Annotated in this window: 108 protein-coding genes (1 of these 108 running past the window's edge); 46 read left to right on the top strand and 62 right to left on the bottom strand. The window is 65.2% G+C overall.

Going from position 1 to position 112,961, the window contains the following annotated elements; all coding sequences use genetic code 11:
- The 6 genes from AC1RNQ_RS00540 to AC1RNQ_RS00515 all read right to left on the bottom strand — a co-directional run.
- A protein-coding gene (locus AC1RNQ_RS00540) for an acyl-CoA dehydrogenase family protein (protein WP_493168055.1) crosses the window boundary here: on the bottom strand, positions 1-1,084 show its 5' portion. Its footprint begins 71 nt before the window's first position; 1,084 of the gene's 1,155 nt are visible here — the first part of the coding sequence; its start codon is at positions 1,082-1,084; its stop codon lies beyond the left edge, outside the window.
- On the bottom strand, positions 1,081-2,277 hold the full coding sequence (locus tag AC1RNQ_RS00535) for a CoA transferase (protein ID WP_493168053.1): 1,197 nt from the start codon (positions 2,275-2,277) through the stop codon (positions 1,081-1,083). The genes AC1RNQ_RS00540 and AC1RNQ_RS00535 overlap by 4 nt, the downstream gene beginning before the upstream one ends.
- The gene (locus tag AC1RNQ_RS00530) at positions 2,277-3,482 is read right to left on the bottom strand and encodes an acetyl-CoA acetyltransferase (protein ID WP_493168052.1); all 1,206 of its coding nucleotides are present in this window, start codon (positions 3,480-3,482) and stop codon (positions 2,277-2,279) included. Before AC1RNQ_RS00530 ends, AC1RNQ_RS00535 begins: the two co-directional genes overlap by 1 nt.
- 205 nt (positions 3,483-3,687) lie before the next feature.
- The gene (locus AC1RNQ_RS00525) at positions 3,688-5,127 is read right to left on the bottom strand and encodes a 3-oxoacyl-[acyl-carrier-protein] synthase III C-terminal domain-containing protein (protein WP_493168050.1); all 1,440 of its coding nucleotides are present in this window, start codon (positions 5,125-5,127) and stop codon (positions 3,688-3,690) included.
- The gene (locus tag AC1RNQ_RS00520) at positions 5,124-5,957 is read right to left on the bottom strand and encodes a MaoC family dehydratase (RefSeq protein ID WP_493168049.1); all 834 of its coding nucleotides are present in this window, start codon (positions 5,955-5,957) and stop codon (positions 5,124-5,126) included. Before AC1RNQ_RS00520 ends, AC1RNQ_RS00525 begins: the two co-directional genes overlap by 4 nt.
- Positions 5,958-6,095: 138 nt before the next feature.
- On the bottom strand, positions 6,096-7,010 hold the full coding sequence (locus tag AC1RNQ_RS00515; protein WP_493168047.1) for an SDR family NAD(P)-dependent oxidoreductase: 915 nt from the start codon (positions 7,008-7,010) through the stop codon (positions 6,096-6,098).
- A 97-nt stretch (positions 7,011-7,107) separates the two neighbouring features.
- On the opposite strand from AC1RNQ_RS00515, the gene AC1RNQ_RS00510 reads away from it, so the two are divergent.
- The gene (locus tag AC1RNQ_RS00510) at positions 7,108-7,839 is read left to right on the top strand and encodes an IclR family transcriptional regulator (RefSeq protein ID WP_493168046.1); all 732 of its coding nucleotides are present in this window, start codon (positions 7,108-7,110) and stop codon (positions 7,837-7,839) included.
- On the opposite strand, the gene AC1RNQ_RS00505 is transcribed toward AC1RNQ_RS00510, so the two are convergent.
- Positions 7,836-8,291, bottom strand: a complete 456-nt coding sequence (locus AC1RNQ_RS00505) for a TlpA family protein disulfide reductase (RefSeq protein ID WP_493168044.1) — start codon at positions 8,289-8,291, stop codon at positions 7,836-7,838. The two genes, AC1RNQ_RS00510 and AC1RNQ_RS00505, sit on opposite strands and share 4 nt — an antisense overlap.
- Before the next feature lie 169 nt (positions 8,292-8,460).
- Here AC1RNQ_RS00505 and argH point away from each other — a divergent pair, with 169 nt between their 5' ends.
- The 5 genes from argH to AC1RNQ_RS00480 all read left to right on the top strand — a co-directional run bounded on the left by argH (position 8,461) and on the right by AC1RNQ_RS00480 (position 13,566).
- A complete protein-coding gene (gene argH, locus AC1RNQ_RS00500) occupies positions 8,461-9,831 on the top strand; it encodes an argininosuccinate lyase (protein WP_493169376.1) in 1,371 nt (456 codons plus the stop codon).
- Entirely contained in the window at positions 9,832-10,095 is a 264-nt protein-coding gene (locus tag AC1RNQ_RS00495) for a hypothetical protein (RefSeq protein ID WP_493168043.1), read from the top strand.
- Positions 10,096-10,224: 129 nt separating this feature from the next.
- Positions 10,225-11,484 carry a diaminopimelate decarboxylase gene (gene lysA, locus AC1RNQ_RS00490; RefSeq protein ID WP_493168041.1) on the top strand — a complete coding sequence of 420 codons (1,260 nt, stop codon included), beginning with the start codon at positions 10,225-10,227 and terminating at the stop codon, positions 11,482-11,484.
- A gap of 145 nt (positions 11,485-11,629) precedes the next feature.
- Complete coding sequence (locus AC1RNQ_RS00485; protein ID WP_493168039.1) at positions 11,630-12,406, top strand: precorrin-2 dehydrogenase/sirohydrochlorin ferrochelatase family protein; 777 nt, start codon at positions 11,630-11,632, stop codon at positions 12,404-12,406.
- Positions 12,403-13,566 (top strand): aminotransferase, encoded by a 1,164-nt coding sequence (locus tag AC1RNQ_RS00480; protein WP_493168037.1) that lies wholly within the window; start codon positions 12,403-12,405, stop codon positions 13,564-13,566. The genes AC1RNQ_RS00485 and AC1RNQ_RS00480 overlap by 4 nt, the downstream gene beginning before the upstream one ends.
- A gap of 94 nt (positions 13,567-13,660) precedes the next feature.
- On the opposite strand, the gene AC1RNQ_RS00475 is transcribed toward AC1RNQ_RS00480, so the two are convergent.
- Positions 13,661-14,611, bottom strand: coding sequence for a beta-propeller fold lactonase family protein (locus tag AC1RNQ_RS00475; protein ID WP_493168035.1), 951 nt, complete (start codon positions 14,609-14,611; stop codon positions 13,661-13,663).
- A gap of 170 nt (positions 14,612-14,781) precedes the next feature.
- Between AC1RNQ_RS00475 and AC1RNQ_RS00470 the strand changes: the two genes are divergently transcribed.
- The 6 genes from AC1RNQ_RS00470 (at position 14,782) to AC1RNQ_RS00445 (ending at position 20,704) form a co-directional block, all read left to right on the top strand.
- Positions 14,782-14,928 (top strand): hypothetical protein, encoded by a 147-nt coding sequence (locus tag AC1RNQ_RS00470; RefSeq protein ID WP_493168034.1) that lies wholly within the window; start codon positions 14,782-14,784, stop codon positions 14,926-14,928.
- A 48-nt stretch (positions 14,929-14,976) separates the two neighbouring features.
- Positions 14,977-15,969, top strand: coding sequence for a hypothetical protein (locus tag AC1RNQ_RS00465; protein WP_493168032.1), 993 nt, complete (start codon positions 14,977-14,979; stop codon positions 15,967-15,969).
- The gene (locus tag AC1RNQ_RS00460; RefSeq protein WP_493168030.1) at positions 15,957-16,847 is read left to right on the top strand and encodes a transposase; all 891 of its coding nucleotides are present in this window, start codon (positions 15,957-15,959) and stop codon (positions 16,845-16,847) included. The genes AC1RNQ_RS00465 and AC1RNQ_RS00460 overlap by 13 nt, the downstream gene beginning before the upstream one ends.
- Before the next feature lie 273 nt (positions 16,848-17,120).
- Positions 17,121-18,944: a translation elongation factor 4 gene (lepA, locus tag AC1RNQ_RS00455; protein WP_493168029.1), complete on the top strand. Its 1,824-nt coding sequence runs from the start codon at positions 17,121-17,123 to the stop codon at positions 18,942-18,944.
- Between the two features lie 68 nt (positions 18,945-19,012).
- The gene (locus AC1RNQ_RS00450) at positions 19,013-19,621 is read left to right on the top strand and encodes a GNAT family N-acetyltransferase (protein WP_493168027.1); all 609 of its coding nucleotides are present in this window, start codon (positions 19,013-19,015) and stop codon (positions 19,619-19,621) included.
- A 168-nt stretch (positions 19,622-19,789) separates the two neighbouring features.
- Complete coding sequence (locus AC1RNQ_RS00445) at positions 19,790-20,704, top strand: alpha/beta hydrolase family protein (RefSeq protein ID WP_493168025.1); 915 nt, start codon at positions 19,790-19,792, stop codon at positions 20,702-20,704.
- A gap of 232 nt (positions 20,705-20,936) precedes the next feature.
- Here AC1RNQ_RS00445 and AC1RNQ_RS00440 read toward each other — a convergent pair whose 3' ends face one another.
- The 3 genes from AC1RNQ_RS00440 to AC1RNQ_RS00430 all read right to left on the bottom strand — a co-directional run bounded on the left by AC1RNQ_RS00440 (position 20,937) and on the right by AC1RNQ_RS00430 (position 22,794).
- Complete coding sequence (locus tag AC1RNQ_RS00440; RefSeq protein WP_493168023.1) at positions 20,937-21,218, bottom strand: hypothetical protein; 282 nt, start codon at positions 21,216-21,218, stop codon at positions 20,937-20,939.
- 182 nt (positions 21,219-21,400) lie between these two features.
- Positions 21,401-22,135, bottom strand: a complete 735-nt coding sequence (locus tag AC1RNQ_RS00435; RefSeq protein ID WP_493168021.1) for a hypothetical protein — start codon at positions 22,133-22,135, stop codon at positions 21,401-21,403.
- A 188-nt stretch (positions 22,136-22,323) separates the two neighbouring features.
- Positions 22,324-22,794: a MarR family winged helix-turn-helix transcriptional regulator gene (locus AC1RNQ_RS00430; protein WP_493168019.1), complete on the bottom strand. Its 471-nt coding sequence runs from the start codon at positions 22,792-22,794 to the stop codon at positions 22,324-22,326.
- A gap of 156 nt (positions 22,795-22,950) precedes the next feature.
- Here AC1RNQ_RS00430 and AC1RNQ_RS00425 point away from each other — a divergent pair, with 156 nt between their 5' ends.
- Positions 22,951-23,346 (top strand): Ohr family peroxiredoxin, encoded by a 396-nt coding sequence (locus AC1RNQ_RS00425; RefSeq protein ID WP_493168017.1) that lies wholly within the window; start codon positions 22,951-22,953, stop codon positions 23,344-23,346.
- A 72-nt stretch (positions 23,347-23,418) separates the two neighbouring features.
- On the opposite strand, the gene sciP is transcribed toward AC1RNQ_RS00425, so the two are convergent.
- Both sciP and AC1RNQ_RS00415 read right to left on the bottom strand, forming a co-directional pair.
- Complete coding sequence (gene sciP, locus AC1RNQ_RS00420) at positions 23,419-23,718, bottom strand: CtrA inhibitor SciP (protein WP_077031880.1); 300 nt, start codon at positions 23,716-23,718, stop codon at positions 23,419-23,421.
- A gap of 2 nt (positions 23,719-23,720) precedes the next feature.
- A complete protein-coding gene (locus AC1RNQ_RS00415; RefSeq protein ID WP_493168015.1) occupies positions 23,721-24,101 on the bottom strand; it encodes a hypothetical protein in 381 nt (126 codons plus the stop codon).
- 145 nt (positions 24,102-24,246) lie between these two features.
- On the opposite strand from AC1RNQ_RS00415, the gene mnmA reads away from it, so the two are divergent.
- The 6 genes from mnmA to AC1RNQ_RS00385 all read left to right on the top strand — a co-directional run bounded on the left by mnmA (position 24,247) and on the right by AC1RNQ_RS00385 (position 27,889).
- Positions 24,247-25,392 carry a tRNA 2-thiouridine(34) synthase MnmA gene (gene mnmA, locus AC1RNQ_RS00410; protein ID WP_493168014.1) on the top strand — a complete coding sequence of 382 codons (1,146 nt, stop codon included), beginning with the start codon at positions 24,247-24,249 and terminating at the stop codon, positions 25,390-25,392.
- Positions 25,393-25,444: 52 nt separating this feature from the next.
- Positions 25,445-25,858, top strand: coding sequence for a hypothetical protein (locus AC1RNQ_RS00405; protein WP_493168013.1), 414 nt, complete (start codon positions 25,445-25,447; stop codon positions 25,856-25,858).
- A gap of 76 nt (positions 25,859-25,934) precedes the next feature.
- Positions 25,935-26,078, top strand: coding sequence for a hypothetical protein (locus AC1RNQ_RS00400; RefSeq protein WP_493168012.1), 144 nt, complete (start codon positions 25,935-25,937; stop codon positions 26,076-26,078).
- 67 nt (positions 26,079-26,145) lie between these two features.
- A complete protein-coding gene (locus AC1RNQ_RS00395) occupies positions 26,146-26,838 on the top strand; it encodes a DsbA family oxidoreductase (RefSeq protein WP_493168010.1) in 693 nt (230 codons plus the stop codon).
- Between the two features lie 53 nt (positions 26,839-26,891).
- Positions 26,892-27,197: a hypothetical protein gene (locus tag AC1RNQ_RS00390; protein WP_493168008.1), complete on the top strand. Its 306-nt coding sequence runs from the start codon at positions 26,892-26,894 to the stop codon at positions 27,195-27,197.
- 113 nt (positions 27,198-27,310) lie between these two features.
- Complete coding sequence (locus AC1RNQ_RS00385) at positions 27,311-27,889, top strand: thermonuclease family protein (protein ID WP_493168007.1); 579 nt, start codon at positions 27,311-27,313, stop codon at positions 27,887-27,889.
- A gap of 151 nt (positions 27,890-28,040) precedes the next feature.
- On the opposite strand, the gene AC1RNQ_RS00380 is transcribed toward AC1RNQ_RS00385, so the two are convergent.
- On the bottom strand, positions 28,041-28,712 hold the full coding sequence (locus AC1RNQ_RS00380; RefSeq protein WP_493168006.1) for a hypothetical protein: 672 nt from the start codon (positions 28,710-28,712) through the stop codon (positions 28,041-28,043).
- Positions 28,713-28,843: 131 nt separating this feature from the next.
- Between AC1RNQ_RS00380 and AC1RNQ_RS00375 the strand changes: the two genes are divergently transcribed.
- On the top strand, positions 28,844-29,569 hold the full coding sequence (locus tag AC1RNQ_RS00375; protein WP_493168005.1) for a hypothetical protein: 726 nt from the start codon (positions 28,844-28,846) through the stop codon (positions 29,567-29,569).
- A 68-nt stretch (positions 29,570-29,637) separates the two neighbouring features.
- Positions 29,638-29,895 carry a DUF2171 domain-containing protein gene (locus AC1RNQ_RS00370; protein WP_493168003.1) on the top strand — a complete coding sequence of 86 codons (258 nt, stop codon included), beginning with the start codon at positions 29,638-29,640 and terminating at the stop codon, positions 29,893-29,895.
- Positions 29,896-30,014: 119 nt separating this feature from the next.
- On the opposite strand, the gene AC1RNQ_RS00365 is transcribed toward AC1RNQ_RS00370, so the two are convergent.
- The 7 genes from AC1RNQ_RS00365 to AC1RNQ_RS00335 all read right to left on the bottom strand — a co-directional run bounded on the left by AC1RNQ_RS00365 (position 30,015) and on the right by AC1RNQ_RS00335 (position 34,410).
- Positions 30,015-30,647: a hypothetical protein gene (locus AC1RNQ_RS00365; protein ID WP_493168001.1), complete on the bottom strand. Its 633-nt coding sequence runs from the start codon at positions 30,645-30,647 to the stop codon at positions 30,015-30,017.
- A gap of 121 nt (positions 30,648-30,768) precedes the next feature.
- Positions 30,769-30,915, bottom strand: coding sequence for a hypothetical protein (locus AC1RNQ_RS00360; protein WP_493168000.1), 147 nt, complete (start codon positions 30,913-30,915; stop codon positions 30,769-30,771).
- A gap of 96 nt (positions 30,916-31,011) precedes the next feature.
- The gene (locus AC1RNQ_RS00355; protein WP_493167998.1) at positions 31,012-31,284 is read right to left on the bottom strand and encodes a hypothetical protein; all 273 of its coding nucleotides are present in this window, start codon (positions 31,282-31,284) and stop codon (positions 31,012-31,014) included.
- Positions 31,281-32,225: a hypothetical protein gene (locus AC1RNQ_RS00350; protein ID WP_493167996.1), complete on the bottom strand. Its 945-nt coding sequence runs from the start codon at positions 32,223-32,225 to the stop codon at positions 31,281-31,283. The genes AC1RNQ_RS00355 and AC1RNQ_RS00350 overlap by 4 nt, the downstream gene beginning before the upstream one ends.
- A 166-nt stretch (positions 32,226-32,391) precedes the next feature.
- Positions 32,392-33,204, bottom strand: coding sequence for a hypothetical protein (locus tag AC1RNQ_RS00345; protein ID WP_493167995.1), 813 nt, complete (start codon positions 33,202-33,204; stop codon positions 32,392-32,394).
- Complete coding sequence (locus tag AC1RNQ_RS00340; RefSeq protein WP_493167993.1) at positions 33,179-33,637, bottom strand: hypothetical protein; 459 nt, start codon at positions 33,635-33,637, stop codon at positions 33,179-33,181. Before AC1RNQ_RS00340 ends, AC1RNQ_RS00345 begins: the two co-directional genes overlap by 26 nt.
- A 143-nt stretch (positions 33,638-33,780) precedes the next feature.
- Positions 33,781-34,410, bottom strand: a complete 630-nt coding sequence (locus tag AC1RNQ_RS00335) for a hypothetical protein (RefSeq protein ID WP_493167991.1) — start codon at positions 34,408-34,410, stop codon at positions 33,781-33,783.
- Positions 34,411-34,565: 155 nt separating this feature from the next.
- Between AC1RNQ_RS00335 and AC1RNQ_RS00330 the strand changes: the two genes are divergently transcribed.
- The 3 genes from AC1RNQ_RS00330 to AC1RNQ_RS00320 all read left to right on the top strand — a co-directional run bounded on the left by AC1RNQ_RS00330 (position 34,566) and on the right by AC1RNQ_RS00320 (position 35,993).
- Positions 34,566-34,973 (top strand): nuclear transport factor 2 family protein, encoded by a 408-nt coding sequence (locus AC1RNQ_RS00330; protein ID WP_493167989.1) that lies wholly within the window; start codon positions 34,566-34,568, stop codon positions 34,971-34,973.
- Positions 34,974-34,988: 15 nt separating this feature from the next.
- Positions 34,989-35,411 carry an ester cyclase gene (locus tag AC1RNQ_RS00325; RefSeq protein WP_493167988.1) on the top strand — a complete coding sequence of 141 codons (423 nt, stop codon included), beginning with the start codon at positions 34,989-34,991 and terminating at the stop codon, positions 35,409-35,411.
- An 84-nt stretch (positions 35,412-35,495) separates the two neighbouring features.
- Positions 35,496-35,993 carry a hypothetical protein gene (locus AC1RNQ_RS00320; protein ID WP_493167987.1) on the top strand — a complete coding sequence of 166 codons (498 nt, stop codon included), beginning with the start codon at positions 35,496-35,498 and terminating at the stop codon, positions 35,991-35,993.
- Between the two features lie 74 nt (positions 35,994-36,067).
- Here the strand turns inward: AC1RNQ_RS00320 and AC1RNQ_RS00315 are convergent, their stop codons facing one another.
- The 7 genes from AC1RNQ_RS00315 to AC1RNQ_RS00285 form a co-directional block, all read right to left on the bottom strand.
- Positions 36,068-36,781: a hypothetical protein gene (locus AC1RNQ_RS00315; RefSeq protein WP_493167986.1), complete on the bottom strand. Its 714-nt coding sequence runs from the start codon at positions 36,779-36,781 to the stop codon at positions 36,068-36,070.
- A 314-nt stretch (positions 36,782-37,095) separates the two neighbouring features.
- The gene (locus tag AC1RNQ_RS00310) at positions 37,096-38,820 is read right to left on the bottom strand and encodes an ATP-dependent nuclease (RefSeq protein WP_493167984.1); all 1,725 of its coding nucleotides are present in this window, start codon (positions 38,818-38,820) and stop codon (positions 37,096-37,098) included.
- A 48-nt stretch (positions 38,821-38,868) separates the two neighbouring features.
- On the bottom strand, positions 38,869-39,102 hold the full coding sequence (locus AC1RNQ_RS00305; protein WP_077032561.1) for a hypothetical protein: 234 nt from the start codon (positions 39,100-39,102) through the stop codon (positions 38,869-38,871).
- A 52-nt stretch (positions 39,103-39,154) separates the two neighbouring features.
- The gene (locus tag AC1RNQ_RS00300; RefSeq protein ID WP_493167982.1) at positions 39,155-39,343 is read right to left on the bottom strand and encodes a hypothetical protein; all 189 of its coding nucleotides are present in this window, start codon (positions 39,341-39,343) and stop codon (positions 39,155-39,157) included.
- A complete protein-coding gene (locus AC1RNQ_RS00295; RefSeq protein ID WP_493167981.1) occupies positions 39,315-39,869 on the bottom strand; it encodes a hypothetical protein in 555 nt (184 codons plus the stop codon). The genes AC1RNQ_RS00300 and AC1RNQ_RS00295 overlap by 29 nt, the downstream gene beginning before the upstream one ends.
- A complete protein-coding gene (locus AC1RNQ_RS00290; protein ID WP_493169375.1) occupies positions 39,869-40,933 on the bottom strand; it encodes a ribonucleotide-diphosphate reductase subunit beta in 1,065 nt (354 codons plus the stop codon). The genes AC1RNQ_RS00295 and AC1RNQ_RS00290 overlap by 1 nt, the downstream gene beginning before the upstream one ends.
- Positions 40,934-40,994: 61 nt before the next feature.
- The gene (locus tag AC1RNQ_RS00285; protein WP_493167980.1) at positions 40,995-42,950 is read right to left on the bottom strand and encodes a ribonucleoside-diphosphate reductase subunit alpha; all 1,956 of its coding nucleotides are present in this window, start codon (positions 42,948-42,950) and stop codon (positions 40,995-40,997) included.
- 487 nt (positions 42,951-43,437) lie between these two features.
- Between AC1RNQ_RS00285 and AC1RNQ_RS00280 the strand changes: the two genes are divergently transcribed.
- Both AC1RNQ_RS00280 and AC1RNQ_RS00275 read left to right on the top strand, forming a co-directional pair.
- A complete protein-coding gene (locus AC1RNQ_RS00280; RefSeq protein WP_493167979.1) occupies positions 43,438-45,144 on the top strand; it encodes an Hsp70 family protein in 1,707 nt (568 codons plus the stop codon).
- Positions 45,141-46,856, top strand: a complete 1,716-nt coding sequence (locus tag AC1RNQ_RS00275) for a J domain-containing protein (protein ID WP_493167977.1) — start codon at positions 45,141-45,143, stop codon at positions 46,854-46,856. The genes AC1RNQ_RS00280 and AC1RNQ_RS00275 overlap by 4 nt, the downstream gene beginning before the upstream one ends.
- A 170-nt stretch (positions 46,857-47,026) precedes the next feature.
- Here AC1RNQ_RS00275 and AC1RNQ_RS00270 read toward each other — a convergent pair whose 3' ends face one another.
- Positions 47,027-48,610, bottom strand: coding sequence for a Na+/H+ antiporter (locus AC1RNQ_RS00270; protein ID WP_493167976.1), 1,584 nt, complete (start codon positions 48,608-48,610; stop codon positions 47,027-47,029).
- A gap of 622 nt (positions 48,611-49,232) precedes the next feature.
- Between AC1RNQ_RS00270 and AC1RNQ_RS00265 the strand changes: the two genes are divergently transcribed.
- From AC1RNQ_RS00265 to AC1RNQ_RS00255, 3 genes are read left to right on the top strand one after another with little or no spacing between them, the layout of a single operon-like run.
- Positions 49,233-50,009: an SDR family oxidoreductase gene (locus AC1RNQ_RS00265; protein ID WP_493167974.1), complete on the top strand. Its 777-nt coding sequence runs from the start codon at positions 49,233-49,235 to the stop codon at positions 50,007-50,009.
- The gene (locus AC1RNQ_RS00260) at positions 50,006-50,797 is read left to right on the top strand and encodes an enoyl-CoA hydratase/isomerase family protein (RefSeq protein ID WP_493167972.1); all 792 of its coding nucleotides are present in this window, start codon (positions 50,006-50,008) and stop codon (positions 50,795-50,797) included. Before AC1RNQ_RS00265 ends, AC1RNQ_RS00260 begins: the two co-directional genes overlap by 4 nt.
- 5 nt (positions 50,798-50,802) lie before the next feature.
- Positions 50,803-51,552: an N-acyl homoserine lactonase family protein gene (locus AC1RNQ_RS00255; protein ID WP_493169373.1), complete on the top strand. Its 750-nt coding sequence runs from the start codon at positions 50,803-50,805 to the stop codon at positions 51,550-51,552.
- A 140-nt stretch (positions 51,553-51,692) separates the two neighbouring features.
- Here the strand turns inward: AC1RNQ_RS00255 and AC1RNQ_RS00250 are convergent, their stop codons facing one another.
- From AC1RNQ_RS00250 to AC1RNQ_RS00240, 3 genes are all read right to left on the bottom strand, one after another.
- Positions 51,693-52,421 (bottom strand): enoyl-CoA hydratase/isomerase family protein, encoded by a 729-nt coding sequence (locus tag AC1RNQ_RS00250; protein ID WP_493167970.1) that lies wholly within the window; start codon positions 52,419-52,421, stop codon positions 51,693-51,695.
- The gene (locus AC1RNQ_RS00245; RefSeq protein ID WP_493167968.1) at positions 52,418-53,263 is read right to left on the bottom strand and encodes an HTD2 family dehydratase; all 846 of its coding nucleotides are present in this window, start codon (positions 53,261-53,263) and stop codon (positions 52,418-52,420) included. Before AC1RNQ_RS00245 ends, AC1RNQ_RS00250 begins: the two co-directional genes overlap by 4 nt.
- Before the next feature lie 72 nt (positions 53,264-53,335).
- Positions 53,336-53,695: an AMP-binding enzyme gene (locus AC1RNQ_RS00240; RefSeq protein WP_493167966.1), complete on the bottom strand. Its 360-nt coding sequence runs from the start codon at positions 53,693-53,695 to the stop codon at positions 53,336-53,338.
- Positions 53,696-53,871: 176 nt separating this feature from the next.
- Here AC1RNQ_RS00240 and AC1RNQ_RS00235 point away from each other — a divergent pair, with 176 nt between their 5' ends.
- The 3 genes from AC1RNQ_RS00235 (at position 53,872) to AC1RNQ_RS00225 (ending at position 65,095) form a co-directional block, all read left to right on the top strand.
- On the top strand, positions 53,872-64,119 hold the full coding sequence (locus tag AC1RNQ_RS00235; protein ID WP_493167965.1) for a LysM peptidoglycan-binding domain-containing protein: 10,248 nt from the start codon (positions 53,872-53,874) through the stop codon (positions 64,117-64,119).
- Between the two features lie 12 nt (positions 64,120-64,131).
- Entirely contained in the window at positions 64,132-64,557 is a 426-nt protein-coding gene (locus tag AC1RNQ_RS00230) for a DUF6386 family protein (RefSeq protein WP_493167964.1), read from the top strand.
- Between the two features lie 340 nt (positions 64,558-64,897).
- Positions 64,898-65,095, top strand: coding sequence for a hypothetical protein (locus tag AC1RNQ_RS00225; RefSeq protein ID WP_493167962.1), 198 nt, complete (start codon positions 64,898-64,900; stop codon positions 65,093-65,095).
- Here the strand turns inward: AC1RNQ_RS00225 and AC1RNQ_RS00220 are convergent.
- A complete protein-coding gene (locus tag AC1RNQ_RS00220; RefSeq protein WP_493167961.1) occupies positions 65,087-65,626 on the bottom strand; it encodes a winged helix DNA-binding protein in 540 nt (179 codons plus the stop codon). The two genes, AC1RNQ_RS00225 and AC1RNQ_RS00220, sit on opposite strands and share 9 nt — an antisense overlap.
- A gap of 455 nt (positions 65,627-66,081) precedes the next feature.
- On the opposite strand from AC1RNQ_RS00220, the gene fliQ reads away from it, so the two are divergent.
- Genes fliQ through AC1RNQ_RS00195 form a run of 5 tightly spaced genes read left to right on the top strand, consistent with a single transcriptional unit; the run spans position 66,082 to position 71,421 of the window.
- Positions 66,082-66,351: a flagellar biosynthesis protein FliQ gene (fliQ, locus tag AC1RNQ_RS00215; protein ID WP_493167959.1), complete on the top strand. Its 270-nt coding sequence runs from the start codon at positions 66,082-66,084 to the stop codon at positions 66,349-66,351.
- A gap of 18 nt (positions 66,352-66,369) precedes the next feature.
- Entirely contained in the window at positions 66,370-67,131 is a 762-nt protein-coding gene (locus tag AC1RNQ_RS00210; protein ID WP_493167957.1) for a flagellar biosynthetic protein FliR, read from the top strand.
- Positions 67,132-67,134: 3 nt separating this feature from the next.
- Positions 67,135-68,223 carry an EscU/YscU/HrcU family type III secretion system export apparatus switch protein gene (locus AC1RNQ_RS00205; RefSeq protein WP_493167955.1) on the top strand — a complete coding sequence of 363 codons (1,089 nt, stop codon included), beginning with the start codon at positions 67,135-67,137 and terminating at the stop codon, positions 68,221-68,223.
- Entirely contained in the window at positions 68,220-70,253 is a 2,034-nt protein-coding gene (locus AC1RNQ_RS00200; RefSeq protein ID WP_493167953.1) for a flagellar biosynthesis protein FlhA, read from the top strand. The genes AC1RNQ_RS00205 and AC1RNQ_RS00200 overlap by 4 nt, the downstream gene beginning before the upstream one ends.
- 52 nt (positions 70,254-70,305) lie before the next feature.
- A complete protein-coding gene (locus AC1RNQ_RS00195; protein ID WP_493167951.1) occupies positions 70,306-71,421 on the top strand; it encodes a tetratricopeptide repeat protein in 1,116 nt (371 codons plus the stop codon).
- Between the two features lie 32 nt (positions 71,422-71,453).
- Here AC1RNQ_RS00195 and AC1RNQ_RS00190 read toward each other — a convergent pair whose 3' ends face one another.
- From AC1RNQ_RS00190 to AC1RNQ_RS00080, 23 genes are read right to left on the bottom strand one after another with little or no spacing between them, the layout of a single operon-like run.
- Positions 71,454-71,798 (bottom strand): hypothetical protein, encoded by a 345-nt coding sequence (locus AC1RNQ_RS00190; RefSeq protein WP_493167949.1) that lies wholly within the window; start codon positions 71,796-71,798, stop codon positions 71,454-71,456.
- A gap of 5 nt (positions 71,799-71,803) precedes the next feature.
- Positions 71,804-72,364, bottom strand: coding sequence for a tetratricopeptide repeat protein (locus AC1RNQ_RS00185; protein ID WP_493167947.1), 561 nt, complete (start codon positions 72,362-72,364; stop codon positions 71,804-71,806).
- Between the two features lie 15 nt (positions 72,365-72,379).
- Positions 72,380-73,123 carry a sigma-70 family RNA polymerase sigma factor gene (locus AC1RNQ_RS00180; RefSeq protein ID WP_493167945.1) on the bottom strand — a complete coding sequence of 248 codons (744 nt, stop codon included), beginning with the start codon at positions 73,121-73,123 and terminating at the stop codon, positions 72,380-72,382.
- Positions 73,120-73,854, bottom strand: coding sequence for a flagellar type III secretion system pore protein FliP (gene fliP, locus AC1RNQ_RS00175; RefSeq protein ID WP_493167943.1), 735 nt, complete (start codon positions 73,852-73,854; stop codon positions 73,120-73,122). Before fliP ends, AC1RNQ_RS00180 begins: the two co-directional genes overlap by 4 nt.
- Positions 73,851-74,225: a hypothetical protein gene (locus AC1RNQ_RS00170; RefSeq protein ID WP_493167941.1), complete on the bottom strand. Its 375-nt coding sequence runs from the start codon at positions 74,223-74,225 to the stop codon at positions 73,851-73,853. The genes fliP and AC1RNQ_RS00170 overlap by 4 nt, the downstream gene beginning before the upstream one ends.
- A 22-nt stretch (positions 74,226-74,247) precedes the next feature.
- The gene (locus AC1RNQ_RS00165; RefSeq protein ID WP_493167939.1) at positions 74,248-74,514 is read right to left on the bottom strand and encodes a FliM/FliN family flagellar motor switch protein; all 267 of its coding nucleotides are present in this window, start codon (positions 74,512-74,514) and stop codon (positions 74,248-74,250) included.
- Positions 74,515-74,535: 21 nt separating this feature from the next.
- A complete protein-coding gene (locus AC1RNQ_RS00160; protein ID WP_493167937.1) occupies positions 74,536-75,291 on the bottom strand; it encodes a FliM/FliN family flagellar motor C-terminal domain-containing protein in 756 nt (251 codons plus the stop codon).
- Positions 75,288-76,466, bottom strand: a complete 1,179-nt coding sequence (locus AC1RNQ_RS00155; RefSeq protein ID WP_493167935.1) for a flagellar hook-basal body complex protein — start codon at positions 76,464-76,466, stop codon at positions 75,288-75,290. The genes AC1RNQ_RS00160 and AC1RNQ_RS00155 overlap by 4 nt, the downstream gene beginning before the upstream one ends.
- A gap of 1 nt (position 76,467) precedes the next feature.
- Positions 76,468-76,917 (bottom strand): flagellar hook assembly protein FlgD, encoded by a 450-nt coding sequence (locus tag AC1RNQ_RS00150; RefSeq protein WP_493167933.1) that lies wholly within the window; start codon positions 76,915-76,917, stop codon positions 76,468-76,470.
- Entirely contained in the window at positions 76,914-77,660 is a 747-nt protein-coding gene (locus tag AC1RNQ_RS00145) for a hypothetical protein (RefSeq protein ID WP_493167931.1), read from the bottom strand. Before AC1RNQ_RS00145 ends, AC1RNQ_RS00150 begins: the two co-directional genes overlap by 4 nt.
- Positions 77,657-78,079: a hypothetical protein gene (locus AC1RNQ_RS00140; RefSeq protein ID WP_493167929.1), complete on the bottom strand. Its 423-nt coding sequence runs from the start codon at positions 78,077-78,079 to the stop codon at positions 77,657-77,659. The genes AC1RNQ_RS00145 and AC1RNQ_RS00140 overlap by 4 nt, the downstream gene beginning before the upstream one ends.
- 19 nt (positions 78,080-78,098) lie before the next feature.
- A complete protein-coding gene (locus tag AC1RNQ_RS00135) occupies positions 78,099-79,421 on the bottom strand; it encodes a FliI/YscN family ATPase (protein ID WP_493167927.1) in 1,323 nt (440 codons plus the stop codon).
- Positions 79,418-80,098 (bottom strand): FliH/SctL family protein, encoded by a 681-nt coding sequence (locus AC1RNQ_RS00130; RefSeq protein ID WP_493167925.1) that lies wholly within the window; start codon positions 80,096-80,098, stop codon positions 79,418-79,420. The genes AC1RNQ_RS00135 and AC1RNQ_RS00130 overlap by 4 nt, the downstream gene beginning before the upstream one ends.
- Positions 80,095-80,472, bottom strand: a complete 378-nt coding sequence (locus tag AC1RNQ_RS00125; protein WP_493167923.1) for a hypothetical protein — start codon at positions 80,470-80,472, stop codon at positions 80,095-80,097. The genes AC1RNQ_RS00130 and AC1RNQ_RS00125 overlap by 4 nt, the downstream gene beginning before the upstream one ends.
- Positions 80,465-81,661, bottom strand: coding sequence for a flagellar basal-body MS-ring/collar protein FliF (fliF, locus tag AC1RNQ_RS00120; protein ID WP_493167921.1), 1,197 nt, complete (start codon positions 81,659-81,661; stop codon positions 80,465-80,467). Before fliF ends, AC1RNQ_RS00125 begins: the two co-directional genes overlap by 8 nt.
- A 59-nt stretch (positions 81,662-81,720) precedes the next feature.
- Positions 81,721-82,029, bottom strand: coding sequence for a flagellar hook-basal body complex protein FliE (gene fliE, locus AC1RNQ_RS00115; protein ID WP_493167919.1), 309 nt, complete (start codon positions 82,027-82,029; stop codon positions 81,721-81,723).
- The gene (gene flgC, locus AC1RNQ_RS00110; RefSeq protein ID WP_493167917.1) at positions 82,026-82,454 is read right to left on the bottom strand and encodes a flagellar basal body rod protein FlgC; all 429 of its coding nucleotides are present in this window, start codon (positions 82,452-82,454) and stop codon (positions 82,026-82,028) included. The genes fliE and flgC overlap by 4 nt, the downstream gene beginning before the upstream one ends.
- Positions 82,454-82,798, bottom strand: coding sequence for a flagellar basal body rod protein FlgB (locus tag AC1RNQ_RS00105; RefSeq protein WP_493167915.1), 345 nt, complete (start codon positions 82,796-82,798; stop codon positions 82,454-82,456). The genes flgC and AC1RNQ_RS00105 overlap by 1 nt, the downstream gene beginning before the upstream one ends.
- Before the next feature lie 8 nt (positions 82,799-82,806).
- A complete protein-coding gene (gene flgI / locus AC1RNQ_RS00100; protein ID WP_493167913.1) occupies positions 82,807-83,904 on the bottom strand; it encodes a flagellar basal body P-ring protein FlgI in 1,098 nt (365 codons plus the stop codon).
- Between the two features lie 25 nt (positions 83,905-83,929).
- Positions 83,930-84,496 carry a flagellar basal body L-ring protein FlgH gene (locus AC1RNQ_RS00095; protein WP_493167911.1) on the bottom strand — a complete coding sequence of 189 codons (567 nt, stop codon included), beginning with the start codon at positions 84,494-84,496 and terminating at the stop codon, positions 83,930-83,932.
- An 11-nt stretch (positions 84,497-84,507) separates the two neighbouring features.
- Positions 84,508-85,182: a hypothetical protein gene (locus AC1RNQ_RS00090; protein ID WP_493167909.1), complete on the bottom strand. Its 675-nt coding sequence runs from the start codon at positions 85,180-85,182 to the stop codon at positions 84,508-84,510.
- A 6-nt stretch (positions 85,183-85,188) separates the two neighbouring features.
- A complete protein-coding gene (locus AC1RNQ_RS00085; RefSeq protein WP_493167908.1) occupies positions 85,189-85,962 on the bottom strand; it encodes a flagellar hook-basal body protein in 774 nt (257 codons plus the stop codon).
- Positions 85,959-86,669: a flagellar hook-basal body complex protein gene (locus AC1RNQ_RS00080; RefSeq protein ID WP_493167906.1), complete on the bottom strand. Its 711-nt coding sequence runs from the start codon at positions 86,667-86,669 to the stop codon at positions 85,959-85,961. The genes AC1RNQ_RS00085 and AC1RNQ_RS00080 overlap by 4 nt, the downstream gene beginning before the upstream one ends.
- A gap of 404 nt (positions 86,670-87,073) precedes the next feature.
- Between AC1RNQ_RS00080 and AC1RNQ_RS00075 the strand changes: the two genes are divergently transcribed.
- From AC1RNQ_RS00075 to AC1RNQ_RS00065, 3 genes are read left to right on the top strand one after another with little or no spacing between them, the layout of a single operon-like run.
- Positions 87,074-89,014 carry an HAD-IIIC family phosphatase gene (locus tag AC1RNQ_RS00075; RefSeq protein WP_493167904.1) on the top strand — a complete coding sequence of 647 codons (1,941 nt, stop codon included), beginning with the start codon at positions 87,074-87,076 and terminating at the stop codon, positions 89,012-89,014.
- Positions 89,011-90,450 carry an MBOAT family O-acyltransferase gene (locus AC1RNQ_RS00070; RefSeq protein WP_493167902.1) on the top strand — a complete coding sequence of 480 codons (1,440 nt, stop codon included), beginning with the start codon at positions 89,011-89,013 and terminating at the stop codon, positions 90,448-90,450. The genes AC1RNQ_RS00075 and AC1RNQ_RS00070 overlap by 4 nt, the downstream gene beginning before the upstream one ends.
- On the top strand, positions 90,450-91,478 hold the full coding sequence (locus tag AC1RNQ_RS00065) for a hypothetical protein (protein WP_493167901.1): 1,029 nt from the start codon (positions 90,450-90,452) through the stop codon (positions 91,476-91,478). The genes AC1RNQ_RS00070 and AC1RNQ_RS00065 overlap by 1 nt, the downstream gene beginning before the upstream one ends.
- Positions 91,479-91,497: 19 nt before the next feature.
- On the opposite strand, the gene AC1RNQ_RS00060 is transcribed toward AC1RNQ_RS00065, so the two are convergent.
- Both AC1RNQ_RS00060 and AC1RNQ_RS00055 read right to left on the bottom strand, forming a co-directional pair.
- Positions 91,498-92,511, bottom strand: coding sequence for a hypothetical protein (locus AC1RNQ_RS00060; RefSeq protein ID WP_493167900.1), 1,014 nt, complete (start codon positions 92,509-92,511; stop codon positions 91,498-91,500).
- Positions 92,512-92,516: 5 nt separating this feature from the next.
- Entirely contained in the window at positions 92,517-94,034 is a 1,518-nt protein-coding gene (locus AC1RNQ_RS00055) for an MBOAT family O-acyltransferase (RefSeq protein ID WP_493167899.1), read from the bottom strand.
- A gap of 138 nt (positions 94,035-94,172) precedes the next feature.
- On the opposite strand from AC1RNQ_RS00055, the gene AC1RNQ_RS00050 reads away from it, so the two are divergent.
- A complete protein-coding gene (locus tag AC1RNQ_RS00050; RefSeq protein WP_493167897.1) occupies positions 94,173-94,952 on the top strand; it encodes a TylF/MycF/NovP-related O-methyltransferase in 780 nt (259 codons plus the stop codon).
- The gene (locus AC1RNQ_RS00045; RefSeq protein WP_493167896.1) at positions 94,925-95,251 is read left to right on the top strand and encodes an acyl carrier protein; all 327 of its coding nucleotides are present in this window, start codon (positions 94,925-94,927) and stop codon (positions 95,249-95,251) included. The genes AC1RNQ_RS00050 and AC1RNQ_RS00045 overlap by 28 nt, the downstream gene beginning before the upstream one ends.
- Positions 95,252-95,597: 346 nt before the next feature.
- On the opposite strand, the gene AC1RNQ_RS00040 is transcribed toward AC1RNQ_RS00045, so the two are convergent.
- From AC1RNQ_RS00040 to AC1RNQ_RS00025, 4 genes are all read right to left on the bottom strand, one after another.
- Positions 95,598-96,869, bottom strand: coding sequence for a DUF3422 family protein (locus AC1RNQ_RS00040; RefSeq protein ID WP_493167895.1), 1,272 nt, complete (start codon positions 96,867-96,869; stop codon positions 95,598-95,600).
- Between the two features lie 27 nt (positions 96,870-96,896).
- On the bottom strand, positions 96,897-97,244 hold the full coding sequence (locus AC1RNQ_RS00035) for a cupin domain-containing protein (RefSeq protein ID WP_493167894.1): 348 nt from the start codon (positions 97,242-97,244) through the stop codon (positions 96,897-96,899).
- A 7-nt stretch (positions 97,245-97,251) separates the two neighbouring features.
- Positions 97,252-97,833, bottom strand: a complete 582-nt coding sequence (locus AC1RNQ_RS00030) for a helix-turn-helix domain-containing protein (RefSeq protein WP_493167893.1) — start codon at positions 97,831-97,833, stop codon at positions 97,252-97,254.
- Positions 97,834-97,909: 76 nt separating this feature from the next.
- Positions 97,910-100,249, bottom strand: a complete 2,340-nt coding sequence (locus AC1RNQ_RS00025; RefSeq protein WP_493167891.1) for a TonB-dependent receptor — start codon at positions 100,247-100,249, stop codon at positions 97,910-97,912.
- A 206-nt stretch (positions 100,250-100,455) separates the two neighbouring features.
- On the opposite strand from AC1RNQ_RS00025, the gene AC1RNQ_RS00020 reads away from it, so the two are divergent.
- From AC1RNQ_RS00020 to AC1RNQ_RS00005, 4 genes are all read left to right on the top strand, one after another.
- A complete protein-coding gene (locus tag AC1RNQ_RS00020; RefSeq protein WP_493167890.1) occupies positions 100,456-102,498 on the top strand; it encodes a hydantoinase/oxoprolinase family protein in 2,043 nt (680 codons plus the stop codon).
- A gap of 2 nt (positions 102,499-102,500) precedes the next feature.
- Positions 102,501-104,180 (top strand): hydantoinase B/oxoprolinase family protein, encoded by a 1,680-nt coding sequence (locus tag AC1RNQ_RS00015; protein WP_493167889.1) that lies wholly within the window; start codon positions 102,501-102,503, stop codon positions 104,178-104,180.
- 21 nt (positions 104,181-104,201) lie between these two features.
- Positions 104,202-105,464, top strand: a complete 1,263-nt coding sequence (locus tag AC1RNQ_RS00010; RefSeq protein ID WP_493167887.1) for a metal-dependent hydrolase family protein — start codon at positions 104,202-104,204, stop codon at positions 105,462-105,464.
- Between the two features lie 388 nt (positions 105,465-105,852).
- Positions 105,853-112,961: hypothetical protein (locus tag AC1RNQ_RS00005; protein ID WP_493167886.1), on the top strand; the 7,109-nt coding region annotated here is incomplete at its 3' end.

The following is a 112,961-nucleotide window of genomic DNA, read 5'->3' as shown; positions in this document are numbered from 1 at the left end:
CGACCTGATAGAGGCGCGTTTCGCGGAACTTGCGTTCGATGTCATATTCGGCGGCGAAGCCGAAACCGCCGTGGGTCTGGATGCACGCCTCGCCCGCGGCCCAGCTCGCCTCGGCGGCGAGCATCTTGGCCATATTGGCCTCGGCGCCCGCATTTTCGCCCGCCTCATATCTGGCGATGCCGTCATGGACGAGCAGTTCGGCGGCGCGCATCTGCGCATAGGCGCGCGCGATGGGGAATTGCACGCCCTGATTCTGCCCGATCGGGCGCCCGAACAGCACGCGCTCCTTGGCATAGCTCGAGGCCTTCTCGATGAACCACTTGGCATCGCCGATGCATTCGGCGGCGATCAGCAGCCGCTCGGCATTCATGCCCGACAGGATGTAGCGGAAACCCTTGCCCTCCTCGCCGATCAGATTGGCGGCGGGGATGCGCATGTTGTCGAAGAAGATTTCGGTCGTCGCATGGTTCATCATCGTGTCGATCGGCCGGATCGACAGCGTACCCGCGGCGAGCGCTTCCTTCATGTCGACGAGGAACACCGACAGGCCCTCGGTGCGGCTCGCGGCCTCCTCGCGCGGGGTGGTGCGCGCGAGCAGGATCATCAGGTCGCTATGCTCGGCGCGGCTGGTCCACAGTTTCTGGCCGTTGACGACATAGTCGTCGCCGTCTTTCTTGGCGGTCGTCTTCAGGCTCAGCGTATCGGTGCCGCTCGTCGGTTCGGTGACCCCGAACGCCTGCAGCCTGAGTTCGCCGGTCGCGACGCGCGGCAGGTAGCGCGCCTTCTGCTCCTCCGACCCGTGGCGGAGCACGGTGCCCATCACATACATTTGCGCATGGACCGCGCCGCCGTTGCAGCCCTGCCGCTGGATCTCCTCGAGGATCGCCGCGGCGGCCGAGAGCGGCAGGCCCGCGCCGCCATATTCCTCGGGGATCAGCGCGGCGAGATAGCCCGCCTCGCCGAGCGCCGCGACGAACTCGCTCGGATATTCGCGTGCGCGATCCTTCGCCTGCCAATAGGGGCCGGGGAATTGCGCGCAGAGCTTGGCGACCTCTTCGCGGACGGCGGTATAGTCGTGGGTCATGCCTGGTGGACCAGTCCCTTGTCGATGAGCGCGGCGATCGCGCCGCTGGAAAGGCCGAGCCGCTCGGCGAGCACCTTTTCGCTATGCTCGCCGTTGCGCGGGGCGGGGGCGGGCGGCGCGCGCTCGGCCTGCGGGATGGTCGCGAAGGCGCCCGCCGCGGGATAGGCGAAGCCGCTGGGGTTCGCCGCCGCGCCGAAGATCGGGTTCTCCGCGACCAGCGCCGGGTCGTTCGCGGCGTCGAGCATCGTACGATAGGGCGAATGCACGATCCCGCCCGCGTCGAAGGCGGCGGCGAGATCGGCGTGATCGCGCGCGGCGATTGCCACCTCGAACAAAGGATAGAGCGCGTCGCGGTGGTCGAAGCGCAGCCCGTCGTCGCTGGCGAAGGACATGCCGCGTTCCGCCTCGATCGCGGCGACGGCTTCGCCAAGGTGCAGTGCGGCGATGAGGTTCGCCCATTGCCGCGGCGTAACGACGACGATCATCGTCCGCTGCCCGTCGCGCGTCACGAAGTCGCGCCCGAACAGCCCATAGACGGCATTGCCGAGCCGCGGCCGGTTCGCCCCGCCATACAGCACCTCGGCGATGCCGCCGAGATTGGCGACGGTGCCGATCGCGATGTCGGAAAGCGGCAGCCGCACCTCGCCGCCTTCGCCGGTCGCGGCGCGGCGCTGGATCGCCGCCATCAGCGCGAAGGCGGCATAGGCGCCGGTCAGCAGGTCCCAGGCGGGCAGCACATGGTTGACCGGTTCGGGCCCCGCGCCGGTCAGCATCGGATAACCGACCGCATTGTTCACCGTATAGTCGAGCGCGGGCGAGCCGTCGGCCCAGCCCATCACGCGGACGGTGATCAGGTCGGGTCGGCCCTCGGCGAGCACCTCGTGCGACAGGAAACCGCCGACGGGGAAGTTGGTGACGAACTGGCCGGTCGAACGCACCAGCGCCTGCAGCAGTTCGCGCCCTTCGGGCCGGCCGAGGTCGAGCGCGACCGACTTTTTCGCGCGGTTGAGATTCTCCCAATAGAGCGAATCATTGTTCTCGGTCACCGGCCAGCGCCGGAAATCGGGGCCGCCGCCGATCTGGTCGACGCGGATCACCTCCGCCCCCATCTGCGCGAGATAGAGCCCCGCGGTCGGCGAGGCGACAAACGAGGAAGCCTCTATGACCGAGAGATTGGGGAGGAGGTTATACATCAGGCATCCGCGCGACCGATGATCGCGATCGACGACACATTCTGGTTCGGCATTCCGCCCAGATTGTGGCTGAGCGCAAACACCGGATTATCCTGCCGCTGCCGCTCGCCCGCGCGGCCGAGAATCTGGAGATAATTCTCGTAGATCATGCGCAGCCCCGACGCGCCGATCGGATGGCCGAAGCATTTCAGTCCGCCGTCGATCTGACACGGGATCGACCCGTCGCTATCGTAAAAGCCGTCGAGCACGTCGCGCCAGCCCTGGCCTTCCTTCGAGATGTGGAGATCCTCCATCGTCACCAGTTCGGTGACCGAGAAGCAGTCATGGACCTCGATCAGGCTCAATTGCGCGCGCGGATCGGTGATCCCCGCCTCGTCATAGGCCTTGGTCGCGGCGACGCGCGTGGTGTGGAAATAGCTGCCGTTCCAGCCCTGCGCCTGCATCTCCCAGCCGTTCGAGGTCGCGAGCTGGAGCGCCTTCACCGTCACGATGTCGGTCTTGCCGAGCGCGCGCGCGATTTCGGGCGTGGTGACGATCGCGCAGGCGGCGCCGTCGCTGACCCCGCAGCAGTCGAACAGGCCGAGCGGTTCGGCGATCATCGGTGCGTTCAGCACCTGCTCCATCGTCACCGCTTTCTGCAGATGCGCCTTGGGGTTTTTCGCGCCGTTCGCATGGCTCTTGACCGAGACATGCGCCATCGCACGCTTGAGGTCGTCCTTGCCGACGCCATGGACGCCGCGATAGGCGCTCGCGAGCTGCGCGAAATTGCCCGGCGCCGACCCGGTGATCCCGACCATGTCGTGCGTCGTGCCGCGGGTGCGGACGGGCAGGCCGCCATAGCCGGTGTCCTTGAGCTTCTCCGCCCCCATCGCGAGCGCGATGTCGCAGGCGCCCGAGGCGACCGCATAGACCGCACCGCGAAAGCTTTCGGTGCCGCTGGCACAGTAATTTTCGACCTTGGTGACGCCGATGTCGGGCAGGCGCAGCGCGACCGCGAGCGGGATGCCGCTCGGCCCGATATTCTGCGCGTCGAACGCGGCGCCCAGCCAGGCGGCGTCGATCTGGCTCGCCTCGATCCCGGCGTCGGCCATCGCCTCCTCATAGGCCTCGAGCATCAGCTGATCCTCGTCCTTGTCCCAGCGTTCGCCGAACTTGGCGCAGCCCATGCCCAAAATGGCGACTTTATCGCGAATACCTTTAGCCATTTGTCGTCTCCTATTCCATCCCTTCTCCCCTTGCGGGAGAAGGATACGGAGCCTTGCGCCGAAGGCGCTAGGCGCAGTTGGATGAGGGGGCCTGCGAGCCTCTGGCTCGCGCGGTCGCGTGCGACCGCAACCCCTCACCCAGCTTCGACTAGGCAGCAAGCTGCCAAGTCTTCGCAACCCTCTCCCGCAAGGGGAGAGGGGTAAATCAGAAAGCCGGCGCCGCCTTCCAGAAATACCGCCTGAACCCGCGGTTCTCGTCGAACGCCTTGATGCGGAACATCATCCGCAAATCGGCGCCGACGTCGAGTGCATCGTCCGCGAAATCGGTGAATTCGGCCATCATGCGCCCGCCGCCGACAAAGTCGATATTGCCATAGTAGCTCGGCGGGTCGGGCGAGTAGGTGAGCGCGTCGGCGGTCCAGGTCATCACCTTCGCCGGCACTTCGGCGAGCGGATAATCCTCCTGCGTGCCCACGGCATGCTCGTTGGCGTTGACGCTGACCTCGCTCTTCGGGAACTGCACCGTGCCGGTCTTGGTGCAGCGCCCGCCGACGAGGCCGAGCACCGCCTTGCGGTTGCGCCACAGCGCGGTCAGCGCGGTCTTGCTGTCATGCTCGGCGCGTGCGCCGCGGTCGAGCTGGAGCAGCCCGCGGTGGAAGAGATATTTGGCGTAATTGCTCGACTCGATCCGCCGCGCGAGCCAGCCCGAGACGCCGAGCCGCGGCTTCACCGATCCGATCGCGCCGGTGACCTCGAACAGCAACAGGTCGCAGCCCTGGCCGAAGCTCGCGAGCAGGATGCGCTCGCCCGCCTTCGCCGTTTCGAGCGCCGCCGCCAGCATCACCAGCGCATGCGCCGCGCCGGCATGGCCGAGGCTGGCACCCAGCGTGTCGGCGACCGCGCCCTCGGCGATGCCGGCTTTCTTGGCGAGCATCTCGGGGACGCCCTTGACCGCGACGGGGACGAGGAAATGGTCGATCGCTCCGCCCTCGACGCCCGCCTTTTTGAGCAGCGCCGCGATCGCGGGGTTCATGATCCGCGCGAACCCTTCGTCGCGCACCCAGCGCGCTTCCCAGTCATAGTCATGCGCTTCGCCCGCTTCGCGGAAATGGTCGACGAAATCGACCGTCACGCTGTGGCTGGCGACGAGTTTCGCGAGCGGGGTGCCGGTGCCGACGAGGATTGCAGCAGCGGCGTCGCCGCTCGTCATCTCGCGTTCGGATGCGGGCTTGGGTGTGGTGATTTCCGCCGCAGTGACCAGCGTGGTGTCATTCCCGCCGAGCGCGGCGAGCAGCGCCGAGGTCGCCGCGCGCTGCGATCCCGCGACGTCGAGCGCGCCGACCGCATCGGGCAGGTTCAGCGCTTCCTTGACGATGCCGGCATTCTGGCGGTCGGCAAAGGGCAGGGTGGTCGAGGCGATGGCGACGCGCTGCACGCCCGCCCGGTCGATGCCGCCGAGCGCATCGCGCGCCGCCTCGAGCGCCATGGTGACGCTGTCCTCGTCCCAGTTGGCGACCGCCTTCTCGCCCTTGGCGAGCCCGCGCAGCCCGCCGGCGAACCAAGAGTTGGTCGCATGGATCGCGCTGCGCTGCAGCCGGGTGATCGGCACATAGGCGCCGAACGCCAGGATTCCGAAATCGCTCATGCCGTCTCCGCATAGCCGTTGGTGAAAACAATCTTGTCGCGCTCGACAACACGCGCGCGGAAGGCGAGCTTGCCACCCTCTTCGTCCCAGATCGAGGTCTCGATCGTTTCGCCGGGATAGACCGGCGACGAAAAGCGGCCGTCGAGGCGTTTTAGCCGCGCCGGCTCGTTGCCGCAGCGCGCGGCGAGCAACGCGCGCCCGATCACGCCATAGGTCGCAAGCCCGTGGAGGATCGGCGCGTCGAAGCCGCCCGCCCTGGCGACATCGGGATCGATATGCAGCGGGTTGAGGTCGCCCGACAGGCGATAAATTTGCGCCTGGTTCGCGGCGGTCGCCAGCGTGACGATGGCATCGGGCGCGCGGTCGGGAAGCGGATGCGGCACCGGCGCGCCCTCGGCCAATCCGCCGAAGCCGCCGTCGCCGCGCAGGAAGGTCATCGAGCGCGAGGTCGCGAGATGCGTGCCCACGCCGTCGTGGATCTCGCGCGTCACCATCGCGAGCGCGCCCTTGTCCGCGCCCTTGTCGTAGAGCGCCTCGATCACCGTCGATCCGACGATCTCGCCCTCGACCGGAAGAGGGGCGTGGAGGATCGTCGACTGCTCGCCGTGCAGGATTTTCTGCCAGTTCGTGCCGAGCGCCGGGTCGCGCCAGATGAAGCCCGGATAGCCGAGCGTCACCGCCATCGTCGGCAAGGCCTTGAGCCGTTCCTCGAACAGGAAATCGAGTTCGGTGGCGCCGATACCGAGTGCATAGAGGATGGTGTCGCGCTTGGTCAGCGCCTGCCGCGTGACGATGGGGGGCATTGAGAGGAGGGCTTGCGAATCGATCATAAGCTCCTCCCCGGAACGGGGAGGGGGACCATGCGAAGCATGGTGGAGGGGTACCCTCGATCATGCGCAGCGTATGGCCTCACGTACCCCTCCACCACCCTTCGGGTGGTCCCCCTCCCCCCTTGGGGGAGGATCGCATCAAATCGGATCATAGCCGAACACGTCCCCCGACCGCTCGGCGGGGTCGGCAAAGCTCCCCCGGAACGCCGGGAGCATCTCGTCGGCGATCGCCTGCGCGGTCCAGCCTTCGCTCTTCTGCATCGACCGGATCGGGCGCGGTTTCGAGAAGAGGAAAATCTCGTTCTTGCGCACGCCGAACACCTGGTTCGACACTTCCTTCGACGCATCGCTCGCGAGGAAGGCGACGAGCGGGGCGATCTTGTCGGCGGTCATCGTCTTCATCCGCTCGATGCGCAGCGCTTCGGCCTCGTTGGTCGCGGGGATCGTCGCGATCAGCCGGCTCCACGCGAAGGGCGCGATACAGTTGGAGCGCACTCCGGCGCGCGCCATGTCGAGCGCGATCGACTGCGACAGCCCGACGATGCCCAGCTTCGCCGCCGAATAATTGGCCTGGCCGAAATTGCCGATCAGCCCGCTGGTCGAGGTGAAGTGGATGAAGCTGCCCGACCCCTGATCGCGAAAATAGGGTGTCGCGGCCTTCGACACGTTGAAGCAGCCGTTGAGGTGGACGTCGATCACCGCGTTCCAGTCCTCATGGCTCATCTTGTGCCAGATGCGGTCGCGCAGGATGCCGGCGTTGTTCACCACCGCGTCGATACGGCCAAACGCCTGCACCGCATCCTCGACGATGCTCGCCGCGCCCTTGGGGTCGGCGACGCTCGCGCCGTTCGCCAGCGCCTTGCCGCCCGCGGCCTTGATGTCGTTGACCGTTTCCTGCGCGGGGCTGAGGTCGGCGCCTTCGCCTTCGGCGGTCCCGCCGAGGTCGTTGACGACGACCGCCGCGCCTTCCTTGGCGCAGAGCAATGCGATCTCGCGCCCGACGCCGCGTCCCGCGCCCGTCACCGCGACCACCTTGCCGTCCAGCATGCCCATGCGACTCTCCCTTCGTTGGTGGAAAACCGGCTAGTTGAGCTTTGCGCACACTTCAATATAAAGAATAGCAGTTTCATATTTGTGAAAAGGATGCGGTGTGTCGGGCGAGGTCAGATCGGTGTCGCAGGCCTTTGCCGTGCTACGGCTTCTCGCCGAGCGCGACCCGATGACGCTGTCGGACATCGGTCGCGCGCTCGGGCTCGGCGCTTCCTCCTGCTTCAATCTGCTCGGCACGCTCGTCGCCGAGGGCGCGGTGGTGCGCGAGGCGCCGGGGAAGCGCTATCGCCTAGCCGACGGCTGGGCGCGCTCGGGGCTGCTGCGCGACGGCGACGCGCGGCGGATGATCGACCGGCTGCGCCCGCTGATGGCGCGTTTCGCGCAGGAACATGGCGTGACCGCGGGGCTGTGGCAGGTCGCCTCGAAGGACCGGCTGCAGCTCGTCGCCTATGCCGAGAGCAATGCCGTGCTGCGCATCCACCTCGCGCAGGGGCAGCGCCAGCCGCTCGGCGGCGGCGCGGTCGGCCGCGCGATCGCCGCGGCGCAGGCAGCGGGCGAGGCGGAGATCGCGCGGCGCTTTGCGGGGGTGCGCTGGGAGAAGCCCGTCAGCTTCGCCGACTATGCCGCGCAGATCGGGGTCGCCGCGCAGGCGGGTTATGCGCTCGACGAGGGCCATACCCATATCGGCATCTGGACGCTGGCGGCGGTCGTGCCGGGCCGCGGCGCCGAATATTGCGCCTCGGCAAGCTTCTTCGCGGGATCGCGCGCCGCCGCCGAGGTCGCGGCGCTCGGCCGCGCGCTGGTCGAGCTGGCGGCGTCGGCCGAGGGCTAGAAGCCCGCTTCGCCCAGTAGCGCCTTCGCCTCCGCACCCTCCCAGTCGATCGCGCCCACCACGCGCCACACCTCGCGCCCTTCGGCGTCATAGAGGATGCTCGTCGGCAGCGCGCTGTTATAGGCGTCGAGCAGATGGTTGTCGGGATCGAGATAGGGCTCGAGCGCCGCGAGCTTCGCCTTGGCGAACCAGGGATCGACCACCGCGGCGCCCTGCAGGTCCTGCGCGACCGCCACCACCGCCAGCTTGCCGGTCTGCGCGGCGGCGAGCTTGTCGAGCGTCGGCATCTCGGCGACGCACGGCGCGCACCAGGTCGCCCACAGGTTGACGAGCAACGGCTTGCCGCGGAACGCCGCGAGCGTCACCGTCGCGTCGTCGGGTCCGGTGAAGGTCGCCGCGGGTGCGGGCTTGCCCGCTTCGCGGCGGATCACCTGGTGCTTGAACGTCGTCACCCCCGCCTTGCCTTCGGAAGCCGAAATATTTGCTTGGGGCGCTCCGGGTTGCTCCCCGGCACCCTTTTCCCTATCGCAGCCCGCGATCGATCCGGCCAGCAGCACGGCGAGGATCGTTGGGTAAGGGCTTGGGACGCGGCGGATGGCGGAATCTCCGGACAGCAACAGCATGTGGGGCGGCCGCTTCGGTGCCGGTCCCGCGGCGATCATGCAAGAGATAAACGCGTCGATCCCGGTCGATAAGCGCCTGTGGGAAGAAGATATCGCGGCGAGCCGCGCGCACGCCGCGATGATCGGCGCCGCGGGGATCATCTCTGCCGACGATGCGGCCAAGATCGACGCCGGCCTCGCGCAGATCGCGGGCGAGTTCGCGGCGAACGGCGTGCCCGTCGACCTCGCGCTCGAAGATATCCACATGACCGTCGAATCGCGGCTCAAGGAGATCATCGGCGAGCCCGCCGGGCGGCTCCACACCGCGCGCTCGCGCAACGACCAGGTCGCGACCGATTTCCGCCTGTGGGTGCGCACGGCCTGCATGCGCATCGACGCGGGGCTGAAGGCGATCCAGACGGCGCTCCTTGCGCGCGCCGACGAACATGCGGGCAGCATCATGCCCGGCTTCACGCATTTGCAGGTCGCGCAGCCGGTGACGCTCGGCCATCATCTACTCGCCTATGTCGAGATGTTCGGCCGCGACCGGTCGCGCTTCGCCGATGCGGCCCGGCGCCTCAACGAATCGCCGCTCGGTGCCGCGGCGCTCGCGGGCACCAGCTTCCCGCTCGACCGCGATGCCACCGCATCGGCGCTCGGCTTCGACCGGCCGATGGCGAACAGCATCGACGCGGTCTCGGACCGCGATTTCGCGCTCGAATTTTGCGCCTCGGCCTCGATCGCCGCGATCCATCTGTCGCGCCTCGCCGAGGAAGTGGTGATCTGGGCGAGCCAGCCCTTCGGCTTCATCAGCCTGCCCGACGCCTGGTCGACCGGCAGCTCGATCATGCCGCAGAAGCGCAACCCCGACGCCGCCGAACTGGTGCGCGGGCGCGCCGGCTTGCTGCTCGGCGCCTTTCAGCGGCTCGCCGTGATCGTGAAGGGCCTGCCGCTCACCTATTCGAAGGACCTGCAGGACGACAAGGAGACGGTCTTCGGCGCCTTCGACGCGCTCGCGCTGTCGCTCGCCGCGATGACGGGCATGGTCGACACGCTGACCTTCCGCACCGACCGCATGCGCGCGCTCGCGGCCTCGGGCTTCTCGACCGCGACCGACCTGGCCGACTGGCTGGTGCGCGAGGCGGGGGTGCCGTTCCGCGAGGCGCATCATATCGTCGGCGCCTGCGTGAAACGATCCGAGCAGCTCGGCGTTGAGCTGTCGGCGCTGCCGCCCGCGGAAGCGCGTGCGATCCACGCCGCGGTGACCCCCGCGGCGCTCGCGGCGCTGACTGTCGAGGCGTCGGTCGCCAGCCGAACAAGCTATGGCGGCACCGCACCCGAACGGGTAAGGCAGGCCATCGCCGCGGCCCGCGCCGCGCTGGAGGAATGAATGAGCGTCCCGCGCAACCTTGTCCTGACCGTCCTCGGCGGCGCGCTGCTCACCGGCGCGCTGGGCGCGTGCGGCAAGAAGGAAGATCTGAAGCCGATCGCCGGCGACCCGCCCGCGCCGTTGCCCGTCGGGGCAAAGCGCGCGCCGACCACGGAGGAGCTTACGACGCCTGACGCGCAGGCCAAGCCCGCGCGCAGCGACGAACTTCTCAAACGCTCCGAGCAACGCGAACCCGACGATTTCGACTTGCCGCCTCCGGGCTGATCGAAACCGAGCTTACCTAATCCGTTCGTGTCGAGCGAAGTCGAGACACCCATCGGCGTAGCGCCGTCCATAGGGGCATCTCGACTTCGCTCGATGCGAACGGAAAAATAGAGATCAGGACTTCCTGCAATGAATCATTTCGACATTCGTGACGGCGTGATGCACGCCGAAGACATTCCGCTGCCCCGTATCGCCGAGGAAATCGGCACCCCCGTCTATGTCTATTCGCGCGCGACGCTCGAGCGCCATGCGCAAGCCTTCGCCGACGGGCTGAAGGACGTGCCGAGGAAGCACCTCGCCTTCGCGATCAAGTGCAACCCCAACCTCGGCGTGCTCCGCGTCCTCGCGCGGCAGGGCTATGGCGCCGACGTCGTGTCGGGTGGCGAACTCGAACGCGCGCTCGCGGCGGGCATGGCGGCCGAGGACATCGTCTTTTCGGGCGTCGGCAAGACGCGCGCCGAACTCGCGCAGGGGCTGGACCGCGGCATCGGCCAGTTCAACATCGAGCACGAGCCCGAAGGCGTCGCGCTTGCCGAAATCGCGCTGGCCAAGGAAATGACCGCGCCCGCGGTGCTGCGCGTCAATCCCGACGTCGACGCGGGGACGCATGCGAAGATCTCGACCGGCAAGGCCGAGAACAAGTTCGGTGTCGGCATCGACGTCGCACCCGAAATCTTCGCCCGTCTCGCCGCGCTGCCGGGGCTCCAGATGCGCGGCGTCGCGGTCCATATCGGCAGCCAGCTGACCAGCCTCGACCCGCTCGAGGCGGCGTTCGAGCGCGTCGGCCGGCTCGTCGCCGACCTGCGCGCCGCGGGGCACAGCATCACCCATGTCGATCTCGGCGGCGGCCTCGGCGTGCCGTACAAGGCCGAGGATAATCCGCCGTCGCCGGCCGAATATGGCGCGATGGTCGCGCGCGTGACCAGGGACTGGGACGTCACTTTGATGTTCGAGCCCGGCCGCGTGATCGCGGGCAACACCGGTGTGCTCCTGACCGAGGTGCTGTGGGTCAAGCCCGGCGCGACGAACCCCTTCGTGATCGTCGACGCCGCGATGAACGACCTCGCGCGTCCGGCGCTCTACGACGCATACCACGACTTTGTCGCGGTGAAGCCGTCGGGCGAGACGATGACCGCGTCGATCGTCGGCCCGGTGTGCGAGACCGGCGACACCTTCGCGCGCGACCGCGTCACCGACAAGGTCGAGCCCGGCGACCTCGCGGTGTTCCGCACCGCGGGCGCCTATGGCGCGACGATGGCGTCGACCTACAACAGCCGCAGCCTCGTCCCCGAGGTGCTCGTCGACGGCGACCGCTATGCCGTCGTCGCCGACCGCATCACCGCGGGCACGATCATGGCCGCCGAGCGCGTCCCCGACTGGATCGACTAGATCCTCCCCGGAACGGGGAGGGGGACCATCGAAGATGGTGGAGGGGCACGTGCAGTCTGGCGCTGTGCATGACCTCCTGTGCCCCTCCACCACCCTTCGGGTGGTCCCCCTCCCCCGGTGGGGGAGGATCTGCTAGGATCGATCCATGCACCAGCTTCCCATCTTCCTGAACCTCGGCGGCCGCACGGTCGTGCTGGTCGGGGAGGGGGAAGCGGCCGACGCGAAGGCGCGGCTGATCGCGCGGGCGGGCGGGCGGATCGTCCCGGCATGGGAGGCGGGTGCGACGCTCGCCTTCGTCGCGCTCGAAGACGATAACGAAGCGCGCGCCGCCGCGGCGGCGCTGCGCGCGCGTGGCCTGCTCGTCAACGTCGTCGACCGCCCCGATCTCTGCGATTTCACCACCCCGGCGATCGTCGACCGCGCGCCGGTGACGATCGCCATCGGCACCGGCGGCGCGTCGGCGGGCCTCGCCAAAGCCGTGCGCCAGCGGATCGAGGCGCTGCTTCCCGCCCGCCTCGGCGCGCTCGCCTCGGCGCTCCACGCCGCGCGCGGGGCGATGAAGGCCCGCTGGCCCACCGCCGCCGCCCGCCGCCGTGCGATCGACGCCGCGCTTGCGCCCGGCGGCGCGCTCGACCCGCTCGACGGCGGCGCGGTGGACAACATCGAAGCTTGGCTGGCCGTCGACGCGGCGACCCAGCCGAGCCGCCTCGAAACGATCTGCCTGACCGGCCCCGATCCCGACGACCTCACGCTGCGCGCCGCACGCCTGCTCGGCGAGGCCGACCATATCTTCCACCCCGCGCAGATTACTGCCGCGATCCTCGACCGCGCGCGCGCCGACGCGGTGCGCCACGTCAGCGATGCCCCGCCCGCCGATCCGCCCGCGGGCCTGTCGCTCTGGCTCGCACCGCCCACCGCATGACCACGATCCATCCCCTCTATGGGGCGATGGAGCCTACGATCTTCGAGCATATGTCGGGGCTTGCTCGCGTCCATGACGCGATCAACCTCGGGCAAGGCTTCCCCGACGAGCCGCCGCACCCCGATATGATCGAGGCGGCCACGCGCTCGCTCGCGGAAAAGTCGCACCAATATCCGCCGGCCTTCGGCCTGCCCGAGCTTCGCGACGCCATCGCGGGCTTCTATGCGCGCCGACAGGGGCTCTACCTGACGCGCGAGCAGCTGGTCGTCACCTCGGGCGCGACCGAGGCGCTCGCCGCGGCGCTGCTCGCGCTGGTGGGGCCGGGCGACGAGGTCATCCTCTTTCAGCCCGCCTATGACAGCTATGCGCCGATGGTGCGCCGCGCCGGCGGCGTGCCGGTGTCGGTGCCGCTGAGCCCGCCCGACTGGCGCCATGACGCCGACCGGCTCGCGGCCGCGATCACCCCGCGCACCCGGCTGCTGATGCTCAACGATCCGCTCAATCCGGCGGGGACGGTGGCGAGCGAAGCCGAACTGGCGATGATCGCCGACCTCTGCGTTCGGCACGACCTCGTCGCGATCTGCGACGAGGTGTGGGAGGATGTCCGCTTCGACGATGTCCCACACCGGTCGCTGCTGTCGATGCCCGGCATGGAGCGCCGCGCGGTCAAGATCGGCTCGGCGGGCAAGATCTTCGGCCTCACCGGATGGAAGGTCGGCTGGTTCGCCGCCGCGCCCGATATCGCGCAGGCGCTCGGTCGCGCGCACCAGTTCCTGACCTTCACCACACCCCCCGCGCTGCAATGGGCGGTCGCCGAGGGGCTCGGCAAACCCGACGCCTGGTTTGCCCGGCAGCGGGCGGGGTGGGCGGCGTCGCGCCGCCATCTCGCCGATGCGCTCGAACGCGCGGGTTTCGTCCTACTCCCGAACGCCGCGACCTGGTTCCTTTGCATCGATCTCGCGGCTTCGGGCATTGCGCTCTCCGACCGCGACTTCAGCGAGCGCGCGGTGCGCGAGGCGGGGGTGGCGTCGATCCCGGTGTCGGCGCTGTTCGAAGGCGACGGTCCGCGGCACATCCTGCGGCTCTGCTTCGCCAAGGACCATGATACCCTCGACGAAGCCGTCGCGCGCCTTGCGGTCTTTCGTAGGGCGCTCGCCTGACGGTCCTAACATTCTCCCTCACCCTTCCGGCGCTGCGCGCCTCCCTCCCTCTCCCGGTGGGAGAGGGAGGGGTGAGGGTGACAAAAGGGGCGCGCTAAGGCGCGATCGCCAGCCCGTCGCCGTTCTTGCCCGCGGGCAGGCGGCGCAGCACCTGGCCGCTCGCGACGTCGATCTCCGCGACCTTGTCGTGCCCCGTCTCGGCGGCATAGAGCCGCTTCGAATCGGGGCTGAACAAGAGGGTCACCTGTCGCGCCGCGTCGCCCTCCGATACCTGGATGACCTTCACCGGCGCGCGCGTCTCGGCGTCGAACAGGCTGATCGTGCCCGCGCCGATATTGCTCGTCGCGATCAGCCGGCCGTCGGGGCTCGCGAGCACGCGGATCGCGACGGGGTCGACCGCATGTTCGGTGACCTTCGCGCCGCTCGCGGTGTCCCACACCGACACGCGCGGCGCATCGAGGTCGCCGACCCACAATTCGCGCCCGCCCTTCGCCAGCGCCAGCCCCTCGGGCTTGCCGCCGACCGCGAGATCGCGGAGCTTCTTCGCATCTTTGAGGTCGAGCACGCTCACCGTGCCCGAAGCGATATTGGCGGTATAGGCGGTGCGGTTGTCGGGCGCGACGACGACCATATGCGTGCCCTGCTGCCCCGTCGCGATCGAGGTCAGCGCGCCGTCCGGCGCGACCACCGCGACCGACTGGCTGCCCTCCGCGGTCGCGACCAGCCGCCCGTCGCCGAGCCAGAGCAGCCCGTGCGGCCGCTGGTTCGGCGCGATGTCGATCGTCTTCAGCTTCGCCTTCGCCGCGACGTCGAACACGTCGATCGTCGTCCCGCCATAGGCGACCACGGCCGCCTGCTTGCCGTCGGGCGATACCGCGATCTCGTGCGGCATCCGGCCCGTCGGTAGCCGCGCCACCTCGATCCCGGTGTCGAGCGCGACCAGGCTCAGCGTATCCTCGCCCTTGTTGCCGATCAGCAGCGTCTCGGCGGCGACCGGCGGGACGGCGAGCAGCAGGATCGACACGATGGCGGCGGCGCGGTTCATGATCGTCTCTCCAGGCAAGGCCCCGCCACCCTATGCAGCGCCCCCGTCCGGGCAACCGCCGTTCGACGAGCGACATGGCCATATTACGATAAGTTCATTGGCATGCGCGTGCCGCGCGCCGCACGCTGTCCCCGCGGCCGATCCGCGCCGCACCACTTGGGGAGGGAAATATGAACCTGCCGTCCATCGACATCACCGCCTTGCCCTTGCTCGACACCATGGTCGGGCTGTTCGGCTCGCTCGTCGCGCCCGGCGCGACCCAGGGGCCGTCGATCTTCGAAGTGTCGGTCACCGTCATCCTGATCATCCACGACTGACCGCGCGCGGCCGCGGCCGCTGAACCGCGCTCGCGTTCGGCGCACGCCATGCCCCGACGATCCTGCCACGACCATTATCCGCGCGCCGACGCCGCTCGCTGCCGGGCGATGCGCGCCGCCGAGGCCGATCTCGCCGCGCGCTGGCGAAGCGAGGATGCGCGCCCCGCGGGCCTCGCCGCTGCGCTCGCAGCCGCCGATGCCGACGCCAATGCCGACCTCGGCCCCGCGATCGAGCAGCTGCGCCCCTGGCTCGCCGACACACGCTGGCTCGCCGCGCGCCTCGCGGACGCACTCGCATTGCCCGCCGCCGATCCTTTCGCGCGTCCGCCCCTGCCCGTAGCCGGCACCGGCGGCGGGCCCGGCGGGCTGATCCTCGCCGAGCGCGGCGCGGTCCGCCTGTCGCTCCAGCTGCTGCCCCTCGAGGCGGCCGGCGCCGCGCCCGCGACCGCGCTCTTCGTCCCCGGCCGCGCTGCGATCCGCGTCCTCGCCGCGGGCGGCGCCAGCCTGACGCTCCACCACGCCGCGCTCTCAGCCGCGGAGGAGAGCGGTGCCTTCACTTCGGCGGGGGCTTCCCCCTGCACCAGCGACCCGCCGCGCCCGCTTCGCGCCGGCGAGCTCGTCGAGCTCGACACCGCGCGCACCGCTTTCACCCTCGCGGGCGCGACCGGCGACATATTGCTCCTCGACCTCGCGGTGCGGCCGCCGTCGCCGCTGCCGGTGCGCGCCTATGATATCGTCAGCGGCCGCCTCGTCCATGTCGCCGCGTCGCGCCGCGACAGCAGCTTTTGCCAGATGGCGCTCGCGCTGCTCCGCGCGATGGCGTGCCGTGCCGCCGCGCCGCTGTTCCTCACCGCGACGCACGCCGATGATTTCGCCGCGCGGTGGAGTGCGATGCGCGATCTCGTCGCGCTCGACCCCGCCGCCGCGCACCCGCGCCTCGCCCGGATGGCAGCGGACGACCCTCATCCCGAAGTCCGCGCCGCCGCCGCCGCGACCCTCGCGCTCTACGCCGCGCCGAAAGCCGACCCATGCCCCGCCTGATCGACCCGCCCGCCGGCCCCGCGCTCGACCTCGCCGAAGTCGCCGCGCGCCTCGACGAAAGCGGCGTCGACCTGATCGACGAAGCCAGCCTCGCCCACGCCGCGACGCTCCTCGCCGGTCTCGCGCAGAACCGCGACTTCCTCGCCGACCATATCGTCGCCGAGCTCAAGGCCAGCTTTGCGAACCAGCTCGAGCTCAGCCGCTATTCGGCGCAGGTCTTGCTCCTCCACCGCAGCCCGCGCGGCCATTTCCTACGCGCCAACCTCTGGCCCGCCGCGAGCGACGCCGCTTACGTCGCCAGCGGCGGCGCGGCCTTCGCCTACGGCCTGCCGCACGACCATAATTTCAGCTTCCTCACCACCGGCTATTGGGGTCCGGGCTATGTCAGCGACTATTATGACTATGACGCCGAAGCCGTCGACGGCCGCGTCGAGGAGTCGTTAAACCTGACCTTCGTCGAACGCAGCCAGCTGGGCGAGGGCAGGATGATGCTCTACCGCGCCCACCGCGACATCCACAGCCAGCTCCCGCCGGCAAGTCTCTCGGTCAGCCTCAACATCATGGAGGAGGGCGAGCATATCCCCTGGCGCGACCAATATATCGTCGATCTCGAAACCGGCACGATCGCCCGCCGCCCGACGATCACCCCGACCGAGATGCTCCTCCGCTGCGCGGTCCACCTGACCGAAGAGGGCAAGGACATCGCCGACCATTTCGCGAAAACGCACCCGGTGCCGCGTGTGCGCGCCAATGCGATCGCGGCGCTGGCAGCGGTGGAGGAGGGAGCGGGGAGGGTGGCGGTGCTGGAGCGCGGGCTGCGGGATGCCGATGCGCGGGTAAGGGATGATTGTGGGCGGTGGTTGGGGACTGGACCATAACCCGCCGCGCGAAAAACCCCTTTCCTAATAAATTCCGCTGTGCCATGTTCTGCATTCGTTCTTTGATTCCGTCGATACCCGCGTTCCGTCCCCACCGCCCGCGACAAAACCCATCCCCCAGTCAGCCGAAGGGAGAGAAAGTTCCGCAAGAATACGGCGCCACTGGGCTGAACTTTCCTGAACTTTGCCCCGGCGCCGGGTGAAAATCGCGCTGCGCCAGCGATCCCGCCACTGCTTGCTGACAGCGCGCATTTCCGCTGCTAGGGCGCGCGCATGACCACGCCCCTTTCGCATATCCGTAACTTCTCCATCATCGCGCACATCGATCACGGGAAATCGACGCTCGCCGACCGGCTGATCCAGTTCACCGGGGGGCTGACCGCGCGCGAGATGTCGGCGCAGGTCCTCGATAACATGGACATCGAGAAGGAGCGCGGGATCACGATCAAGGCGCAGACGGTGCGCCTGTCGTACAAGGCGCATGACGGCGAGACCTACCAGCTCAACCTGATGGACACGCCGGGTCATGTCGACTTCGCCTATGAAGTGTCGCGCAGCCTTGCGGCGTGCGAGGGCGCGCTGCTCGTCGTCGACGCGGCGCAGGGGGTCGAGGCGCAGACGCTCGCCAACGTCTATCAGTCGATCGAGCACGACCATGAAATCGTGCCCGTCATCAACAAGATCGATCTGCCCGCGGCCGACGTCGACAAGGTGAAGGCCGAGATCGAGGATATCATCGGGTTGCCCGCCGACGACGCGGTGCTCGCCTCCGCCAAGGCCGGGATCGGCATCGAGGAAGCGCTCGAAGCGATCGTCACGCGCATCCCGCCGCCGAAGGGCGACGCCGGGGCGCCGCTCGTCGCGATGCTCGTCGACAGCTGGTACGACCCCTATCTCGGCGTCGTCATCCTGATCCGCGTCGTCGACGGGGTTCTGAAAAAAGGCCAGCAGATCAAGTTCATGCAGGCGGGCACCACCCATCTGATCGACCGCGTCGGCTGTTTCACGCCCAAGATCGAGCAGCTCACCGAGCTTGGCCCCGGCGAGATCGGCTTCATCACCGCGCAGATCAAGGACGTTGCGCAGGCGCGCGTCGGCGACACCGTGACCGACGCCAAGAAGCCCGCGGCGCAGGCGCTGCCTGGGTTCAAGGAAGTCCAGCCGGTCGTCTTCTGCGGCCTGTTCCCGACCGACGCGAACGACTTCGAGAAATTGCGCGAGTCCATCCAGAAGCTGCGGCTCAACGACGCGTCGTTCAGCTTCGAGATGGAGAGCAGCGCGGCGCTCGGATTCGGCTTCCGCTGCGGCTTCCTGGGCCTCCTCCACCTCGAGATCATCCAGGAGCGGCTGAGCCGCGAATATGACCTCGACCTGATCACCACCGCGCCGTCGGTGGTGTACAAGCTGAAGCTCGGCCATACCAAGAATGAGGCGGCGAAGGAGATCGAGCTCCACAACCCCGCCGACATGCCCGACCCGAACCGCATCGACGAGATCGAGGAACCGTGGATCGAGGCGGTGATTTATGTCCCCGACGAATATCTGGGCCCGATCCTGAAGCTGTGCCAGGACCGCCGCGGCATCCAGAAGAACCTCACCTATGTGGGCGGCCGCGCGCAGATCACCTATGAACTGCCACTCAACGAAGTGGTGTTCGACTTCTACGATCGGCTGAAGAGCATTTCGCGCGGCTATGCCAGCTTCGACTATCACCAGATCGGCCACCGCCCCGGCGACCTCGTCAAGATGAGCATCCTCGTCAACAACGAGCCGGTCGATGCGCTCTCCATGATCGTCCACCGCGGCACCGCCGAGACGCGCGGCCGCGGCATGTGCGAGCGGCTCAAGGACCTGATCCCGCGCCACATGTTCAAGATCCCGATCCAGGCCGCGATCGGCGGCAAGGTGATCGCGCGCGAAACCATCGCCGCGCTGCGCAAGGACGTGACCGCCAAATGCTATGGCGGCGACGCGACTCGCAAGAAGAAGCTGCTGGAAAAGCAGAAAGAGGGCAAGAAGCGGATGCGCGAATATGGCAATGTGAACATTCCGCAGGAGGCGTTCATCGCGGCGCTGCGGATGGGCGACGACGCCTGACCGGTTCGGGCGGCGCGGTTGCCAGCCTGGGCGCGCGGCCCTAATCATTGCGCCCGGGAGGCGCGGTGATGAATTCATCCTTGAGGCCGCTCAGCGAGATCGCGGTGCACAGCCGGCTGGCCGACGGCACCGCGGTGTGCCTGCGCACGATCACCCCCGACGATGCGCCGCTGCTGCGGCAGGGGATTGCGACGCTGTCGGCCGAGGCGCGCTACCTGCGCTTCTTCTCGCCCGCGCCGGCGCTGCCCGAGCCGGTGATCGCGCGGCTGGTCGACGTCGACGGGCACGACCACATCGCCTGGGGCGCGCTGTGCACCGAATGCGAGGGGACGCCGGCGATCGGCGCGGTGCATGCGGTGCGCGCGCGGGCGGGCGGGCCGATGGGCGAATATTCGGTCGCGGTGCTCGACGCTTTCCAGGGGCTGGGGCTGGCGCGGATGATGACTGCGGCGCTGCTGATCCAGTGCCGCGCCGAGGGGCTCTGCACGCTCGAAGTGCATATGCTCAACGAAAATGCCGCGGCGAAGCGGCTGGTCAAGGCGCTGGGCGCGACCTGGGCGGGGGCGGGCGCGGGGGTCGCGGACTATCGGCTGGACGTCGTGGCGGCACTGACGGCGCTGCACGCCGACGATGCGGCAGAAGGGGTGCAGGATGTGTTCGCGGCGCTGGGCGGATGAAGGCGGCAGAACGGCCTGCCGCCGCGAGGTTGGGTCGCGCACCTCGCCGCGTCAGGCCGTGACGCATGGTCGCGCTATCGCCCCACCCTGTGTCGCGAGTCGGCATAGGCTCTTTCGGCGCGAAATGGAATTGAAACCATGTCAGTTTTGCGCAGCGGGAGGATGACGATGCGGATTCTACCCTGGGCAGCGCTGGCGCTCGCCGCCTGCTCGTCGTCCGCGGGGACGCAGGAGGCCGCGGTGCCGCAAAAGCCGATCATGCGATGGGGCGACCTGCTCGATCGTGTGCAACCGAAGCCCGACACGACGCTGCGCTACGGAGCCGACGCGCTGCAGGTCGTCGATGTCTGGGTGCCGCCAAGGGACAAGTTCGGCGCGGGGCCGCATCCGGCGGTGATCATGATCCACGGCGGCTGCTGGCAGACCGCGGTCGCGGAGCGCGACATCATGAACTGGATCGCGGACGACCTGCGCACACACGGCGTGGGGGTGTGGAATATCGAATATCGCGGGGTCGACCGCGGCGGCGGGCTGCCTGGGACCTACGAGGATGTCGGCGCCGCGGCGGACCTGTTCGTCGCCGAGGGGGCGAAGTACGGCTTTGCGGCCGATACGCCGCGCATCGCGATCGGGCACAGCGCGGGCGGGCATCTCGCGCTGTGGCTGGCGCGGCGACCGGGACTGGCGGCGGACGATGCGCTGCGCGGGACAAATCCGGTCCGCATCGACTTGGCGATCAGCCAGGGCGGGCTGCCCGACCTGCGCGCAGGCGCGGCGAGCAGCGGCCATGCCTGTGGCGGCGCGGCACCCGCGGCGATGGCGCGGGGCGACTTCGCGCGGACCTCGCCCCCCGAAATGCCGCTGGGCAGCGCGCGCGAGCTGCAGGTCCACAACGACCGCGACGCGATCGCGCCGCCGGCCTATGCGCGCGCCTATGCCGCGGCGATGGCGAAGCGCGGGGGCGCGGCCGCACTGGTGACGACGGGCGATGAGGGACATGTCGAGCTGATCGCGCCGGACAGCGTCAGCTGGGGCAAGCAACGCGCGGTGATCCTGACGATGCTGGGGAAGTCGGCGCCCTGACACGCCGCGCGCCGCGGCGCTAGTCCCTCCCGCCGCCGTGGGTCGCTGACGGCGACGGGAGGGTGGAGCGTGGCCGGATCGGCATTGCGCCCGTCCACGAAAACCCGACTAGCCGCGCCCGGACCGCGGCACCGTGACAGACATCACAGGCTCGAAAAAAATCGCGCGCACGACAAAGGGCGCCGGAATCGACCGGCGCCCTTCACCCTGCCCTTTAGGGGAGGCAGCCCTGTTATTTCTTGGCGGGGTCGGCGGGGGCGGCGCCGGTTTCCGACGGGGCGATCTCGCCATTGTCGTCCATGGCGTTCGCCTTTTCCTCGCCGGCGGCTTCGACCGCGTCGGCCTTTGCCTCGGTCGCTTCCTTCGCCGGGCCTTCGGGCATGGCGTCGGCCTGATCGTCGATCGCGTCGGCCTGTGCCTCGGCTTTATCCTCGACCTTGTCGGCCGCGGGGCTCTGGCAGGCGCCGAGCGTGAGGGCCGAAGCGGCGGCGAGGGTGATGAACAATTTACGCATAATGAGTGACTCCCAAGGTTGACTGGGGGCTCAACGCCGGGTGAACGCCTGGGTTGCAAAGAAAATGTCAAATGACAGGAATTGCTGGAGTTTCTGCGGAAGTTCCTGCTGGTTGCGAGCGGGCGCGATGGGGCTTTCGCGATCCGTACCGCTGCGGTCCGTCGACGCGTGGAGGCCTCGGCCTAAAAGCGGAATTCATACTCGATCACAAGTCGCGCTTGCGCGTCGCTATTGTCCCGCGCCGATCCGAGCGCAAAATGGTACCCCGCTTCGATCTCCAGATCGCCCTTGCCCAGGCCCTCGATTTCGGACTTGATCACCGGTCCCACGAAATGCCCCGCTCCTGGCAGGAAGCTTTGCGTGGTGCCCAACTCGCCAAAGGCGGCCGCGCCAAGGCGCAGGTCATCCGCCACTTCCCAGTCGGCCGAAACGGCATAACCCAACTCGACGGGCTCGCCATCCTCCAGTTCGCGTTCGGCGATGAGGTTGAGCCTTGCGTCGAACGCCCCGGCGCTGTGCTGGACGATCAGCTTTGCCTCGATCTCGTCCGCTTCGCCGCGGGCGAAGACATATTCCGCGTAGAGCGCGAAATCGAGATCGAGGGCATTGTTGTGGCCGAGCGCGACGACCCCTTCGATTCCGATCGCTTCCAGCCGGCGGCGCTCATGGGGTTCGCCCGCAAACTCGAACGCCATTTCTCCGTAAAAATTGCGGCTGAAGGCATGGCTTAGTTCGACGACGCTGGCATCGGCTCCCTCGCGTTCGTCGCCCATCATCCGGCCGTGACGCAATTCGACTTCGGTGACGCCCTCTTTGATACGCGCGCCTTCTACCTTGGCGGCCAATCCGGGGTCGGCCCTCGCCGTATTCGCAGCGATCAGGCAGCAGCTCGCCATGACAATCAACCAGCTTTTCACGCGATTACCCCAAGCACGCCGACAGAGATTGCCGGCTAATGGCGTAAACCGGGGCGCTCAACCGCCAAACACCGGGCTTCCAAGGGGACCAAGGTCGGCTGGCTCAGAATGACGTGCGTAACAGGGATTGGCGCGGCGACTCGATCGCCTTCGCAGCCGGAAGTCGTCTCGGAACCATCCGGTCCTGTTCAATCCTTGCCGGCTTCCGCCCGCGTCGCGCGGACCAGATTGTCGCGGAGCCGGACCACCGATTGCTGGACTGTGCGGAAATCGTCGCCGAGACCCGCGGCAGCGAACAGCGCGGCGGCGCCGGGATCCTTGTCGATCAGCGCGCGGCCGGCGGGGGTCAGGCTGAGGCGTACCTGGCGTTCGTCGGCGGGGTCGCGGCGACGCAGGATATAGCCCGCCGACTCGAGCTTCTTGAGCAACGGCGTCAGCGTGTTCGATTCGAGGAACAATTTGTCGCCGAGCTCGCCGACGGTCTGTTCGTCACCGTCGCCGAGCGCGACGAGCGCAATATACTGGGTGTAGGTCAGCCCCAGTTCGTCGAGGATCGGCTTATAGGCGCGGCCGAAGGCGAGATTCGCCGAATAGACGGCGAAGCACAGGAAATCGGCGAGTCCCGGTGCCCGGGCAGGGAATGTTTCGGTGGCTGTCATGGCGGTCTCCACGGCGGGTTCGTGCACCCTATATAGATCGCATACGATTAAATCGGAAGGGGGTTGACATCGGATATCGGGACATCTATTTACATCGTATCCGATCAAATCGGGCACGATGTAAATAGATGTCACTCTCTTCGAAAGGAAAATACGATGACCGACAAAATCCTGTTCAGCGGATCTACCCATACCGTCGGCGGCGCCGAAGGCTATGCGCGCAGCGCCGATGGCACGTTCGAGATCGAGCTGCCCGAACCGCATCCGGCAGCCGAGAATCTGTTCGCTGCCGCCTGGTCGGCGTGCTTCCTCGGGGCGGTCGGGCTCGTCGCCGGGCAGCGCAAGATCGCGTTGCCCGAAACCCCCTCGATCGACGCGACGATCGACCTGCTTCACCGCGGTGGCGGTTTCGAACTGCGCGCGCGGCTGGACGTTGCCGTCCCCGGAATCGACCGCGACGTGGCGCGCGAACTGATCGAAGCCGCGCACAAGGTCTGCCCCTATTCGAAGGCGATCGCGGGCAATATCGACGTCGAGCTCAACCTCGCCTGAGAGTGCTCGTCGCCGACGGGCAAAAAAAAGGGCGCCCCGCGGGCGCCCTTTTCCCTTTTTTCGCTCCCGCGATCAGAAGCGCTGCTGGCGCTCATAGAGGTCGCGATAATGCTGTATGCGCGTGACGCGCAGGCCCGGCATACCACTGCGATCGATCGATCGCTGCCAGCTCGCGAATTCCTCGAGCGTCAGCGAATAGCGTTCGCACACCTCGTCGACGGTCAGCAGGCCGCCGTTAACCGCCGCAACGACCTCGGCCTTGCGACGAACCACCCAGCGCGTGGTGTTCGGCGGCGGCAGCGAGTCGAGCGTCAGGGGCTCCCCGAGGGGGCCAATGACCTGAGCCGGACGGATTTTCTGATTTTCGATCATTGTCATTCCACTTTTTCGCCATCGGACAGGGGGGCATCCGACGGGAGAATGTCTACATTGCAGGAGTTCAACATCGGCTGAAATCCTCTGGTAAACAGGCTGTTCATAGTTTCGGGCAGGCCGGTCACTTCTTCCGACAAGTCGAAAAAGCGCGTCGGCCGCAGGCCGAACGCCGCATCGCCCGCGCGGGTTCCACAGAGCATTGCGCGGCGCTGCGATGCAGGGTCGTTGCGCGCTTCGCGCGTCTGCAGCGCGTGCAGCAAGCCGGCGGTCGGCAGCATCGCCTGGCGTGTGCCCGACACCGCGAGGATGATGTCGAAGCCGGGCTTCGACAGGCTGGTGGCACCGGCAAGGCGCGGAAGATCGGACGGGGCGAGGTTCATGGGTAGCGGTCTACCCAAGACCACCTAAGGTCCCGTAAATGCCCATTTCATGCCTCGTTAGCGAAGCTTAACCCGCGTCAATATCTTGACAGGGGGCGCTGAAAAGCTGGCTTTTTGGCATCATCGTCCCTAGATGGCGGCGATCATGGCTACGCTGATTTCCTCCCCCGCCGGGCTCGCCCGGGCCGACTTCCAGCTCGCGGAACCCCTAAAGGACCGGCGAATCGTCGTCGCGATGTCGGGCGGAGTCGATTCGAGCGTGGTCGCGGCGCTCGCCGCGCGCTCGGGCGCCGAGGTGATCGGGGTGACGCTCCAGCTCTATGATCACGGCGCCAAGGCGAAGCGCGTCGGGGCTTGCTGCGCGGGGCAGGACATCCGCGATGCGCGCGCCGTCGCCGACCGGCTGGGTTTCGTCCATCATGTCCACGACCATGAAAGCCGCTTTCGCGACACGGTGATCGACCAGTTCGCCGACGAATATCTCGCCGGGCGGACGCCGATCCCCTGCGTGCGCTGCAACATGGGGGTGAAGTTCACCGACCTGTTCCAGCTCGCGAAGGAATTGGGAGCGGACTGTCTGGCGACCGGCCATTATGTGCGGCGGGTGATGGGACCTGCGGGCGCCGAGTTGCACCGCGCGGTCGACCCGGCACGCGACCAGAGCTATTTCCTCTTCGCGACGACGCAGGAGCAGCTCGACTTCTTGCGCTTCCCCCTGGGCGGGCTCGAGAAGAGCGTGGTGCGCGAGATCGCGCACGAGCTGGGGCTTGGGGTTGCGGGCAAGCCCGACAGCCAGGACATCTGCTTCGTCCCCGACGGCGACTATGCGACTTTGGTGCGCAAGCTCCGCCCCGAGGCCGACGACCAGGGCGCGATCGTCCATGTCGACGGCAGTGTGCTCGGCGCACACAAGGGGTTGATCCACTATACGGTCGGGCAGCGGCGCGGGATCGAAATCGGCGGACAGGCGGAGCCGCTTTACGTCGTGCGGCTCGATGCCGACAAGAAGGAAGTCGTCGTCGGGCCGCGGCGCTCGCTCGCGGTTTCGGGCGCACGGCTGGGCGAGGCGAACTGGCTCGCCGACGTCGAAGGGCGCGAGGTGCTCGCCAAGGTGCGCAGCATGGCGAAGCCCGTGGCGGCGCGGGTGGCAGGCGACCGGCTGGTCTTCGCTGCCCCCGAATATGGAGTGGCGCCGGGACAGGCAGCGGTGCTCTATGACGCGGCGGACGAGAGCCGCGTTCTGGGGGGCGGCTGGATCGAGGAAACCTTCGCGGCGGACACGACGGAATAGATTGCACAATCCTCCCCGATGCCGCAGCCTGCCGGCAACAAGGGAGACGATCATGGTCAATTGGGTCTTGCGCGGTGCCGTCCTGCTCTGGGCACTGTTCTTCTTCATGATCGGCGCGCGCGGGCTGCTCGATCCGGCAAGCTATACCGAGACCTTCGGCTTCACGATCGGCGGGGTTGCGATCAATACGTTGCGCGCCGACCTGTCTTCCTTCTTTCTCGTGTCGGCGGGCGCCGCGACGCTCGGCGCGCTCGTGCCCGCGTGGGGGCGCGCGCTGCTCGTACCCGCGGCGCTTTTCGGTACCGCATTGACCGGGCGGCTGATCGGGGTGGCGATGGGCGATCCGACCAATTTCGGGATCGTGCAGGGCATGATCGTCGAAGCGCTGTCGGTGCTGTTGCTGGTCGGCAGCTGGTGGGTGCTCTCGCGGCCGGCCGCCGTCGCCGCACCCGCCGAGCCTGGCTAATCCGCCGTTAACTCTTTCGCATTGCTTTTGCGCGATAATCTTTCCTCCTGCCGGTGGGGCGGGGAGGAGGGACCCGATGGAACCCGATGCAGATCAGCGCAGCGGCATGGGCGGCCGCGCCGGAGATCGCCGCAAGGCGCAGGATCCGAACTACAGCGGGCCCGAGCGCCGCTCGGCGCGCGACCGCCGTTCGGGCACCGATCGCCGGATCATCCTCTAGCGCCGCGCGATCCGGGCTGGCGCCCGGACAGCACGCGGACTAGGCTGGGCCAAGGAAAGGCCCCGCGATGACCCAAATCCCGCCGCCGCGTCTCAGCGTCGATATCGTGTCCGACGTGATGTGCCCCTGGTGCATCATCGGCTGGCTCAAGTTCGAAAAGGTGATGGCGCATTTCGCCGGGCGGCTCGATTTCCGGGTGCAATGGCATCCGTTCGAGCTCAACCCCGATATGCCGCCCGAGGGCGAGGATGCCGCCGCGCATGTGATGCGCAAATATGGCATCACGGCGGAACAGAGCCGCACCAATAGCGGCAAGATGGCGGGGGTGGCGGCCGAGCTCGGCTTCGCCTTCAACCGCGGGCCCGATTTTCGCATGCGCAACAGTTTCGACGCGCACCGGCTGCTGAACTGGGCGGGGGCGCTTGAGGAACCCGACCAAGCCGGGGCGACGGGGGTGCAGACCGCGCTCAAGCTCGCGCTGTTCGGCGCACATTTCACCGACAATCGCGACGTGAGCGACCATGTCGTGCTGGCGGACGTTGCGGCATCGGTGGGGCTCGACCGCGCGCGCGCCGAAGCGATCCTCGCCGGCGACGAATTCGGCGAGATGGTGCGGACCGAGGAAGCCTATTGGGCCGACCAGAATATCACCGGCGTGCCCGCCTTCATCCTCGGCGGACGGATGCTGATCCCCGGCGCGCAGGATTCCGAGGTGTTCATCCGCGTGATCGAGCGCAAGATACTGGCCGAAGCGGCCTGAGGAACGCTCGCCCCGCGGGGCGCGTTGATCGGCCATCCACGAAAGGAATGGCCATGATCGAAGACCCCCGCGACAATGACGCTCCCGAAACGGTGAACCGCGAGCAGGAGGACGAAGAGGCGCAGGCGCAGAGCGTCGCCGAGGCGGCGCGGCGCGAGCCGCGGCTCCGCGACAGCGACAAGGCGCCGTCGCGCGGCGAGGACGACGACGCGCAGGACCTGGTCGACCATATGCGCCAGATGGAGCGGTCGGGCCGCATCGACATGGATGCGTATCGCGGCGAGCGCAGCGACGACGACGAGGATGGCGAGCTGGGCGAAGCCGGGATCGAAGACGACGAGCCGCGCGGCGCGCCCTGACGCGCGCTTAGGTCCCCTATGGCGCCGCGGCGGTCCAGTCTTGTACCCGGTCGCCGCCATAGCGGAGCGGGCGCGTTGAGATTTTACTAAGCCCGTGATGGCAGGATCGGCGCATGGCCGGCCCCGACTTCCTGTCCACCCATCGCCGCCAGCGGCGGCTCCGCAGGCCCGCGCGATCGCGCGGCGGTGTCGGCGCGATCCGCTTCGTCACTCCGGTCATGGCGCTGGGCTTTGTGGCGACGCTCGCGGCGCTGCAGGCGCCGCCCGCCGCGCTCGACGGCGCGCCGGCCCGCGCCATGGCCATGCTGTCGGGCGCCGCCGGCGCCGCGGCGCCTGCCGACCGACTGTCGGCGCGTTTCGATCTATGCCACAGCGGCGGCGGGACCGATTGCGTCGTCGACGGCGACACCTTCTGGTTCGGGGGCGAGAAATACCGCATCGCCGACATCGACACGCCCGAGACGCATCCCGCACGCTGCGCCGAGGAAGCGCGGCTCGGCAATGCCGCGACCGCGCGGCTTCGGGCGTGGATGAACGCCGGCGCCTTCAGCATGGAAAGCGCGGGGCGCGACACCGACCGTTACGGTCGCAAGCTGCGCGTGGTCACGCGCGGCGGGACGAGCGTCGGCGAGGTGCTGATCGACGAGGGGCTGGCACGGCCGTGGGAAGGCAAAAGGCGGCCGTGGTGCTGATCGGCCGGATGATCCCGCGCAAAGTTCCAATCACCCGTTCGCCCTGAGCTTGTCGAAGGGCCGCTCTTCCTGAGCGTCAAAGGAAGAACGGTGCTTCGACAAGCTCAGCACGAACGGATTTGTGGGCGGAGTCAGCCTATATACTGTGCGCCTAATCGTCCTCAACCTCAGGCAATTCCCCGCGCAGCGGCTTGTTCGGCCCAGCAAGCTGGCGGCCGATGTCTTGCGCGATCAGCTGTGCGACCGGATCGTCACCCTTTGCGCCATATTCGGCGCGCTTTGCGATGAGCGCGGCGGCGCGTTCGCTGCCGGGCAGCGCCGCGACCTCGACATAGAAGCGCACCAGCGTCAGCCAAGGGGCGTCGTCGGTCAGGACATCCTCGGCCCAGCGGCTGAACGGGCCGCCGGCCTCGCGCCAGAAACCGTCCTCGCGGCTCAGAAAGAACAGGACGCGCGACCCGTTCGGGAAAGCATAGCGGGTGCACGCTCCCGCGTAGCTCTGCGGATGCGCTTCGTTGAGTTCATAGGGGTTGCTGAGCAGCGCCTCGGCCTGGGTCGCGATCATCGCCGACAAGGCGAGCGGTGCGTCGGGCAGCTGCCCCTTGAGCGCGGCGACGGGGGTGATCGCGACCTGCTGCGTCGGGGTGCTGTCGGGCTCGAAATCGCCCGGGCTCACCGTCGCGAGCAGGATCAGATCGGCCTGCTCGACGAGTTCCATATTGGTCGGCACGCGGTAACCGGGAACCGGCGAACAGGCGGCGGCGGGCGGCGCGGCGAGGAGCGCGGCGGCGGCGAAAGCGGCGGGGGCGAAGAAGCGGCGCATCGCGCGACGCTAGCGCGCGGCGGACGGCGTGGAAAGCGCGGTGCGGCCGGCCGCGTCCGCGGCGCGATTTTTCGGCTTGTCGGCGGCGCCGAACTTTGCTGTTTCCCGGTGGATATATGGGGGAGCATTTCATGAAACGAATCAAATATCTGGTGGCCGCGTGCGCGTTTTTCTGGCCCACGGCGGCGCCCGCATCGGCGCAGGATGACGCGGCGCCTGCCGCCGCCGAACAGACGTGCGAACTGCATGTCTGGCCGACCCACAATTATCTGGGCATCAATATCGGGCTGCTGTCGGGTTTCGGGCCGATCGGCGCCGTCGCCGACATGGAGGCGCACAAGGGCAAGGTCGCGACGGTGAAGGACCTGATGCGCGACTATCTGGGCCCCGACGTCCAGATGGCCGAGCTCGACCGGATGAATTACCGCGCGATGCTGAAACTGCCCGAGACTTATCGCGTGGTCCTCGAGGAACCGACGCCGTTCAACGAGGATCTGAAGAACAACCCCGAGCTGAAGGCCAAGGTCAAGGCGATGAACGCCAAGATCAAGGCGGGAGAGCGTTTGTCGGGATCGACCAACCCCTGCTATGCCGAGCTGATCACCACGCACATCTTCTATCACAAGGCGATGATGTACGGCAGCAACCTGTTCACCGGCTGGATTTATCGCGAGTTCCCGGCGAGCGGAAAGGCGAAGAAGACCGCGACGGGCCAGGTCAAGAACCCGCTCGAGCATTTCCCGCCCAAGACGCCCGAGACGATCGATGCCGCCAAGACCGAGCTGCGCGACGCCTATGCCAAGGACTTCGCCGAATATGTCGAGAAGAAGGTGTTTGGCGGCAAGGCGACCAAATAGCGCGCAGCCATTTTTGCCATGGGGTGTTATCCTCGGGTAGCCCGATCGGGGCCCGCAGGAGAACCCTCATGGCAGAGCATGACCATAGCGCGATCAAGGAACATATGAATGTCGTCGGCGCCGACGGCATCCATGTCGGCACCGTCGACCATCTCGACGGCGAGCGGATCAAGCTGACCAAAGCCGACAGCCCGTCGACCGAGGACGGGCAGGGCGGCAAGCATCATTATCTGCCCGCCGGCCTCGTCGCCGCGGTCGAGGGCGACACCGTCCGCCTGTCGGCGAACGCCGCCAATGCCGTCGACCTGTTCGAGGAAGCCGAATAAGCGAACGACAGACGGCGGCGGCGCAATCCGGCGCTGCGCACAAAACTGGCCCGTCCCGCCCGGTGCGGGGCGGGCCGTTTTTGTTGGAGCGGCGGGCGCGATCGGCTTTTTGCGATTTTTCAATGCCTTTGCCCTAAATCGGCGCGGTCATGGGGACGGGAAAGGATCAGGCTGCGCGCGGCATGCGGGGCGGCATCCGGTGGATTGCTACCGGGTTGCTGCTGTTCGCCTGCGGCTATGCGCTCGCCAACCGCCACCAACTGACCCACGACGTCGTTTATCGCCTCGCGGCGCGCGACCCGGCGAACGCCGCCAGCGCCTTCGCCGTGCTCGCGGCGCAGGCGGCGGGATTTGTCGCCGCGCTCATCTGGCTGCCGCGCAGCTGGGCGATGCTGCTGCTCGGGCTCGCGGGCGCGTCGATCCTCGTCAACCTCGGCTACAGCGGCCTGGTCAGCGAATTGCTGAGCGCCGGAACGCTCGCGTGGATGGCCGCCGAGGCACGGCAGGCGGGAAATGCCGCCGGCGCGTTCGGCGGATCGCTGCTGCTCGCGGGCGTGCAGGCGCTGTTGGCCGTGGCCTTCTTCGCGGCGGCGCGCGGGGTACTGCTGCGATCCCGGCTGGTGCCCATAGGAGGAAGGCTTGCCTGGCTTGGCGCCGCGCTGCTGCTGCTTCCCGGGCTGCTGATCCGTCCGCTCGACCGCTGGCCCGAGGGCGCCGAGCGCAATGGCGCCCGCAAGCGGATTCGATTTCATGAAAGGCAACCCCCCAATGAACGGGCCCCCTGCCCGTATATCAACGGTGCCAATCAGGAATTGCGCCCGCGGTCAATCGCATTAACCGGTTCGTGCGGCGAAGCGTGGAGAGCGGTGGGGATCATCGTCCCCTGGGCGCGGCGACGAGCCTGGTCAGCGTCGCGAGGCGGCGGCGCGCGTCGCTCCAGTCGCGCCCGGGGTGCGCCTGGATCCGGTCCAGAAGCACGCGGATTTCCTTGCGGCGGTCGCCTTCGGTTACGGCCTGCATCGGCTTTCTCCTTTCATCGCGATCATAGCATGGCTGTGCGGCGGCGGGAGTCGGTTCGCCGGACCCGCGCCGCGCCTTGCCGCAGCTGCGTCGCGGTCAGGCCAGCCGGTAGGCGCTGACCTTCAGGATGTCGCCGTCGATCGTCAGCCGCCCGTCGCAGATCTTGGTGCTGCCCGCGGGGCCGACCGAGGGGAAGGGCAGGATCACGATATCGCCCTCGGGGGTGAAGGTCGGATCGTCGTAGATGCCGTAGTTCTTGCCCGCATTGGTCTCGAGATCCTCGAGCGTGCGCCCCAGTTCATACTGGTGCGCCTCGCCCGCGATGCCGGACAGGGTGGTGCCGTGAAGCAGCACGATGGTATCGCTCATGACAAAGGTACTCCCGCGGCTTTCAACTTGGCGCGGAAGGCATCGACCGCACTGCTGTTGCACTGAAGTTGGAGTTGGTTGCGGACGAGCGCGAGCATGTCGAGCGCGCTTTTCTCATCCGTCGGCGGATTCGGCGCTTCGATTCCCAGGGCCTTTGCGGCGTCCTGGATCGACTTGCGCTTCGCGACCGCGACATTTGCGTCGGCCTGCGCGTCGCGTTCGAATTTTTCGAGCTCGATCATCAGCGCCCGGCGGCTGCCGTCGGTACCCGCGTCCACGACGCAAAAATCCTTTGCCTGGCTGAAGTCATATTCGGCCTCGTCCGCGGCCTTGCCCGCGGCCTTGGCGGCGTCGGAGAGCGCGCCGTCGATCGTCCCCGCCGCCTCGTAGCGCATCAGGTCGGCAAAACCCTCTTCGAGCGTATAGCCGCCCTCGGGCTGCGACATGCCGCGCACGATGTCGGCGCGCACCTTCAGCCGGCGGCTGTCCATCAGCGAGATCAGGATCGGCAGCGTCTTATCGGCGAACAACTCGCGGTCGAGCGAGGCGCGCGCGCCGCCCGTTGCGGTGGCGATGGCCGCAAGCTCGCTCGCCGCCTTGTCGAAGATCGACCCCGCGCCGGTCAGCGCGAGCGAGAGCGCGTCGAAGCCGAGGTGCGTCGATTTGCCGGTGCGCGACAGGTCGCGCTGGAATTCGAAATAGCGCGCGTCGATCGCGAAGAGATAGGCGGCGATCACGCGGTTGCGATAGGTGTTGCGCGCGCCGACGTCGGACGCGGCGATGTTGCCCATGGCGTTGATGGCCTCGTCCGGCCGATATTTCGCGACCATGGCATTGGTCTGCTGGACGGTCATCACCGGTTGCGGCACGCCGTCGATCGCCGCGCACGCCGCCAGTGGCAGACAGGCCAGGCCAAGAAAAGGCCGAAAGGCTGAACGCATGATCCCCCCCAAATATTCGGTCGCGCACCAAGTCCTTGCCCGGCCGCGACAAGCTGCCGGATTTCCAGATTCGCTTGATTTTCTGTTTTTATTCGAACGCCCCAGACCGCAGAGGCTAATCCTGGACAATATTTTTTGCAATTCATTTGTCCACGCGCCCCGCGCGTCAGTTTTCGAGCATCCGCCCGGCGTAGACGGCGTCGATCAGCGCGAAGAGTTGCGGGTCGCAAGCGGCGAGTTCGGTGCGGCTGTTGCACGCATTGTGGACGCCGTCGCCGCCCGGCGGGCCCTCGCGGTTGACCCCGAAATAGCTTTGCACCCCCTCGGCCCAATATTCGTGGTGGTGGCTGCCGGCATAGGTTTTCGCCCACAGCCCGGCCTTGCGTGCATGCTCCCAGGCGGCCGCCCAGGCGTTCGCGAAGCCGGGATCGGCGGCGAGCGCCATTTCGGCGACGCTGTGCGCGAATTCGTGGACGAAGATATTCTCTTCATTACGGTTGTCGAGCAGATTGGCCTCGGTCCCCGCAACGATCGGCAAGCCGGGGGTCGCGCCGAAGCCGCCCCAATAGGCGCGGTCGCGCGAACGGTCGGGGAAGGCGGCGGCATATTCGGGGATCGCGCGCACGCTTTCGCCGCGCGCGAGGATGACGACGCGCACGCGCTGGGCGCGGAGCGCCGCGGCGACGCCGGCAGGGCGCTCGGGGGTCAGGCTCAGCACATTGGCGCGGGCCTTGAGCAGCGCGGCGTCGGAGACGCGCTTCGAGCCGAGTATGGGCACGCCGCCGGCGTCGACATATTTGGCGTAGAAGCCGTGCGCGATGCCATAGTCGGCGCGCAGCGCGGTGGGGACGGGGGCGATCGCCTGCGCGGCGGCGGGGGCGGGGCAGGCGAGCGTGGCTGCGGCGAGGGCCGCGGCGAGCCAGCGCGCGCCGCCGCGTGGTTCCGGATCAACCTCAGCAGGCACCCGCTGGCGTGCCATATTTCTTGGCGGCGCTGCTGTTGCAGCAGGAGTTGTAAGCAAGCGCGCGCGACATGAAGTCCGCGTCCTCGGACTCCGCCACTGCACAGACCGAAAGCAGCGCGGCGCGTTCATTCTGCTCGTCGGTGGTCCAGGCGGGCGGGGTCGAGCCGCTCGCGATCTGGTTCATCGACCGATAGCTGTAGTAATTTTCGGCGAGGTCCTTGCCGCTGTCGCCGGTCCGTGCGTTGCGCCAGTTCACGACCTTGTACGGCCCTTCGTAGAAGACCGCGGTGATGACGAGGGGCGTGAAATTACCGTTGCGACGGCTGTAGAAATAGACCGTCTGGCCGACGAGATTGTTGTTCCACAGCCCTTCGTCGACGATGTTGCAGCGATTGCATCCCGACTGCGCCTGCACCTCGCTGCCCGGCGAAACCGCCGAACCCGGCATGGCTGCGCAAAGCATCGTGGCCGCGAATATGCCATATCGTCTTGCCATCGACTTTCTCCCCCACCCCAACGAGAATCGATTAGTTGAAAGTCAAAGTAGCGGCGGTACGAGATCGGGCAAGGGTCTTTATCCGCCCGCGGCGGTCAGTCGGCATCGCGGCCGCGGCGGCCCCGCGGCGCCTCGGGTTCGGGCTCGTCCGCGATCCCGGCCCATTTGTCATCGTCGCCTGGGGTGTGGCAGAAGGCGTTGGGCGGCTCCATCCGCACCTCGCTGCCGGGTTCCCACAGGGTGAGCGCGGCGAGCGCGAAGCCGCCCGGCGTGTCGGCGAACATCGCATCATAGGTGCCGAGGAAGATGCCGTCGGCGCGAAAGGCGCGCCACAGCCCGCGCCCGCGCGTCTTGATCCCGCCGAGGCGGAGGCGCTGCGGCTCGAGCTTGTCGACCTCTGCGGCCCAGGGGTCGCGGACGGCGGAAAGGTCGGTCGTGGGCGCCTTGCCGTCGTACGACCAACTGCGCCGGCCGGGGGCGGGGCGAAGGCGATGCTCGGGTCGCTGCCGGTCTCGGCGCGGACCATATAGGCGCTGAAGGCGACGGGTGCCTCCTCGACGAAGCGCGCCGATTGTTCGGTGGTGGGCTCCCATTGCAGCGCGAGGCAGGGGGTGGGGGAGGTTGGCGAGCGGCGATTGCGGCGTCGTCGTTGCGCAGGCGGACAGCGCCAGCGCGGCGAGCGCGGTCGCGGTGCGGTGGATCGACAGGCCGTGCGGATGGGTCATGGCGCCTTCGCTCCCAAGGACAGGGCTATTGCCGGCGCGGCCGGAAGGGGGCGGCGCCGGCCCCTTTATGGCGTCGCGGTCCAATATCGTATGGCGTCATGCCGTCATGCTCCCACTCGGGTCGGCGCGAGTCCGGCCGGGATGGGGGAACGGCGATGATGGATCGGGATGCGGTGCTGGCGGCGGTCGACGGGCTGGTTGCGGCGCGGGCGCGGGGCGACAAGGCGGAGGTGGCGCGGCGCTTCGCGCCCGGTGCGACCTATGAGGTGATATGGGATGGGGCGGCGGACATGCCGGGTTTTCCGGCGGGACGAAGCGATGCCGCGACGGCGATCGGGCAGCTGATCGACCTGATCGATTTTCGCGCGCACGAACGGCTCGAAGCGATCGTCGAGGAGGGGCGCGCGGCGGTGCTGATGCGCGTCAGCGCCGCGTCGCCGGGCGCCGCGGACAGCTATGAAGCGCTGATCTGCGGGATCTGGCACGTCGGTCCCGATGGGCGCATCGCGTCGCTACGCGAGTTCGCCGACACGGCGGACCTGGCGGCGCGGATGGGTGGCTAGCGAGCGGAGGGGGCAATGACCAACAGTGATATCGTGGAGGCATGGTGCGAGCGCGTCTGGGCGCAGCAGGACGGCGAGGCGATCGACGATCTGTTCGTCGGCGGCGGCGCGGCGAGCGGGATGGGCAAGGATGTGCTGGGACCGGCCGAATATCGTGCCTTTCACGACGCGATGTGTGCGCTGGTGTCCGACACAAGGCTGGTGGTGCGCGAGCGGATCGAGCAGGGCGACCGGATGGCGGCGGCCGCGACCTTTTCGGCGACCGGCCGCGCGACCGGGCGGCGGGCCGAAATCGAGGGCAGCATGTTCTTCCGCTTTGCCGGCGGCAAGATCGCGGCGTGCGAGAATCATTTCGAATTCCTCGAATTTTTCGAGCAGCTCGGCCTGATGCCCGAGGATAGTTTCGCGCGCTGCATGCGCGGCGAAAAGATCGGCTGAGCCGCCGCGGACATCGGGCATCGGGCGTTTCGCTTTGCGCACACCGTCTGGCGCGGCGGCGCGGGCGTGCCTATCTAGGCGGTGATGAGACAGGCGAACCGGCAGATTATAGTGATCGCGCGGCTGAAATCGAAGCCGCTGGCGGCGGGGCAATTGCTGTGCGCGCTGGTGCTCGCGGCGCTGGCAATCGCGCAGGCGCGCGGCGACACGGCGGGCGAGGTGGTGCGGAGCATCGTCTTCGGCGATGCGGCGATGACCGCGCTGATGGCGGGTGCGGTGCTGGGGTTCGTGTATTTCCGGCGTCTGTGGCGCTGGCGCAATGCCTATGTGCGCCACGACGGGTCGATGCTCTACCGCGGTGGCAGCGCGCGCTGGCCGCTGGCGCTGGTGCAGGGCGTGGTGGTCGCGCGGAGCGGGGTGGGGCTGGAGACGCTGCGGCTGGTGGTCGACGACGACAGCGAAGTGACGCGCGAACTGGTGAAACTGCCGCTGCTCGAAGGCTCGGTCGAGGCGGTGAAGGGCGGGGTGATGTTCGCGGCGGCGGGGATGCGCGGGGTGCCGAGCGGGGTCAGGGTGAACTGAGCGCGGGCGCCGGTCCCGTCGCGGGCCAAAGTTCAGCAAAGTTCAGCCCATTGGCGCTGCCCTTTGGCCAAAGTTCAGGAAAGTTCAGCCTCGTCGCGGTCCCAGGGGGCCAGCGGACCCCCGGGCGGCGGGACGAGCTCGGCCGGGGCGTCGCGATACCAGGGCGGCAGTTCGCCGTCGCACAGGTCGGCCACCTCCAGCGCCACCGCGAGATCGTCGGGGGCCATCAATGCCTCGGGCGCGGCGGGCGGTGCGGGGTGGAGGTGGATCAGCGCCTCGGCCACCGGGATGGCGGTGGGCACCGACGCGGGGGCGGGGTCGGTCCGGCGGGCCGCGGCGTCGCGGAAACGGTCGGGGCCATAGGCGCGCAGCAGGAACATCAGCAAGCGGTCGCTCTGGCGCAGGCGGCGGCCGACGCGGCGGCCCTCGCGGTCGAACACCGGCTCGTCGGTGCCGACCAGCGCGCGTTCGAAGGCGGCGTCGAGCAATTTCTTCGACGCCGCATCGATCGCCGCGGACCAGGCGCGGTCGAACGCCTCGGCGCCGGGCGAGCGGCGCAGGCGATAGGCGGAGGATTCGGACATGCCGACGCATTGTGCCGCGGTGACGACCGACCCGCTGTCGGCCAGCGCCTCGATGAAGGCGCGCTGCTTGTCGGGCGACCAGCCGTCCTTGCGCCGCTTCTTCAGCACCGGCACCCAGTCATAGGCGGCGGGGTCGTGACCATGCGCGTCGAGCGCGGTGTCGGCGGCGGGATCGGGCGAGGGGATCGGTGCTATGTGGCTCATCTGCCAGTTTGGACCATAGCGGAATAATTTAGGAAAGAAGTTTTTTGCACGCGATGTGCGAAATAGGATTTGGTGGAGTGTTGGAGTGGGGCGGGACTCGGGGTTCACGCGAAGGCGTGAAGATAAGAAGTGCTACCGCTTTTTCGTTACGCGTGGGCTTGCTTCGGCATCCATCGCTGTTGGGTCGATTGGGGATTGTTGCACCTGTCACCGTAATCCGAAGGCTCGGCGGAGGCGGTAAAGGGCAGCGTGATGTTCGCCGCCACGGGCATGCGCGGGGTGCCAGGTGGCGTTAGGGTGAATTAAGGATGATTTCAGTGATTCGCTTGTTTGATAAAATCGACAAGCGCCAACACGCGATCTCTGTGTTCATTGTATAAATTGCTATCTATAGAGCATTGATTATATGTAAGATATTCCGCTATTTTGATCTTATCAGCCGTTCTTTCATTCTTATCTTCTTTTGCGCCAATCCAATAGTTAATCGGCTTACTATAACGATTTCCTCCCGCCGATGTCACGTTAGCACTGGGATGCGTCTTGCGTATCGCTGCGTCACGATCCGAATTAGAATAGTAATTTTCTATTTCTCGCCCATGAGTTATCCAGCAATAGCCATCAATTTTTTCCATCTCATCTCTTACCCTCACTTTGGTTTCTCTGATACTCTGGCTAGGTGCTGAAATGTCGCTGTCGATAAGAATCGCTGGCTTCCTAGAGATTGGAAGTATTTTTATCAAGTCTTCCACGGAAGTTTCGTCTGCTGTCAATCGACTAAGAAGCTTTCCTCCGTAGAACATGATCGAATAATGCTCTCCTTCTCTGAGAGAGATATCACTAGTTTTTATCCAATGGTTTATGTATATTCTATCAGATGGTCCTTCCACCCATATTATACAATTAGATTGAAGCAAATCACTTGATTTGCACCCAATGTTCCTACAAGCAATAAACTTAGATTGAGAACTTATAAGGTTCTCGACTATTGCTTCTCCGTTTTCGTGTCTGACACCAAAAATATTCGCTTCTTGGGTATCTATTATTGACGCAGAGTGTGTTGTTATGAATATCTGATTTTCAGTATATTCCATTATAAAGCGCATAAAGCGCCTTTGAAGAGTCGGATGAAGATGAACCTCCGGTTCTTCCAAAAGAATTATGTCATTTGGTCTTACAAGAATTTCGGATGCCAGTATGACTATCTCGTGTATACCGGATCCCATCATCTCTATTGGAAGAAACTTTCCATCTATCTTTACATTTATCGTACTTCTATCATTTGGTATTTGGATTTCTATTGAATCATCACCTATAATTTCTCCAATAAATTTTCTTAAGTTGTCAAATCTGTTTTTGTCATCCATCTTTCGATAAGTGGGATACGCTATTTCCGCGAGCTTCTCGATCACGTGAGAATCGCCGCTGTCTTTGGAATATTCATCATAGAACTCCTCCATCCTTGTAGGTATTTGCCTAAAGGACGGTATGAAGTAGCTCGCTTGGTTTTGGTCAATAAATCTAACAAGGCGCACCATTGTCTCAGGCCACCAATGCTGCTCATAGCTACCCGATCCAGAATTCGTAAGGGCGGTCCAGATTTGTTGAAACGCCTGTCTCGATTTAGCCCCCAAGGGTGGCGGGCCAACAGGGTATTGACGATTTCCCGTATCCGCTGAAAGCGAAACGATCAGCTTAAGAAGGCTACGATCTTCGTCGAGAACGTCTGCTTCCTGCAGGGCGTTGTACCAATTTTCGGGTATAGCCCCGTTTTTTGAAAACTTATTTGGATCAAAGGGAACATAAATTGGGAAATGTGATATTTCCTTACCCGCTAGGGGGCGGTCTGATACTGATAGTTTCGGAGATCGTTTCCCAGAGTTTTCGATTGCTGGTAAAACAATTTTCTTAATATATCGAAGTATATTTGATTTTCCTGAGTTATTTGATCCGATTATTATGTTTACGCGCTTTAGAGGGGCTAGCAACTGAGTTGTCGCGCCGAAGTTCCGAAAATTGGAAATTCCAAAGCCGTAGAGCATTCTTACCCCGTAATAATCGCTACTCTCGCGAGCATAGCTTATTGCAACTCAAACCGAAAACCCTCCAGAATTCCGTCTATTCGACCCCGCCGCGAGCACCTTCTTGCCCGTCGGAGTCAGCGTCCATTTCGCGCCTTGCTGCGCGACGAGGCCGAGGGCGGCGAGTTCGTCGCGCACGGGATCGCTGGGGAGTTGGGGGCGACGGTTCGAAATGCCTTCGAGGGTCGCGCGCTGGGGCTGGCTGAGGACCAGCAGTTTGAGCTTGGGTTTCTTGTCGGTCATGCCGGTCCTTATGCTTCTGTTATGAGATTGTGGTGCTGCTGGTCGGTGAAGGTCACCATTTGCCGCCGGCTGCGGTGATGGCTTTGAGCAGCGCCTTCTTGCTGGCGGTACGGTTCTGGCCGCTATTGCGAGGGATCACAAAGGTTGGGCCGAGCGCGGCGCGGCGGCGCAGCGCATCGCGCCCGAAATCATCGAGCGACACGGCCTGCTGGCTATCCTTCACGGAGCGTTTCGACGTCATAGTCGCCGCAGCTTTCCTCTTTGATCCGCCTGTTCATATAGGTCATGTCGGCATCGGGATATAGCTGGAATAGCGCCTGCGCCTGCGCGAGCATGTCGTTCGCGGTGCCCGATGCGTATTGGCCCATGCGGTCGGCGATGATGTCTTCGACCGCGAGAAGAGCGATCCGGCCGGCGTCGCCGACCTCGATCAATCGGACCCGGCCCGGGTCGGCAAGCCCGCTGAGCAAGGTCGAGGTGACGACCTCGAACCCCAGCCCGAGGTCCGGATGGACCCAGCCGCGCGTCGCGACACCCCGACCCGATGGCCGGACGAAACCATGCGTGCGAAGCTCGGCCTCGAACTCGTCCTGGCTCGGCGTTGCGATATCGAAATCGCCGGTGCTGATCGCACTGACCGAATAGAGCTCGACCGCCGCGCCGCCGACCAGCACCGGGCGCGAGAGGCCGCGCGCGACCATCGCCTCGCTGACCCGAGCGAAGAGGCGCAAGGCCGCTTCGAACTCGGGGCGATAGGGCGAGGTCATTATTCGGCGGCGATCCCCGCCTTGGCGAACATGTCCTCGCCGTCGCTGTCGGGGTCGGTCACCGGCGCGCCGTCGTCGTTGGCCTTGGCCTTCTTGCGGTTGTCGAAGCTTGACCAGACGGTGTTCCAGTCGCCGCGGGTCGCGCCCTTGCTGTACTCGGTCGCGCGGGTTTCGAAGAAGTTCGCGTGCTCGACGCCGTTGAGCAGCGGGGCGAGCCAGGGGAGGGGGTGTTCGTCGATCATGTAGATCGGTTGGAAGCCGAGCTGCCCCAAACGCCAGTCGGCGATGTAGCGGATGTAGCGCTTGATCTCCTTGGGCGTCATGCCGGGGACGGGGCCCTGTTCGAAGGCGAGGTCGATGAACGCATCCTCGAGCCGCACCGTCTTCTGGCAGGTGTCGATGATGTCTTCCTTCACCGCCTTGGTCAGGCAGCCGCGTTCCTTGGTGAAGGTGTGGAACAGCTTGATGATGCCCTCGCAGTGCAGGCTCTCGTCGCGGATCGACCAGCTGACGATCTGGCCCATGCCCTTCATCTTGTTGAAGCGCGGGAAGTTCATCAGCATCGCGAAGCTGGCGAAGAGCTGGAGCCCCTCGGTGAAGCCGCCGAACATCGCGAGGGTGCGCGCGATATCCTCGTCATTCTCGACCCCGAAGGTGCCCATATAGTCGTGCTTGGCGCGCATCTCGTCATATTCGAGGAACATGCCGTACTCGCTCTCGGGCATGCCGATGGTGTCGAGCAGGTGGCTGTACGCCGCGATGTGCACGGTCTCCATGTTGCTGAACGCGGTCAGCATCATCTTGATCTCGGTCGGCTTGAACACGCGGCCGTATTTTTCGTGGTAGCAATCCTGCACCTCGATGTCGGCCTGGGTGAAGAAGCGGAAGATCTGCGTCAGCAGGTTGCGTTCATGGTCCGAAATCTTCTGCGCCCAGTCGCGGCAATCCTCGCCCAGCGGCACTTCCTCGGGCACCCAGTGGATCTGCTGCTGGCGTTTCCAGAAATCGAACGCCCAGGGATATTCGAAGGGCTTGTAGGTCTTGCGGGATTCTAGCAGCGGCATCAGTCTATCCTTGCGTTCGAACTTCATTCCCTCTCCCACAAGGGGAGAGGGGTTTTATGCATTACTGACAGGCCAGACATTCGTCATAATCGGTGGTCTGCAGCTCGTACACCGGGGCTTCGGCGGTGTTGTCGGCCTCGACCCCGCCCGCGAAGCCGGCGCGCTGCACCGACTTGGACCGCAGATAATAGAGCGACTTGATGCCGAGTTCCCACGCGCGATAGTGGAGCATGAGCAGATCCCACTTCTCGACGTCGGCGGGGATGAACAGGTTCAGCGACGCCGCCTGGTCGATGTACGGCGTGCGATCGGCGGCGAGTTCGAGGAGCCAGCGCTGGTCGATCTCGAAGCTGGTCTTGAAACAGTCCTTTTCGTCCTGGGTCAGGAAGTCGAGGTGCTGGACGCTGCCGCCGCGTTCGAGGATCGAGTTCCAGATCGCGTCGCTGTTCTTCGCCTTGTCGACGAGCAAAGCCTCGAGGTGCGGGTTGCGGATCGAGAAGCTGCCCGAGAGCGTCTTGTGCGTGTAGATGTTCGCCGGGATCGGCTCGATGCACGCGCTGGTGCCGCCGCAGATGATCGAAATCGACGCGGTCGGCGCGATCGCCATCTTGCAGCTGAAGCGCTCCATCACGCCCTGGTCGGCGGCGTCGGGGCAGGGGCCGCGCTCGTTGGCGAGCAGCATCGACGCCTGGTCGACCTGCGCGCGGATATGCTTGAAGACGCGCAGGTTCGACGATTTCGCCATCGCGCCCTCAAACGGCAGGCCGCGCGCCTGGAGGAAGCTGTGGAAGCCCATGACGCCGAGGCCGACCGAGCGTTCGCGGCTGGCGCTATATTTGGCGCGCGCCATTTCGGGCGGGGCGCGGTCGATATAGTCCTGCAGGACATTGTCGAGCATGCGCATGACATCCTCGATGAACAGCTTGTCGCCGTTCCACTCGTCCCAGGTTTCGAGATTGAGCGACGAGAGGCAGCAGACCGCGGTGCGATCGTTGCCGAGATGGTCGCGGCCGGTGGGGAGGGTGATTTCCGAGCAGAGGTTCGAGGTGGTGACCTTCAGCCCCAGGTCGCGATGATGCTTGGGCATCATGCGGTTCACCTGGTCGATGAAGATGATGTAGGGCTCGCCGGTCGCGAGGCGCGTTTCGACGAGCTTCTGGAACAGGCCGCGCGCGTCGACGGTGCCGCGGACGCTGTTGTCCTTGGGGCTGCGCAGGTTGAATTCACTGCCGTCGCGGACGGCCTCCATGAACTCGTCGGTGATCAGCACGCCGTGGTGGAGGTTCAATGCCTTGCGGTTGAAGTCGCCCGAGGGTTTGCGGACCTCGAGGAACTCCTCGATCTCGGGGTGCGAGACGTCGAGGTAGCAGGCGGCCGAACCGCGGCGGAGGCTGCCCTGCGAAATCGCGAGGGTCAGGCTGTCCATCACGCGGACGAAGGGGATGATGCCGCTGGTCTTGCCGTTGAGGCCGACGGGTTCGCCGATGCCGCGCACCGCGCCCCAGTAAGTGCCGATGCCGCCGCCGCGGCTGGCGAGCCAGACATTCTCGTTCCATGTGCCGACGATGCCCTCGAGGCTGTCGTCGACCGAGTTCAGATAGCAGCTGATCGGCAGGCCGCGGCCGGTGCCGCCGTTCGAGAGCACCGGAGTCGCGGGCATGAACCACAGCTTCGAGATATAGTCGTAGAGCCGCTGGGCGTGATCCTGGTCGTCGGCATAGGCGTCGGCGACGCGCGCGAAGAGGTCCTGATAGGATTCGCCGGGCAGCAGGTAGCGGTCCTCGAGCGTTTCCTTGCCGAAGTCGGTGAGGAGCGCGTCGCGGTCACGCACGGTCTGGATGGCGAAGCGGCGCGCGTGGACCTTCGCCTCGCCGCCGTCGTTGAGCTTGGCGGCCGCGGGCGCCGAATCACCCTTCGATTCGCCGGTCGATTCGGTTGCCACCGGAGCCTCGTTCTTCGCTAATTCCATCGTCGCCACGTCGCTCGTCTCCACCCGGTCCGTTTCCCGAAAATCCATGCTCATTCGCCCCCGATTCAACGCGCACGCGGCGCGTTTTGTTCCTGTCTTGTTCGACTCAGGACGAAGTCCCAGTCTTAGCATTTTATCGACGTCCAAGGGCATCTTTTTTGGGCGCAGGAGGCTCTTTCCTCCGCCCATATGGGATGGGCGGCGGAAATCCGCCACTTTCGGCCAAATACTAATTATTGGGGTGCCCCCTCGGTCGACCCACCATCTATAGTGCCACGTCGGCGGAGAGACGCAAGACGGTAAATGACAGATTGACGACTCGGTTCGTCGCTATTCCGATTCGTTTCGTCGCTCGCCGGGCACGCCTCACGGGGTGAAGTGGCGGCTTTCCGCCGCGTTCGCCGATCGGCAAGCCGACGCGCCGCGCCCAAAATTTTTTCCGCCCGGCACAAGATGTGGTGCGAGCCGCTTTTCAACCGCCGCGCCACCCTCTAACCGGTGCTGCGCGGACAAGCGCCTTGGGGGACAAAGACTTATGCTGGTGGGGATCGATCTCGGCACGACGAACAGCGCCGTCGCGGTGTGGCAGGACGGGGCGCCGGTGCTGATTCCCAACGCGCTCGGCGACCTGCTGACCCCCTCGGCGGTGAGCGTCGGCGACGACGGCGCCTTGCTCGTCGGCCTCGCGGCGCGCGAGCGACAGGCGACGCACCCCGAGGCGACCGCGACGATCTTCAAGCGGCGGATGGGCACGGTCGAGGAAGCGCGGCTCGGCAGGCGGCGTTACCGGCCCGAGGAATTGTCGGCGATGGTGCTGCAGTCGCTGAAGGCCGACGCCGAGGCGTTTCTGGGCGAGAAGGTCACCGGTGCGATCGTCACTGTCCCCGCTTACTTCAACGACCGCCAGCGCAAGGCGACGCGGCGCGCGGGCGAGCTTGCCGGGCTCGATGTCGAGCGGCTGATCAACGAGCCGACCGCGGCGGCGCTCGCCTATGGCATCCACGAGCTCGAGGAGGAGCGGCCGTTCCTGGTGTTCGACCTCGGCGGCGGGACCTTCGACGTCTCGCTGGTCGAGATTTTCGACGGGGTGATCGAGGTCCGCGCCTCGGCGGGCGACAACCGGCTGGGCGGCGAGGATTTCAACGCCGCGATCGTCGCGCTGGCGAAGGACGCGCTGGGCGACGCGCTGAAGGCCAAGGCGGGCGAGGCGGCGATGCTCGACGAGGTGCTGCGCGCCGCCGCCGAGCGCACGCGCCGGGCGCTGAGCGACGCCGACCGCGCGCCGTTCCAGATCGTGTGGAAGGGCGAGGCCTTTGAATGCGAGGTGACCGGCGAGGATTTCGAGGCACGCGCGCAGCCGCTGATCGACCGGCTGCGCGACCCGGTGCTGCGCGCGCTGCGCGACGGCAACGTCCGCGCCGAGGGACTGTCCGAAATCGTGATGGTCGGCGGCGCGACGCGGATGCCGCTGGTGCGCCGCGCGGTGACGCGGATGTTCGGGCGCTTTCCCAATGCCCAGATCAACCCCGACCATGCGATCGCGCTGGGCGCCGCGGTGCAGGCGGGGCTGAAGAGCCGCGACGCGGCGCTGAAGGAGATCCGCCTGACCGACGTCTGCCCCTTCACCCTGGGGGTCGACACCGGGCACCGCGACGCGACCGGCAAGATCACCACAGGGCTCTTCTCGCCGATCATCGAGCGCAACACGGTGATTCCGGCGAGCCGCAGCGAGGTCTATTCGCCGCTCGACGCCGCGCAGCAGAGCGTGACCTTCGGCATCTATCAGGGCGAATCGCGCTTCGTCGCGCAGAACGTCAAGCTGGGGCAGCTTGACGTGCCGCTGCCGCGCGACCATCGCGGGCATATCGGGATCGACGTGCGCTTCACCTATGACGTGTCGGGATTGCTTGAGGTCGACGTCGAGGTGCCGGGCACCGGCACGCGGCGCCAGCTGGTGATCCGCGACGAAGAGGACCGCGAGAGCGACGCCGATTTCGCGAAGCGGCGCAAGGCGCTGGAGGCGATGAAAATCCACCCGCGCGACGAGGCCGCCAACGCCGCGACCTTGGCGCGCGCGAACCAGCTGTTCGAGAACCGGCTGGGGTACGAGCGGCAGGTCGTCGGCGAATGGATCGCTCAGTTCGAAAGCGTGCTCGCCGGACAGGACCCGCGCGCGATCGAGACCGCGCGCAGCGAGCTCGACAAGGCGATCGACGGCATGGACGGAGAGCAGTTTCTGTGAGCCGCCGCCGGCCGCCGTGGAGCAGCCTCGGCATCGATCCCACCGCCGACGAGCGCGAAATCAAGCGCGCCTATGCGAAGAAGCTGAAGGCGATCGACGTCGAGGCCGAGCCTGCGAAGTTCATCGCGCTGCGGCAGCAATTCGAACGAGCGCAGAATGAGGCGCGCTGGATCGGACGCGAGGACGCCGATGTCGAGGATTGGGACGACGAGGACGAGGATCCGGACGAAGCGGCCGAGGCCGAGGTAAGCGGGCCCATGGACGCCGACGAATGGGCGCTCGGCGAGGTTGGAGGCGCGGGAGGCGGGGCGGCGGTCACCGCGCCGCTGGTGCCGCCGCCCGAGCGGCCGAACCCGTGGGCCGAGGCGCGCGACCGCGTCGCGTCGCGCTTCGCCGAGATCGAGGCGGCGCTGCGTGCGAAGGGCGAGGCGCGCGAGGGCGCGATCGACCGCGCGACGCGCGCGCTGTGGGCCGAGCCCGCGCTCGAAACGGTCGACGCCGCCGAGGATGTCGAGCATCGCCTCGCGCATCTGGTGCTGAACCACGGCGTCGACGCGGCGTATCTGCTGCGGCTCGCGAGCTGGCACTATGGCTGGATGCGGCGCGCGCAGCAGGTCGGCACCGGCTGGCCGATCGGCGAGGTCGGCCGCCGCGCCGCCGCCGAAAACTGGTTCCAGAAGATCGAGAGCGGTACCTCGGGTTACACCAGGACGGTCCTCAAGGATCTGGAGACCCCTCCGACGGGCAGCTGGGCGCGCGACTGGCTGCGCAAGCGGCGCGTGCGCGAGTTCCTCGGCGCGATGCGCCAGCATCATCCCGAGGGCGAATATCGTTTCGACCCCGATATCGTCACGGCGTGGGAGGAGGCGTCCGATGTCCGCATCCCCTGGGGCGCGCTGGTCACCGGCTTCCTCGTCGCGCTGGCGATGGCGGGGCGCGCGCGGCAGGCGCCGCTCGCCGACCCGGTCTTCTGGGCGTGGTGGACCGGCGCGGCGGGCGGCCTGCTGCTGGTCGAGCGGCTGCTCGTGCGGCGCGCCGAGCGGCAAAGAAGCCGGCGACGGTCGGGACCCGCGCGGCTCGACCCGCTGGAGGGCGCGGCCTATTTCGCTTTGCTGACGATCCCGCCGATCGCGCTGATGGCGCCCGCGACGCCGATGACCACCGCGGGGCTGATCGTCGCCGCGCTGCTGCTCGTCCACGAATGCGGCGCCGAACCGGGCGCCGGGGGCCACACCGGTTTCTGGATGCGGCTCGCGGCGGCGCGCTATCCGCTGATCGCGGCGCTGCTGCTGGCGGTGCACGCGATGGCCGAGGCGCCCGCGGGGCGGATGGACTGGCGGCAGGCGGTGGTGCCCGGCGTGCTCGCGCTGTTCGCGACGCACTGGCTGCGGCCGCGGCTGGTCGAGACGTGGGAGGCCGCGCCGCGCTGGCTGCTGGTCGGGGCACGTTCGCTGCTGCTTGCCGGCGCGGCGGGGCTATTGTGGGTCGCGGTACGCACGCTGCCCGCCCAGCCGGGCGAGCTGGCGGTCGCGGCAGCGCTCGTCGCGCTGCTCGCGCAGGATGCCGCTGCCGACGCCTGGCGTCGCCCGCTGTCGACGCCCTTCCTGATCGCCTATGTGCTGCTCGTCGCGGGGCTGGCGATCATGCCGCTGACGATCGCGATGGCGCTGGTGGTGCGGCGGCTGGCCGACCGGCTGTTCATCAAGGCGTGATCGAATGAAGTTGCAGCGATCAGGCTGTCTGCAAGAGCCCTCCCCCTTGAGGGGGAGGGTTGGGTGGGGGTGTACGCCCGCCAGCGCGGACGCGCGGCCTGACGGCCCCGCTCCCCCACCCCCAACCCCTCCCCGCCGGGGAGGGGGATTTAGCCGCAACCACAGATGTCTTATTCGCCGCGCTGGAACATCATCGCCATTTCCTCGATGTCGAGGTCGCGTTCGAGTTCGTGGAGCACCTCGTCCTCGATCAGCCCGGCGCGGTGAATGCGGATCAGCTCGGCGCGGCTCGCCGCGATCGCCTGCAGCAGCACGTCGAAATGCGAGCGCAGCCCGTCCATCGCCGCCACCGGCTCGGCGGTGTAGCGCTCCATGAAGCGCATGCGCTTCCTATGCTCCTCGAGCATCATCGGGTGGATCAGCGTCCCGTCCTCGTCATAGGCGAGCCGCTCGACGACTTCCGACCGCGCGCGCGCCATCGCGCCCTCGGCGGCGGGCAGCGCCATCTGCGCGGGCGGGTCGGCGTCGACCGGCGCGACTGCATGGATGAGGAGGCCGAGGCTCGACCCCTGCACGACGACGGTCACGAAGATCACCGCGAAGGCACAGATCAGCATCAGGTCGCGGCCGGGCATGTCGACGGGCAGCGTCAGCGGCACCGCCAGCGTCACCACGCCGCGCATCCCCGCCCAGCTCAGCACCGTCGCCTGCCGCCAGCCGAGCGGCCGCGCGCGTTTCAGGCCCAGCTTGCCTGCGATTTCGAGCACCGCCTCCGACGCGAAGATCCAGACGAAGCGCGCCACGGTGACGGTGAGCACGACCGCGACCATCATGACGATCCACGACGTCGGGATCGCCCCGATCCCGCCGACCCGCTCGATCGCGTCGCGCAGCGAAAAGCCGATCAGGATGAACACCAGCGCCTCGAGCACGAAGACCATGATGAACCAGGCCGAATTGGCGCGCAGCCGCACGTCGGCGGACAAGATCTCATGCTGGTACCAGCCCATCGCGAGCCCCGCGGTGACCGTCGCGATGACGCCCGACACGTGAACGGCTTCGCCCGCGATATAGGCGGCCCAGCACAGGAGGATCGTGATCAGCATGACGAGCATGCGGTCGTTCAGCCGCTTGGCGGCGAAGATCCACGCCTTGGCGACCACCGCGCCGACGACCACGCCGCCGATCGCGACGAAAGCGAAGCTCTGCACCGCCTCGCCGGTGTGGAACACGCCGCTGAGCGTCGCCGCGACCGCGAAGCGGAAGAGGATCAGGCCGGTCGCGTCGTTGAGCAGGCTTTCGCCCTCGAGCAGCGCCTCGAGCCGGCGCGGCAGGTGGACGCCCTTCAGCACCGCGCGCGCGGACACCGCGTCGGGGGGCGAGACGATCGCGCCGAGCGCGAAGCAGGCCGCCCAGGGCAGCGAGGGCAGGATCATATGCGCGACCACGCCGACGACGAGCGTGGTGAACACCACCGCGCCGACCGCGAGCGACAGGATGCCCGGCAGGTGGCGGCGGAAGCGGCCGAGCGCGGTGAAATAGGCGCCGTCCATCAGCAGCGGCGGCAGGAAGAGCACGAGCGCGAGCTCGGGGTCGAGCGTGATCGACGGCAGCCCGGGGATGAAAGCGAGCCCGCCGCCGCCGACCAGCAAGGCGGTCGCGGGCGGCCAGCGCAGCTTGAGCGCGAGCCAGTGGAGCGCGATGACGAGCGCGAGCAGCGCGAGGACGAGTTCGAAGGCTTCGACCGCGTGCATGGCTCAGCTCCGCTGCCGCCAGATGCCGGTCGACGATGTCATGCTGAACCCCCTTGCCACCCAAAGCCGCCGCCATCTTGGCGTCGTTTCGGCTGGCGATCAATGCTTGGGGAGGGGGGTGAAGTATTTTGCAAAGCTAGGGCCTGTAGTGCCGGCTTGGAGGGTGGGGAGCGGGCGTAGCCGATCCTCCCCGGAACGGGGAGGGGGACCAGCGAAGCTGGTGGAGGGGCACAGGCGGTTTGCCTTGCCGGTGAGGTGGCGCGCTGCAGATTCGTACCCGGAAACGAGCGGCTTGTCGGTTTGGCGCTGCGCAAACCTCCTGTGCCCCTCCACCACCCTTCGGGTGATCCCCCACCCCCGTTGGGGGAGGATCGGTTCGTCCGCTTCCGCCCGATACCGGACAGGCGACCCAGCAAAAAATATCATCGCCAACCTTTATCCCCCGTCCGCCGCGCTCGGCAGCCGCGACGGGGGATGAGGTTGTTTGTGCACGAGAGGAACATTAGTGGAACATGTTCGGGGCGTCAACCCCCTTTTGTTCTCCTTTGTGTGGCGACTTGACAGGTTGACGTAAACGTCAATCGCCGCCAAGGCGAGCGGACGTAGCGGAAAGGGAGAGACGATGGCGGAGCAACCCAGGTTCGATCTGACGGGGCGCGTCGCGCTCGTCACCGGGGCCTCCTCGGGGCTCGGCGCGGGTTTCGCCAAGGCGCTCGCCGCCGCGGGCGCGAAGGTGGTGCTCGCCGCGCGCCGCGCCGACAAGCTCGCGGAACAAGTGGCCGCGATCGAAGCCGCGGGCGGGCAGGCGGTCGCGGTATCGATGGACGTCACCGACGAAGCCTCGACCAAGGCCGCCTATGACGCCGCCGAGGCGGCCTTCGGCACGGTCGACACGATCGTCGCCAACGCCGGAGTCGCGACCGAGAAGATGGCGCTGGGCCTGTCGGCGGACGAGGTCGACTTCCTCCACGCCGCCAATGTCCGCGGCGTGTTCCTGACCGCGACCGAGGGCGCGCGGCGGCTCGACAAGGCGGGTGCGCGCGAGAAGCAGCATGGCCGCATCGTGCTGATCGGCTCGATCACCGCCGAGAAGGTCTTTCCCGCGACCGCGGTCTATGGCGCGACCAAGGCCGCGGTGCGCCACCTGGGCAAGGCGCTGGCGCGCGAATGGGCGCGGCGCGGGATCAGCGTCAATGTGATCCAGCCGGGCTATTTCGAATCCGAAATGACCGCCGAGCTGTTCGAGAGCGATGTCGGCGATGCGATGGTCAAGAGCTTCCCGCGCCAGCGGATGCGCCCGCCGAGCGACCTGCACGCGCCGCTGCTGCTGCTCTGCTCCGACGCGGCGCAGGGCATTACGGGCAGCGTGTTCACGATCGACGACGGGCAGACGCTGTGAGCGGCGAACTGCTGGTCGAGACGCGCGGGCAGGTCGAGATCGCGACGCTCAATCGGCCCGAGCGGCTCAATGCGCTGAACGAAGGGCTGGTCGACGAGCTCAACGCCTATTTCGGCGGGCTTGCCGAGCGCAAGGAGGTTCGCGTCGTGATCCTGCGCGGCGCCGGGCGCGGCTTTTGCGCCGGGCTCGACATCCAGGAGGATCGCTCGAGCGACGAGACGGCGGTGCTGCGCACGCTGCGTACCCAGACGAGCATCGGCAACATCTATCGCAAGATGCGCGCCTGTCCGCAGCCGATCATCGCGCTCGGCCATGGCGCCGCGGCGGGGGGCGGGCTGTCGCTGCTGCTCGCGTCGGACGTACGCTACGGCGCGCCCGACTTTCGCTGCAACGCCGCCTATATCCGCATCGGGCTCGGCGGCTGCGACATGGCGTCGAGCTATTTCCTGCCGCGCTTGGTCGGCGCGAGCCTGGCGGCGGAGATGATCCTGACGGGGCGGTTCATCGACGCCGAGCGCGCGCTTCGCGCGGGGCTGATCAGCGAGATCGTCGCGGAAGAGGCCTTGCTCGACCGCGGGCTCGCGCTCGCCGACGAGATGCTCGCGACCGCGCCTTGGGGACTGCGGCTGTCGAAGCAGGCGCTGAACCTCAATATCGACGCGCAGAGCCTCGACGCCGCAATGGCGATCGAGGATCGGCAGCAGGTGATCCTCTCGGCGACCGAGGATCACAAGGAAGCGCTCGCGGCCTTCCTCGGCAAGCGCCCGCCCGACTATCGCGAGCGGTGACCGACATGCTCCGCCTCTATGCGTTCAACACCGGCTGGTTCCAGTGCCGCCCGGGCTATTTCATCGAGGGCGAGGAGGGCGATTATCTCAAAGGCCCGGTGCCCTCCTATCTGATCGACCATCCCAAGGGGCGCGCGCTGTTCGATACCGGCATGGGGGTGCGCTATCGCCGCACGCTCGACACCGCGCTGCCGCCGAACAAGTTCGGGCTGCAATTTTTCGAGGGGCAGGAGATCGCGGCGCGGCTGAAGAGCATCGACGTCGATCCTGCGAGCATAAATTGGGTGATCAATTCGCACCTCCACATCGACCATTGCGGCGGCAATGCGAGCCTGCCCAACGCCTGCGTGATCGTGCAGTCGCGCGAGCTGGCCGCGGCGCAGGCGACCGAGGAGGCGGGGCTGTACGAGGCGGTCGATTATGCGACCGGCCAGCCGGTGAAGGCGATCGACGGCGAGCTCGACCTGTTCGGCGACGGCAGCGTGCGGATCGTGCCGACCTACGGGCACACGCCGGGGCACCAGAGCGCGATCGTGAAATTGCCGAGCGGGCGCGGAGTGCTGCTGGCGGCGGACTGTTGCTACACCGAGCGCAACCTCGATTTGATGGTGCTGCAGAAGGCGGTGGTCGACCGGGAAGCGGGCGAGCGCACCATGGTTTATCTCCAGCGCCAGCGGCAAGCCGGCATCCACATCCTGTTCGGCCACGACGGGCGGCAGTGGGCGCGCGTCGAGGAAGGAAAGGCGATCGGGTGAAGCGATCCTCCCCAACGGGGGAGGGGGACCACCCGCAGGGTGGTGGAGGGGCACAGGAGGTCATACGCCGCGCTCGACACCGCGTGCCCCTCCACCATGCTTCGCATGGTCCCCCTTCCCGTGCCGGGGAGGATCGCTCCTCAAAACCCCCGCGCCACCCGTTCGGCAAAGTCCGGCGCTACCCCGGCGCTGCTGAACACCTCATGCGCCAGCCCGGCGCCCAGCGACAGGTCGGCCTGTTCGCGGTAGAGCTTCTTATACGCGAATATGCTGTGCCGCGATTGCGCCGCGATCGCCTCGGCCAGCGTCCGCACCGCCGCGTCCAGTTCGCCATCCGCCACGCAATGATTGGCGAGGCCGATCCGCGCCGCCTCGCGCCCACCCACCGGCAGGCCGGTAAAGCTCATCTCGCGCGCCTTCGCTTCGCCGACGCGGCGCGGCAGGCGCTGGCTCATGCCCCAGATCGGCACCAGCCCGAATTTGCCGTGGGTGTCGGCGAAATGCGCGCTTTCGCCCGCGACGATGATGTCGCCCGCGAGCGCGAGTTCGAGCCCGCCGGTGAAGCAGCCCCCTTGCACCGCGACGATGACCGGCTGCGGTAGCTCGGCGAGCTTGGTGACGATCGAGCCCTGATAATGTTTGCGCGGGGCTTCGGTGCCGCGTTCCTTGAGATCGTTGCCCGCGCAGAAGGCCGGGCCGTTCGCGCGCAGCACCACGACGCCGATCGCCTCGCCCGCCGCCGCGATCGCATCGGCGTGTCCGTCGAGTTCGGCCCAGAGCGCGAGGTTCAGCGCATTGCGCTTCTCGGGCCGGTTGAGCGTCAGCGTCGCGACGCCGCCGCTGTTCTCGCGCAAGACCAGTTCGCTCATATCTTCGCCTCCGCTGCCATGATCGTTCGCCCGTCTGGCCCGATCGCCGCCATGTCCCAGCCGTCGTCCTTCGCGCGCCCGACGAGGTGGATCGGCTCACACGCGAAGGCTGGCGCCTGCGCGCGCATCGTGAAGGCGGTGAGCGTATTGGCGCCGAGCTCGCGCTGCGCGAGGTCGAGCAACAGCGTCGCGGTCAGCGGGCCGTGGACGACGAGTCCGCGATAACCCTCTTCGTCCCGCGTGTAGGGCAGGTCGTAATGGATGCGGTGGCTGTTGAAGGTCAGCGCCGAATAGCGGAACAGCATCGCCTCGGTGGGCAGGACGTCGCGCCGCCAGCTCCAGTCCGACAGGTCGGGCTCGCCCGCCGGTGCAAGCGTCGGGGCAGGGGCCGCCGCAGGGGCGGGGGCGCGGAACACGATCGTCTGGCGTTCCTGCACCGCCACCACATCGTTCGCGCGCGTTTCATGCTCGACCTCGACGAAGACGAGTTGGCCCGTGCCGCCGGTCTTTTCCTTGATCGCCGCGACGGTCGAGGTGCGCGCGATGGCCGTGCCCGCGGCGATCGGCGCGAGGAAACGCACCTCGCTCGCCGCCCACATCCGGCGCGGCAGCGGGATCGGCGGCATGAAGCTGCCGGGATCGTCCTCGCGCAGCGGGTGGCCGTCGGGGCCGAGCGTGGCGGTCGGCGCGTCGGGCAGGCAGAGGCACCAGTGGATTGCCTGGCTCGCGATGTCGCCGTGCGCGTCGCTGTCGATCGTCGCGCGGAAGCGCGCCAGCACGGTGGGGGTAAGCAGGTCCTGCTGGACGATGCTGCGCCCGATCCATCCGTCCCACGCCGTCATCGCCCGCTCCCGTGCTGCATTCGTCGCAGCCGCCAAAGCAGCATTTGGCGGCCGTGCCAAGAGCGCAGGACGTCAGGAAATATTGCGCGCCCGCCCCTGCCAATAGGGCGCGCGCAGTTCGGTCTTGAGGATCTTGCCCGCCGGCGAGAGCGGCAGCGGCGCCGTGCGCAGTTCGACGCTGCGCGGGCATTTATAGCCGGCGATGCGTTCGCGGCAGTACGCGACGAGCTCGGCCTCGCCCGGCGAGGTGCCGGGGCGCGGCACGATCACCGCGTGGACGCGCTCGCCCCAGCGCGCGTCGGGCGCGCCGATCACCGCGACCTGCGCCACTGAAGGATGCTGCGCGAGCGCGCTCTCGACCCGATCGCGCTGAGCTGTGATGCAAGGGTGCGCTGGCGGACGTTCGGCGCGAGTGTCCTTGGACGCCGGCACTTTCCTGCGTGAAGGGACGACCGCCCGTTGAAATCTGCGCAGCCGGCGGATTCTTTTTCATTCGTCCCTAAACATCGCTTCGTTCCGTCGGATTGGTAATCTGCAGGGCGGCAACTTTCCCGGTCGAGGGAAGGGAAAGCAGTCAGCTCTGCGGCAAGAGTTTGTCGGAGTTGGCCATGGTTGCGATTTTTACGGGTGCGGGCGCGGGTTTCACTCGGGGTTCGGGAAATATCCTGGGTGGCGGCGGGCTGCTCGGGTCCGGGTCTTTCGGTCGAGGCGGCGAGAATGTCTCGGTCAACGCCGCCACCGGCAATCTGCTGATCGCGCAGCAGGACGAGTTTCTGGTCGGCAAAGGCCTCGATATCTCGATCGCGCGGACCTACAACAGCATGGGCGACGCGGTCGACGGCGACAATGGCGACAACTGGCAGCAATCCACGACCCGCCGCGTATTCGAACTCACCGGCACGCTCAATACGGCCGGGAGCACCATCAAGCGGCAGGGCGCCGATGGCGCGGTTATCCTCTATACCTGGAATGCGACCAAGGCGGCCTATCTCTCGACCGACGGCGATGGCGCGCATGACGAGTTGAAGAAGGTCGGCGCGACCTGGGTGTGGACCGAAGGCTCGAGCCGCTTCACCGATACCTACAGCGCCTATGGCACCGACAATTGGCGCATCACCAGCGCGACCGAAAAGGAGTCTTTCGGCCTGACCTACACCTATGTCGCCGACAAGCTCGACAAGGTGACGACCACCAACGGCGAGTGGACGCAATATGGCTGGTCGGGCAACAATATCACGCTGATCCTGACCGGCTATACCGATCTTGCGACCTCGACCGCCGCGACGCTGACGCGGACCCGTTATGCCTATGACGGATCGAACCGGCTGACGAGTGTCACGGTCGATCTCAGCCCCGGCGACAGCGCCATCGCCGATGGAAATACGTTCGTCACCACCTATACCTATGACGGTGCGAGCACGCGCGTCGCCTCGATCGGCACGACCGGCGGCGCGCATCTCGCGATCACCTATGACGGGTCGGGGCGCGTCTATCAGCTGAAGCAGACATCGGTGACCGGCGTCACGCGCGATACGACGCTCGATTATCAGACCAATTACACCAATGTGACGGGGCCCGACGGCCAGGTCACCCGGCTCGACTATGACGCCGCAAAGCGCCTGACCAAGATCACCGCGCCCCCGGCGGTTAGCGGCGCGACGGCGCAGGACATCGAGTTCGCCTATGACGCCGATGGCAACGTCACCAGCGTGACCGACGCGGCGAACGAGGTCACCAGCTACACCTATGATGCCAGCGGCAATGTGCTGACCACCACCGATCCGAATTCGAACGTGGTGACGCGCACCTACAGCGCGAAGAACGAGCTGCTCACCGAAACCCGCGTCGGCTCCGACGCGACGGGCGGCGCGGTCAATCATACGACGCGCTATGCCTATAATGCCGCGTCGCAGCTTCGCTATATCGTCAGCGCCGAAGGCTATGTGACCGAATATGAATGGAGCGGCGCCAACCAATATTGGACGACCGAATATCCGCAGCAAATTTACGACGTCAGCGCGCTCGCGGACAATGCAGCCATCACCGAGAGCCAGTTGACGACCTGGCGCACCACGTTCAACAACACGCGCGACAAGATCACGTACGACCAATTCGACACGCGCGGCAACCTCATCAAGCGCACGCGCTACGGCAGCGGGATCGCCACCTGGGGCAATGGCTCGACCGCCGAGGGCTATTCGGAAAGCTTCTACAGCTACGACCAGGCCGGCCGGCTGCTGTCGCGCAACGACAATGGCGTGCTTGCCGAAACCTTCGTCTACGACGGTCTCGGGCGCGTCACCGCTTCGACCAATCCATCGGCGGGTACGACGACCATCGTTTTCAACGACGGTGCGCTGACGACGACCGTTACCACGGCTACGGGCTATTCGTCGGTCAGCACTTATAACAAGGCGGGCGATCTGCTCAGCGAGGCCCATAGCGGCAGCTATGATGTCAGCGGGACCACCGCTTTCAAATATGACGCCCTCGGCCGGGTGCGGATGATCACGACGCCGCTTGGTGTCGATACCACCGGTAATCCGAACGACTACAACAGTTTCATCCTTTATGATCTTGCCGGGCGCAAGACCGCCGACATCGCCGCCGACGGCAGTGTGGTCGAATATCGCTACGACGTCGCGAACCGGCTCGCCGCGACGATCGCCTATGCGACGAAGCTCAATGCGACGCAGATGGGCAATCTCGCGACCGCGGGGGGCGTTGCGGAAATTGCCACTTACCGCCCGACGGGCATCGCGGCCGACATCTGGAACTGGAACGTCTACGACGACGCGGGCCGCCTGATTCAGTCGATCGACGGCAATGGCGGTGTCGTCGACTTCTTCTACGATGGCTCGAACCAGCTGATCCGGACCGTCGGCTATTCGGCCAAGCTGACCGTCACATCCTTCAAGACGACGCTGCCGACGACGCGCCAGACGGTGACCACGGGCACCGAGGATCGCGTCTCGCGGACCTTCTATGACAAGGATGGTAGGGTCATCGGGGCGTTGAACGGTGAGGGCTATCTCAGCGAGATCGTATACGACAAGGCGGGGCAGAAGGTCGAAGAAATCGCCTATTCGACCAAACCGTCGGCGAACTGGACGACCGCAAGTTTCGACAGCCTCCGTTCCACCGCTGCCCCGACCGCGGCGACGAACCGGCGCATGCACTACGTCTATGATGGTCAGGGGCTCCTGCGCTATCGGGTCGACAATCTCGGATTTGTCAGCAGCTTCAGCTATGATCTGGCGCAGCAGCCGACGACGACGATCAGCTACGCGACGGCGATCAGCCCCACCGACCATAGCTACGCGACGGTCAAGGCTGCAGTGGCGGCGATCGTCAACGACGCGACGGACCGCGAAAGCTATTCGGTCTTCAACAACAAGGGCCAGGTCGCTTACACGATCGATGCCGGCGGGCTGGTCACGGGCTTCGCCTATGACGCCGGTGGCCGCGTCATCAAGACCGTTCAGTTCGCCACGCTGCGCGGCACCTCGACCCTTCCGACGCTCGCCACCATGGACAGCTGGGCGGCCGCCCAGGCAAGCAATGTGTCGAACCGGATCAGCCGAACCTATTATTCGGCGGGCGGCGTGGCGCGCCTTTCGGTCGATGCTGAAGGCTATCGCACGAAGACCGTCTACGACGCCGACGGCAATCTGCTGAGCACGACCCTGTCGGCAACGGCCGTCTCCGTCACCGATGCGACGACGATCTCTGCGCTCGATGCGATGTCCGCAGGCGCGTCGATCACCACCGCTTACGCCTATGATCCGACTGGACGTCTGCTCACCACGACCAATGCCGAGGGCGGCATAACGACTTACGAATATAACGCGTTCGGCCAGGTCGTGAAGATCACCGATCCGCGCGGTCAATCGACCGGCAAGTCAACCTATCATTATTACGACGCGGCCGGCCGCCTGACCATGATTCGCGACGCCGAAGATTATGTGACGCAGACGAGCTACAACAGCTTCGGCGAAGTCGCGAGCGTGACGCGCTACTACAACAAGTCCGCCAGCGCATATAGCACGACGACCGCCCCCTCGGTGACCGCAAACGCAGCGAAAGACGTCGTCTCCTACAATTATTACGACGATCTCGGCAGGCTGACCTACACGGTCGATGGCGAAAAATATGTCACGCGCAGCTATTACAATGGCTTTGGCGAGGTCGCGAAGGTCGTGCGCTATGCGACCACCTACAACGCAACCGCCGCGACGACGATCGCCCAGCTCGACACCAGCTTCGGCGCAGAATCCGTCGCCCCTCCCGGTACTGCCTCGGTCACCGTCTTTGCCTATGACAATGGCGGCCGCGTCATCACCTCGACCGACGCGGAGAGCTGGTTCGAAAGCTATGGCTACGACGTGTTCGGCAACCGGACGAGCGTCGTCGCGAAGTCGAAGGATGAGGCCAAGGCTGCCGGCGGAACGACGATCTACACCTATGACAAGCGCGGCCTGCTGCTGTCCGAGACCCTGCCGATCTCTTCCTATCTCGCCAACGGCTCGGTGCAGGGGGCAATCGTCAACACCTACGGCTATGATGCGTTCGGCAACCGGACGCAGATGGTCGAGAGCGCGGGCCTCGCCGAGGCGCGCACCACGACATTCGAATATGATCGGCTCGGTCGCCTGACGAAGACGATCGGACAGATGCGGACGGTCCTCGGTCAGGCCGATCACACGACGACCGACGCCAGCTTCGTGCCCGAACAGGTGATCGCTTACGATGCCGCCGGCAACGTCACCAGCGTCACGAACATCAACGGCACGACCGACGTCGTGCTGCATCGCACCGTCTATTTCTACGACGACATCGGCCGCAAGATCGTCGAGATCAACGCGGCGGGCACCTATATGCGCTACGCCTATGACGCGAACGGCAATGTCACCAGCACGCGCATCTATGAAACCGCCGTTACCGTACCTGCCAATGGTGGATCGGACACGCTGACCGCGGCAAACCCGCCCGGCACCGTCTTCCGCGAAACCCTGTTCGAATATGACAAGCTCGACCGCCTGACGAAAAGCTCGGTCGTCGCGGCGTCGGGGACGGGCTATACGCTCACCACCGGCAGCTACAGCGGCGGCGTGTGGACGAGCGCGACGACGGCGATCGACCTCTCCTACGAATATGACGCCTTCGGCAATGTCGTGAAGACGATCGACGGCAACGGCAATGCGACCTGGAGCTATTATGATGAGGTCGGGCGCAAGACGACCCAGATCGATGCCCTGAATTACCGGACCGACTGGGCCTACGATACCGAGGGCAATGTCCTCACCGAGACGCGCTACGCCACCGCCACCGCGACGCCGTCGGGCACCGCGACGCCGCCCGCCGTCTCGACGAACGCGGCGCTCGATCGCGTCACCAGCTTTACCTACGACAAGATCGGCAACCGGCTCAGCGAGACACGCAGCGGCATCTTCGTCCACAACGGCAGCGGCGCCAATGAAGCGACCGCGGTGGATGCCACGATCCGCTGGCTCTACAATGGTCTCGGCCAAGTCGTCCGCAAGTTCGAGGCGACCGACGACGCGGCGACCGCGACCGACGACGACAGCCATTCGACGCGCTACACCTATGATGTCGGCGGCCGCCTGATCCAGGAACGGCGCGCGAGCTTCTCGGACTTCGAGGATACGACCCCGACGACCACGCCCAACGCCACGCCGACGGTGGACTATGGCTACAACGGTCTCGGCGACCTGACGCGCACCGTCGCGGCGGGGCAGGGGACGACGCTCGCCCGCGAAACGCGCTATACCTACGGCGCCGGCGGGCTGCTCGCGACGATGACCGATGCCGAGGGCACCGTTCATACCTATTCTTACGATCAGAATGGCACGCTGATCCGCGACGAATATAGCCGCGCCAATTCGGCGGGCTCCACCACGCTCAACGCCATCCTCACCAAGGTCGATATCCTCGGTCGCACGATCGAGCAGTCGGTGGCCGCCTGGACCGGCACGGCCTGGGCGAAGGGCGACATCGCGACCACCGAATATAATATCTATGGCGAGGTGGCGAAGACCGGCCTGAACAGCATCTGGCAGCAGGAAAATAAATATGACGTCGCGGGCCGCGTCTGGGCCACCAACAGCGGCGACGGGGTGTGGAAGGTCTTCGGCTACGACAAGAACGGCAACCAGACGCTGGCGATCGCGCTGGCGGGGGCCGGGGACACGCTGGCCGGCAATAGCTTCGCGACCGCCTTCGGGAAGATCGCGCAGGAAAATGTCAACGCGACCTACACCGTCTACGACAAGCGCGGGCAAGCGACGAGCAGCGTCGAGGAGCAGCGGCGGCTGAAGGCGGGCGCCGATCCCGACGCGGTCCAGACGATCACCACCAGCCGCACCTACAACGCCTTTGGCGAGACCGCGACCGAGACCAACGCGCGCGGCGGCGTCACCGCCTATAGCTACAACAAGATGGGCCGCGTCGTCCGCAGCGAGGGGCCCGCGGCCCAAATCACGCTCGAGAATGGCAAGGAGATCTGGGTCAAGCCGTCGCAGGATTATTATTACGACAAGGCGGGCCGCCTCGTTGCACAGCGCGATGCGAACGGCAGCTATGCCGAAACCGGCACCGACGCCGGCACCGCGACCAGCAAGACGGCGCACACCGGCAACCTCACGCGGCTGACCCTGCTCGCGGGCACCGGCTATGACGGCGGCCAGGCGCTCGTCACGGCCGAGACGCAGGCCGACGGCGGCGTCAAGACGGTCCGATACGACATTCACGGCGACGCCCGCCTGGTCACCGACGCGGAGGGCCGCGAGACCGGGCAGGTCTATGACCGGCTCGGCCGCCTCACGATCCTCACCCACCCCGGCGCGACGGGGCTGCGGCTGGTCGAGCGTTTCGCCTATGACGGCCTGGGGCAGCGGCTGCGGACGTGGAACAACCTCGTCAATCCCGGCAACACCACCGACGGGCTGACCGGCGAGGTGCAGACGACCGATTACGACGTCCAGGGCCGCGTCACCCTGACCCGCGCCTATGGCGGCGACGTCACTTCGACGACCTACAGCTGGACCGCGGGGATCGCGGCGATCTCGGGCACGGTCACCGGCGGCTGGACCGAGACCGTGCGCATGTCGGACAGCGCGGCGAACCTCGCTACCCATTACAAGCAGTCGATCGAGAAGAGCGACATCTTCGGCCGCGTGACCGAGAAGACCGACCTCGGCGCGCATGTGACGACCTATGCCTATGACGTGGCGGGGCGGCAGACCTCGGCGACCTTGGGATCGACGGTGACGCAGTTCACCTGGTTCAACACCGGCCGCCAGGCGACGAGCGTCGGGCTCGCGGGGAGTGCGACCTATCGCTACGACCTGCTCGGCAACCGCAGCTATGAGAAGCTCGAGCTTGGCGGCACCGCGATCAAGGAACAGGCGGCCGATTACGACGTTGCCGGGCGGATGACGCTCTGGTCGGCGACGGGCACCGCGACGACGCCGGCGGCGCACACCTATTATCGTTACGATGCGAGCGGCAATATCCGGCGTCAATATGGGCAGGTTTACGGCCTGTCGGACACCGGCGCGCCGGTCAGCCCGGTGAGCACCGACCTGTGGTTCGCCTTCGACAGCATGAACCGGCTGGTGATCGACAAGGGCAGCCTGTCGGGAACGGCGGGCGCGGTTGGCACGACCATCATCCGGGGATCGGGTACCGCCATCGCCTATAATGAGGCGGGCGACCGCGTCTATTCCGAGCATGGCAATGTCGAGGTGTCGCGCGCCAATGTGTGGCGCCGCACCGCCGGGGGCGTCAACAGCTATCACACCGAACGCGAATATGACGACGGCGCGACCTGGGTCCAGGTGACGATCACCGCGGCGGGCGACCGGCGCGAAAATTACAGCTACGACGCGGCGGGCCGCCTGTCGGGCGTTACGCAGCAGGAATCGACGGTGACCTTCACCGAAGGTACGACGGCGGTTTATGCGGGCGCTCTCGGCTTGTCGCGGACGGCTTCGGTGTTCGGCTACGACCTGATGGGGCGCCAGACGTCGCAGGACGATTATAATGGCCTGGGCACGGCCGTCGTGTACAGCCGCGACCAGCATTATAGTGCCAAGGGCCAGTTGATCGAGGACGACTCATCGACGGTCAAATCCGACGGCGCGACCTATCGTTCGATCACGCGGTTCGATTACGGGTCGGGGTCGAGCTATGCGCTGGGGAGCCTGCTGTTCTCGCAGACGGACAATTACAAGAACGGCAACGACGGGGACTTCACCGACACGGCGACGCGCTACGGCTATGCCTGGTACGACGGGGCGGTGCAGACGCTGATCGAGCACGACAAGAGCTATGCCAACGACTATGTGGCGGGTACGCCGGGCATGGCGCAGGGGGGCAGCTATCCCGCGTTCGGCGTCGAATATACGAGCACATTCACCAACAATGCGCTGGGCCAGCTGACGAGCGTGCTGATTGCCGACGGGATGACCCGGACGGTGAGCTTTACCAACGACGAGGCGGGCCAGATCATCCGGCGCGACGAGACGCGTCCGTCGAACGCGCCGTCGGGTCAGACGGGCAGCCCGCACGAGGTGTGGTACCGCTTTGCCGGGCGGCAGATGTCGTTCACGGGCAACAACGGAACGACGAACAGCGACTATCGCACGACGATCGGCGAGCGGACCGCGACGTCGCCGGGCGGGACGTTCCGGGGCGGGGCGACGGGCGGTCCGACCGCGATCGACACGGCGCTGAGCTACGAGGCGATCAACAGCTATGGGCAGGGCAGCGCGGGGGGCAGCTACCAGGTCCAGTCGGGCGACACGCTGACGGGGATCGCGCAGGCGGTCTATGGCGATGCGAGCCTTTGGTACAAGATCGCCGAGGCGAACGGGCTCGGCGCGAACAGCGCGCTGGTCGAGGGGCAGAGCCTGGTGCTGCCCGCGGGGGTCAGCCGCAACACGCACAATCTGTCGACGCTCAAACCCTACGACCCCGCCGAGGCGATGGGCGACCTCAGCCCGACGACGCCGAAACCGCCGAAGAAGCCCAAGTGCATGCTGCTGCGGCAGATCGTGTCGGCGGTGGTCGCGGTGGTGGCACAGCGGTTCCTCGGGCCGATCTGGGGCAACCTTGTCAGCCAGGGGTTCAACAACCTGATCGGCCTGCAATCGGGGTTCAGCTGGAAATCGCTGGGCATGTCGGTGGTGTCCTACGGGGTGACGCAGGGCCTCGACGGGGCGTTCAACGGCATCCAGAGCTCGTTCGTCCAGGGCGCGCTGCAGGGGGCGGCGTCGAGCGCGCTCACGCAGGGGATCGGCGTGGCGACCGGCCTGCAGAAGAAGTTCGACTTCGTCGGGGTCGCGGCCGCGGGCGTGGGCGGCGGCGTGGCGAACTGGGCCGGGGTGCGGGGCAGCGGCAGCTTGGTGGCGAACACCGTCGGGGGCCTCGCCAACGCCGCGACGCGCAGCGCGCTGAACGGCAACAGCTTCGGCGACAATCTGATTGCCGCGATCCCCGACATCATCGCCAGCACGGTGCATAGCAGCCTGCGCGGCTACTCGGTGCTGGGCGACAGAAAGCCAACCCAAAGTGGCGGGGCCGGCAGCGCCGAGCAGGCGAAGCAGGTCAGCGATGCGACGGCAGGGGCCGACAATGGGTCGCAGGCCGAGGGCCAGACCGTCACCGCAGGGGACAGCATCAGCGATATCGTCGTGACGGGTAGTCTCGGATTGCGGGACGCATTCTGGGCGAACCTGCCGACAAATGTGGCGACAATCGGTCAGCGCAAAGCCAAGCACAGCGGCGGAGGCGGGTCGCCAGCCGTTGCTGGCCTGGCCACGGCAATAAGAATTGCCGACAGCTATGGCATGGATGCCACGCTCGAAACAGGCGCAATAAGCACGAAAATGATTCCGTTCGGTGCTGAAACGCAGTCCATGGCCAGAGGATTTATAGCTTCGGGTCTTAACACGTTGACCGGAAGCGACTTGGTCGACTTCGTCTATATCCGTGCTTTGGCCGATTTTGGTGACGTCTCGGAGATGATATTCCCCACCGCAGCAGACTGGGATCGTTATCTGACAGACACCAGGAAGGTCGTTAAGGCCGGCGGAGAGATCGACACCACGCTCTATTACAGGAAGTCAGAGCGCGTCAGCGCATTCAACCAATTGCGAGCCCAATTCCTCAACACCGAGGTCGGAACTGCCGTTGCGTGGGGGACGGAAGGAATGAGCATGGGCCTCGTCGGCCTTACAGACTCTGACGGTGTGCTCGACATCCTTGCAAGGCGGAATCCCAACTCCGCCTTCGGCGGCTATGTCTTGGGTTCGATCGGCCTGCCCAGCGGGCTACTCGGTAAATCTGCCGGCAGGGAGATCGCTGGGGATGCCGTCTCTTATGTCGATGAACTGGCGGAAGCGGCACAGAGGGGCGGCGCCGATCTCGTCGCAAGTCGTCCCTCGATCCTATCAGATGCCAGCCTTTCGGTCGAAGAACTCACATACGCAGCAAAGCAGTTCGCGAGGAAGGAGGCGTCAATCCTTCGAGCGGCTAATCGTGGGGAGCTCGTATTCTCGCCCGGAACGAGCAGTGTGCGCATCGAGTCGCTTCAAGCAGCCTATCGCGATGCGGTCGCGGCGCGTTTTGAGGGCATATTTGGAAAAACGTTAGATATGAGCAAGCTGAATGCAGATCACCCTGTTGATCTGATAATTGGAGGTTCTCCAACCCAGGCCTTGAGAATGCTCAACGAATCCGTAAACAAGAGTGTGGGCTCGGCGTTGAGGCAGGCCGCAAAACGGGCGGGCTTGCAGCCGGGTGATCCGATTAGGTCGATTAGATTTCAGTGATGGGATACAGAGATGGAAATATCGACCGATACAGCTACGATTTGTATATTTGACAAGGCTTGTCTGGAGCACCGGAAGGACGATGTTGGCGACTGGTGGTCGCTTCCTCAGAACGAATTGGGAGAAGCTATTGCAGGGAACGCCTTATTTCTGAATGTCGGTGAGGATGGGACTTACGAAGTAAATATGTCTTCAGATGATTTTTACTCGGATCACGAATATGGACTTACTGTGAAGTCCGGTGAACTGTTCGTTGGGCCCGGAGAAGAGGCTTCGGGTGGCGGATTTGAGCCTGACGGTTCATGGGGCGGCGGGTTTGTGAGTTTGAATCCCGGAAATTATATGTGTAAGATTAGGCGTCAAGGCAGGGTGATCGACATTTTTCTATTTCTGGGGGGGGATGGTCGAAACTCAATTACCGAGCTAATTAGAATTTAATTCGAATCGCGGTGATAGGTACATAAACCTCGGATTACGGTGACAGCTCGGATTACGGTGACAGGTGCATAAACCCCTAAACTATATTTGGGGATTTATGCACCTGTCACCGTAATTGTAATTCCACCAGAAGGACTGGGCACTAGCCATCGAGTTTTGGTTACTGGCAGTTATTATTGACGGCTCGCATATCGAGCATCGTCTCGGTCATTCATTTCTGATCGGCAGAGAAGCCACGTATGGAATTGACAGTTCGCCATTTTCTTTTGCCACGTAGTTTGCTAAGTGCCTACGTCTCCAAAGAGCTGCACAAGCCGGGGCCACATCGTGGAAGGGTTGCATGGACAACACTGGGAACGAGGCGGAGGAAATCCGCGCGGTGATTGATCGCCTGCGCGACGAACTGGCCATACTCGATCGACTGGGGCAAAGCGTTGCTGCGGCAGCTCTAACCCACGTACTCGACCTCTTGGGCGACGAGCGCGGAAAACTAGTAAGGGATGACTTCGCTGACCAGAAGACCTGTCGCTCAGATTAGCTGGGGGTTTTTTTGTAGATCCGCCAATTTGTCGAAATATTTGTCCATGTTCAATCTGGCATGTTCCGTCAGCGCGACGAAAATGCGGCGGCCATCATTGGGATCCGACGACCGTTTGAACAACTCTGCTTCTTCCATGATTGTGATCCAACGGAGTGCAGTGGTCGCCGGCACGCAAGCGGCGATGCAGAGACTACTGATTGCGACATTCTGGCGCTTATAGTGCGCGATGTAGAGGTCGAGCAGCATATCCCACGCAGGATCATGAAACAGGTCAGTCGGCAAAAATTCCTCACGAAACCGACGCTCGCGATAGAGCCGTCTCGCCATCTGAGCGCGACCATGTTCGAATGAAACCGGAACAAGGGGGTGCGGCTTTTCGGAAACTCCCTGTTGCCGATAACTAATGGCATCCAGCATCGCCGAGAGGCGATATACCTCGCGTCTGATATGCTCAAAATCTGGTTCGTGCCAAGGCATCGAACTCTCGCTTGTTTTTTCCCCGCGATTCTCTTCGTAGTGCGTAGCCATGCCCCCAACCCCCTATGGCACGTTATCCACAGGCAATATGTCCAATGTCGGGTTTGATTACCCCCACATTAAGCACCAATTTGGCAGCAATAGCAATATACTTGAGTTAAGATCATGATCTAACAACGCATATGCTTGTAGGTTTTGATATCTACGCAAGTTAATTGCGCGCCGAATCGGATCAAATCGAATAGTACCACTAAGCAAGCTGGGAATTGCGGGAATTACGGTGTCACCGTAATTCCCCCGTAATTCCCCGTAATTCAACGCCAAGGGGCAGGTGGCGTCGGACGATGTGGCGACGCGACGCGGCGCGACCGCAACGGGACCGAGACCGACGCACCTAGCGCGCTCGACCCACCGCACGCCCATTGACTCCGCGGCCGCCTTCGTCTGTCTCGAATCATGGTTAACGCCGCGCGAATCGCGGCTTTCGGGGCGGTGACGGGGGACAGGTGGAACAGGGGCAGGCACTCGATTTGCTCGATCAGATGCTGTGGAACGCGGTGCTGCTGGCGTTGCCGGTGCTGCTCGCGACATTGGTGGTCGGGCTGATCATCTCGATCTTCCAGGTCGCGACGCAGATCCAGGAGATGACGCTCTCCTATGTGCCGAAGATCCTGACCGCGGCCTTCCTGCTGATCGCGCTCGGGCCGTGGATGCTCGGGCGGCTCACCGACTGGGCGCGCGAGCTCTACCTGTCGATCCCGACGCTGGGCCAATAGGCGGGTTCGCAGCGCTTCGTGGACGATTTCACCCGGCAGATATTGGCGATCCTCTGCGTGTCGCTGCGCATCGCGCCCGCGCTCGCCTTCGCGCCGCCCTTCACTTTGGTGCGCGTGCCCGTCACGGTGCGCGTGCTGATGGGCTTCGGGCTGGCCGTATGGATGGTCGGCACCTGGCCCGGTCGCACCGCCGCGCTGGTCGATGCGGCGCCGTCGCTGATGGCGCTGGCGATGGGCGAGCTGGTCATCGGCATCGCCATCGCGCTGGCGCTGCAGCTCGCCTTCGCCGCGGTGCTGTGGGCGGGGCAGACGCTCGACATCCAGGCCGGGTTCGGGCTGGCGATGGTCGCCGACCCGACGACGCAGGCGCAGATGCCGCTGGCGGGCACGATCCTCGCCTATGCGACCGCGGCGGTGTTCTTCGCGGGGTCGGGGCCGTTCGACCTGCTTGGCGTGTGGGCGGCGTCGCTCGACGTCGTGCCGATGGGCGCCGCGCTGCGCCCCGATCTCGGCGCGATGGCACAATTGATGGGGGCGCTGTTCGGCATCGCCATCGGCCTCGTCGGCATGGTGATGATGGCGCTGTTCCTGCTCGACCTCGCCATCGCCTTCATGTCGCGAACCTTGCCGCAGATGAACGTGCTGCTGCTCGGCTTTCAGGTGAAGGCGATCGCGATGCTGCTCTGCCTGCCGATCGCGATCGGGGTGTCGGCGGCGCTGTTCCTCCGCCTCATCCGCCTCGCGCTCGGCGATGCGCTCACCCTTGTCGCGGTGCCCTGAGCGATGGAGGGGCAGGAACAGAACCGCACCGAGGAGGCGACGCCTTTCAAGCTCAAGCGCGCGCGCGAAAAGGGGCAAGTCGCGCGCGGCATGGACCTGGGCTTCGTCGGCAGCCTGGTCGCGCTCATCTTCTTCGCGCTGGCCGCGGGGGCGGGGTTTGCGGTGACCCTGGCGCAGATCATGCGCCGCTCGCTCACCGTCGGCATCGACCGCGCCGGCGACACGCTGGACCTGCTGGCGATCGCGGGCGCCGCGCTGCGCGAGGCGCTGTACCCGCTGATGCTGCTCGGGGTGGCGCTCATCGTCATACTGATCGTGCTCGAACTCATCCAGCTGCGCGGCTTCATCTTCACGCTGCAGCCGCTGAAGCCCGATTTCACCAAGCTCAATCCGGCGCAGGGCCTGAAGCGCCTGTTCTCGCTGCGGATGCTCAAGGAGACGATGAAGAATATCGTCAAGATGGCCTGCTACGCCGCGGCGACCTGGCTGGTGATCACCGGAGCGATCGCAAGCTTCGGGGGCGGGCTGGCCAGCACCAACAGCGTCGTGCGCGCGCTGACCGACAGCGCGGGCCAGCTCATCATGGCCTTTCTGGGCCTCGCCATCTTCTTCACCATCGTCGACCAGCTGATCGTGCGCCGCGAATTCCGCCGCCAGATGCGGATGAGCCGCCGCGAGCTGACGCGCGAGGTCAAGGACCGCGAGGGCGAACCGCGGATCAAGCAGAAGCGCAAGCAATTGCACGCCCGGATGGTCGAGCAGGCCAAGGGCCTCGGGCGCGTCGCCGGTGCCGACCTGCTGGTGACCAATCCCGAGCATTATGCGGTCGCGCTCTTTTATGACGCCGAGACGATGAACGCACCGGTCGTCCGCGCGCGGGGCCGCAACCGGTTCGCGCAGTTGATGAAGCGCAAGGCGCGCCTCTCGAACGTTCCGATCTTCGCCAACCCGCCGCTCGCGCGGGCGCTGTTTCACGGCCATCAGGTCGATCAACCCGTGGGCGCCGATCATTATCGCGCGGTGGCCGCGCTCTACATCGGCCTGCGCCGGCAAGGCGCCGCCGCATCGCCCCATCAGGAAGACCCCGCATGACGCGTCTGTTCGGCCGCAACAAGGATCTGCTGCTCGTCGCGGGGTTCGTGCTGATCCTCGTCATCCTGTTCGCGCCGATTCCGCCGGCCTTCCTCGATCTCGCGATCATCATGAACTTCGGCCTCGCGCTTACGATCATGCTGCTGACCTTCTATGTCGCGAAGCCGGTCGATTTTTCGACCTTCCCGTCGCTGCTGCTCGTCGCGACGCTCTACCGCCTGTCGCTCAACGTGGCGGCGACGCGGCTGATCCTGACCGGTGCCGACGCCGGCGAGGTGATCGATTCGATCGGCGCCTTTGCCGTGCAGGGCAATTTCGTGATCGGCCTCGTGGTCTTCTCGATCCTCGTCGTCGTGCAGTTCATCGTCATCACCTCGGGCGCGCAGCGCGTGTCCGAGGTCGCGGCGCGCTTCACGCTCGACTCGCTGCCCGGCCAGCAGATGAGCATCGATGCCGATCTCAACATGGGGCTGATCGACCAGAATGAAGCCGCGGCGCGGCGCAAGAATCTCGAGAAGGAAGCCTCCTTCTATGGTGCGATGGACGGCGCGTCGAAGTTCGTGAAGGGCGACGCGGTCGCGGGCATCATCATCGTATTGATCAACATCATCGCCGGCCTCATCGTCGGGGTCGTGCAGATGGGCATGAGCTGGGGCCAGTCGCTCGAGCATTTCGCGCTGCTGACGATCGGCGACGGCATCGCGACGCAATTGCCCGCGCTGATCATCTCGATCGCGACCGGGATCATCGTCACGCGCTCGGCCTCGGATCGCGAGCTCAGCACCGAAATCTTCACCCAGCTCTCTTCGGTTCCGCGCATTCCGTTGATCGTCTGCGGCATCTTGCTCGCATTGATGCTGCTGCCCGGCATGCCGAAATGGCCGATCGTGCTGATCGGAATACTCGCGCTTGCCGCGTGGGTGCGCATCAGGCGGCGGGTTCGGGCCGAGGCCGCATTGGCCGAAAACGAAGATGGCGCAGGCGGCATCGTCGAGGCGGCATCGCTCGGGGAGACCGCGCCGATCGAAATTCTGCTGGGCAGCGAACTTGCGACCTACTGGGCGGACCGCCGCGCGCTGCTCCTCGACCGGATCGCGGCGACGCGCATCGCGCATGAAAAATCCTTCGGCATCGCCTTTCCCAACGTACGGTTGACTGACGCGTCCGATCTGGGGTCGCAAGACTATCGAATCCTTTTGCACGGAACGACTTACGGGTCGGGCCGGATCGTTCCCGGCCATATCTTCACGGTACGGCCCGGCGGCGAGGGGGAATTGGTCGAAGGCATCGATGCGACCGATCCCGCCTTCGGCTTGCCCGGACGCTGGGTGGATGCCGCGCGCGACGTGGAGGCGCGCGCCAAGGGGCTGACGATCATCGACGCCGAAACCGTGCTGATGACGCATTTCGCGGAGGTCATGAAGGCCGAAGTCGCGACGATGCTGACCCGCGCCGCAACCGCGCGCCTGATCGATCTCGCGCGCGAACGACAGCCGGGCCTGGTCGAGGAACTGGTCCCGAACATCATGACGATTTCGGATATCCAGCGGGTGCTTCAGCACCTGCTCGCCGAGCGGGTATCGATCGCCAATATCGAGCTGATCCTCGAGGTTCTCGTCGACGTCGCGCGGACCGAGCGCGACCATGTCATGCTCACCGACCTCGTGCGCCGCCATCTCAGCACCAGCATCTGCAACGGCCTGCGCGGCAGCCACAGCCATCTCGCGGTGATCAGCCTCGATCCGCGCGTCGAAAACCAGATCGTCGCCAGCAGCGCCGCAGGCGGCGCGCAATCGGCGATCGGTCTCGAACCCAAGCTCGCTGACCAGCTGCTGCGCAATCTGGCGCCGGCAGCGGAGACGATGCTGCGGCAGGGACGCTCGCCCGTGCTGCTCTGCGCCGCGCAGATCCGGCGCAATCTGCTGCGGCTGACCCAGCGGGCCATCCCGCAGCTGTCGATCCTCGCGATCGAGGAAATCCCACTGCGCACCGCGCTTCAGTCGTTCCAGGTCGTGAAGCTCGACAATTGATGCAGCCTCGCGGATCGTCTTTTCCCATGTCAGCAGCGAATAGGGCCTTGCCATGAGCGCCACCGAACAACAGCAGACCCTGGCGCGCTTGCTCGCCTACCTCGAGAGCGATCCCGCCAATTCGGCGTTGCTGCGCGACTGCGCCGAAGCCGCGATGGCGGCGGGCGACGTCGCCGCGGCCGACGACTGCTATTCGCGTCTCGAAGCGGCCGACGGCCTTTCCGAAGGTGACGCCGCGGGGGCAGGCCTGGCCGCGATGCGCAACGGCCGGCCGGGGCGTGCCGTCGGCCTGTTCGAGGATCTGAGCGGCAAGCATCCGGGCGATCCCGCGCTGCGGTTCAATCTTGCCTGGAGCCTGGCGCTCGACCGGCAGTTCGAGCGCGCCGGCGACCTGCTCGACGATGCGACCGTGGCGGCGCTGCCGCAGGCCGCGATGCTCGATCTGCAACTGGCGCATGAGCGTGGCGATTTCGATGGCGCCGCAGCGAAGATCGCGCCTTATCTGGCCGCGCATGCCGGTTATGCGCCGCTGCAGGCGGCCGTGTCGGTGCTCGCAATGGACCTCGATGACGAGGATTTGGCGCGCGCAGCGGCAACCGCCGGGGGCGATCACCCCGATGCGCTGACGACGTTGGGGACACTCACGCTTGGCGATGGCGCGCCCGAAGACGCGCGCCGGATGCTCGAAAGAGCCTTGGCGCAGAATGACCAGTCACCCCGCGCCTGGATGGGGCTGGGACTCGCCAACCTCAGCCTGGGTGCGACCGGGGAGGCACTGCAGCAGATCGACCATGGTGCCGCGCTCTTCGAGGATCATCTCGGCAGCTGGATCGCCGCGGGCTGGGCCTATCTGATCACCGGCGACCGCGATGCTGCCGAGGCGCGCTTCGCGACCGCGATGGCGCTCGACGAAAATTTCGCGGAATGCCATGGCTCGCGCGCGACGATCCAGGCCTTGAAGGGCGAACGCGAGGCCGCGGAGCGGAGCATCGCCGTCGCCTTGCGTCTCGACCGGCAATGCTTCTCGGCCGCTTTTGCGGCGATGATCCTCGCTTCGTCGCAGGGCGACGCCGACAAGGCCGGACAGATACTCGAGCATGCGCTCGACCAGCCGCTCGACGAACAGGGCCGGACGCTGCGGACATTGCTGACCCGTATCGCGCGATAGGCCGGCCGGTCGCTGCCCGGACGAGGCGGCGGTCAGTCCTTCAGCTCTTGCCGCGCGGCGGTGAGCAGCGCCTTGCCCGCTTCGTCATGCGTGAGCATCTCGGTAATTCTTGATACGAGCTGCTGGAACTTCGGGTCGTTGACCAGCGCTTCGCCCAGTTCCTCGATCAGCAGGCCCTGGATCATCGACCGTTCCACATCCTCGTCGCTGAGCGTGTCGATCTGCGCGAGCGCGCGAATGCGCTGGATGTTCGACCGGTCATCCTGCGCGGTGCCGCTGACCGACCTGGCTTTCTGGCCCTTCTTGAGTTCGGCGGCACGCTCCAGCTTCTGACGAAGCAGGATCATGATATGGTCGGAGGAGGATATTCGGGTCATCGGCGTTAGTGCGTGGTGCCGGACGAAAATTGCCCAAGCAGGAAGGATGTCGCCGACTCGCTGGTGTCGCCAGCGGGCGCCGCGCCGCTGTCGAGCATCTTGCGGCACTCCGCGATCAGCAGGCCGATGTCGTGATTCATCGGAGGATTGTCGTGGTTTATCGCCATGCCCGCTTCGAATTCCCCGATTGCGGCCTCGAACTCGTCGCGGACCAAATGGGTCAGGCCCTCGACGAAACGGCGCAGATAATTGTCCTTGGGGAGCTTGAGCAACGGCCCCCAGGTCGCGAGCGCCTTGTCCGCTTCCCCCGACGTCAATTCGAAGAAGCCGAGTTGGTAGCGCGCGACCGCGAAGTCCGGCGCCAGTTCGACGGCTTTCTGCAGCGACAGGTGGGCCTCGATCGTCCGCTGCTTTCCGACGAGCGTCGACCCCTTCATGAAATGCAGTCGCGGGTCCTCGGGAAAGGCGCTCAGCAGCCGGTCGATCTTTTCGACGTCATGATGATCGTCGCTGCCGATCGCTTCGATCAGCTCGGCCATTTGCTGATCGCTGCACAATTTGCTCATCTCAAACCCTCTTCTTCACCGGCTTTTCGCCATTTGTTTGTGCAGCTTTCCAAGCGCGCGCGAATGGATTTGCGACACGCGGCCGTTGGACAATCCCAAGATTAGGGCGATCTGCCGGAATGCGACACCGTTCAAATAATGCTGCTGCACGACAAATGCCTCATTGGCAGGCAACCTGGCGATGCTTTCGCGCAGGGCCAGTTCGGTCTGTTTCCACGCCAGCGTGTCATAGGCGGTAGGTTCGCTTGCACTGACCTGCTCGACTTCTTCCTGCCGCCACTCCTCGATGATCAGCCCGATCGCCAGCGTCGCCGCCAGCTTGGAGAGTTGCTGCAACGCGCTCCCGCCATCTTCGGGCATCTCGGCCATCAGCGATTTCAACCGGTCGCGCTCCGCGCGCCGACGATAGGCAGCGTTGGCGCCGGTTTCACTGAACTTGCTTAGGCCGTTAGCGATGCTGCCGGCAATGCGCGGGCGGGCGAAGGAACGAAACGGCGTGGTGCGCAGCGGCTCGAAACGGTCGATGGCCTGGAGCAGGCCCTCATATGCGAATTGTTCGACATCACCCAATTCATAATTGTCGCGAGGGCGGGACAGATAACGATCGCGGGCAATCGCGCGTGCGAAGCGGGCATAGTGCGAGAAAATCTTCCCGCGCGTTCGCGCAAGGTCGGCGAGCGCGTTCCGCCACAGGGCAGCCTCCACCCTTTCGGGTCGCACCACCAGGTCCAGACCATGCCGGGCGCGCGGACGCTTCATCTGAAACTTCCGGCCAGCCCCTGTATCACCAGACTCCAGCCGTCGATCAGCAGGAACATCAGGATCTTGATCGGCAGCGAAATCGTCGTGGGCGGGACCATCATCATCCCGAGCGCGAGGAGGATGCTCGACACCACCAGATCGATCAGCAGAAAGGGGAGCAGGATGACGAAGCCGATGCTGAACGCGACCCTGAGCTCGTTGAGCATGAAGGCCGGAATCAGCTTCTGCATTTCGACGTCCGCGGCGGTCGCCGGCAGTTCCGAGCCCGAGAGGCTGTAGACGGTGGCAATGTCCTTTTCGCGCGTCTGGCGCAGCATGAAGGTCTTGAGCGGTGTAGAGCCGGCCTCCATCGCCTGCGTGACGTTTGACCTGCCGTCGAGAAGCGGCTGCAGGCCGGCGCTGCTGACCTGGGTCAGCACGGGCCCCATGGTGAAGATCGTCATGAAGATCGCAAGGCTGGTCAGGACCGCGTTGGGCGGCGTCTGGGGCATGCCGAAGGCGTGACGGATCATCGCCAGCACGACGATGATGCGCAGGAAGCTCGTCGTGCAAATGAGCAAGGTCGGCAGGAATGCCATGAGCGTCAGCACCAGCGCGGTGCGCACGACACCGCTGCTGCCCGATTGCGGGATGTCGGGCATGATCGCCGTCGCCGCCCACGCGTCGCTCGGCACGAGCAAAGCTGTTGCGGCGGCCAGACAGACGGCCCATGGGATCGCGCGCGTCATGCCGGCAAATCTTCCGGGGCTGGCTGCGGTGCGGCCGATCTGTCGAGCAGCGTCGTCCCGCCCGGCCCGACGGCGACCAGATATCGTTCGCCCGCGTAATCGAAGATGCACAGGTCCGCCGACAGGTTGATGCGGCGGGTTTCGACGATTGCGATTTGCCGCGTCGCGAGGTTTAGCGCTCGTGGCAGGAATGAGGTCGCGTTTGGAAGCCGGCCCGAGCGAATCCGGCGCAATATGAGGATCAGTGCAACGGCGATCCCGATGCACAGCAACCAGGCGCCGAAGATACGCCAAAGCGAAAGACCGGCGCCCACGGTTCCGTCATCGGGCGCGGTTGCAGCCCTCAGAAATATGCTGTTCCAGATCGTCATCGTAAAAATCCCAGCCTGGGCGTCACTGGCTGATGCTGGTCACACGAACCGCGAAGTTGTCGGCGACCGCAACGATTTCGCCGAAGCCGATGGTACGGCCGTTGACGCGCAGTTCGACCGGATCGCTGAGCGACGTCGTCAGGGGCACCAGATCGTCCTCCACCAGCGCTTTGAGTTCGCCGATGGTGGTTTGCCGACTGCCCAGTACGGCCTCGATTTCGACCTCGACATGGTCGAGCAGCAGCGAGGCTTCGCGCTTGCCGGAACCAGCCTCTTTTGTCTTCGTCATGGAAACTCAACCTTGCATTTTTCAGGAATATAGGGTGCCGATGGTTGCCGGTGTGACGGCGCGGGGAAAGGCAACCTGCCCCTCCACCGTCAGGTCAAAAGAGGCCTCCCGGCTCGCATTCAGGACCAGAACGTCACCCACGGCGAGATCGAGAAGATCCGAATAGGGCAGGCGTGCGAGCCCTACCCGGGCTGCGCACTCGACCTGATTGGTGGATACGGCTTCGGCGAGCGCGGTCAGGGCCGGTAACGACCTTTGCGGCTGTATTCCTTCCCTTATGATTTCCACCAGCAATTCGGAGGAGGCGAGGAGACGCACAACGGCAAGGCCGGCGTCATCGTCGAGCGTCAATTCGAACAGGTCATGACCGTCCCCGGCGACCGACGCGCCGTCCGCGACGTTCGGCCGATTGTGGAGCCGGGAGAGACGGTCCTCAAGATCGGATAAGATCGCTCCGCCGGACGTGCGCAGCAACTGCTGGTCCTGCGCATGCAGCGGTGCTCGCGATGCGGGCAGTGTCAGCAGCGCCTCCGCGACGGTCAGATCGGCCTCGTGCCGATACAAAAGCGCCAGTCCGGGCATGACGGGCTTGGCCGGACCCAGGCCCGCGGCGCCGGCCGCCGGGTTCTTCTCGCAGCGCACCCATCGTTCGGCCGCTTTCAGCGGAGGCTTCACGAACCAATGCGCCGACCAGCCGGCGATGACCTCTGCGAACGCCGCGACGGCGCGCCACGACGTCAGGCAGGAATCGGGAAGCCAGGGCCGGGCTTCGATCATCCCTGGCCTCGGATGCCGAAGAGTTGCTGGATCATGTCGTTGGATGCGCTGATGATCTGCGATGACGCCTGGAAGCCGCGCTGGATGAGGATGAGGTCGCCGAACTGCCCCGACAGGTCGACGTTTGAGGCCTCGAGACGGCGCGAAAGGATGCTGCCGACGCGCGTGTCGGAGGCGGCGAGGAATTGCTCCTGGCCATAGCCGTCGGAGACGAACAGTCCGTTGCTGCGCTGCTCGAGCCGCTGCGGATCGCGGAAGTCGGCGATCGCGATCGCTCCCAGTTCCTTCTTCTGGTCGTTCGAATAGGTGATTTCGAGTTCGCCTTCCTGGTTGACGGCCAGCTTGGCGATCGTTCCGGTGGCGTGGCCGGTCACTTTCGCGGCGCGCAGCGTCGACACGCTTCCCGACGAGAAGGAGCGGACATTGGCCGAGAAGTCGAAGGTGACGCTGAGCCCCTGTGCTGCGTCCTCGAACAACAGGTTGGTCGTCGACGGATCAACAAGTCCGTTGGCGAATTTCAGTTCCTTGGTCCCGATAACGGTTCCTGCGGCGTTGGTGACCTTGACGCTCCACACATTGGGAACCGCCTCTGCCCGGGTAAAGTCGATCGTCCAGACGCTCTCGGCGCCGCTGGCGTTGTACACCTTGATGTCGGAGAGCTTGTAACTTGTCGCGGTTGACGACAGATTGTCGGCGAAGCTGATCTTGTCGGTTGCCACCGGGGCATTCGTCCGCGCACCATCGATGTTCAGCGATACCGGCCGTCCGCTGTCGTCGAGGACCGCGAGCCGGTAATCGGTCCCGTTCAGGACGATGAACCCGTCGTCATTGACCGAGAAGCTGCCGGTCCGCGCATAATAGACTTGATCGCCATCCTGCAGGACAAAAAAGCCGTTACCGTCGATCGCGAGGTCGAGATCGCGGTCGGTCTGGCGAAGCTCGCCTTGCGCGAAATTGATTGTAGCGCTGTTCAGACCGACACCGTGCCCGCCGCCGGCAAACCCATAGCCATATTCGAGCCCGCCGTTGCTCCCGGTTCCCGTGATGTCGGAAAAGGTGACGTTCGCGGATTTGAAACCGGTCGTGTTCAGATTGCTGACGTTGTTGCTCACGGCCTTGAGGCCGTTCGAGTAGGCGGTCAGGCCGCTGAGCCCGATGTAGATGGCGCCGAACATATCAATTGCCCTCCCTGATTTGCGTGACCGAGCTCAACGGAATGTTGCTGATCGTCTGGTTGTTGGCGAGCTGGAGCGTGAGGGTCGGTACGCCATCGGCAAAGGCGATCGCCGTCACCTTGCCGCTGACCACCGAGGCACCTGCCGGAATGTCCACCCTCTTGCCGAGCAGGGTTGCCGCCTGAGCGGTCGACTGCGCCGAGACCAGGGTTTTGAGACTGTCGCTCATCGACTGGGTTTGCTGGATCTGCGAAAATTGCGCGAGTTGCGAGACGAACTGAAAATTGTCCATCGGCTTCAGCGGATCCTGATAGGTCAGCTGGGTCAACACGATCTTCAGCAAGGACTCGAAGCTAAGTCCGAACGCGTCGGTCGCATTGGTCGAGCCCGTGCCCGTCGTTGACGTTGCGGGCACGCTCCCCCCTATGGCGTCCGCAGCTTGCAGCATCATTGTCCCACCCCTTCGAAATCGATCATCTGTTCGGAAATGTCATAGCCGTGCGCGCGCATCAGCTTTGCGATGCGGCCCGTGATCTCGCTGCGATCGGCCGCCTCCATTTTGAGGCCGCGTACCGCCACGCGCGGCTGCGCGCCCTCGGTATGGACATGCACGCTCACGCTCGCGCCTAGCGCAAAGGCAATCGGCCCACCGGACAGACGCGAAGGCGCCCGTGGTGCGTCGGCGCGCTCGCGTGGTGAGACCGGCTGCGCGGACGAGCGCGGTGGCCGCGATCCGATAGCGGCTACGGGAGGGATGGCGGCTGGGCTTGCCGAGCCAAGGCGTGCGATCGCCGGCGCAGCGGAGCCCAGGAGCGATGAGCCAAGTGCTGCTGCTGGAGCGCGCATATCACCAGAGCCGGCTTCGGTGTGGTTGAGCGTGAGGCCGGGCTCGCCGGACCCCTGCGCGCCAGCGAGGTCGGCGCGCGCGCCGACAATGGCCTGCATGGCGCCCGCGGCGGCCAGGTCGACCGAAACGGGCGCGATCAGCGGCATCGATTCGAAGCTTGCCGCTTGGGCTTGGTCGTCGCTCCGGTTGTAGGTGGGCGCGGCATCGTTCGCCAGCCCCGCGGCGGTTGGCGGTGACGGCCGAAGAAAGGCGGCGAAGCGCTGATCGCGCGGCGGCGCCGACGGAACGGACTTGGCGTTCGTGGAGGGCTGCGCTGGCTTGGCGGGCGGTGAATGCGAAATGATCATCGGGCCATGCTCCCGCTCGCGGCGAGCGCCATGATGTCGACCGCGGCTTTGTCTTCGGCCGTCTGGACAAGCTTGCGGTGCAGTTGACGCCGCTTGCCGTCGATCGCGCGCGACCGAACGCGATGACCGTGCCATCCGGTGCGCGCGGCCGCCTCCGACTCCTTGGCTTGACGCTCCGCTTCGCGCTTTTCGGTGAGCCGATCTTCGGCGATCAGGATCGTCAGACCCGCGCGCCGCATCGCGTCGGGATCGAACGACGCAGCAGCGAGCATGTCGTCGAAATCCCTTTCGCTCGTCTGCAACTGCCGCCGGCTCGCTTCGGCGGCTTCCTCCGCCGCGACCAGCGCATGCATCGCGTCTGCGAGTTCGGCCCGCGCGGCGGCGACCTGCAGCCGCTGCACGGCGCCGAGGCCGGTCAACGTCGCGAAATGCCGTTTCCTATCCATGCACGGCCTCGCTTCCGAGGAGCAGCCCCAGCTGCCTGCCCGCGCTCGCCGGATCGGCGCAATCGTCCGGCGCCTGGCGCAGATAGCGGTTCAGTCCCGGCAGCTTGGCGATCGCCTCGTCGATCGCAGTGCTGCTGCCGGCGCGATAGACCCCGCTTTCGACCATCGTCCTCGCTTCTTCATATTCGGCGAGCAGCGCGTGCGTCCGCCGGGCGCGTGCCAGTCCGTCGCGGTCCAGCAGCCGCGATGCGAGGCGGCTGACGCTGGCGCCGATGTCGATCGCCGGAAAATGCCCTTTCTCCGCGAGCCGCCGCGACAGGATGATATGGCCGTCGAGCAGCGATTTCATCAGCTCGACGATCGGGTCGTCGACATCGTCGGTTTCGCTGAGCACGGTGAAGATTGCGCTGATCGCGCCACCGCCGCGCACCGCCCCGCAACGCTCGACGATCTGCGGCATGAAGGCGAAGACATTGGGCGTCAGCGCGCGAAGCGTCGGCGGTTCGCCCGCCGCCAGCCCGAGCTCGCGAAGCGCCAGCGCCAGGCGCGTGATGCTGTCGATGAACAGCACGACATGCTTGCCTTGCCCCCGCCAATATTCGGCCATCGCCAGCGCCTGCTCGACCGCCCGCACGCGCATCGTCGCGCTCTCGTCGGACGTCGCCGCGACGATCGTCACCGGCGCGCCGTCCTTTTTCGCCCTATGCGCTGCCCACAGCGCTTCGACTTCGCGCCCGCGTTCCCCGACGAGGCAGAGGATCACATGGTCGCAGGAAATCTGCTGCGACAGCTGCTCGATCAGGCTCGTCTTGCCGACGCCGCTCGCCGCGAAGATACCGATGCGCTGGCCCTCGCCGATCGGCAGGATCGTGTCGATCGCCCGCACGCCGGTCGCGATCGCCCGATCGGGCGTGACCCGGTCGAGCGTCGCGGCCATGACCGCCTGCCGATCGACGCGATGCGTATCGGCGGGCGTGCCGCCGCCGTCGATCGGCCGTCCCAGCGCGTCGATCGCCCGGTTCGCCAGCCCATCGCCCACCATCAAGCCCGAAAAACGGCGCGAGGCGACGACCCGCGCCCCAAGCTCGACGCCCGAACTCGTGCCGAGCGGCATCAGCAGCAGCCGGTCGGGTTCGACCGCGACGACCTCGGCCAGCAGGGCAGGGCTACCGCGCTGGTCTATCTCGCAATAGTCGCCGAGCCGGGCGAGCGGACCCCGGGCCTCGACCCGCGTCCCCGCTATGCGGCTGATACGCCCGCTATATTCGGCAAAATCCTCGGCCTCGATCAGGCGCAAGACATGGGCCGGCATCATCGTCCGTCTCCGCGGGTTGCCAGATCGTCGAAGAAGGCGAGCAATTTGCGGCCTTGCAGCGCGGGGCCGACCTCCATGTCGCCGAGCCGCAGTTCGAAAACGCAGCGACCGCTTGCCAGCTTGGGATCCGCGGAAATCTTGGTCGCCCCATCCGGTCCGGCCAGCCGGCTCAACGCGTCCGTGTCGGGAAAGTCGGCGGCGCTGACCCGGATATGGAGCAGCAAAGCTGCATCGACCTGCTCCCGGCGCTGCGCGATGATGTCTGCAATCATCGCGGGCCACTGGCCGGCGTCGCCCAGGATTTTGCCGAGTGCCGAACGTGCGATCATCAGCGCCGTGGTCGATGCGCCATCCAGAGCCTCGCTCGCCGCCGTGCGGGCAGCGCGGGCTGCGTCGCCGATCGCCGCGAGCAGCGCATCGCTCTCGCGCCGGCCCGCGGCCAGGCCCTCGGCGTGCGCCGATTGCCGCGCCCTTTCCAGATCGATCGCATGTTGCCGCTGTACTGCGGCTTGCTCGCTTTGCGCATCGCGCAGCGCGGCCTCGAGGCCGGCTATCCTGAGGTCATCGGGCGATGGCGCATCGATCACGGCGGCCTTGGGCGGGGTCTGGCCCGGCATGGCGACCGACCGCACGCGCCGCAGGCCATGATCGTCGCTGCGCTTGATCAGCGCGCTCACAGGTCGAGGTCCTTCGACCATTGCTGCCAGCGCCGCTGCGCCGTAGCGGTCCAGCTTTCGCGCGCGGGTTGCGCCGCGCGGATCTCGCGTGCGCTGTCGAGCAGCAGCTTCGCGCCGGCGGATGACATCGCCAAGGCGGCCGGCGGCGATTCCGCCTGGGCTTCGATCGCGCGGAGCGCCGTTGCCATACGCGGCGAGAAGAGCGTCCAGCTATCGGGGCGTGCCGCGTCGCCTGCGGCTCCGTTCTCGGCATCGGCCGCAATCATCGCCATCAGGTCGCCGCGCTGATCGTCCGACATGCGCGCGAGGATCGCCTTGCGATCGGCGCGCGGCAGACGGTGCCATCGCTGGAAAAGGGGCGATTGCTCAGCCACGCCGCTCGTTCCGATAGATTTCGATTTCCTCGGCAAGGACGTCCGCGAAATGCTGCCGTTCGGGGTCGCTGAGCGAGCCGCGCTGCCGCCAGACCAGCCACAACACAACCGCGATCAGGCCGAAGAGCAGCCACAGCCAGCGGTTCGCGAGGATATCGCTCGGGAAGCTTGTGCTCGATGCCGGTGCGGCGGCGGGCGCAGGCGCGGGCGGGGCGCTCCAGGCCGTGCTTTGGGGCACGGCGCCTTGGAGGGCCGGCTCGGGGCGGATAACGCCCGTCTCGAAACCGATGGCGTCGCCGGTCCCCAAATCGAGCCCGAGCTGGCTCACGAGACGCTCGATTGCTGCCGCCTGATCCGCGGCGGAAAGGGCCGCCTCGGTACGGACAAGTATCTGCAGGCGTCGAGCCGGTTCGTCGGCGGTCGCGCCGCCGGTCGCTCCATCCGCAACCCCGCCGCCCGCAGGCGACGAGGCCGGTCGCGCCGACACCCGGATTTCGAACGGCCGGTCGCCCATCAAGTCGCGAACGGCGTTGGTTGCCTTGATCCGGCTATATTGTTCGAAGGCGCCGCGTTCGGTCACCGCCCCGTGCACAGCGGGCGCGGCGGGCGGCGCGCTCAGCGGCATGCCGGCGTCATCGAGGATCACCACCTGCTCGGCCGACAGGTCGGTGACCGCGGCCGCGACCAGCTGCTGGAGTCCGAGGACACGGTTTTGCGCGAGCGGCTGGCCATCGGCGGTCTGCACGGTGATCGCGGCGGAAGGGCGCGCCTGCTCGTTTCGGAAAATGCTGCGCTCGGGAAGCGCGAGGTGGACCCGGGCGAAGCGGATATTCTCCATCGCCATGATCGTGCGGGTCAATTCGCCCTGCAAGGCCCGCAGATAGTTCATCTTCTGCGAAAATTCGGACAAGCCGATGTCCGAATCATTGAACAGTTCGAAGCCGACGTCGCCGCCGCCAAGCACATTGGCGGCCGCGACCGCGACGCGCGCCGCAGCGATTTCATCCTTGTCGACGAGCACGGTGTGGCCGTCGTCCTTCAGCCGATAGGCGATGCCCTGCTTGCCCAGTTCCGCCGTCACCGCCGAGGTGTCGGACTCGCGAAGATTTTCGAACAGGACCGCATAATCCTTCGCGAACACGAAGAAATAGAGGAGGATGAGCAGCGACGACACGGCGGCGAAGGCCACCAAGCCAAAGCGGAGATAGCGTTGCGACGGGGGAGTTTTTGGCGTGACCATGGTAGATGTCAAAGCTGCATGTTCATCAGTTCGCGATAGCCTTCGACCAGCCGGGTGCGGACCTGCATCGCAAGTTCGACCGCCATGCGCGCTTCCTCGAGCGCGATCGTCACCTGATGGACCGGCATCGATTCATCGACCGCGAACCGGCGGACGAGCATGTCCGCGCGGGCGATCTTGGCGTCGGCGGCGGCAAAACCGCCGGTCAGCAACGCTTCGAAACTTGCCGGAGCGGCGGTGGCGGACGGCGTGTGCGGCTGCCCGAAATCAATGGCGACGGGTGACGTTGCGGCGGCGATCGGGGCGATTTCCATCATGACTGCCGACCGATCTGCAAGGCGCTATTGTACATCTGCAGCGCCGCCGACATCGCGACCAGATTGGCCTCATAGGCCCGGCTGGTCTTGACCATCAGCGTCATCTCTTCGGCCTGGCTGATGGCGGGATAGCTCACATAGCCCGCTTCGTCGGCATCCGGGTGGCGCGGATCGAACACCTGCCGCGCGCCGTTCGTCGCGACAGCGACGTCATAGACCGCAACGCCGCGCGGCGCCTGGCCCGACTGCAGCCCTTGCGTTACGAGGCGATCGAAGCTCGCCGCCGGACCCGATACGAGCTTGCGTGGAAGGTAGCCGCCGTCTCCGGTCCGGCTGGTGTTCACATTGGCGATATTCTGCGCGATGACCTGGAGCCGCTGCCATTCGACGTCCATGCCGCTGCGGCTGATCGCGAAGGCGTCCATTACTGGCCTCCCCGGATCGCGGCGCGGTGGATCTGCATCTGCCGCCCCAATATATCGACCAGCGCCGCATAGCGGGTCGAGGTCTGCGCCGCATCGGCCATTTCCATGTCGAGCCGCACCGCGGTGTCGGTGGTGCCTGCATCGAGGCTCAGGATTTGCGCCCGGCTGCCCTCGATCGCATCCAGCCCCTGCGTCGCCGCGGCGCGCAATTCCTGCTCGAACGAGACCTTGCGCGGGGCGAAGTCGCGCGAGTTCACATTGGCGATATTCTCGGCGATGACGGCGGCGCGCAGATGCAGGCCGTCGAGCGCCTTGCTGATCAATGCTGCGGATATCGGATCCATGGGCTTTCCTATTGAACGATGATTTCGGCGTGGAGCGCTCCGGCGGTCTTCATCGCCTGGAGGATGCTGATCGTGCGCCGCGTATCGACGCGGGCACGTGCGAGCCCCTCGACCAGCGCGGCGACGCTGCTGTCGGGAAAGGTCATCGCATGGTCGTTGCCGCCCTGGTCGACCTCCAGCTTGGTGTTGCTGACGATCAGGCTTTGCACGTCGGAGGCGAAGCCGCCGATGAAGCTGGGTTGTGAGGCGTAATTTTCGGTGCTGACCGCGACCTTGATGTCGCCCTGCGACACGACGACGCTCGACACCCGGACATCGCCGCCCGCGACGATCGTGCCGGTGCGCTCGTTGATCACGATGCGTTGCGGCCGGTCGGGCGACACGGCAAGCCCCTCGATCGTCGCGACGAACGACGCCAGCTGGGTGCGGTTGCCGGCAAAGCGGATGACCACTTCGTCGGCATTGCGGACCTCTGCCGTTCCGGGCCCCATCGCTCCGTTGATCCGCCCCGCGATGCGCTGGGCGGTGGTGAAGCTGGGCTCGCCGAGCAGGAAGGAGATTTCGCCGCGCTCGTTGAGCACTGACGCGTCGACCGCCGCCTCGACCGTCGCGCCGCCGGGCACGATGCCCGAGGTCGGGTAATTGCGCTGCTGCCGATTGGCGTTGGCCTCGAAATCGAAGCCGCCCACGGTGAGCGACCCTTGGGCGAGGGCATAGGGGCGCTGGTCGGGGCCGAGGAGCGGGGTCATCAGCAGGGTACCGCCGGCAAGCGAGCGCGCGTCGCCGATCGACGAGATGCTGATATCGATCCGGTCGCCGGGATTGGCGGAAGCGGGAAGCGTCGCGGTCACGATCACCACCGCGACGTTGCGGCTGTTGATCTGCTCCTCGGTCACCACCGTGCCAAGGCGCGCGAGGACGTTGCGCAGAGCCTGGCGCGTCACTTCGCTGCGCCGCGTATCGCCCGATCCGGCAAGGCCGGTCACCAGGCCATAGCCGATCAGCGCATTCTGGCGCCAACCGGCAAATCGTCCGAGCGCCGTCAGCTGGACGTCGCTGGCCATCGCCGGCGCGGGCGTTCCGGCGACGACAACGGCAGCGGCCACAAAGAGGGAGAGGAGGCGCCGCATGTCAGCCGATTCCCAAAAAGCTGAAGATGCGGTTGATCAGACCGGGCTTGGCGCTTCGGCTGACGAAGCCCTTGCCGTCGAAGTCGATCTGCGCATCGGCGATCCGCGACGAGGCGACGCTGTTGTCGGCGGTGATGTCGACCGGCCGGATCCGCCCGCGAATGCGGATGTTGCGGTGCTCGCCGTTGACCAGCATATTATGCTGGCCCTCGATCAGGAAATCGCCGTTCGGCGCGAGCCCCGTCACCTGCGCGGTCATGCGGGCGACCAACTGTTCCGAACGCGACACCTCGCCGGTGCCGCTGAAGGTTCCGCCGAAACCCAGGCTGCCGCGCTCGTCGATCGATCCCGCGCTCAGCCCGCCTTGCAGCTGGGTCTGCTTGCTCGTGCGGTTGGTCACGCGGTTCGACGCGCTCGCATTCTCGAAAATGACGATGGTGACGGCATCGCCGATGCCGCCGGCCTTGATGTCGGACGCGATCGACGGAAAGGATCCGCCCCTGTACAAATCTTCGGCGGCCACCGGCCCCGCGATGGCGCACAGCGCCAAGCCTGCGAGCGCGGTCATTCCATTCCTCGTCATTGCGCCCCTCCGTCATCTGCCAGCCTGGCCGCAACGATTTCCCCGTCGGACAGCCGCACGAAGGCGCGCCGCCCGGCCCGGCCCGGCTGGATCAATATCGCCGTGCGGTCGATGGTGACCGGTCCGACCCGGGTGCGCAGCGTCATCGTGCCGCCCGCCGGCTGCGGCAGCGCTGCGGGAACGGCGACAGGGCCGAGATAGCTTCCCGCCGCCAGCGCGGTGGCCGCGGTGGGCGCGCGCGCCGCATGATCATAGGACAGCCGGGCGCGGGACTTGTCCGCATCGCAGGGTGTCGAAACGACGCGCGTCATGTCGATCGCGTCGCCTGCCGCGACGGGCTGATTCAAGGCAAGGCAGGGCCGCGGCGAGTCGGTACGATCGCTGCGGGCAAATTCGACGCGCAGCGGGCCATGCCTTTGCGGCGCGAGCCTGGCCGTCGGCAGGCGGCGACGCAGAAGCTCCATCTGCTCGGCCTCGGTCAGCTCGATGCGCGTCGCGTTGCCCGGGGCACGAAGCAGCCGGAAGTCGCCGGATGTCCCCGCCGGAATGCGGTCGGCCGCCACCAGGTGGCGCAGCAGCAGATAGTCGCCCTGCACCGCCAGCGAGGCCCGCTCGGGCAGGGCGTCTCCGACCGGCAGCGCTGCCGCCTGAAACCATAGAAGCCACAGCATGATCGTCTATCGTTTCAGGCTGTTGGTAATGCCGGCAAGCTGGTCGGCCGCCTGAATGATCTGGGCGCTCGCCGCGAAGGCGCGCTGGACCGTCAGCAGATCGACCATCTCTTCGCTGAGATCGACATTCGAATTCTCGATCCGCCCTTGCGCGAACAGGCCTGCGCCGTCTTCTCCGGGGCTCGCATCGATCAGCCGGGCACCCTCGGCCGGGCGGTAAAGGCTGCGGTCGAGGCGATCGAGATCATTTCCGTCGGTGACACGTACCAGGGAGAGCTGGCCCAGTTCGACGCCCTGGCTTTCCGGCAGATCGGCCTTGACGGTGCCGTCGGCCATGATTTCGAGGTTGGTCGCATCGTCGGGGACCGTGATGTTCGCATGCAGGGCATGGCCGCTATCGCTGGCCAGCAGACCATCCTCACGAACCTTGAGCGTCCCGCCACGCCACAGGAGAAGCTGGCCGTCCGGACCCATGAGTTCAATGAAGCCAGGGCCCTCGATGGCGAGGTCGAGACGGTTCCCGGTGACCCGGATATCCCCCTGATGAAAGATCATCTCGCGGGGCGCGAAGCGGACACCACCTGTGGGAAGATAGTCCTGCGAGGCGAGCAACGCCGTCTGACTGACCGGCTGTGCCTGCCGCGCCATCACCTCGGTGAAATTGCTGTCGACCCGTTTGTAGGTTGGCGTATTCACATTGGCGACATTGTTGGCGATCGTGTCCAGCGCGCGCTGTTGCGCGCGCAGTGCGACCGCGCCGATATCGAAGGCCCCGTTCATCGTCCTGCCCTCGCAAAGGTGGTTATCGCTTGGCCGATCAGCTGGTCGTAGGCCCGCACCAGCTGCGCAGCGCCCTCGGCCTGGCGTATATTGGCCATCAACGCGACCATCTCGTCGCTGAGCACGACATTGGAGGATTCGAGTGCGCCCTGCCGGATTTCGAACTCGGTATCGTCGACCGCAGCAGCTTCGCCCGCCGCCGGCATGAGGCCACCCGATGAGCGCAAATGGGCGCCTTCCGGTGCTGCAAAGACTCCGATCACGCCCACGGGGATGCCGCCGTCGAGCATTGTCCCGTCGCCTAGTATCTCGATCTTTTCGCCTTCGACGGTCGCGTCGCCCCCGGCAGCGAGTTGGAGCACCATGTCGTTGGCATCGCGGAGCGTGCCGTCGGTGCCACGGGAAAACTGGCCGGACCGGGTGAAGAAAAATTGATCGCCCTGACGAACTAGAAAGTGACCCGATCCTAAAATCGCCATATCAAACGGATTCCCGGTCTCCTTTAACGTGCCGGAAGACGGATCCTGAATGAAGTTCTGCGATGGATGTGGGGAATCCGCTCGATTCGCTTTTGAAGGTACATGTGAAATCGCAATATCGCGTTTGAATCCCGGCGTAGATATGTTAGATATGTTATTTGACAACTTTTCAGTTTTTCTTTCGGTGTTCATCAATATTGATGAAGCTGCATCAATTAAATCGCCCAACTCATGTCCCCCAATTTATGGTTAACAAATCATCGCCGTGGCCCCTTTGAGTCAAGGGTGCGAATGCCGTAATGCGCTGAACCGAGTTGACCCCCGCGTGCCAAGTTTGCGCTGGATCCGCAGGCAATGGCGCCATGATTTGACGTCATTTGGCCCGTTTTGCAGACTCTTAGCTTGTATTTTTGATCGTTGAAAGCCGGCTGCATTGTCGTCGGTCATCGTCGGCGATCCAAATGATCCGCCGGGCATTCCGCGGGCAGCGAGTGGACCAATGCCCGCGGCCTTGCCGTGTCGATTGCCGTCACGCCAAGAATCTCGCCTGGCCGCCGAGATGGGCACTGGCAGACTTCGGCCGAAGCCAGGCCATAGGGCCTGAGCGCGGACATGGGCTGCTTTTTACGGGCTTGGCGATCCGGATTTGCAGGGATACAGGGCACGCTCGCGACAACCGCGGCGTGGGGGCTTTCGAAGCGATGAGTGAGAACATGCGCTGGTTGCTTCCTGCGCCTGACGATTTCCGATCGCGCTGCCGCGTGGCGGCCGATGCAGATACGCTCATCGCACTTGCTGGATATGCGCTGAACGCCAACCAGTTGCGATCATTGGCCAACGCGCTCGGCAATGTACCGCAAGGTCGACGTACATGCCTGATGCCATTCCGCCTTGGCCTGTTGTCCAATGCGACCACCGACCTGCTTTTGCCGGCAATTCGCGCGACCGGCCTTCGCTACGGTCTCGACGTTGAAATCATCGCCGGCGCTTATGGCCAGATCGTCGGCGAAGTGGCCGACCCGGGCTCGACCATCAACAGGGCCGGCTGCGACGCCGTCCTGGTCGCAGCCGATCATCATATCCTTCCCGATCACGGCTTCGGCGAATTGCCCGACGGTAATATCGCCGACATGCTGGGGTCCGCGCGCGACCTCATCCATGCCCATTCGACCGCGACCGTGCTCCTGGCCACAATCCCGATGCCGGGCGAAGCCTATTTCGGTAGTCTCGACGTCCTGCTGAACGGCACACCGCGTGCGGTCGTCACGGCCGCCAATGCGGCCATCCGCGATCTCGTCCGCGAGGTGCCCGGGGACCTCATCTTCGACGTCGCCGCACTCGCCGAACAGGTCGGTTCGGCATCGTGGCACGACCCGGTGCAATGGAACGTCGCCAAGCTTTCGCTGGGGCTGGATTATATCCCCCTCTATGCGGATCATCTGGTCCGCATCCTGGCGGCGATGCGCGGGAAGAGCCGCAAATGTCTCGTGCTCGACCTCGACAATACCTGCTGGGGCGGCGTGATCGGCGACGACGGCCTCGAAGGCATCGTTCTGGGACAAGGGAGCGCGCTGGGCGAAGCGTTTCTGGAAGTCCAGCGTACAGCTCTGAGGCTGCGCGACCGCGGAATCATCCTTGCCGTCTGTTCGAAAAATGACGACGCGGTCGCCCGCTCGGCCTTTCGCGATCATCCCGAGATGCTGCTACGTGAGGAGCATATCGCGGCGTTTGTCGCCAACTGGACCGACAAGGCAAGTAATCTCGAATCAATCGCGCAGCAATTATCGATCGGAATCGACAGCCTTGTCCTGCTCGACGACAATCCCGCCGAGCGAGCCCAGGTTCGCCAGGCCCTGCCCCAGGTCGCTGTGCCGGAGCTTCCCGACGACCCCTCTCTCTATGCCCGGACCTTGCTGGCGGGCGGCTATTTCGAGGCAGTGGCCTTTTCCGAAGAGGATCGCCAGCGCGGCGCGCAATATCAGGCCAATCGGGCGCGCGAGAGCGTCAAGAGCGCCGCGCGCGACATGGGGTCTTATCTTCAGTCGCTCCGGATGGTCGCCACGATGCGTCCCTTCGACACGATCGCCCGCGCGCGCGTGACGCAGCTGATCAATAAGTCGAACCAGTTCAACCTCACGACGCGCCGCTACACCGAAAGCGAGGTCGCGGCGCTCGAGGCGGATCCCGACGTGGTCACGTTGCAGGTGCGCCTGCAGGATTGCTTCGGCGACAACGGCATCGTCAGCATCCTGATCGGGCGCCGCCGGCAGGACGCGCTCTTCATCGACACCTGGCTGATGAGCTGTCGCGTGCTCGGCCGCGAACTGGAGTTGGCGGTGCTCAACCAGCTCGTCGTCGAAGCCCGCAAGGCGGGTGCGGCACGGCTCCTCGGTCGTTTCCTGTCGTCGGGCCGCAACGACATGGTGCGCGATCATTATGCGAAACTGGGGTTCGCGCTGGCCGGCGAACGCGGTGGCGGCACCGACTGGTCGCTCGACCTCGCCTCTTTCACGCCGCGTCCCGTCTGGATCGAAACGGTGGCCGGCCGACCGGAACGCGCCGCCGCGACATGAGCTTCACCATTCCCCTCTTTGTTGGTTTCGGCTTGGTCGCCGCGCTGATGCTGCGCCATTTGCGCAGCCGCCTCGCATTCCTCGTCGTCGCGAACCTTTTGAACCTGGCGTTCATCCTTCTGTTCTTCGGCACATTCGCGCTCGGTATCCTGATCGGGATCGCGCTGTTCGGCCTGGCGATGCTACGCCTCGGTCAACGGTACGGGACGCGTGTGATCGCGCCCGGCCTGGCGCTGGTCGTCACCCTGTTCGTCGTGATCAAGCAATATCCTTTCGTGCCCAGGATCGAGTTTCTGTCGGAGATGGGCGCGGTAGTGGGCGTGTCCTATATCGTGTTCAGACTCGTCCACATGATCGTCGACGTGTCGGAAAAGAGTATCGAAAAGGTTGGTACGCTCGAATATCTGAACTTCATCCTTTCCTTCTTCACGCTCTTGTCGGGGCCGATCGCGCGCTTTCAGGACATGCAGAATTGGCGTGCGGTCGAAGATGTGACGATCCGCGACCTGCTGCGGCTCGGCTGGGGTCTTTTGAAGGTCGCCGTGATCTCACCGCCGATCCTGGTGCTGCACGAGGGTCTGCTGGCCAAGGCGACAGCGACAACCGCCGCGGGCGCGCTGGACGCCAGCGGCTTGATCATCGTCAATGGCGCGACGATCTTCGCCGGGGCGGCCTGGTTCGTCTTCCTTTATTTCAATTTCGGCGGATATATGGACATCGTCATCGGTCTCGGCCGCGTGGCGGGCGTCGCATTGCCGGAGAATTTCAACCGGCCATTCCGCGCCAACAGCTTCCTGCAGTTCTGGAACCGCTGGCACATGACGCTGTCCTTTTGGTTCCGTACCTATGTGTTCAGTCCGCTTTTCAAGGCGCTGTATCACCGCCACCCGCCCTCGCGCGCCATTCACACGCATATCAGCCTGTTCATGACCTTCCTGCTGGTGGGCGCCTGGCATGGTACGACTTGGTCGTTCGTGATCTGCGGGCTGATCCTGGCGATCGGCGCGGTCGTCAACGAAATCTATCCCAAGCTGGTGACCCGCCTGATCGGCAAGCCGCGCCTCAAGGCGCTGAACGGCAATTTCTTCTATCAATGCCTGTGCTTCGGCCTGACCTTCGCCTTCCTGTCGGTCGCCTTCCTCCCCTTCTGGATGCCTGAAAGCCAGTATTTCCCCTTCCTCGGCCATTATGCGAGCCTGGCTGGCGCGCTGGTGTTCCTGCTTCTGTGGGGCGCGGCGGTTGCCTATATCGCCGTCTTCCGCCTGGCCGAAGGGGTCGCGGTTCCGTTAGCCGCGCGCCTGATCGCGGCGGCGGACCGCATCCTCACGCCCGACCGCGTCCGGCTGGCGCTTCTGGCGATCACGGTCAATATCATCCTCCTCGCTGGCCTGCTCAACTATGGGCAGGTGCAAAGCTTCGTGTATCAGACCTATTGATGTCGCAGCCTCTCCGCCTCGTCGCCCGCGCCGCGCTGTGGATCGCCGGGGTCTATGGCCTGCTGTGGCTGGTCGCCTCGATCTGGGTCGGCGGCCCCGCCGCGACGATCGACACCTACCGCGCGCAGTCCGATATTTATAAAAGCGACGTGCGCGAGTTCCTCTACCGGCTTCCGGCCTTTTGCAAGGATGCGGCAGGACGGAAGAACCTGTTCCTCGTTGGCGGATCGACCGGCGGAGCCTATGATCCCGCAATCATAGGCGTTTTCACCAAGGATTGGTCCACGAACCGGATATCGATCGATTTCGGCAACGTCACCCAGATGCGCCAGTCGATCGCCCTGCTGCGGCAATGCATGGACAAGCAAAGCTTCGCCAGGGCGCGGTTCGTCGTCGGCGTCTCCTTCGTATCGATGGCCAGCGATGCCAAGAATTTCCCGACGCCATACACGATGCTCGAACTGGAACAGATGCGACACGGTCTGTTCACCGGCGCTCCCCGCCGGTTAAAGCCATCGGTGCCGTGGGACCGGATGGAAACGGCCATTGACATCGGCCGACCGGTGATCCTGGCGCACTATCTGGCCGGCAGCATCTCCGACCGCATCGCCGATGCGCGTCTTAGGCTGGGCAAGTTGCGGCAGGGCGTCAAGCCCGACGTCGACCAAGCCACGCGGGAAGCCCGCGACGTCGCGCTGTACAAGGAGACGGTGCCTGCGCCGGTCGTCACCGGCATCGCGGAGCAGGCGGCCGAACTCGCGGCGCTCGTCGCGGACGTGCGCGCGGGCGGAGCAGATGTCGCGCTCATCTCCATTCCCGAGAAGAGCTTCGTGCGCCGCGACATCGCCGGCGTCGCGACCTATCACGCCTGGCTGGCCAGCTTTGCCCGCGACCATGATGTCGCGCTGCTGCACCATGCCGCCAGGGACGCGGATTTCCGGGACGGCGCCCATGCGGACGATGCAGGATCTGCGCGATGGAGCCGCGACGTCGGCCCCGTGGTGGCCGACTTTCTGGCGGCCGGCTGACCGTCCTTGCGCCCCTGCCTTACCGGGCCTCGATACCGCCCGCCTGAAGCCGCGCGATCAGGTTATGCGTTCGCGCGGCGCGGCCCACGGCGTTCAGATGCAGCACGGTCTCGTAGAAATTGTCGCGCGGAAAGAAGATCTCGCTGCGCGGCGACAGCATCGTGAAGCCATAGGAGTGCATGTCGCGTGCAAAGGCCGCGTCGGCGGCTTGCCATGGCTTCGACCGTCCGTCGATCAGGAAAGGGGGATAGTCCAAGATCACATCGACGTCGCGCTTCTTCATCTCGGCGGCAAAGTCGCGCAGCATGACGCCGACACCGGGGCAAACGGCAGCAGGGATCGCGGGGTCGGCGGCCGGGCCATCATAGATCGTGCCGGCGGTGTTCCGCATGTCGCCCCGCGGCGTCATATTGTCGGCCGAATAGGCGAAGACATCCGCGGGCGGGGCCTTGGCGTGGCGTTCGAGCACTTCGCTCTCCGGCCCCATCGCCGCCAGCCGCCGCGGCATCAGCGCCGCCGGGCTCCCGCTCTTCGCGCGGAGCACCTCCAGCGGCATCGTCGCATTGCCGGCGACCAGCGACACGCGGATCCGCTCGACCGGGGACAGCGCATCCAGATGGTCACGCCCCCAGGTCGTGGCCGCGCGCAACTGCCAGTTGCTCCAGCCCATTTCCTCGCAATCGTAAAAATGCGGCTCGAGGATCAGCAGGATATCGTCGCCGGGCTTCGCCGCCTTGCGCCCCTCGTCGAGGATCCATTCGAGCCGCATCGAGAAGTGCAGTCCGAAATTATAGACCGGCCGCGCAAGACCTTTTTCCAGCTGATCGCTGTCGATGCCGAAAAAGGTCGACGAACCGCCGAGCAGGAGCAGCTTCGGCTTCTCGATCCGCCCCGCCTGGGCCCGCTTCACGATCAGCAGTTCGCGCACCCAATATTCAGAGCTGATCGGCGCATTCACGAACAGCAGCACCGAGCAATGCGCCACAACGTAAAGCAGCGCGATGGCAAGCACGGAGAGGGCGTAGCGGGTCATGAGCCTCAGAACTGGAAATAGAGGAATTCGGAAACCGGGTCGGAAAAGATCGTAATCAAGGTCAGACCGGCGGCGACGCCGATCGCCAGCATCCACAGGAGGCTGTCCGGACGCCAGCGGAACCGGCGAGCCAGCGCCGGCATCGCGTCGGCACCGGCATCGAACGACCGGAACGGCTTGTACCGCGACATGATCTGATACGTATTGGGAAGCAGCCACACCGCAGCCAGCGCCGCCGCGAGCTGCAGCAGCAGGATCTTGCGGCCCGGCACCGCCGCCCCGCTCGCGAACAGGTCGAAACAGCCAGGCGCGCTGCAACCGCCAGCCATTCCCTGCAGGACCAGCAGCGCGGCGTCCATGCTTTCGGCGCGGAAGATGACCCAGCCGACGACGACGCAGAGGAAAGTCAGTGCGAGCGACAGGAGGCCGGTCGCGGTCCGGACGAGCCACGACCCAGCGAAGATGGGTCTCCACGCCGCGCGGAAAAGATGATTGACGACCAGATAGGCGCCATGGAGCGCGCCCCACATCACGAACGTCCATCCCGCCCCGTGCCATAGGCCGCCGAGCAGCATGGTCAGGAACAGGTTGAGATAGCGCCGGTTCCGCCCGCCAAGCGGGATATAGAGATAGTCGCGCAGGAAGGAGGAGAGCGAAATGTGCCAGCGGCGCCAGAAATCGATGATGCTGCGCGACTTATAGGGGGACAAGAAGTTGATCGGCAGCACGATATTGAACATCAGCGACAATCCGACGGCCATGTCCGAATAGCCCGAAAAGTCGAAATAGAGCTGCATCGTATAAGCCAGCGCGCCGATCCACGCGCTTTCGAACGCCGGCAGCGAACCGACGGCCGCGGCGCCGAACACGCTGCTGGCGGCGGGCGCGAATTGGTCTGCGATCAGCACCTTCTTGACCAGCCCGATGATGAAGATGGTCAGCCCGATCGCGAGATTGCGCGGCTGCGGACGAAAGGTCGACCTGCGCCCGAGCTGCGGCATGATGTTGCCGTGGTGGATGATCGGCCCGGCGATCAGGTGCGGGAAATAGGTGACGAACAGGAAATATTTGGAAAAGCGATAGGCTGGCACCTTCCGGTGATAGACGTCGACCAGATAGGCGATTTGGGTGAAGGTGAAGAACGATATGCCAAGCGGTAGCACCGTCTCGATCACATCGACCCCGCTCCCCGAGATGCGCGCCAGGTTGGAGGTGATGAAGTAAGCGTATTTCCAATAGCCGAGCGCCAGGAGATTACAGGCGACCGCAGCAGTCAGGACCGGTTTCGCTCGGCGGGGGTCGGTCAACCCGGTCTGGAATATCCAATATCCTGCCCAATAGTTGAAGACGATCGAGGCGAGCAGGATCGGGGCGACCCACAAATCCCAATAGACGTAGAAAGCGAGCGAAGCGGCACCGAGCCACAGGACGGCGCTCGCCATGCCGGCCCGTCCGATGAGGAAGAAGCCGAGGAGAGTGATGGGCAGGTAGAGGAAGATGAACGGGGCGGAATTGAACAACATGTATTAGCGTCGCGGCCCCCCGTTGCCCTTTTGCAGGCCCATCCGATAGCCGCTAAGGCTGTGCCTTGCCAGTTGGATTCGGGGCCGCTAACCGCGACCTTGCAACGGCCGCCCAGCTCATGATGCGGAGACGAAATAGTGACGAGTGCGGTAACTCAACCCATCGCGGTGAAACTCTATCTCGACCTCCTGAAACATTCGCTGACCGATACATTGTTCAGGCAGGAGCCCGACGCCGACGGCGCCGAGCATCGCTATGTTGCCGATTTCATAGGCCATTACATCCAGGGGCGTGCCATATCGATGCTGCCGCTCGCGAGGCTCGACAATCTGGAGAAGTGCATCGCCGACGTCGTGGCGCGCGACATCCCGGGCGACCTCATTGAAACCGGCGTATGGCGCGGCGGCGGAACGATCTTCATGCAGGGCGCGCTGAAGGCCCTCGCGGCCACCGATCGCCGCGTCTGGGTCGCCGATTCCTTCGAAGGTCTGCCCGAACCCGACCCGGAGAAATATCCGGTCGAGGCCAAGGCTCACGGCGGCGTGGTTATGACGAAGAGCTATAATCATTTCGCCGCGGGGCTGGAGGAGGTCCAGGCCAATTTCCGCGCCTACGGCCTGCTTGACCACAATGTCCATTTCCTGAAGGGCTGGTTCAAGGACACGCTGCCGACGGCGCCGATCGAACGGCTCGCGATCATGCGGCTCGACGGCGATTATTACGAATCGACGATGGATGCGCTGGTTAGTCTTTATGGCAAGCTTTCGGTTGGCGGCTATGCGATCATCGACGATTATGGCGAGGACAGCTGGACCTATTGCCGCAAGGCGGTCGACGATTTCAGGGCTGAGCGCGGAATCGACGAGCCGATGATTCAGGTCGATTCCAAATGCTATTACTGGGAACGCAAAGGGTAATAGACGCCTTGCCGTGCGCGATCATGCGCCCTCCCATCCGTGAAAATCGAGAGGATAATTATTTGTCTGATATCTACGCAAGGCTCGGTGAAATATTGGCTGATATAATGGATGCCGATGACGTCGAATTGCGTCCAGAGACGACTGCTGCAGATGTCGAGGGTTGGGACAGTCTCAATAACATCAGGTTCATGTCGGAAATAGAGTCGATATTCAATTTTCGATTTACTACTTCTGAACTTACGGGGCTCGAGAATGTAGGTTCCTTGGTGAGTGTCCTTGAAGCGAGGGCGCGTTAGTACTAAAATCCCCGGCTCGTCACTCGCAAGCGGCGCATCCGACCCTTCAACTGCAACGCGTCGTCGCCTCATTGAGGCGGCTTTTTTGTTCATGGAGGCTTCGGGAGGAAATCGCCGGAATCTTCCGTGAGATGGAGCGTCTCCTGCCCCACGCGCACAAGCTCTCGTGCGGAAAGCGCCCGCAAGTGCGCGGCTCAGCGCGATACCGCTAGATTGCAGACGAAAACTCGCGTCCCGCAGGACTGAGGCGTACGCCACGACATATCCGGCGCAGCGCGCCCGTGCCGAGACTGGCATCGGAGCGGATGCCGCTAGAATAGACTGACTCGCAAGAATCTCGGTCAAGCTAGTTGAAAAGCCCGCGTTCGAGAGCCGCGCGTCGTCGCCTTGTGCTGACCCAGGCCGCCGTCAATATGACCGGGACGAGGGCAGCGACTATCATCGATCTGAGTTGCTCGAGCTCTCCTGTCGCATGGAGCGGCTCGAGCATATGCTCCAAGAGGCCGATCATATAGTAGGAAAGGGCAAAGATGCTGAGGCCTTCGACAAGCGATTGAAGACGAAGCTGGATCATCGCACGGCGATTCATGCTGGCCAGCGAGGCTTGGCTGCGTTCATTCAGGGAAACCGTTTGTTCCAGCGACAGCAGGCTCGCTGATCGAGATATTCGCTCGCTGAGGTCGTTCAGTCGATTGTGCGATATTTCGCAAGTGCGCATGGCCGGAAGTAGGCGTCGTTCGACGAATTCCGACCAGGTCGAGTAACCCGACAGCCGGATTTCGCGTAGGGAAGCCAGCCGGTCGCGCGTCAGGAGATGGTAGCTGCTTGTCGCGCCGAGCCGGAATCTTGCACTACTGGCGCAGCATTCGACCTCGGCCGACAGCGCGAGCAATTCGCCGAGCACCTCCGTTCGATTTTCCGACGGGGCGGTCATTCGCTCGGTGATTTGTGCGTGCCGAGCTTCCGCGGCGGTGATCCAGGGCATCAACTCGCGCGCGACGGGGAAACCGAGAAGGGCCAGCTTTCGGTAATTGCCGATTTCGAGGAGCGTCTGGACCAGCCGCGAGGGCTCGTCGTTCTGCAGTCCGAGATCTTCGACCAATATCTTGCCAGCTCCCCCTTCCTTGATGGTGAAGTCGCTCCAGATTCGGGCGGCTCCTCCGAAGGCTAGGCTGCTGACGATACGGGACGGTGCGAAGCAGGCTTCTGCGTCCCAGTCGAAATCGGCCCGCGAACCGACGAGTATCTCCACCGAGCGAAATATACGTCCCGGTAAGCCTGCCAGCCAGTCGCAAGAGGTGATCTGCCCGCGACCCAAAGCCCCCCATCTGACCAGCGTGATGGTCGAAAATTCGGTGTGTGCCTCCCAGACACAGAGTGTGTCGTGGCTCTCTTGGGCGAAGCGTCCGTCGGTCGTCGTGGCGGACCCGTCCGATACGCGCGCGATCCATCCCTCGAGTTCTGCCCGGTCGGAAGTGTCGTGCAATACGAGCCATTGCCGGATGCGTGCCGGAATTCGGGCGACCTCCAGATTGTGACCATGCATGATCTCGCTGAGTGCGACGCGAAGCAGATGGTCTGCCGGCGCGGCGGAGGGTGGGGCGAATTCGCCTGACATCTGACGAAACCTGTCCAGTGTCCTCGTTCAGCTATCCTCGTCCTCTCGGACGACGCGGTGGCCAAAGAAGATGTAGATCAGCTTCGTATCGGCAACGAAGCGCGAGTTTTGAACTTGGTAGGCAGGTATGGTGACAATGTCTCCGGCCCGCAGACGCTCTGTCTTGCCGCCACTTTTCGTTTCGATTTCGCCCTCGAGAATGATCGAAATCTCGCGCATCGAATGCTGCGAGTTGCCGACCTCGGGCATGAGCTGCCCGGCGGCGAAGCGGCCAGTCCCTATTTCGATCGAGTTCGCGGCGGGATCGACGAAGCGCCAGATGTCGAAGAGCGGGTCCGACACATCGTCGGTCCATTCCAGTCCGATTTTTTCCATGCTGGCCTCAATCGCCGGAGCGGAAGATCGACGGCGTGCCGACGTAGAGCAGCTTCACGTCCGCTTTTGTTTCGTTCCACGCGCTGTGAGGCGCCTGCGAACGGAAATGCATGCTGTCGCCGGCGCGCAGGACGGTGCGAAGCTCGCCGACCTGCGACATGAGTTCGCCATCGACCACATAGAGGAAATCTTCGCCCTCGCGCTGGTCGATCGGGAAGCGGTGCCCCGGCGGGATGATCATGAAGATCGCGTCCATCTTCTGTTCGGGGAGCATCGAGCTCAGCTGATGATAGACGACGGGTGAGTCGATCTCGATCACTTCGGGATCGCTCGCGCGGCTGACGATATTCTCGTCCTTCGGCATCTCCATGAAATAACCGATATCGACGTCCAATGCCCGCGCCACTGAGGCGAGCGATACCAGAGACGGAACCGTCTGGTTCCGTTCGGCCTGCGACAGGAAGGGGGCTGAAAGTCCGCTCGCCTCGGCGACCGCCTGCAGCGTCATTCCGAGTTCACGCCGGCGATTCTTTATCCGACCGCCGATCGCCAGCTTCGGTGCTTTTCGCTTCTGGTTCAGAAATGCCATTCGCTCATCTTCCCAATTTCCGCTTGATGGAAAGCGGAGAGCCGTGGGCGCACGCCGACTGCTCTCCGCTTCCTTTTTAGAATTTCGCCGAGAACTCGACGCCGTAGGTCCGCGGACGTCCCTGGTAGTTATAGTCGGGTGCGACGACCTCTTCGTAATATTTCTCGTTGAGAATGTTCTTCGCCCAAATTCCGAGCGACCAGCCTTTCTCATGCTCGAGCGCGATCCGCCCGTTCACGAAATTGATCGCATCGCGTACTGGTACTCCGACGAAGGTTCCCCCTTCGTGGAAATAGGTCTTGCCGCGACGTTGCCAGTCGGCGCGGAACACGGCGCTCAGGCTCGCGGTCAGCGGCGCGACATATTCGGCGCCGGAGCTGATCGTCAGCTTGGTCGTATAAGGAACTTGGTTGCCGATCGCAGCCGGGTTCGCCGCATACGCCTTGATCTCCGCATCGGTGAAGCCGAGGCTGCCGAACAGCTTGAACCCGGTTGCCGGGCGCAGCGTCCATTCGAGTTCGACGCCCTTCACATCGACGCGATCGATATTGGTGACGATCTGCGCGTTGACCGAGCCATTGAAGTTGAATGCCTGCAGGTCCTTCGCCCTCGTGAAGAATAGCGCGCCGTTGAGCGTCAGGAGGTTGCCGAACAACTCCGATTTCGCGCCGATCTCATAACTGGTCGCAACTTCTTTCTTGTAAATCGGGGATGAAATCGGTGCCCCGCTGAATGGGTCGGTCTCGGTTCCTGGCGCATTGAATCCGCCGGAACGGAAGCCCTGTGCGACGGTGGCATAGACCTGCAGGTCGTCCGAGGGTTTCCAGCGTAGCGTGCCCTTGGGCTGGAACTGGGTGAAGGTCGCCTGACGCGTCGCCGGGCCGGTGATCGGAAGTCCGAAGCCGTCGACACGATAGGGCGCGACACGCGGGTCGGTCTGGCGGCGGCGGTCGCTGTCGAAGCGCCCCGAAAGCGTCAGCTCGAGCTCGTCGGTGACGTCATAGTTGAACTGCGCGAACAGGGCGTAAGCGAAGTCCTTGTTGTCCTCGGCGAAATAACGCCGCGTCTGGTTGATCGTCGCCGGATCGAAATCGAGTTCGGGGATGATGCCGAAACCGAGGTCCTCGTTGGTGCCCGTCAGCAGCGAGCGATCGCGCCAGAGGAAATAGGCGCCGAAGATATAGCGGAAGCGCTGCGCCGAGGGCGAGGTGATCCGGATCTCCTGGCTCCAGTTCCTGATGTCATTGTCCTGGAAGGTCGTGTTGTACGGCGCGGGGAATTGCGCGTCGGCGCCGTCGGGATTACCGCTTGGGCCGAGCGCCAAGGTGCGCGGGTTGTTGCAGTTGACAAGGCCGTCCGAGACCAAGCCGAACCCGAAGAGATAGCATTGGCTGTTGTCCGAATAATCATAGCCGTCGAAGGCGACGACATGCTGGACGTTGCTGTAGGCGGTCGTCGAGGTGAGCACCCCGATTGGCGTGTCGACGTCGATCTTCAGCGAGAAGTCGAGCAGATCGCGGTCGTCGAAGCCGAGATTGTTCGACTCGGGCGCGACGACGTCGTTCGCGACGTCGACATTCGGAACGGGATCGATGAACGGCCGGCCTGATGCCTGGAGCAGCGGACGTGCGAAATAGGCGGCACCGCCTTGGCGCGTCGAATAGAAGCCGCGCAGGTCGACCGAGATCGCGTCCGATGGCGTGAAATCGACGCGCAGGCGGGCGGTGGTGTCCTTGAAATAGTCGACCTTCTTGCCCAGGAAGCTGTTCGTGATGTAGCCGTCGCTTTGTGAATGCGAGACGCCGGCGCGAACGAGCAGGATATCGTCGATCAGCGCGCCGCTGATTGCGGCGCTCGCATTGAACGCGTCGCCATTGCCGTAGCCGACGCGGAAGTTGCCCGAGAATTCGTTCGACGGCTTCTTGGTCGTGATGTTGATCGCGCCGGCGATGGCGTTTCGCCCGTAGAGCGCGCCCTGCGGCCCGCGCAGCACCTCGATCTGCTGGATGTCGAAGAACTCCTGCTTGAACTGGAGCGGGCTCGACAGCAGCACGCCGTCGATCGAGATCGCGACTGGAGTCTCGCCGTTGCGGATCTGGCCGACGCCGCGAATGTTGATCGCGACATTGCCCGAATCCTGCGCATCGGCGACGGTCACATTGGGAACGAGCTGCATGAAGTCGGTGGCGCGTGTCAGGTTGGCGCGCTCGATCGAAGTCTCGCCGATCGCGGTGACCGCGACGGGCGAATCCTGGAGGCGTTCCTCGCGCGACCGAGCGGTGACGACGATATCTTCGGAATTGTCCGATGCGCTCGATTCCGGGTTGGTGTCTTGTGCGAATGCCGTCGCCGGAATTGCTGCGATGCTGCCGAGCAGCGCCAAAAATGAAGCGCTCGTCCGAAGCTGCTTCTGCATGTGCGGTCCTCCCTTTTTGATTATTCCTTACCGCGAGGCGACTCCGCAGCATCGCATCGTGCCTTCAAAATATGATCAAAAAATTTGATGTCAATTAATATTTGACATATCAAATAATGTGACGCAGACCAATGGGAGAGGTCGGGTGCCACGCTGTGGCTCAATCGACCCGACATCATTACAAGCCATGGGAGGAAGGCCGCAGCATGCGAGTAGCGACGGACGTTGGAGGGACTTTCACTGACCTGGTCGGGATTGGGCCCGACGGTATCGTGACGGCCAAGGCCGATACCACTCCGCCCGATTTCGATCGCGGGGTGCTCGCGGCGATCACGAAGGCAGGGGTTTCTCCCGCGAACTTCGATTTCTTCGCCCACGGCACGACGGTCGTGATCAATGCGCTCTTGTCGCGCACCGGCGGCCGTACCGCCCTGATCACAACCGAGGGCTTTCGCGACGTGCTCGAAATTGCGCGCGGTAACCGTCCCGATCTCTTTAACTTCGCCTTCGAAAAGCCGTCGCCCTTCGTGCCGCGGCACCTGCGTTTCGAGATGCGCGAACGCGTCGGCGCCGATGGCGACGTGCTGATTCCCATCGACATGTCGCCGCTCGATGCGATCGGTGCCGAACTTGACGCACAGCGCGTCGATGCGGTCGCCGTCTGCTTCCTGCACGCCTATGCCAATCCCGAACATGAAGCAGCGGTGTGCGCCGGCCTTCGCGCCAAATGGCCGGGCCTTTCGGTGGTCGGATCGAACGAGGTCTGCCGCGAGTGGCGCGAATATGAGCGGACGAGCACGACGGTGCTGTCGGCATATGTTCACCCTATTGCGAAGCGCTACCTCGGTTCGCTCGAGGAGGGGCTCCGCGAGCGCGGGCTTTCTTCTGTCCCCTATATCATGCAGTCGAACGGCGGCGTCACCACCGTCGAGGGCGCGCGAAACAACCCGATAGCGCTCGTCGAGTCGGGCCCGGCGAGCGGCGTGCTCGGTGCAGCGGCGCTCGGCCGGCGCATCGGCGAGCCCAATCTCATCGCGCTCGATATCGGCGGCACCACGGCGAAGACTGCGCTCATCCGCGACGGACAGGCGCGCATCACCACCGACTACAAGATCGAATGGGACCGGACGAACCCGGGCTATCCGATCCGTACGCCCGTCGTCGATCTGGTCGAGATCGGCAACGGCGGCGGCTCGATCGCCTGGATCGATCAGGGCGGCCGTCTCCACGTCGGTCCGAAGAGCGCGGGATCGACACCCGGGCCTGCGGCCTATGGCCGGGGTGGGACCGAGCCGACGACGACCGACGCGAACCTGGTTCTCGGCCGCATCAACCCCGATCTTTTTCTCGGCGGCGAGCACAAGCCCGACTTCGACAATGTGACCAAGGCGTTCGGGAAATTCGCGCGGCCACTTGGCGGCAGTGTCGAGGACGTCGCCCGCGGCGTGATCCGGATTGCCAACGCCAACATGGTCAATGCGCTCAAGCTCGTGTCGCTCAATCGTGGTTTCGATCCGCGCGAATTCGCGCTGATCGCCTTTGGCGGCGGCGGCGCGATGCATGCGGTATCGCTCGCCAAGGAGCTTCAAGCGCGCAAGGTGATCATCCCGGCCAATTCGTCGGTCTTCTCGGCCTGGGGCATGCTGATGTCCGATATCCGCCGCGATTTCCTGATGACCCGGGTCGAGGAAATTTCGGCTTTTCCATTGGGCCGGCTGAACGCTGTCTATGGAGAGATGGAAGCCGAAGCCGGGGCCGTGTGCGTCCGCGAAGGCATGGACGCGGCGCGGCTCCGTTTCGAACGCTACGCCGACATGCGCTATTGCGGCCAAGAGCATACGGTGAAGGTACCCGTCGCACACGGCGTGATCGACCGGGCCATGGTCGAGGCGGCGATCGAGGCGTTCCACGCCGAGCATCACCGCGAATATACCTTCCGGCTCGATAGCGATGTCGAGCTCGTCAACTATCATGTCGTCGCGCTCAACGAGACCGACAAGATCGACCTGCCCGAACGCGCGAAGACCGGCATAGCCGCGGAGTCGGTGATCACCGGGTGGCGGACCGTCGATTTCGATACCGACGGCGTCCACGAGAGCGCGGCCTATGACCTCGCCCGGTTCGAACCCGATATGGATATCGCCGGACCGGCGATCATCGAGGACCGGACGACGACGATCGTCGTCAATCCGGGCTGCTCGGCGCGCATGGACGCCATCGGCAATATTCACATCGAACTGGGGAACTGAAGATGACCCGCCACGACCCCTTCACCCAGGAAATCATCAAGAACGCGCTCGTCGCGATCGGCGACGAGATGTTCCTCGCCATGGCGAAGACGAGCATGAGCCCGATCATCTACGAGGCGCTCGACTATTCGGTCGGCATCACGAATGCGCGCGGCGACCTGATCGCGCAGGGCAACGGGACCACCGTCTTCCTCGGCATGATCGACTCGCTCGTTCGCGACATCCTGGGAAAGTTCGCAGGCGACATCCATCAGGACGACGTCTTCATCTCGAACGATCCCTACAAGGGCGGCGGGACGCATCTTTGCGATGTCGCGATCGTCAAGCCGATCTTCTTCCGGGACGAACTCGTCGCCTTCGCGATGAACAAGGCGCATTGGGTGGATGTCGGCGGTATGGCGGCGGGCAGCTTCACCACCGACGCGACCGAGATTTTCCAGGAAGGGCTGCAGATCCCGACGGTCAAGATCATGGAGCGGGGCAAGCCGGTCGGCGGCATCCTCGAAATCCTTCAGAGCAACATCCGCCTGCCGAAGGATTCGATGGGCGATTTCTGGGCGGGAATGGCCGCGAACAAGGTCGCCGAGGTCCGCATCGTCGAGCTGTTCGATCGTTATGGTGCCGCGTCGATGCAGCAGGCGATGGACGACCTTCTCGACTATGGGGAGGCGATGATTGCTGCCGAGCTGAAGCGGCTGCCGCAAGGCACTTTCCATGCCGAGGACTGGATCGACGACGACGGGATCACCGACCAGCCACTGAAGGTCTGCGTGCGGATCGATATCAGCGAAGACCGGTTCAAGGTCGATTTCACCGGCAGCGCGTCGCAGACGCTCGGACCGATCAACAATTCGCGTACCGGCCTCGTCTCGGCGGTGCGTACGATCTTCAAGGCGCTGACCAACCCGGGAATCCCCGCAAACGGTGGTTGTTTCCGCGCGATCGAGGTCATCTGTCCCGATCGCACGCTTTTCACTGCCGAGCGGCCCGCGCCGGTGTCGACCTATTGGGAAACGATGCTCTATGCGCAGGACCTGATCTGGAAGGCGCTTGCCGAGCATCTTCCCGATCGCCTGACCGCGGGGCACGTCCTTTCGGTCTGCGCGATCGTCTTTTCCGGGCCGCATCCGAAGACCAAGGCGCCGACGATCCTCGTCGGGCCACTCGTCGGCGGGTGGGGCGCGATGCAGGGGCGCGATGGCCTCAACGGACAGTTTTCGGTCGCCGACGGCGAAACCTATAACTTCCCCGTCGAAGTCACCGAGGCCAAATATGGCGTCCGCGTTCGCAGCTATGCGTTCCACGACGACGACGGCGGCGCGGGCCGGTTCCGCGGCGGCAAGGGCGTCGCGCTTGAATATGAGATTCCAAACGACGGCTGGGTATTTACCGGCAGCTTCGGCCGCTTCAAATTTCCGCCCTGGGGCGTCGATGGCGGGCAGCAGGGCTCGCCCAACTATGCAGAGATACTGCGTCAGGGAGAGCGGTCGGACCCGCCGGAGCGGCTCGGCAAGCCGGCGCGCGTACCACTGGCCAAGGGCGACGTCGTGCGCATGGTGACCGCGACGGGTGGAGGCTGGGGCGACCCGAAGCTGCGCGATCGGGAAGCGATCGAGGCCGATCTGCGCGACGGTTTCATCACGCCGGATCAGGCGCTGCGCGACTATGGCCATCGCGCCTGACGTAAAGATGAAGCTCTGGCCATGCCTCGAGATGCCCGACCCGTCCTGATTTCCGGTGCCCGTATCTTCGACGGGCATTCGCCCTTTCTCTCCGAACCATCCTTCGTTCTGGTTCGGGGGGACAGGATCGAGAGCGTCTCGGCCCGCAGGCCGGACGCTCTCGATTTCCGGGAGGTAGACCTTGCCGGTAAATCGCTGCTGCCGGGGCTGATCGACGCGCATTTTCACGCCTTCGCGACCGAAACCGACACCGCGAAGTGCGAAACCTATCCCAAGACCTATGAAGCGCAGCGGGCGAGGCTGATTCTGGAAGGCACCTTGTTGCGAGGCTTCACAACGGTCCGCGACGTCGGTGGCGGCGATCATGGGACCTGGCTCGCTGCCGAGCAGGGGCTGTTCCCGTCGCCCCGCCTGTTCTTCTGCGGGCGTGCGTTCAGCCAGACCGGCGGGCATGGCGATGCCCGAGCGGCGCACGAATCCGCAGACCTTTGCGGATGCGCCCCAAGCGGGGCGCTCGCCGATCTCGTCGACGGTGCTGATGCGCTGCGCAAGGCGGCGCGTGAAGCATTGCGCCAAGGCGCGCACCATCTGAAAATCTTTATGTCAGGCGGGATATCGACGCCGAGCGATCCAATCGACTATCTGCAGTTCTCGGACGAGGAGATCGCCGCAGTCGTCGATGAGGCGTCGCGCCGCGGTCGCTATGTTGCCGCGCATGCCTACACGGCCGACAGCATCGCACGTGCAATCCGGCTGGGTATCCGGTCGATCGAGCACGGTAACCTCATCGACGCGTCGGTGGCTCGACTGGTCGCCAACGCCGACGCGTTCGTTGTTCCGACACTGGCAACCTATGATGCGCTCCACCGCTTCGGCCAGGCAACGGGCGCTGCGGCGCACACGCTGGAAAAGCTTGCCGATGTCCGCGAACAGGGGCTCGAGGCGATCCGCATCTGCCGGCGGGAGGGCGTGTCGCTTGGGTTCGGCACCGATCTTCTCGGGCCGCACCATCGCCTGCAGCGCGAGGAGTTTCGGCTCCGCAGCGCCGTCGAGTCGCCCTTCGAGACGCTGAGATCCGCTACGTCGATCAACGCATCGTTGCTGGACATGGAGGGCATGCTGGGCGTCATAGCGCCTGGCGCTTTCGCGGATTTTCTGGTGATCGACGGCAATCCGCTCAAAGACATTTCGCTGCTCGCGACGGACAGCAATGCAATTGCACAAATTTGGTCCCGCGGAATGCAGGTGGCGTCGCCGCTGCAAGTCGCCGCCTGGCATCAATGAATTGGGAGGAGAAAAGATGACCGATAGCGAGCCTGATACGTAGCCTCGCCGGTATGTTTGTTCACATGGGCGCGCAGCATGTCATCGGAACCCTGGATATCGAAAAGGCCGCCCGTCGACCGAAATCCCTTCGCAGTCGTGAGTGTCGCGATCGTCTCGAGATCATCATCCTTGAGTTCGACCGCCTTCTGGTGGTTTTAGGCGGAGTTTCCCGAAAGGCATAGGATCGGCGGCAGCGGTCGCAGAATGCCGTTGATAGAAAATTTGTCCTGCCCCCTAAACATCTCCGCGCCTCGTTGGATGGGAAGATTACGGGGCAGGGATCTCTATTGAGGAATTTCATCGGGCTGCCTGGCCCCCGCTTGTTTGACGTCTGCGGGGTTTGGCGATGGTTGCGATTTTTGTGGGGCAGGGCGCGGGTTTCACGCGGGGGTCGGGAAATCTCCTTGGCGGCGCGGGACTGCTCGGTTCGGGAAGCTTCGGGCGCGGTGCCGAAAACGTCTCGATCAACGCCGCGACCGGCAATCTCCTGATCAGCCAGCAGGACGAGTTCCTCACCGGCGCCGGCCTCGATGTCTCGATCGGTCGGACTTACAACAGTTTCGGCGAGGCCTCCGACGGTGACAACGGAGATAATTGGCAGCAGTCGACGATGCGACGCGTGTTCGGCCTTACGGGAACGCAGAACACCGCCGGTAGCACGATCAAGCGCCAAGGTGCCGATGGCGCCGTCGTCACTTATATCTGGGATGCGACCAGATCGGCCTATATCGCCACCGACGGCGACGGGCCCCACGACGAATTGCGCAAGGTCTCGGGCAACTGGGTGTGGACCGACGGGGCGAGCCGCTTCACCGACACCTACAGCGCCTATGGCACCGACAATTGGCGGATCATCGGGGCGACCGGCAAGGAATATTTCGGGCTGACCTTCAGCTATGTCGGCGACAAGCTCGACAAGGTCACGACCGCCAACGGCGAATATACGCAGTACAGCTGGTCCGGGAACAACATCACCCAGATCGTCACCAGCTACACCGATCTTGCGACCTCGACCGCGAAGACGCTGACGCGCACGCGCTATGCTTATGATGGCTCGAATCGGTTGACCACGGTCACCGTCGATCTCAGCCCGGACGACAATGTCATTGCGGACGGCAAGACCTTCGTCACCACCTATAGCTATGACGGAACGAGCACCCGGGTTGCGTCGATCACGACCACCGGCGGCTCGAGCCTCGCAATCACCTATGACGGGTCGGGCCGCGTCCTGACGCTGACCGAGACCGCTGCGACCGGCGACACGCGCGTCACGACGCTGTCCTACCAGACCGGCTACACCAACGTCACCGGGCCGGACAACAAGGTCACGCGCCTCGACTATGACGCGTCGAGCCGCCTGACCAGGATCACGCTGCCCCCGGCGGTCAGCGGCGCGACCGCGCAGACCGTCGAATTCGGCTACGACGCCAGCGGCAACGTCAACAGCGTCAAGGATTCGGCGGGCGAGATCACCAGCTACACCCACGACGCCAGCGGCAACATCCTCACCGTCACCGATCCTAACAGCAACGTCGTCACCCGCACCTACAGCGCCAAGAACGAGCTGCTGACCGAGACGCGCACCGGCTCCGACGCGAGCGGCAGTGCGGTCAGCCACACCACACGCTACGCCTATGACGCTGCCTCGCACCTCCGCTATATCGTCAGCGCCGAGGGCCGGGTCACCGAATATGAATGGTCGAACGCCACCCAATATTGGACGACCGAATATCCGCAGCAGGCCTATGACCTGACCGGTCTCTCGTCGACCACGGCGATCACCGAAAGCCAGCTGACGACCTGGCGCACGACCTTCAACAACACGCGCGACAAGATCACGTACGACCAATTCGACACGCGCGGCAATCTGATCAAGCGGACGCGCTACGGCAGCGGCATAGCAACTTGGGGCAATGGCTCGACCGCAGAGGGCTATTCGGAAAGCTTCTACAGCTACGATCAGGCGGGCCGCTTGATCTCGCGCTACGACAATGGCGTCGTCGCCGAAACCTTCGTCTACGACGGGCTCGGCCGCGTCACCGCGTCGACCAGCCCGGCGGCAGGCACGACGACGATCGTCTTCAACGACGGCGCGCTGACCACCACTGTCACCACCGCCACCGGCTACAGCGCGGTCAGCACCTACAACAAGGCGGGCGACCTGATCAGCGTCGCGACCAGCGGCAGTTACGACGTCTCGGGCACCGCCGCCTATAAATATGACAAGCTCGGCCGCGTCCGCATGGTCACGACGCCGCTCGGCGTCGCGTCGACCGGCGATCCCAACGACTATAACAGCTTCGTCCTGTACGACGATGCCGGGCGCAAGACCGCCGACATCGCGGCCGACGGCAGCATCGTCGAATATCGCTACGACGTCGCGAACCGGCTCGCCGCGACGATCACCTATGCGACGAAGCTCAATGCGACGCAGATGGGCAATCTCGCGACCGCGGGGGGCATAGCCGACGTTGCGACCTATCGCCCCACGGGGGTCGCGGCCGACATCTGGAACTGGAACATCTACGACGCCGCCGGGCGACTGATCCAATCGATCGACGGCAATGGCGGGGTGGTCGACTTTTTCTACGACGGCTCGAACCAGCTGATCCGGACCGTCGGCTATTCGACCAAGCTGACCGTCACATCCTTCAAAACGACGCTGCCGACGACGAAGCAGACGGTAACGACCGGCACCGAGGATCGTGTCGCGCGGACCTTCTACGATCAGGACGGCCGGCTCATCGGGACGCTGAACGGCGAGGGCTATCTCAGCGAGATCGTCTACGACAAGGCGGGGCAGAAGGTCGAGGAGGTCGCCTATTCGACGCGGCCCGCGGTCAGCTGGACGACGAGCAGCTTCAACCAGCTGCGTACCAGCGCGGGCACCTCGGTCACCACCAACCGCCGCATGCGCTACGTCTACGACGGCCAGGGCCTGCTGCGCTACCAGGTCGACGGCCTCGGCAATGCGTCGCGGTTCGAATATGATCTGGCACAGCAGCTGACGACCACGATCGTCTATGCGACCGCGATTAGTCCCGCCGACTATACTTATGCCACTGTGAAATCCGCGGTGAACGCGATCGCTAATGACACGATCGACCGCAAAAGCTGGACCGTCCATAACGACAAGGGTCAGATCGCCTATGCGATCGATTCCGGGAATTTCGTAACGTCCTTCGCCTATGACGCCGGTGGCCGCGCCATCAAGGCCACCGCCTTCGCGACCGAACGAACGACGACGAGCCTGCCCGATCTGGCGACGATGAACAGCTGGGCAACGGCGCAGGCGAGCAACGCTCAGAACCGTACTTCGCGAACCTATTATTCGGCGGGTGGGGTGGCCCGCTTCTCCGTCGATGCCGAAGGCTACCGCACGAAAAGCGTCTTCGATGCCAACGGCAATCTGTTGAGCACGACTTTGTCCGCCAATGCGCTGACCGGCGTCAGCGATTCGACGACGATCGCGCAGCTCGACGCCATCGCGGGCGGCACCGCGCTCACCACCAATTTCACTTACGACCCGACCGGCCGCCTGCTCACGACGACCAATGCCGAGGCGGGGGTCACGACCTACGAATATAATGCCCTTGGACAGGTGGTGAAGGTCACCGATCCACGCACCAAGGCAGCCTATAATTATTACGACGCCGCCGGCCGCCTGACGATGGTCCGCGACGCCGAAGACTATGTCACCCAGACGAGCTACAACAGCTTCGGCGAGGTCGCGAGCGTCACGCGCTTCTACAACAAGACCGCCAGCGCGGTTAGCACCACCACGCCCCCGTCGGTCACGGCGAACGGCGCCAAGGACGCCGTCACCTATCATTATTACGACGACCTCGGGCGGCTGACCTATACGGTCGACGCCGAGAAGGGCGTGACGCGCTCCTATTACAACGGCTTCGGTGAGGTCGCGAAGGTGGTGCGTTACGCGACCACCTATAGCGCCACCGGATCGACGACGATCGCGCAGCTCGACACCAATTTCGGCGCCGAGGGTGCTGCGCCTCCGGGCAGCGCGTCGGTGACCAGCTTTACATACGACAATCTCGGCCGCGTCACCGCCTCGACCGACGCGATGACGTACAGCGAAAGCTATGGCTACAACGCCTTCGGCAATCGCACCTCGGTGACGAACAAGCTCGGCGGCGTCACGACCTACGCCTATGACAAGCGCGGCCTGCTGACCTCCGAGACGCTGCCGATCTCTTCCTATCTCGCCAATGGGTCGGTGCAGGGCGCGATCGTTAACACCCATGCCTATGACGCGTTCGGCAACCGGACGCAGATGGTCGAAGGTTCCGGCCTCGCCGAGGCGCGGACGACGACTTATGAATATGACCGGCTCGGCCGGCTCAAGAAGACGCTCGGCCAGGCGCGCACGGTGCTCGACCAGAGCGATCACAGGACCGAAACCACGGGCTTCGTGCCGACCGAGGAAATCACCTACGACGCCATGGGCAACGTCATCCGCGTCGTTGATGCCGCGTCGAACCGGTCGGTTCATTTCTACGACGATATCGGGCGCAAGATCGTCTCGATCGATGCGGCGGGGACCTACACCCGCACCACCTATGACGCGAACGGCAATGTTACGAGCACGCGCGTCTACGAAACCAGCGTCACCGTGCCCGCGAACGGCGGTGCCGACGGCGCGGCGCCTGCGGTGCCCGGCACTGTCTACCGCGAAACCCTGTTCGAATATGATAATCTCGGCCGCCTGACGAAGAGCTCGGTCACCGGGGCCATCTCGGGCTATCCCGCCGCGCTCGGCAGCTATAACGGATCGAGCTGGGTCGCCGGTTCGGCGCCGATCGACCTCCTCTACCAATATGATGCCTTCGGCAATGTCGCGAAGACGACCGACGCCAATGGCAATGCGACCTGGAGCTATTACGACAAGCTCGGCCGCAAGACGGTACAGATCGACGCGCTATACTATCGCACCGACTGGACCTACGATCATGAGGGCAATGTCCTCGTCGAGCTGCGCTCTGCCAACCAGACCGCCGCTCCCACCGGCGTCGAGACGCCGCCGACGGTGACCGCGAACAGCGCGCTCGATCGCGAGACGCGCTATACCTACGACGAGAACGGCAACCGCCTCAGCGAGGAGCGGCGCGACGTCGTCATCCACAATGACGCATCGCCGGGGACGACGACGACCGTCCACGCCAAGGTGGAATGGCTTTACAACGGCCTCGGCCAGGTCACCCGCAAGACCGAAGCGACCGGCGACCAGACCAACTACAGCTACGACAATGGCGGCCGCCTGACGCAGGAGCAGCGCGCGGCCTTCATCAGCCACCAGGGCAGCAGCGTCACCCCGACGGTCGATTATCGCTACAACGGCCTCGGCGACCTCATCCGCACCGTCGCGGCGGGCGCGGGCGACGCCGCGGAGCGGGTCACCACCTATGCCTATGGCGCGGGCGGCCTGCTCGCGAGCACGACCGATGCCGAAGGCTATGTGCACGCTTACGCCTATGACAAGCGCGGCATCCAGATCCGCGACCAGTATAGCCGCGCCGACTCCGCGGGAACCGCGACCACCAACGCCGTCCTGACCAAGGTCGACATGCTCGGCCGCACGATCGAACAGTCGGTCGCCTCGTGGAACGGCAGTGTCTGGACCAAGGGCGATATCGCCGCGACCGAATATAATGCGTTCGGCGAGGTGAAGCGCAGCGGCATCAATGGCCTCTGGCAGACCGAGAATCTCTACGACGCCGCGGGGCGGCTCCGCGCAACGAACGGCGGCGACGGGGTGTGGAAGGCGTTCGGTTACGACAAGAACGGCAACCAGACCGTCGCGATCACGCTTTCGGGCATCGGCGACAGTCTGTCGGGGCTGACCTTCGCGCAGGCCGTGGCCAAGATCGCACAGGCGAACGTCAACGCGACCTACACCGTATACGACAAGCGCAACATGGCGACGAACGTGACCGAGGAGGGCCGCCAGCTCAGCACGACGCTCACCGACACGATCGCCACCAGCCGCACCTACAACGCGTTCGGCGAGGCGCTGACCGAGACCGACGCGATCGGCTATGTCACCACCTACAGCTACAACAAGGCAGGGCGGATGGTCCGGCGCGAGGCGCCGACGGTCGAAGTCGTCTACGAAAATGGCGGCAGCCAATATATCAAGCCGTCGGAGGATTATTATTACGACAAGTCGGGCCGCCTCGTCGCGACGCGCGATGCCAATGGCAGCTATGCCGCGGGCGGCGACGTCTACAACGGCGCCAGCAAGAACGCCAACAGCGGCAACCTCACCCGCCTCTTCCTCCTCGCGGGCACCGGCTATGACGGCGGCGCTGGGAGTTCGGGGGCGATGGTCCGCGCGCAGATCGCCGCCGACAATGGCGTCAGGATCACCGCGTACGACATCCATGGCGATGCGCGCCGCGCCTATGACGAACTGAATACGGAGATCGTCAGCGGCGCCCCCGTGGTGAAGTCGGGCGCGGTCTACACCGCCAGCGTCACCGACAAGCTCGGCCGCGTGACACAGGTGACGCAGACCGGCGGGCTGGTCGATACCTACACCTACGACATCCTCGGTCAGCGGCTGACCCACTGGAACAATTTCCTGGGGAGCGGCGACAAGGAGACGACCGACTACGACCTCCAGGGCCGCGTCACCACGACGCGCGCTTTCGGCGGCGACCGTGCGGTCACCAGCTATACGTGGGACGCAACCATCGCGGCGATCGCAGGCGTCACCACCGGCGGCTGGACCGAGCTGGTCCAGCATTATGACGGCGCGACCTACATCGGCCGTCAATCGTCGGACAAGAGCGACATTTACGGCCGCGTGACGTGGAAGAGCGATCTCGGGTCGAATGTGTCGACCTATGCCTATGACGCCACGGGCCGTCAGACCGGTGTGACGATGGGCGGATCGACGACGGGCTTTGCGTGGTACAACAGCGGCCAGCTCAAGGAGAACAGCGGGCTCGCGGGGGTCGCGACCTACAGCTATGACAAGCTCGGCCAGCGGCTGACCGAGAAGCTCGTGCTCGGCGGCGACACGATCAAGGACCAGGCGGCGAACTTCGACGCGCTTGGCCGGATGACCGCCTGGTCGGCGGTGGGCAATGCCAGCCAGCCGCCGGCGTCGGTGACCCACAAATATGACGCGGTGGGCAATATCCGCCGCACCCAGACGCAGCAATGGGGGGTGACCGCGACCGGCGGCACCGGCAGCCAGACGAGCAGCGACTATTGGTACCGCTTCGACAGCATGAACCGGCTGGTGACCGACAAGGGGGTGCTGTCGGGCAGTGCGGGGGCTGGCGGCACGGTGATCGTGCGCGGGCTCAACAACGGCCAGGCGACGATGGGCGGGCGCGATATCCTCTACGACGCGGCGGGCCGCCGCGTGGCGACGCTGACCACCGAATTTGTCCCCGGCCAGTGGGTGCAGGATCCGTACGATGAGTG

Source organism: Sphingopyxis sp. GW821-FHT12F08 (genome assembly GCF_058806755.1).
This window is presented reverse-complemented; position numbering and strand designations above follow the sequence as displayed.

Coding starts and splice junctions, on each gene's coding strand:
- AC1RNQ_RS00535 (WP_493168053.1), bottom strand. CDS start 2,277: ATGTATAACCTCCTCCCCAATCTCTCGGTCATAGAGGCTTCCTCGTTT.
- AC1RNQ_RS00530 (WP_493168052.1), bottom strand. CDS start 3,482: ATGGCTAAAGGTATTCGCGATAAAGTCGCCATTTTGGGCATGGGCTGC.
- AC1RNQ_RS00525 (WP_493168050.1), bottom strand. CDS start 5,127: ATGAGCGATTTCGGAATCCTGGCGTTCGGCGCCTATGTGCCGATCACC.
- AC1RNQ_RS00520 (WP_493168049.1), bottom strand. CDS start 5,957: ATGATCGATTCGCAAGCCCTCCTCTCAATGCCCCCCATCGTCACGCGG.
- AC1RNQ_RS00515 (WP_493168047.1), bottom strand. CDS start 7,010: ATGGGCATGCTGGACGGCAAGGTGGTCGCGGTGACGGGCGCGGGACGC.
- argH (WP_493169376.1), top strand. CDS start 8,461: ATGTGGGGCGGCCGCTTCGGTGCCGGTCCCGCGGCGATCATGCAAGAG.
- AC1RNQ_RS00495 (WP_493168043.1), top strand. CDS start 9,832: ATGAGCGTCCCGCGCAACCTTGTCCTGACCGTCCTCGGCGGCGCGCTG.
- lysA (WP_493168041.1), top strand. CDS start 10,225: ATGAATCATTTCGACATTCGTGACGGCGTGATGCACGCCGAAGACATT.
- AC1RNQ_RS00485 (WP_493168039.1), top strand. CDS start 11,630: ATGCACCAGCTTCCCATCTTCCTGAACCTCGGCGGCCGCACGGTCGTG.
- AC1RNQ_RS00480 (WP_493168037.1), top strand. CDS start 12,403: ATGACCACGATCCATCCCCTCTATGGGGCGATGGAGCCTACGATCTTC.
- AC1RNQ_RS00475 (WP_493168035.1), bottom strand. CDS start 14,611: ATGAACCGCGCCGCCGCCATCGTGTCGATCCTGCTGCTCGCCGTCCCG.
- AC1RNQ_RS00470 (WP_493168034.1), top strand. CDS start 14,782: ATGAACCTGCCGTCCATCGACATCACCGCCTTGCCCTTGCTCGACACC.
- AC1RNQ_RS00465 (WP_493168032.1), top strand. CDS start 14,977: ATGCCCCGACGATCCTGCCACGACCATTATCCGCGCGCCGACGCCGCT.
- AC1RNQ_RS00460 (WP_493168030.1), top strand. CDS start 15,957: ATGCCCCGCCTGATCGACCCGCCCGCCGGCCCCGCGCTCGACCTCGCC.
- lepA (WP_493168029.1), top strand. CDS start 17,121: ATGACCACGCCCCTTTCGCATATCCGTAACTTCTCCATCATCGCGCAC.
- AC1RNQ_RS00450 (WP_493168027.1), top strand. CDS start 19,013: ATGAATTCATCCTTGAGGCCGCTCAGCGAGATCGCGGTGCACAGCCGG.
- AC1RNQ_RS00445 (WP_493168025.1), top strand. CDS start 19,790: ATGCGGATTCTACCCTGGGCAGCGCTGGCGCTCGCCGCCTGCTCGTCG.
- AC1RNQ_RS00440 (WP_493168023.1), bottom strand. CDS start 21,218: ATGCGTAAATTGTTCATCACCCTCGCCGCCGCTTCGGCCCTCACGCTC.
- AC1RNQ_RS00430 (WP_493168019.1), bottom strand. CDS start 22,794: ATGACAGCCACCGAAACATTCCCTGCCCGGGCACCGGGACTCGCCGAT.
- AC1RNQ_RS00425 (WP_493168017.1), top strand. CDS start 22,951: ATGACCGACAAAATCCTGTTCAGCGGATCTACCCATACCGTCGGCGGC.
- sciP (WP_077031880.1), bottom strand. CDS start 23,718: ATGATCGAAAATCAGAAAATCCGTCCGGCTCAGGTCATTGGCCCCCTC.
- AC1RNQ_RS00415 (WP_493168015.1), bottom strand. CDS start 24,101: ATGAACCTCGCCCCGTCCGATCTTCCGCGCCTTGCCGGTGCCACCAGC.
- mnmA (WP_493168014.1), top strand. CDS start 24,247: ATGGCTACGCTGATTTCCTCCCCCGCCGGGCTCGCCCGGGCCGACTTC.
- AC1RNQ_RS00405 (WP_493168013.1), top strand. CDS start 25,445: ATGGTCAATTGGGTCTTGCGCGGTGCCGTCCTGCTCTGGGCACTGTTC.
- AC1RNQ_RS00400 (WP_493168012.1), top strand. CDS start 25,935: ATGGAACCCGATGCAGATCAGCGCAGCGGCATGGGCGGCCGCGCCGGA.
- AC1RNQ_RS00395 (WP_493168010.1), top strand. CDS start 26,146: ATGACCCAAATCCCGCCGCCGCGTCTCAGCGTCGATATCGTGTCCGAC.
- AC1RNQ_RS00390 (WP_493168008.1), top strand. CDS start 26,892: ATGATCGAAGACCCCCGCGACAATGACGCTCCCGAAACGGTGAACCGC.
- AC1RNQ_RS00385 (WP_493168007.1), top strand. CDS start 27,311: ATGGCCGGCCCCGACTTCCTGTCCACCCATCGCCGCCAGCGGCGGCTC.
- AC1RNQ_RS00380 (WP_493168006.1), bottom strand. CDS start 28,712: ATGCGCCGCTTCTTCGCCCCCGCCGCTTTCGCCGCCGCCGCGCTCCTC.
- AC1RNQ_RS00375 (WP_493168005.1), top strand. CDS start 28,844: ATGAAACGAATCAAATATCTGGTGGCCGCGTGCGCGTTTTTCTGGCCC.
- AC1RNQ_RS00370 (WP_493168003.1), top strand. CDS start 29,638: ATGGCAGAGCATGACCATAGCGCGATCAAGGAACATATGAATGTCGTC.
- AC1RNQ_RS00365 (WP_493168001.1), bottom strand. CDS start 30,647: ATGAAATCGAATCCGCTTGCGGGCGCCATTGCGCTCGGCGCCCTCGGG.
- AC1RNQ_RS00360 (WP_493168000.1), bottom strand. CDS start 30,915: ATGCAGGCCGTAACCGAAGGCGACCGCCGCAAGGAAATCCGCGTGCTT.
- AC1RNQ_RS00355 (WP_493167998.1), bottom strand. CDS start 31,284: ATGAGCGATACCATCGTGCTGCTTCACGGCACCACCCTGTCCGGCATC.
- AC1RNQ_RS00350 (WP_493167996.1), bottom strand. CDS start 32,225: ATGCGTTCAGCCTTTCGGCCTTTTCTTGGCCTGGCCTGTCTGCCACTG.
- AC1RNQ_RS00345 (WP_493167995.1), bottom strand. CDS start 33,204: ATGGCACGCCAGCGGGTGCCTGCTGAGGTTGATCCGGAACCACGCGGC.
- AC1RNQ_RS00340 (WP_493167993.1), bottom strand. CDS start 33,637: ATGCCGGGTTCGGCGGTTTCGCCGGGCAGCGAGGTGCAGGCGCAGTCG.
- AC1RNQ_RS00335 (WP_493167991.1), bottom strand. CDS start 34,410: ATGACCCATCCGCACGGCCTGTCGATCCACCGCACCGCGACCGCGCTC.
- AC1RNQ_RS00330 (WP_493167989.1), top strand. CDS start 34,566: ATGATGGATCGGGATGCGGTGCTGGCGGCGGTCGACGGGCTGGTTGCG.
- AC1RNQ_RS00325 (WP_493167988.1), top strand. CDS start 34,989: ATGACCAACAGTGATATCGTGGAGGCATGGTGCGAGCGCGTCTGGGCG.
- AC1RNQ_RS00320 (WP_493167987.1), top strand. CDS start 35,496: ATGAGACAGGCGAACCGGCAGATTATAGTGATCGCGCGGCTGAAATCG.
- AC1RNQ_RS00315 (WP_493167986.1), bottom strand. CDS start 36,781: ATGAGCCACATAGCACCGATCCCCTCGCCCGATCCCGCCGCCGACACC.
- AC1RNQ_RS00310 (WP_493167984.1), bottom strand. CDS start 38,820: ATGCTCTACGGCTTTGGAATTTCCAATTTTCGGAACTTCGGCGCGACA.
- AC1RNQ_RS00305 (WP_077032561.1), bottom strand. CDS start 39,102: ATGACCGACAAGAAACCCAAGCTCAAACTGCTGGTCCTCAGCCAGCCC.
- AC1RNQ_RS00300 (WP_493167982.1), bottom strand. CDS start 39,343: ATGACGTCGAAACGCTCCGTGAAGGATAGCCAGCAGGCCGTGTCGCTC.
- AC1RNQ_RS00295 (WP_493167981.1), bottom strand. CDS start 39,869: ATGACCTCGCCCTATCGCCCCGAGTTCGAAGCGGCCTTGCGCCTCTTC.
- AC1RNQ_RS00290 (WP_493169375.1), bottom strand. CDS start 40,933: ATGCCGCTGCTAGAATCCCGCAAGACCTACAAGCCCTTCGAATATCCC.
- AC1RNQ_RS00285 (WP_493167980.1), bottom strand. CDS start 42,950: ATGGATTTTCGGGAAACGGACCGGGTGGAGACGAGCGACGTGGCGACG.
- AC1RNQ_RS00280 (WP_493167979.1), top strand. CDS start 43,438: ATGCTGGTGGGGATCGATCTCGGCACGACGAACAGCGCCGTCGCGGTG.
- AC1RNQ_RS00270 (WP_493167976.1), bottom strand. CDS start 48,610: ATGCACGCGGTCGAAGCCTTCGAACTCGTCCTCGCGCTGCTCGCGCTC.
- AC1RNQ_RS00265 (WP_493167974.1), top strand. CDS start 49,233: ATGGCGGAGCAACCCAGGTTCGATCTGACGGGGCGCGTCGCGCTCGTC.
- AC1RNQ_RS00255 (WP_493169373.1), top strand. CDS start 50,803: ATGCTCCGCCTCTATGCGTTCAACACCGGCTGGTTCCAGTGCCGCCCG.
- AC1RNQ_RS00250 (WP_493167970.1), bottom strand. CDS start 52,421: ATGAGCGAACTGGTCTTGCGCGAGAACAGCGGCGGCGTCGCGACGCTG.
- AC1RNQ_RS00245 (WP_493167968.1), bottom strand. CDS start 53,263: ATGACGGCGTGGGACGGATGGATCGGGCGCAGCATCGTCCAGCAGGAC.
- AC1RNQ_RS00235 (WP_493167965.1), top strand. CDS start 53,872: ATGGTTGCGATTTTTACGGGTGCGGGCGCGGGTTTCACTCGGGGTTCG.
- AC1RNQ_RS00230 (WP_493167964.1), top strand. CDS start 64,132: ATGGAAATATCGACCGATACAGCTACGATTTGTATATTTGACAAGGCT.
- AC1RNQ_RS00225 (WP_493167962.1), top strand. CDS start 64,898: ATGGACAACACTGGGAACGAGGCGGAGGAAATCCGCGCGGTGATTGAT.
- AC1RNQ_RS00220 (WP_493167961.1), bottom strand. CDS start 65,626: ATGGCTACGCACTACGAAGAGAATCGCGGGGAAAAAACAAGCGAGAGT.
- AC1RNQ_RS00205 (WP_493167955.1), top strand. CDS start 67,135: ATGGAGGGGCAGGAACAGAACCGCACCGAGGAGGCGACGCCTTTCAAG.
- AC1RNQ_RS00200 (WP_493167953.1), top strand. CDS start 68,220: ATGACGCGTCTGTTCGGCCGCAACAAGGATCTGCTGCTCGTCGCGGGG.
- AC1RNQ_RS00195 (WP_493167951.1), top strand. CDS start 70,306: ATGAGCGCCACCGAACAACAGCAGACCCTGGCGCGCTTGCTCGCCTAC.
- AC1RNQ_RS00190 (WP_493167949.1), bottom strand. CDS start 71,798: ATGACCCGAATATCCTCCTCCGACCATATCATGATCCTGCTTCGTCAG.
- AC1RNQ_RS00185 (WP_493167947.1), bottom strand. CDS start 72,364: ATGAGCAAATTGTGCAGCGATCAGCAAATGGCCGAGCTGATCGAAGCG.
- AC1RNQ_RS00180 (WP_493167945.1), bottom strand. CDS start 73,123: ATGAAGCGTCCGCGCGCCCGGCATGGTCTGGACCTGGTGGTGCGACCC.
- fliP (WP_493167943.1), bottom strand. CDS start 73,854: ATGACGCGCGCGATCCCATGGGCCGTCTGTCTGGCCGCCGCAACAGCT.
- AC1RNQ_RS00170 (WP_493167941.1), bottom strand. CDS start 74,225: ATGACGATCTGGAACAGCATATTTCTGAGGGCTGCAACCGCGCCCGAT.
- AC1RNQ_RS00165 (WP_493167939.1), bottom strand. CDS start 74,514: ATGACGAAGACAAAAGAGGCTGGTTCCGGCAAGCGCGAAGCCTCGCTG.
- AC1RNQ_RS00160 (WP_493167937.1), bottom strand. CDS start 75,291: ATGATCGAAGCCCGGCCCTGGCTTCCCGATTCCTGCCTGACGTCGTGG.
- AC1RNQ_RS00155 (WP_493167935.1), bottom strand. CDS start 76,466: ATGTTCGGCGCCATCTACATCGGGCTCAGCGGCCTGACCGCCTACTCG.
- AC1RNQ_RS00150 (WP_493167933.1), bottom strand. CDS start 76,917: ATGATGCTGCAAGCTGCGGACGCCATAGGGGGGAGCGTGCCCGCAACG.
- AC1RNQ_RS00145 (WP_493167931.1), bottom strand. CDS start 77,660: ATGATCATTTCGCATTCACCGCCCGCCAAGCCAGCGCAGCCCTCCACG.
- AC1RNQ_RS00135 (WP_493167927.1), bottom strand. CDS start 79,421: ATGATGCCGGCCCATGTCTTGCGCCTGATCGAGGCCGAGGATTTTGCC.
- fliE (WP_493167919.1), bottom strand. CDS start 82,029: ATGATGGAAATCGCCCCGATCGCCGCCGCAACGTCACCCGTCGCCATT.
- flgC (WP_493167917.1), bottom strand. CDS start 82,454: ATGGACGCCTTCGCGATCAGCCGCAGCGGCATGGACGTCGAATGGCAG.
- AC1RNQ_RS00105 (WP_493167915.1), bottom strand. CDS start 82,798: ATGGATCCGATATCCGCAGCATTGATCAGCAAGGCGCTCGACGGCCTG.
- AC1RNQ_RS00095 (WP_493167911.1), bottom strand. CDS start 84,496: ATGACCGCGCTCGCAGGCTTGGCGCTGTGCGCCATCGCGGGGCCGGTG.
- AC1RNQ_RS00090 (WP_493167909.1), bottom strand. CDS start 85,182: ATGCTGTGGCTTCTATGGTTTCAGGCGGCAGCGCTGCCGGTCGGAGAC.
- AC1RNQ_RS00085 (WP_493167908.1), bottom strand. CDS start 85,962: ATGAACGGGGCCTTCGATATCGGCGCGGTCGCACTGCGCGCGCAACAG.
- AC1RNQ_RS00070 (WP_493167902.1), top strand. CDS start 89,011: ATGAGCTTCACCATTCCCCTCTTTGTTGGTTTCGGCTTGGTCGCCGCG.
- AC1RNQ_RS00065 (WP_493167901.1), top strand. CDS start 90,450: ATGTCGCAGCCTCTCCGCCTCGTCGCCCGCGCCGCGCTGTGGATCGCC.
- AC1RNQ_RS00060 (WP_493167900.1), bottom strand. CDS start 92,511: ATGACCCGCTACGCCCTCTCCGTGCTTGCCATCGCGCTGCTTTACGTT.
- AC1RNQ_RS00055 (WP_493167899.1), bottom strand. CDS start 94,034: ATGTTGTTCAATTCCGCCCCGTTCATCTTCCTCTACCTGCCCATCACT.
- AC1RNQ_RS00045 (WP_493167896.1), top strand. CDS start 94,925: ATGCTATTACTGGGAACGCAAAGGGTAATAGACGCCTTGCCGTGCGCG.
- AC1RNQ_RS00040 (WP_493167895.1), bottom strand. CDS start 96,869: ATGTCAGGCGAATTCGCCCCACCCTCCGCCGCGCCGGCAGACCATCTG.
- AC1RNQ_RS00035 (WP_493167894.1), bottom strand. CDS start 97,244: ATGGAAAAAATCGGACTGGAATGGACCGACGATGTGTCGGACCCGCTC.
- AC1RNQ_RS00030 (WP_493167893.1), bottom strand. CDS start 97,833: ATGGCATTTCTGAACCAGAAGCGAAAAGCACCGAAGCTGGCGATCGGC.
- AC1RNQ_RS00025 (WP_493167891.1), bottom strand. CDS start 100,249: ATGCAGAAGCAGCTTCGGACGAGCGCTTCATTTTTGGCGCTGCTCGGC.
- AC1RNQ_RS00020 (WP_493167890.1), top strand. CDS start 100,456: ATGCGAGTAGCGACGGACGTTGGAGGGACTTTCACTGACCTGGTCGGG.
- AC1RNQ_RS00015 (WP_493167889.1), top strand. CDS start 102,501: ATGACCCGCCACGACCCCTTCACCCAGGAAATCATCAAGAACGCGCTC.
- AC1RNQ_RS00010 (WP_493167887.1), top strand. CDS start 104,202: ATGCCTCGAGATGCCCGACCCGTCCTGATTTCCGGTGCCCGTATCTTC.